The sequence below is a fragment of the Salinisphaera sp. G21_0 genome, from assembly GCF_017744115.1.
Classification (GTDB): domain Bacteria; phylum Pseudomonadota; class Gammaproteobacteria; order Pseudomonadales; family Endozoicomonadaceae; genus Endozoicomonas.
The window spans coordinates 1-114,000 of record NZ_JAGHQW010000012.1 but is presented as its reverse complement, the minus strand read 5'-3'; the positions used below and the strand labels follow the sequence as shown (position 1 = coordinate 114,000).

Here is a 114,000-nt window from a genome sequence, read left to right as displayed (position 1 = left end):
GGCAATTTTTGAGTATATCGAAGTGTTTTATAACCGTCAGAGAAAGCATTCGACTAATAGCTACCTGGCACCGTTCGTGTATAAGCAAAAACTTGCCAAGGCAGCGTAAAAAAGTGTCCGGAAAATCCTTGCCATATCAGATTTCAAAAAATTCCAGTTCAAGGAGTTTGCTGAAATCTGGAGCGAAGAAATTGACAAGCTTCTGAATTCTTAAAATTACCCTCCGTATTCTTCCAGCCAAGTCAACTGGTTGGAACCATCCAAGTAAAATTTTCGTCAGAAACGATTTTCCCAATATTTCTTCACTACAATCCTGACTGTAGCTCTGTAATTTTTTCAGATGTTCCAGGGGGTTAAGCTCTATTTTTTTAGAGAGTCTTCACGAAATGGTTTTTTTTTAGGAAAAAGTGTCCATAAATCCAAAATAATCAGGAATACTTACAGTAAAAAATGTCCACAAATTTTAGGGTATATGAGTAAAAATAGAGTGGTTTAAGGCACAAAATGTCCAAACAGACATTTTTTAAAATTACGGATAAGAGATAAGTAAAAAAGATTTGGTCGGAGCGAGAGGATTTGAACCTCCGACCCCCACAACCCCATTGTGGTGCGCTACCAGGCTGCGCTACGCTCCGACTCTCCTGAAGAGTCGATGCGACGTCTCTTCCGAATGACTGTTATGTTACCTGAACGAAGTTCTTTTGCAAGTTCTTGATGTTGCAAGATTCTTTATCCCGGGCTTGAGTGCTGATCAAGCGTCCCTTAGCCGTTTTCAGGAGACGGAAAGACGTGGCTATTGTAATTTAGCCGGAAAAGCCCCATCTTAGAGACAATGGCCGGTTTTACAGATGCCTGAGACTGTATTCAGGTACTTCTGCTGTAGGCTGACCATTGATTAAACACGTAATAGATCGTGTCCTGAATGCCTGCCAGGTTTTCATTTTCCAGTTTTCAGCCAGCCAACAGGCTGGTGGATGGCAGGCTTTATTGATATTGAACATATAGGGGCTGAGCTATGGATAATAAAGATACCCTGCAACCATCAGAGCACTATGAATTGCCGTTGTTGCCCCTCCGTGATGTGGTAGTCTACCCGCATATGGTGATCCCGCTGTTTGTCGGCCGGGAAAAATCCATCCAGGCGCTGGACCTGGCAATGTCTGGTGACAAGAGAATTCTGCTGGTAGCCCAGAAAAGTGCCCAGACCGATGACCCTCAGGTGGAAGACCTGTTTTCTGTGGGCACCGTTGCCAGCATCCTGCAATTACTGAAGTTACCAGACGGTACGGTAAAAGTTCTGGTGGAAGGTGAGACTCGGGTAACGATTGACTCGATCTTTGAAGACGATGGGCTGGTTAAGGCGAAAGTTCATGAGCAGCTGTCTGAGCAGATCAGCGACCGGGAAGGTGAGCTGCTGGTTCGTTCTGTAATGTCTCAGTTTGAGCAGTATGTGCAATTGAGCAAGAAAGTACCGAATGAGGTGCTTAGCTCATTATCCGGTATCAAAGACCCGGCCAAGCTGGTGGATACCATCAGTGCACATATGCCAATGAAGATCGAAGACAAGCAGAAAATGCTTGAGATTATCGATCTGGGCGACCGGTTGGAGTATCTGATTGGTATTATGCAGGGTGAGATGGATTTTCTGCAGGTGGAAAAGAAAATCCGTGGTCGCGTCAAGAAACAGATGGAGCGCAGCCAGCGTGAGTATTACCTGAATGAGCAGATGAAAGCCATTCAGAAAGAGTTGGGAGATATGGACGATGCGCCCAACGAGCTGGAAGAGCTGAAAGCGAAAATTGATCAGGCGGGTATGACCCTGGAGGCCAGGGAAAAGACCCTGGCGGAACTGGCCAAGCTGAAAATGATGTCGCCGATGTCCGCAGAGGCAACGGTGGTCAGGGGCTATATTGACTGGATGCTCAGTGTTCCCTGGAAAAAGCGCAGCAAAGTCCGCCATGATATGAAGCGTGCCCAGGATATTCTTGAGGCTGATCACTACGGGCTGGAAGAGGTCAAGGAACGTATCCTTGAATATCTTGCCGTGCAGAAGCGGGTTCGTAAACTGAAGGGGCCTGTGCTCTGTCTGGTGGGACCTCCCGGGGTTGGTAAAACGTCACTGGGTGAGTCACTGGCCAGGGCGACGAATCGCAAGTTTGTCCGTATGGCGCTGGGTGGCGTTCGTGATGAAGCGGAAATCCGCGGTCACCGCAGGACTTACATTGGCTCCATGCCGGGTAAACTGATCCAGAAGATGGCGAAGGTTGAAGTGAAAAACCCGCTTATCCTGCTGGATGAGATCGACAAAATGGGCTCTGATATGCGTGGTGATCCGGCTTCAGCGTTGCTGGAGGTGCTGGACCCTGAGCAGAACAACTCATTCAATGATCATTATCTGGAAGTGGATTACGATCTTTCCGATGTTATGTTTGTCTGTACCTCCAACTCCATGGATATTCCCGGACCGTTGCTGGACCGTATGGAGGTAATCCGTATTCCGGGTTACACCGAGGATGAGAAACTCAATATTGCCAAGCGTTATCTGGTACCCAAGCAAATCAAGCGCAGTGGCCTCCGTAAGGGTGAGCTGTCCTTTGCTGATGATGCAGTGCTGGATATCATCCGCTACTACACCAAAGAAGCGGGTGTCCGTGGACTTGAGCGGGAAATTGCCAAGGTCTGTCGCCGGGCGGTAAAACAGGAAGCGCTGTCTGAAAAGGACCGCAAGAGCGCGGTTACCACGGAAGTTCTTGAAGACTTCCTGGGGGTTCGCAAGTTCACCTATGGTCGGGCAGAAGATCAGGATCAGATCGGTCAGGTAACCGGCCTGGCCTGGACATCGGTTGGCGGCGAGTTGCTGACCATTGAGTCGGTAGCGGTTCCTGGCAAAGGGCAGATTATCAAAACCGGCTCCCTGGGCGATGTGATGCAGGAGTCAATCCAGGCGGCATTAACGGTGGTTCGCTCCCGTTCTGCCGCCATGGGTATTGAGCCTGATTTTCATCAGAAGAACGATCTGCACATTCACGTTCCTGAAGGCGCAACGCCAAAAGATGGTCCAAGTGCGGGTATCGGTATGTGTACCGCCCTTGTGTCCATTCTGACCGGGATTCCGGTTCGGGCAGATGTTGCCATGACCGGTGAGATTACCCTCCGGGGGCAAGTCCTTGCCATCGGAGGTCTGAAAGAGAAACTTCTGGCAGCCCATCGTGGTGGTATCAAGAAGGTGCTGATTCCTGAAGAGAACCGTCGCGACCTGAAAGAGATCCCTGACAATATCAAGGATGACCTGGAGATTATTCCGGTTCAGTGGATTGATGAAGTTCTGGAAGTGGCTCTGTCGTATATGCCCGAAGCCCTGCCAGAAAAAGCACTGGAAGTTACCGATTCCGAGCAGAAAACCGGCCAGAAAAGTGATGAACGTGTCAATACCCACTGACCGTTGAATGTGAAGACCGCCCTGTATTGGGCGGTCGTTCAGTAATGACGGGGCTTTCCGGTGGATTCTTCAGTTGACATGACGGCCGGACGATTGGTATAAATTGCCGCTACTTCGGATCAGGAGTTAGGTCGAAGCCATAGAGTCAGGTTGTCAGCTCAATTGTTAGACAACTTTATACTAATGCGGATAAAAGTAGACTTCTTTTACCGGAATTACCGAACAGGTACAAGCTGTAACCGGTTATTTGCTTTCATATGACCCTCCCGACAAGAAACGCAGTAATTATTCTGCTTCCCCGATTTGATGTGCCTTCGGGTTACTGTCTTTTCAGTACCTCCGGGGGAAGCGGGTTTCCCGCCAGACTTCTTGAATCCAGTCAGACAATTTGCTTGACGGCAGATTATCAGACTTCATACTGCCCCGGTGTTATCGTTCGCTGTGAGTGTTCGATGGTTGTCATTGGCACAATGAGTTCTGGTGATTATTTTCAGTGGTTTTAGATCAAATTGGCTGGTTGGCAGGCTATTAATGACGAAGGTGCATGTATGGTGCTTGTTTTTCACAGGAAAATACAGCAGCATATCGGTCGCACCTGATAGGGTAGATGACAGAAGACCGGTAAATTACTCAGTTGCCAGCACGCTTTCTGTGTCTATCCTCTGTTAATGATTGAAAACGCATCCTACTTAGAAGGGGAATAGAGTGAACAAGTCCGAGCTTATTGATGCTATCGCTGCATCTGCAGACATTTCTAAGGCTGCCGCTGGTCGAGCCCTGGACGCCGTGATTAACTCTGTCACTGGTGCACTGAAAAATGGTGAGCAGGTTGTTCTGGTAGGTTTTGGCACATTTTCTGTGAAAGAGCGTGCCGCTCGTACCGGCCGTAACCCACAGACTGGTGAGCCGATTGAAATCGCCGCTGCCAGAATTCCAAGCTTCAAAGCTGGTAAGGCTCTTAAGGATGCCGTGAACTGATCTGGTAGGGTTCACTGTTACTGGTATAGCGCTTTAATCGGTTCTATTTCATCAGGTGGACAAGGCAGGGTTCCACATGAATTATTCCAGGGGAGTTGTCTGCCGGTTCACCAGAAAGCGCATCCGAGGATGCGCTTTTTTTTTAAACCCGGTCTTCGCCAGGCTGGGAGAAGAACAAGGGATATGCTCTGCTGTCTCAACGGCCCTGGTACCTGAGGTTATTATGCTGCAATCGATGAGGGACAAAGCGAAGAGTTGGGTGACATTTGTTGTCGTCGGCATCATCGCTTTTATGATGGCCATTACTGGTCTGGAAACGCTTGCGCCCAATCCAAACAACCCGGAAGTGGCGTCAGTCAATGGTAAGGATATAACCCGGGCAGAGCTGGCTCAGGCTGTTGACCAGCAGCGGCGGGTTTTGATTCAGCAAATGGGCGGTCAGTTTGATCCCGCAATGCTGGACGATCAGTTACTGCAAAGCTCGGTTCTTGAAGCCCTGATTGATCGTCAGTTGCTACTGCAGAACGCTGAAGATCAGAAAATGGATATTGGCAAAGCCCAGATTGATAAGCTGATCGTATCCATGCCGCAGTTTCAGCAAAACGGCCGTTTTGATGCCGACCGTTTTCAGATGATGGTTCGCAGTTATGGCATGACACCATTGCAGTTCCGCGACGCCATCCGTGAAGAAACGCTCTTACAGCAATTACGCGCCGGGGTTGCCAATACCGAATTTGTGACGGCAGAAGAACTCAAACGACTGCAGAGTCTTGAAGGTCAGACCCGGGACCTCACCTGGGTTGTGCTGTCGGCGGAACCGGTTCGTCAGGCCATTACGCCTGCCGATGAAGAGATCACTAATTATTATGAAGCTAACTCGAATCAGTTTATGACGCCCGAGCAGGTTGTCGTAAACTACGTGGTTCTGAACAAGGGTGATATAGCCAGGGGTATCGAAGTCTCTGCTGAAGATATTGAAGCTGAATACCAGTATCGTATCGAGCAGTTGCAGCAACAGGCTGGCAATAATGCCCATGTCTCAGTCATCCTGATTCAGACCGGTGAAGATCGCACCCTTGATGAAGCGAAAGCCCGGGCTAATGAAGTGGTTGCCAAACTGCAAGCCGGAACCGGGTTTGCCGAGTTAGCCAGGTCCTATTCTGATGATCCGATGACCGCTGAGAACGGCGGTGATCTGGGGGCTGTTGAGCAGGGCTTCTTTGGCGATGTTTTTGACAATACCGTTGCGGGTTTGAACGTTGGTCAGGTATCTGAGCCCATCGAAACGGACTTCGGTATACAGATCCTGAAAGTAACTTCCCGTGATGAAGCAGATGTACCATCGCTGAATGAGATGCGCGCAGATATTGAAGCAGCACTCAAGCAGAATGAAGTTGACTCTCTGTTTATTGAACAATCCAGACAGCTCGCGGATATCAGCTTTGAGGCTTCCGACCTGGCTCAGCCAGCAGAGCAGCTGGGCCTGACCGTAATGACCAGTGAGCCCTTTGGTCGAAACGGTGCTGAATCGGGTATTGCCGCCGATCCCCGGGTATCGGCAGCGGCTTTCAGTGATGATGTATTGGATCTTGGTGCCAATAGTGAGCTGATAGAGATTACTCCGGAACAGGCTGTCGTGGTCAGGGTCAAGGAACACAAAAAACCTGAGCTTATACCCCTTGCTGATGTGCAAGAAACCATCGTTAATGCCCTGAAGAACAGCCGCGCACGACAACAGCTGGCCAGCCGTGCAGAGCAGATGGTAACGGCCCTGCAGTCCGGAACAGCGCTGAACGTGCTGGCTGATGAACAGATGCTGGACGTGGTTGAGAGCCCTGCAACCAGCAGGAATATGCCCGGTGTGCCTGCACAGCTCCTGCAGGAAGCCTTTAAGATGCCTCATCCAGGAAACAGTGTCTCCTATCGCTCAGTTACTCTGGCAAATGGTGATTATGCAGTGGTTGGCCTGAGCGCCATCTACCCCGGTGAAGCAGTGGCAAATCCTGAGCAGCTCAAAGGACTGGGACAGTTTATTGCCGCAGGCAACGGGCGCGTCATGTTTGATGAGTACCTTGCCAGTCTGAAGGAGAGAGGTAAGGTAAAAATCCTGCTTGATAATCAATAATGAATTGAGTTTGGATTCAGCATCCCGGAGGCCACCGAAAGGTGGCCTTTGCCGTTAAGAAGAAGAAAAAAATTGTCCTGATGGTTTTCCTGTTATCAGGTGGCGAGTAGGCATAGCCTCTGCGGTCATCTTCCTGCCAACAAGTCAACCAGCGCTCGATTATCCAGTAAGGGATGGCGAGCATAACGACATGCTCACCCTGAGCCGCCGTAGCCGTGTTCCTGATCTCCCCTTGCAGCGTCTCCTGTCATTGTTAAACTGTTGGTTTCAGCTATGGTTTTCGGTGTTGGTCTAAAAATAAGTGATATTGGGGAATAGTAATGTCCGATCAATTTATTAAATCAAAAGCGGCCATTGCCTGGGGACCAGGCCAACCGTTGTCGGTCGAAGAAGTCGATGTGATGTTACCAAAGGCTGGCGAGGTGCTGGTTCGCATCGTTGCTACAGGTGTTTGCCATACCGATGCCTTTACCTTGTCCGGTGATGACCCGGAGGGGGTATTTCCTGCCATTCTTGGTCACGAGGGTGGCGGGATTGTCGAACAGGTGGGTGAGGGCGTGACCAGCGTTGCCGTTGGTGATCATGTAATTCCACTCTACACACCGGAGTGTGGTGAGTGTAAATTTTGCCGTTCGGGTAAAACCAATCTCTGCCAGAAAATACGTGAAACCCAGGGAAGGGGGCTGATGCCCGACGGTACGACCCGATTTTACCAGGATGGTCAGCCCATTTATCACTACATGGGGTGTTCAACATTTTCCGAATATACGGTTTTACCCGAGATTTCACTGGCAAAAGTCAGCCCTGATGCACCTCTGGAAGAAGTCTGTCTCCTGGGTTGCGGGGTCACTACCGGTATGGGGGCCGTATTAAAGACCGCAAAGGTACAGCCCGGGGACACCGTTGCAGTCTTTGGTCTTGGCGGTATTGGTCTATCGGCCATCATTGGTGCCAGAATGGCCGGTGCTGGCAGGATTATCGGGATTGATATTAATGAGAAAAAATTTGAACTGGCCAGCAAGTTGGGAGCCACTGACTGTATCAATTCAACGTTGGTTGAGAAACCGATTCAGGACGTGATCGTCGAGATGACCGATGGTGGTGTTGACTTTTCCTTTGAGTGTATCGGGAATGTTAACGTTATGCGTTCTGCACTTGAGTGCTGTCACAAAGGCTGGGGTGAGTCGGTTATCATCGGTGTCGCGGGTGCTGGCCAGGAAATAGCCACCCGTCCATTCCAGCTGGTGACCGGGCGTGTATGGCGTGGATCCGCATTTGGAGGAGTGAAAGGCCGCTCTGAGCTGCCGGGCATTGTAGAGCAATATTTGGCGGGTGAATTCAGGCTTGACGATTTTATCACCCATACCATGGCATTAGAGGAGATCAACAGGGCGTTTGATCTGATGCACAAGGGCGAGAGTATTCGCTCTGTGATCCATTACCGGCAATAAGTAGTTGGTTAACTACTTAACTGCACCATCGGTTATTTTTTTCACCGGGGCTTTACGGTTTTTTTCAGTAAAGCCTGTCCCGTATTGAGCAAGGTCTATGTCTTTGGAGAATATCAGCAGTAATAAGCTGTTTGGTGGCTGGCATAAACAGTACACCCACGACTCACAAACCCTTAACTGCAACATGCGTTTTGCCATCTACCTGCCTCCTGAAAGCCAGAGCAAAACGGTTCCCGTTCTGTACTGGTTGTCCGGGCTGACCTGTACCGATGAGAATTTTATGCAGAAGTCAGGAGCCCAGCGGGTAGCTTCAGAGTTGGGCATTGCGATTGTTGCACCGGATACCAGTCCCAGGGGGGATGATGTTCCGGATGATCCTGATGCTGCCTACGACTTCGGGCTTGGTGCCGGGTTTTATGTGAATGCTACCCGGCAGCCATGGCGTCAACACTATCAAATGTATGATTATGTGGTTTCTGAGCTGCCAGAACTTATTGAACAACAGTTTCCTGTTAATGATAAACGGAGTATTGCCGGTCATTCCATGGGCGGTCATGGTGCGCTGGTGATTGCTTTGCACAACCCTGATCGTTACTCATCGGTGTCTGCTTTCAGTCCGATCTGCAATCCGGTCAATGCGCCATGGGGACAAAAAGCATTTATGGGCTATCTTGGTAATGATCGCGAGCAATGGAAACACTATGATGCCTGCGAGCTGCTGAAAATATCACCTGAAGCGGTTCCAGCACTTGTGGATCAGGGCAGCAGGGATACTTTTTTGCACGAACAGTTGCATCTGGATGCATTAAAAAAAGCAGTTGCAGACACAGGGTATCCAATGACCATAAGGATGCAGGAGGGATATGATCATTCCTATCATTTTATTGCCACATTTATTGAGGATCACTTAAGATTTCACTCACAAAAGTTTTGAAAATTAATATGACAGGGCGACAATAATGCTTGGTAATATAGCTTATCGAGATTGTATGCAGGGAATATTGTATAAAGAGTTAGCCAAGGATGGTTATGATATAACTCCAGAATTATCTAAATATCTTATTGATGAAATAGAAAAAATAAATGTTAAATCGCTTGAGGAGTATTCGATTACTTACATTAATAAAAAGCTCGATGCCATTACCAATTGTCAATATATTCCTGTTTCTCTAATAGATGATCTGGAATTATCGGGCGTATTAAAAATGATGCTTAATGGTTCAGGGCTGCATGGTTTGGATATTCAACGCAAGATAAATAATGGCTTGAAACGAGAGTTTGATAAAGATCATCCAAATCCATTTCATATGAAAGTATGGCTGGATATTGGGGCGAAAATAGATACTGAAGTTAAAAATAAACTGGATTCAGGCCTGAAAAGAATGATAGAGAGCAATAACCCCTTTTTTGCCAGAGGCTGGTTGTCTCTGGGGGCGATGATACCCGACTTTCAACAGAAACTTAATGAAGGTTTGCAAAAAGCTACTACAGTGACTAAAGCTAAACAATGGTGCGATCTGGGAGCCTCGGTAGATAGTGACGTCCAACTGAAATTAAATGAATGGTTAAAACAATCCCTGAAACAGAAGCTTGCATCTGACGTACTAGATTGTGTGGCAATGGGGGCAACCCTGGAAAATCTTCAGCAACAACTTGATGATTTTCTGGCCAGTATGCTTCTTGAAGATAGACCTGATCCGACAGATGCTGTCTATTTAAAAGAAGCTGGGGCGAAAATTAAACCTGAGTTTCAAACGATTCTTGATTCAAATCTGGAAAGGGCTGCCCAGGAAAATAGTATTACGGAATTTAAGCTTTGGCTGAAACTGGGTGCCAAAAAAACCGATAAAACGAGGCATTTCATAAATCTTGCCGCCCAGTATTATGCAGAAGATAATAATACCCCAGGTGTAAAAGAATGGATAGGTTTAGGTGCAAACAACCCTTACAGTCAGGACAATCTTAATGCAATGCTTCAGGCAAAACTCCAGGATAATCAACCTAATTCTGCTGCATATCTCCTCGAACTGGGTGCAGAGGTTTATTTTGATATACAAGCTGAGCTGAACGATGGATTACTCAGGGCAATAAATGATGATGGCAGACCTTTTTTAATAAGAGAGTGGTTGGATATGGGGGCAAGATTGAGTCGCAGGCAGTTTTGTAAGCGAGTAGAAAAAGCAGATGTATCATCTAATTGATGCTTCCATTCAACTCTTATTACAAATGCCCATGGCGCGTGAAAATATTTTGCGCCACCCTCAGGAATGAAAAATGGTTACGCAAAATATTTTTCACGGCAAAAGTTGCTGCCTGAGCAGTCAATATTTATGTCAATGTAAACGTAATATAGATGTTGTCAGTTTCATGGATTTTGCGGAATTCCCATGCAAGTCTGGTTTGACCAAATATCCAGAAGACTGAGACCAACAGCTTCATGTCCTGAAATAGTTGATCGTTTATGCAGGGGATAATGTTGTTCGATCTGGGCTGTATGTATTTCATCATCTTTTTGACTGACAGGTAAAGAGGGGGACGTTGTTGAAAATTCTGCCAACTTTTTATTAGCTGCTGACTTTGCCACTTTTAATGCCAATGCTTCGCTCATGCCTTTTTTTATTGCCGATTGATAGGCTCTATACCTTGCCAGCTTTATGGCACTCTTCATCTTGTATCTATCGGATGCGGCGTATCTGGCTCTGGTTTCTCTTCCTTTTGCCGATTTTTCGTATTTGGCACTGGCTCTGGCATTGGTTTCCTTGCCTTTATCGGATTTTTTATACTTTGTACTGGCCTTGGCCATGCATACCTTTCCTTTATCAGTTGCAAGGTATCTGGCCTTGCTTGCCTTGCCTTTAGCGGATGCGATGTATCTGGCCTGGCATGCCTTGCCTTTAGCGGATGCGGCGTATCTGGCCCGGCTGGCTTTAACAGATGCTTTTGTTCTTCCTGGTTTATTAATTTCGTAAGCGTAAGTCTCTTCAGGTGCAGGGAGTATCAGTTCACCGGATCCGCAATATGCAGTTGCATTATACTGCATCGGTTCAGTGAAAACTTGCTGGTCAGTGCATTTATCTAACGCCCCAACTATAGCAACGGGATGCAATGACTGCTGAGGAAAAGTAACTGATGAATAGACCGGAGGTAATTGCTGGAAGCCTGTTGAGGTTGAATTCGTGGAGAAAAAATGATCATCTAAAAATTCATAAGGGGGGGAGGTATCAAGGTTATCTTGTGAATAAAACCCGGAAGGCCCTAATGTATTTTCAATCAGTGGTAAAGTAGAAATTGAGAAATCGTCCAGCGCTCTTGCAGAACAGGGAATGCCCTGGTTTGTGAATTGCCGATTTAATTCTCCAGATTGATAAGGGGCCGGTGTTTGCAAAAAATACCCATGCCAGTTCAAGTGTGAATCTGGAGCAGCAGTTGTTGGTAAGTAATTTACCGGCAACTCCTGAAAACAGGAAAGTCCGGAAATATTATTTGGGTCTGTGTTAAATATGTTCATTGAATCATTGAATTATCGAATTATCGAATTATAGGCTAAGACCGCTTCATCCTGTTAAAGTTCCTTATTTACCGAACACCCTTCGGTGAGTCCTTCAGTGCTCTACGTAAACGGGATTTTTTACGAAACAGCCTTCTGTGCACTCTTTGGCGCTCAGCGAAATCAGGATCATTCTGAATACGCTGCCTTTTGTGTTCTCTTTCCAGCTCTGCGTAAATTGGATCTTTGCGAAGCTCCCTTTTACGGTCCCTTTGCTGAGCCCTTTTGCGATCCCTTTGACGTTGCCTTTGTTGTTCGTTCAGGTGCTGTTTTTGTCGCTCTTTTTTGTGATGCTTATGCTGCCTGGCGTACGTGTGATCTTTGTAAAACGCCCTCTGTCGTTCAACTATTGAAGAGTTACCTTCGGCAATGTCTTCTGCCCTTGATGCCCGCTTCAGGTTTGGCCGGTTAACTTCACCAACTGGTTGTACATCTTTTGGCTCAGAGCTTTTGGCAAGATTTGTTAACTGGTCTCCCTGATTCGATTGGTCCGCTGGTGTTGGTTTACTGATTTCAAACTTGTTCTCCGGTAACCATAACGGCTGAGTCATGCTGATGTCTGACATTGGTGATGGCAGATTATTAGTGGGCTCATTACCAGGATTCCATAGTATATATTCATCAGGAATTGATTGCGCTTTCATGGGATTGTCAGTGTCAGGAAAGGCTGTTTTCCCGATTAGCACTGAAGGTTCGATTTTATAATCATGCAGTAGATTAAGAGGCTTAACGTTATTTCTCTGAATGTTTGAAGAGCTATGGTAAACAGAAAGAGGTGTGTCCATAGCCTGAACAGGCATACCTTGATAGGCAGGCTCTTGTTCACGTTTGCAAAATTGATCTTCTTGATTAAATAAATCCCATGAACCAAAATAAAGGTCGTAAAAGTCAAGGTTAAATGTAGGCGAGTTGTTGTAGTTGTCCATTGAGTTATTGAATTATTGAGTTAAGTCTTCGGACTACTCCCTCTTATAAAAGCTCCTCTCTTCATCAAGAGTCCTTTTGAAGTTTATTTTCAAGCGCCTCTTGCCGCTTCCTCAGGTGCATCAGGATGCTCACTCTGTTGCGACGATCCTTTGCCAACTCCATGCGGCGTTTCCTTTCGCGCTCTACATTGGCGGGATCTTTTCGATACTCCCTTGACCACTGCCTTGCCTTCTTCCTTTCGTGCTCTACATAAGCGGGATCTTTCCGACGCTCCCTTGCCTTCTCCCTTGCCTTCTCCCTTGCCTTCTCCCTTGCCTTCTCCCTTGCCTTCTCCCTTGCCTTCACCCTTTGGCGCTCTGCATAGGCGGGATCTTTCCGAAGCTCCCTTGCCCGCTCCCTTGCCTTCTCCCTTTGGCGCTCTGCATAAACAGGATCTTTGCGACGCTCCCTTGCCCACTCCCTTACCTGCTTCCTGCGGTGCTCTGCATAAGCGGGATCTTTCCGACGCTCCCTTGCCTGCTCCCTTTGGCGCTCCATATAAGCAGGATCTTTGCGACGCTCTCTTACCCACTCCCTTTTGCGCTTCCTGAGCTGCTTCATGTAATTGGGATCTTTGCGACGCTCCTTTTGGCAAGGCCTTTTGCACACACTTTGGCAGTCAACTATTGAAGCATTAGTATCAGTCACTGCTTCTGCTGGGGTACTCTGGTTATCACTTGTCGTTTGGTGTAGGTTTAGCGGGTTAACTACAGCATCTGCTGGTAAATCTTGCAGATTAGAGAGTATGGCTGGAAAATCAGTTAACTGATAACCCGGATTTGAATGGTGCGCTGGCATGGGTTTCTCAATCTCAGGCTTGGTCCCCGTTAAGAAAGGTTGAATGGAATTGGTGTGTGGTATTGATGATGGTTCATCGTTAACGTTTTTATTACCAGAATTCCAGGGTCTACATTCACTGGAAGTATATTTTGTCATCTCAAACATATCGTTTAATAATGAGTCTGATGAATTATCTGGTGTTAGTGTTTCAATATTATATGCACTCAATGGATTAAAACCGAGAGCCTCATTCTGGTCTATATCTGACTGACTATTGAAAACAGAATAAGTGGGTAGCACCTGAACAGATATACCTTGATGCGTAAATTGTTTTTCATGTCTACTGTCTTGATACTGCGGTTCAACTAAAATGTTATGATAAAGTTCTTCAAAAGCAATATCAAAAAAAGACAGGTTATTATGGAGATTCATCAATTTATTGAAGTATGTAATTGTTGAATTACAGATTAAGACTTTCTGATTTTAGAAAAGTTCATTATTGACAATACTTTCTTTCAGGCTGGTTTCTGTTTCACCGCCTGCAGTGCTCTTTGGAACGATTGTCACATTTGTGTCGAGTTTAATGGGTTCAGGATTTCCCGTTTTTCGATTTTTTCCCATCCTGTTGTTTTATCTGCATCAGGGCTTGCGGATAGCGGACGATCACTTCCTGTCAATACTCATAATTTAAAGCTCTGCCTTTTGTCCATCAGTGACGGCCAGGATTGCGGGTAGGGGGTCTGCGATGTTGCGGGCGAACTTTTATTTTGTCACGCGCAGCCTGGTGATTAAGCCTTTCCACCCCGCCGGGTATAAGTTTGTCGTCTGCGGATTCAGACTGTTTCGTTATTTTCTCTGGTTCCGTAACAGACGCTTCCTGATTGTCTTCTTTTGTACCGGCAGAATCATATTCAGTCTCGAACTCGCTGTCACTGCCTTGCGATTCCCCGGTTAACGCTCTTTTTGCAAATACCGCTTGTAATTCACCCTGCATATCTAAGGGGGCTGCGGTGCGCTCTGTGATTTTTGTCTTTACCAGCGCCTCTGGCTCCTGACCTGTGGAAGCCTGAGAAATAGTGGCTGTATTCGATTCTTGCCAGTTTTGCACTTTCCGACTGTTGAGGAAGCAATTCGCAGCACTGGCCAGAGCGATCAAGGTTTTCAGAGGGCCTTTGTGAGACTGTAAAGTTTCCGCGTAGACTCCTCTGGCGGCTTCGGTTCTTTCTGTTATTTTCATTATCTCTATTCCATGAGGTTTGATAGTCTTTCATCGTACGATCGAACAGTAATCTTTAGTGGTTCTCTGGTATAAAGACGAAAATTTCAGGCCTGTTTCTGCCGTTGGACGGGCTCTATACGCCCAATGTCATCTTGCTCGGCCTGTTGCACCTTGAACAGATCCCATCGTTGCTGGAGGTTTAGCCAGAAGTCGGCGGACATGCCAAAAAAACGGGCAAGGCGCAGGGCTGTACTGGGGGTAAGCCCCCGTTTGCCATTAACCAGCTCATTGACCCGCTGATAAGGGACATGAATCGCTGTAGCAAGCTCTTGCTGGGTGATGTTCATTGGCAGTAGAAACTCCTTCCGCAACATTTCGCCAGGATGAGTGGGTGCCCGGTTGGTTGGAATACGCGTCATCATTGCCTCCTAATGGTAATACGTGATTTCAACATCAGCCGGACCAGAGTCGCTCCATGTAAAACAAATACGGTATTGATCGTTAAGCCGGATGCTGTATTGGTCTTTGCGATGCCCGGTTAGTGCCTCCAATCGATTGCCTGGCGGAACTTTCAGGTCATCAAGCGATACCGGCGAATCAAGCTGGTCCAGCTTGCGGCGGACAATACGCAACAGTGACTGAGGGCAGGCTTTACGAGCATGACGGGAAGCGACACCGTTAAACAGATCCACAATGGCCTTGAAAGAAACGATCATATTGACATGATAGCACGGATGTCATGCTATAGGATGGTTTTAACAGGAAGGTCATCGTCTGCCCAGTTTTGCAAATAATACGGAAATCAATGATGCAGATACTGCCCGAGATAAAGTCCAGGCTGGTGAAATTTTGATTTGATACCAGCCTCCGGTTAAGAGGCCGGTTAATTGTTTAATAGAATACCTTGGCAAATAAACGGGTGAGGTTATTATCTGAAGTAGTGTGATAGTCCAAGCCTAATGCCCAGTCATCATTCACTACATATTCGGCACCGATGTTAAAGAAATTGCTTTTATCAAGTAGTTTTTCATTGTAATCCTGATATGCATAGCCTGTTGTTAGCCAAAGGCCCCGCTCAAGATGGAACCGCACATCCAGTGACGCGGTATAGGAGGTGATCTCGGTTTTAACTTCGCCAGAGCCCAGGGTTGCTGTCGAATCTGTTCTGCCAACAGCGATGCCGGGAAGAATATCAAGACGCTCAGTTGGTGAGATAACGAATTTGCTGCCAACAAAATAGATATGTCCATCAAGGTCGGCGTCATTGACTAATTCATCATCATTCACTGAAGAGTAGGCGTAACCCGCTTCAAGGATAAACGGCAGCGAGTCAAGTTTGTAAGCCCCTCGAACAAACCAGCTGGTTTCATCAATGGTTAGTTCATCAATTTCAGAGTTCCCAAATCCAGCCCCGACTGTGATATGAGAATAATTGTAATTTTCTCCGGCATTTACCAGTGTTGAAGCAACCAGTGATGCTATGGCAGTGAGCATGAAAAGAGGCTTTCCCATTCTGCTTCCTTATTGTTTGTGTTGTCTGTTTTTGTATTAGTCTGCATTGTATGTGCTGTGCAATCATACCTGTGATAAAGCTGACAATCACGATATTTGACGTTCATACTTACGCCTGTTTTTTAACAAATGGCAGAATGCCGGATTGTTGCTTTTTTCCATCGTACGGCACAGTTCGTGGACGAATGATGGGGGGGAGTCTTACGGTGGATATTCAGAGTAGGCGTTAAAAAGAGTACTTGCTGGACACGTTTTCCTGCCCACGTAACCCACTGATCTGCCGTGTCCAATAAAGTCTCTGCTGGCCAATTGGACATAATGTCAATCTGAGTCTAGTTTTTCCTTTACTCAAATAAGCAGTAATGGAAGTAGATTCATGAAAGGCCAGAATGTCGGATACCTCCGGGTCAGCAGTCTTGACCAGAACACCACCCGCCAGCTTGATGGCATCGAGCTGGATACCAGCTTTGAAGATCATTGCAGCGGCAAAGATACCAACCGGCCTCAATTAAAAGCCTGCCTGCGTCATCTCCGTAAAGGTGACCGCTTGCATGTGCATTCCATAGATCGCCTTGCCCGCAGCCTTAAGGACCTTCAGGAATTGGTGGAGAGCCTGACCGAACAGGGTGTCAGCGTCCAGTTCCATAAAGAAAACCTGATCTTTTCCGGTGACAGTAACCCAATGCACAAGCTGATGTTCCAGATGATGGGGGCTTTTGCCGAGTTTGAGCGGAGCATGATTCGGGAACGGCAGCGGGAAGGCATTGCGGCTGCCAGAAAGCAGGGGAAGCAGATCGGGGCAAAACCGAAGCTGTCTTCTGAACAGGTTGATGAGCTGAAAAGGCGTGTAGCTATTGGTGATCAGAAGAAAAGCCTGGCGCAGGAGTATGGTATTAGCAGGCAGACGCTGTACAACTTGTTAACCAGCGCATAACGATAAGTTTAGGTCAGATTCTTTGTTGGACGGGCTCTATACGCTCGATGTCATCCTGCTCTGCCTGCTGCACCTTGAACAGGTCCCATCGCTGTTGCAGGTTCAGCCAGAAGCCTGCGGACATGCAAAAAAAGCGGGCAAGCCGAAGGGCGGTGCTGGGAGTGAGTCTCCGTTTGCCATTGACCAGCTCATTGACCCGCTGATAAGGGACATGAATCGCCATAGCCAGCTCTTGCTGGGTTATGTTCATTGGTAGCAGGAACTCTTCCCGCAGCATTTCGCCAGGGTGAGTGGGAGTTCGGTTAGTTGGAATTCTTGTCATCATATCCTGCTAATGGTAATCCGTGATTTCAACATCAGCCGGGCCAGAGTTACTCCATACAAAACAAATCCGGTATTGATTAGTATGTCAGAAACTGTATTGGCCTTTACGATCTTCGGGCAGCGCTTCCAGTCAAATGATATATCTGTATGCCTATAAAATTTAACGGGCCAGAATTTTAGCCCGTTAAAAACCAGCCCCCGAATAGCCTTAGTGCCCCAGATGTGTCAACACCACCTCAATATGAGCAGGCTTAAACATCTGCCCCTTACGTTTTGACCAGTTCTGGATGCGTGCCATAACATCCTGCGAGTCCACAATACCTTCACGCCGGTTAATCCAGTGGACGGAGGTCAGGAGTTCCATGCCATAGGGCGTTTCATAACCATCAATCAGCCTGGAGACTTCTTCCAGCCGTGAAAGGGCATCAGGATCAGTGCCAATATAAGCTTCAGCTTCATCGACGGCCCCAGACAGTAACTCTATTTCCCGTTCCTGGTTCTCATCGTCGCCTATACCGGAAATAAAGTGACCTTCCATTTTCTGCAGCAGAAAGCGCAGGTTGGTGGCATAGGGACCATAGTGAAAGGCTTCATACTTCAGCTTCAGGTCTTCACCCTGCTGTTGCAGAAGATAGGCCAGCTTATGAATTTCCAGCAGGGTAAGCCGGTAATCAAACCGATGGTAACGCTGCATCAGCAGAATCAGTAATGCCTGGGCGCGGGTCATCGCTGGCCTGCGGGTGCTGATGGGCTGGTCTCCTGCTGCCGGAGCCTCTGCCGGTTCATACAGTTGCACCTCCACATCGGGCAGGGCGGCAAAGGCTGCTTCAATTCTGGGCTTTATCTCCGACCATTGCAGGCCTCCCAGTCCACAACCAAGGGGCGGGATGGCGATGCTGCGAATGCCCCGGGACTGTACTTCTTCAACCAGTGCCGCCAGGCCGGATACCACATCTTCCATCCGGGAATTGTGCCGCCAGTGTCTTTTGGTTGGAAAGTTGATAATGGTCTTATGGTTGAGCATGTCATCATACTCAAATACAAACATCTGCCCGGGGACCACCTGGTTTTGCCTGCAGGCTTTCTGGTAGGCCGCAAAGTTTTCCGGAAAGGCTTTTTTGAACTGAAGGGCGATACCTTTGCCCATATAACCAACACAGTTCACCGTATTAACCAGTGCCTCAGCATCAGACTTCAGCAAATTTCCTTTGGTAAGCTTGATCATATTGTTAACTCTGGTAATACCACTGTGGCACGACCCGAACAGGGGGAGAATAGGTATCGGGGAACCGGTTAAGCATTTCCCTGACCCTGCCAGCCATCTCATCATTAATCACTGCGATGCCCTTGACCATCGACCAGGGTAAGGATCGATGGATAAGAAACTCAGCCTGCTTCCGTCGTTTACGGTCGTTGTCTTCCAGTGTATCGGTCCACTCACGGTTCAATATCAAAGGCCAGTCTAGCTGATTCAACTGGGTCAGGTCATCATACCACTGGGTAAAGGCGGCAATGCCGTGGCCATCAGTAAAAACAAAGCGGGCACCGGCATCAGCAATTTCATGAGCCCAGCAGACCAGGTAGATCAGTGGTGCCTGTCCTTCACGGTAATCCCCGACACCGCTTTTACTCAGCTTATAAAGCATGGGAGACAGCGGCCCAAGATAGAAGGGCAGGTAGTCATGAACCACTCCACCCGGACCACAGGGCACTATCTTGTGATGGCGGCGTTCCTGGATGGCAGCATCATGGATGGTTTTGTATGTCAGCCCGTCTTCCGGGGCAAAGTTGGGTGCATGGAGGGCCTGTCGCTGCAGCAGCGTAGCCAGACAGTCAATATGAACCAATCGGTAAAGCCGAACCGGGTCAGGTATGGTCATCCCTTACTCCTTTGATAGTGCCATCCATCATTACACCTCAACCCCCAACCGTTCAATCTCCCCATGGCACCGTTGCCAGTCTGGGTAATGTTTCTCCACCAGATGCCAGAATGCCGGATTGTGGCTCTTCTCCACCGTATGGCACAGCTCGTGGACGATCACATAGTCCAGTACCGACGGGGCCAGCTCCATACAGCGGGGGTGAAACTCAAGGATATTGTCATCGGAACAACTGGCCCACCGGCCTTTGAACTTGAACAGCCGGGCCGAGACTGCCTGCAAACCGGTTGCCCGTTGCCAGTGGCGAACGCGGGGCAGCAGTTTCTCCTTGGCTTTACTGCGGTAAAACGCTTCAAGCGCCGGGTTCAGGGCTTTTCGGGAAATGCTGTCCCCCTGGGGCGACTGGATAAAGAAACGGCTGTTAGCAAAGCGGATCAACGGCTTGTTCAGTTCCTGAGCGGGTTGCACCTGGCAGTACCAGGTTTTGCCCCGGTAGAGAATCCGGCTGCCGGTGACGTACATCTCCTTGCAAGGCTGGTTCACTTCCTTCAATCGTTCCCGAATCCAGCGGGCCCGTTGGCGGATTAACTGTCGCTGCTCGGCCTCGGGAATGGCTTTGCCCCGCAACAACACCGGCCGACCGCGCTCGACGGTGATGTAGTGCCGCTTCAGCCCCGGTTCGGCCTGAAAAATCCACTCGATGGTGGTTGTCCCGTAAGCAAACAGTGGTTGTCCCGTAAGCAAACAACGGCATGGTAGCGAGCGTCCTGTCAGTTGTTCAGCAATATATGTAGCAGTTCGGTGGCGTGCTGACGAGCCACAGTCATATCCCAACCGGCCAGGGTGCGCAGCTGTTTGCGAATACAGGTTTGCAGCGGTTTGTGAATCTCCGATTTCTCCTGCCATACCGGGCTGGCGATGGTCTGGCTGATCTCCTGATCGGCAAACAGTGCCTGCGTCCACACGGCGGCGGTTTCACTATCATCGTTCAGTTGGCTGCGCAGGTAATCAAATACCGCCACCTCGCCCGGGGTATTGAACCCGGCCTGTTCACCGCCCGCTGCTTTCTCCCGCACCTGCTGGCAGAACAGTTCCAGTTGCAGCAAAAACTCCGCCTGCTCAATGCGGTTGGCCTTTTCGTCCGTCAACAGTTGCTCCAGTGCCTCCTGCAATTTTCCGAAGAAGCCGGGGTTCTTTCGCATGCCCACGGCGATGGTGTGCTTGAGCTGGTTTTTCATCACCAGCGCCTGACTGCCTGCGGCCTTGAGCTTGCGCAGGCGTTCCATATCACCGACATCCAGAATGGAGACCTCCCGCCCGATCAGGCTGCGTACCTCATCAGCGGCGATGTAATCGTCCAGCAGTTGTTGCAGCAGGGCCGACTCCCGCTGGCTCATTGGACCCTGATAGGCGTCATCGGGCAGACTCTGGCGCACGGCATCCTTGATCGCGGCCAGCACCTGAAAGAACGGTTTGTAGCGGGCACCCCGTTCATCGGGGAGCACGGTGTCGAGTCGGGCATTAAACGCCTTGAAGGCTGCGAGGAAGTCATCCACCACATCCAGTCGTACGTCTGGGTCAAGGTATTGCTCAGCGTCACGCTTGAAGGGTTCCGGCTGGTGGATCGGGTCGTGCTTTTTCGGCAACAGGTTCAGCACCTTTTGCAGTGCCGCTTCCAGCTTGGGCAGCTCGCTGTTGATATCGGTCCAGATTTGCTCTGGTTGCACGTCGCCGCTGTAGATTTTCAGGGCTTCGTCCAGGTACTCGACGACGCCGTAATAGTCGACAATGTACCCGGCATTCTTGCCTTTGCGGGTGCGGTTTACCCTGGCGATGGCTTGCAGCAGGGTGTGCTCTTTGAGGGGTTTGTCCAGGTACAGGGTGCTGACAATGGGGGCATCCCAGCCGGTCAGCAGCATATCAGAGACGATCAGCAGGCCAATATTACAAAACCGGATGCCCTGGCCATCGGGGGCATTGTCGTCATTCTGGCTTTCATCGCCGTAGGGTTTCTTAAACAGAGTGTTGACCAGCGCCGGAATCTTATCGCTGGGGACCGCCACAGGCTCTATCCCGGCACTGCATTCTGCCCGGATGCGCTCCTCAATGGTTTGCAGCTGTTTATCCAGTTGGTACTTACCGACAGCTTCCTGCACCTGATCGGCACCGGTGCGGCTGTCGGTGATATTGCCCAGGGAGATCACCACCCGGCTCTCGAAGGTCTCTTCGCCATTGGCGGCCCGCTGGGCCATGATCCGGTCAAGGGTGTCTTTGTAGCGCACCGCCATCTCCCGACCGTTGCAGACCAGCAACCCCTTGAACCCCCGGGCTTTCACCGACGACAGAAAATGACCGATCAAATGCCGGGTATTGGCCTCGATACGATCACTTGCCGTGCGTCGTTTCTTTAGCAGCGCCTGTTTGAGTTTTGCCTGCCGACCTTCGTCTTCCTGGCCGAAGGTGTCGGCAAAGGCGCTATCGAGTTGGTTATCGGTGGTTAGCTCGGTCATGCCCTCCTGGTATTTGATGGGCAGGGTGGCACCATCGGCCACGGCTTCGTCCAGGCGGTAGGTGTCGATATAGTCCCCGGCACCAAACTCCCGCAGGGTGTCCTTGTCGGTTTTGGCAATGGGGGTGCCGGTGAAGGCGATAAATCTGGCATTGGGCAGGCTGGCCCGCATAAATGCCGCCAGAAAGCCGTACTGACTGCGGTGCGCCTCATCCACCAGAACATAAAAGTTGGGCTTGGTGGAGAGCACCAGAAAATCGACCTTTTCCCGGCTGATCTCCTGCCAGAGCGGGGGCAGCGGTGTGCCGGTGTCGTCCAGTTTGGCAAAGTTGGCGTTGCTGTCTTCGCAGATAAAATAGTCGCCACCGTCTTCTACCCGGCGGATGCGGGTTTGGTGGTCGGCGCTGTCTTCTTCCGGGTCGTGCCGGGCGGCTTTGATGGGTTTGCCGTCGCGCTCCTGAAACTTCTGCACGGTGCTGGTGAAAATGCTGCCGTAGTCGTTGCCCAGCATCTGCTGTAACCCCGCCACCGACGGTGCCTTGAGTGGGTGCAGGCCGATATTGGTGAAGGTGTTGAAAATCTGCCGGTCCAGGTCGGTGCGGTCGGTCAACACCAGAATGCTGGGGTTATTCAGGCCCACACTTTCGGCCCGCAGGTAGCGGGCCAGATAGGCCATGGTCAGGGATTTACCACTACCCTGGGTGTGCCAGACCACGCCGCCGCGGCCAACACTGCCAACCACACCGTTGCGGTCAGCCCTGGTGAGCCTTGCCAGCGTCTTGCGCACCGCCCGCCACTGCTGGTAACGGGGCAGCTTTTTAACGGTGCGACCGTCTTCCACTTCAAACAGCACAAACTGGCAGACCAGCTCCACAAAGCGGGTCGGCTCAAACAGCGCCCACAGCAGGCGATCCTGTTCGCTGGGTTCCGTGCTAAGCCGTTGTCGTACGATGGCTTCTTCGGCATCGTCCAGCCGGTAGCGAAAGTAGAAGGCTTCCGGCGTGTAGATGGCACCGTAACGGGCCTGATTGCGGTTAATGGCCGCACAGACCTGGTTAAAGACAAAGTGGCGCGGGTGGCTGTTCTGGTAGGCAAGCAGCTGGTTAATGCCCTTGCTCAGTTTGATATGGCTGGCCTTGCACTCGATCATGGCCAGGGGCAGGCCGTTGATAAACAGCAGCAGGTCCGGCCGGAACTCGTCACCCTCGCTGTTGCTGCCAATATACTGATCCACCACATGGAAGCGGTTGGCGGTGGGGGTGTTCTGGTCGATAAAGCGCACGCTGTGGGCGCGGCCACGGGCATCCTTGAGCTGGATATTGCTGCCGTGGATCACCGATTCCCAGGCGTTCTGGTTCGCTTCCAGCAGGTTCTCCTGCCAGAACTTGCGCAGCTCCCGCAGGACGGTGGCGGTGGGGCTGTTGCCGCTCTCTTTTTGCAGCGCCGCCAGCCATGGGTTGAGGTGCAGTAACTGTTCAGCCAGCACATCTTCCAGAATGGGTGCCAGATGACGGTGTGCCTGCTGGCGGCCCACCTCGGTACCGCTGAGATGGGTGTAACCGAGTTTGACCAGCCAGGCAATGGCGGGTTTTTCCACGCCTTCCAGTTCCGGGTTATCCATGGTTAGTTGTCCTGCGGGTCGGGCTGTACACGGATTTGGCCAGTCAGGAGCTTTTGCATCAGGCCTTTTTTTAGCTGCTGGGTTTGGGTTTTTTGGCCTTGCAGGTTTTCCAACTTGCGGTCAACGGTTGAGAGGATACGGGCGATTTCTTTTTGCTCAGTCACGGGAGGAACAGACACGGATAGCTTGTGGATATCATTACGATTTACACCCGGTACACCTGTCTTTTCACTGAATTTTTTGAAGTCGATAGTTTGTAGCAAGTAATAAATGAACAGTCGATGATTTCCAAAAAATTCTTTGACCCATAGAGATGTGTTTAGTGGCCAATGGTTTTCTTCAACATAGAAAACCTCACCAATGGTGCCGTATCGGCCGGTAACCACTCCCGGCCCTTCAACCTGAAACTCATTATGGTAGCCGGCGATGCCACTGGATGAGATGATTGGTATATTACCGACCTCTCGATTTTGTGATGGTAAATCAAACCCTCTTTGTAAATAGGCCGCTTTTTCAAAAGGAATACATTGCCACCCCAGCGGTACCCGCCCCAACTCCGTATCCTGAAACTCGGTATGCGGCTGCCACCGGCCATCAGCATCCTGAGTGCCGACACCCTGGGTAAACAGCTTCTGCATCAACCCCTTTTTCAGGGTTTGGGTGGTGGTGATCTGCTGGTCGATCAGGGCCAGCTTGCTATCGACGGACGACAGGATACGGGCGATTTTTTTCTGTTCAGGCAGTGGGGGAAGTCCAAACTCGACGCTACCCACGATTGCAGTATTAAGGTTACCTTGAGTTCCAGTCTGTTTATATGTTTTGAATTCATCGGTTTTGGATGCTAAAAAATAGTACCAATATTCACGGTTTACTCTGTCTGGTAAGCTTTCAAACCATACAAAACCATCATGGATACAGACATCTGTATCCACAATAATGGGTACTCCTATCGTTGCACAGATAGTGAGAATGACCTCCCCAATATTTACTCGGACGCTCTTACTCACACCTTCTTCGGATAAAAAATCAACTGTTGTCCTCAGATATTTATTTGATTGAGTGACATCAGAAATTCGTACCCAACCAGTACTTCCACCGAACCACTTTGGGTTGCTGATTGGGCGCGGGGAAGCTCCTCGTTTGACATTACATAGTTGGCCAATTGTTGTGCATTCCCATTCAACTGGTACTTTTCTTACTGGGCTTGCCATACAAGGTTCGATAGTGGCAACTGACATCACACCACCTCCATATCAGGTGAAGCCACCGGCAATCCCAATTCAGACAAATACCCATCCAATTCCGCATCCACCTCTGCCAACTGCCCACTGATAACTGCCAACTGACCAAGCACCGCACCAATATCTACCTGCGCTTCAGCCTCCGAGGTGTCGATATACCGCGCAATATTCAGGTTGTAATCGTTACCGGCAATCTCACTCATGGGCACCAGACGACAGTATTTATCCTCTTCCACGCCATTATGAAAAGCAGCACTGTGCGCCTCATGAATATGGTCAATATCCTGCGCCCGCAAACTGTTCTGGTTCTTGCCCTCGGCAAACTCACCACTGGCATCAATAAAGATCACCTTGTCCTTAAGGTTGGCGGGCTTCTGCTTATTGATAACCAACACGCAGGCGGGAATGCCGGTGTTATAGAACAGCGCCTCCGGCAGTCCGATCACCGCCTCAATACGGTCGCCGGGCTGCTCGCTGGTGCCTTTCAGCAGACCCTGGCGAATCTTGCCCTCTTCGCCGCCACGGAACAGTACGCCGTGGGGCAGTACTACCGCCATACGACCATCGTCTTTCAGGCTGGCCAGCATATGCTGGACAAAGGCCAGGTCGGCATAGCCACGGGGCGGGATGCCGTAACCGAAGCGTCCGTAGCGGTCGTAGACCTCTTTCTTGTAGTTGGGGGCTACTTCCTTCTCTTTGCCATCTTTGCCCACTTTGGTTTTCAGGTTGACTTCCAGCGGCGTCCACCACTGTTTGGCGGAAAACGGCGGGTTGGCAATCACCCGGTCGAATACACGCACACTGTCCTGTTCGAGGTGCAGCGGCTCCACCAGGGTATTACCCCGGCGAAGGTCGGCGTTCATATTGTGCAGGTAGAGGTTCAGCTTGCCGATGGCCCACGTGCCCAGGTTGCGCTCCTGACCATACAGCGCCACATTCGGCCGCCCCATGATCTGGCCACCGGGTAGTTCCGCCACATGGTGGGCGCTCTCCACCAACATGCCGCCACTGCCAAAGGTGGGGTCGTACACGGTGTGGCCGGGCTGCGGGTCCAGCAGGCGCACCAGCAGCTGCACCACCGGCTTCGGGGTATAGAACTCGCCGCCTTTTTTACCCGCGTCGTCGGCAAACTCAGGTATTCGTAGGCATCGCCGAGCATATCGGCCTTGTACAGATGCTGGTTGCCCAGGTTGTAGCGGTTAAAATGGCGCAGCAGACGGGCCAGCAGGTCATCGCCCAGTTTGGCTTTATCGCCGAACTGAATGGCGGTGAGCACACCTTCCAGGTAGCTGTTGCGGGCTTCAATATCACCAAAGGCTTCGTCGATCACCTCGCCGATGTGCTCGGTGCGCTCAATAATGTAATCCCAGCGGGCATTCAGCGGCACAAAGTAGTCACCGTCTTCCTCTTCAATCTCCATGGCCTCTGCACGGGTGCAGTCTTCATCGGCCATAATGGCGGCAACCCGTTCCTCAAACACGTCGTTCAACCGCTTGAGGAAGATCAGGCCGAAGATGTAGTTCTTGAAGTCGGAGCTGTCGATGGAGCCGAGCATGATATTGGCGGACTCCCAGAGCCAGGATTCGAGGGTTTCGAGGGTGAGTTTTTGCGACATAAAAGGGTAACCGGTGGCGGGGCGGGAAAGCGGGGGTGTTGTTCCTGGTGCTTCTGTCGGCCCATTAGTAGTAAATGGTCGTTAGGTTACCGTAAAGGGAGTTGCAGTGGTATAGGGGGGTAAGACATATACCGAGATAGGGTGGTGAACAGTGATGAGTGGTGAAGAGGTCTTACAGTTCAGAAGATTATGACTGATTAAGCCGGGGAGTTAAGAAGTGGCGGAGGGACAGGGATTCGAACCCTGGGAAGGCTATTAACCTTCGCTGGTTTTCAAGACCAGTGCTTTCAACCGCTCAGCCATCCCTCCAAGGATGATTTTTCTGTCACGAAGTATGAAGAAAAGTATATAGATATGGCGGAGGGACAGGGATTCGAACCCTGGGAGGGCTATTAACCCTCGCCGGTTTTCAAGACCGGTGCTTTCAACCGCTCAGCCATCCCTCCGCGACGAGACGAATAGTACCTGAAATCAGGATTCTGTCAACGCCTTGATAAACGGTAATCTTTTTCTATGCTCCCAGCTCAGGAAATGTGAAAAGTAGTAGATAGTATTCAGATAGGCAAAATGTCAGGAATTGTTAAAACTATAGCCCCAGTAAATTGGTCTGATATAATGACTGGTATTACATCTATATAGAGGAATGACAAAGATGGATCGCAAACCCGTAATGACCGCTGCTTCTACCAGCCTGGGTGCAGGCGTTGAAATCAACAAGGTTCTGCGCAATACCTATATGCTGCTGGGTATGACTCTGCTATTCAGTGCTGTCACCGCCGGCGTTGCCATGGCTCTGCAGATCAGCCAGATGACGGCACTGGTTCTCTCTCTGGTCGGTTTTGGCCTGCTGTTCGTGGTTAACAAGACCGCTGATTCTGCCAAGGGTATTGTCGCTGTTTTTGCCTTTACCGGTGTGCTGGGTGCCGCCCTGGGGCCAATGCTTAACCATTACCTGGGTATGGCCAATGGTCCATCCCTGATCATGCAGGCCCTGGGTGGAACAGCCGTGGTGTTCTTTGCGCTCTCTGGCTATGTTTTGACCACTCGCAAAGATTTTTCCTTTATGGGTGGTTTCCTGATGGTTGGCCTGATTGTTGCTGTGGTCGCCAGTATTGCCCTGATCTTCTTTAATATCCCTGCTGCCAGCATGGCACTGTCTGCCCTGATTGTGCTGCTGATGTCCGGTTTTATTCTGTTTGACACCAGCCGTATTATCCACGGTGGTGAGACTAACTATATCCGTGCCACTGTTTCCCTTTACCTGGATATTTATAACCTGTTCACTGCGCTGCTCCACCTGCTGGGTGCCAGTAGTGACGACTGATGTGTGATTTTGCTTTTAACGGGCCCCGCCATTTGGTGGGGCTTTTTTTGTTTGGCTTGGCTATTTTTTTCTGTTAACGCAAGGTTATTGTTATGAAGTTTGCACTGGCCGTGTATGGTGCTCCGGCCAACAGTCAGGCACCACAAAGTGCCTTGCACTTTGCCCGGGCTGTGGTGGACCAGGGGCACGAGATTGTCCGGTTATTTTTTTATCAGGATGGGGTGAACACGGCGACCGCCATTGCCCAGCCACCTCAGGATGAGTCCAACCTCCCTGAAGAGTGGCAGCAGTTTATCCAGGCGCACAATCTGGATGCTGTGGTTTGTATTGCTGCGGCATTAAGGCGGGGTATTGTGGATCAGGCAGAATCTGACCGTTATGAACTGCCGGGTCATAATCTCCGCAAGGGCTATGAGCTTTCCGGCCTGGGGCAGTTGCTTGATGGCGCACTGATGGCCGATCGCTTGATCACTTTTGGAGCCTGAGATGAGTCATTCTGTGTGTGTTATTTCCAGCCGGGCTCCTTACAGTGGGCAGTCGGCCCGTGAGGCACTTGATACGGCACTGGTATCCGCTTCTTATGATATTGAGACCAGTCTTTTACTGATGGGCGATGGGGTCTATCAGTTATTGCAAGGGCAGGAGGCCGGTGACATTCCCCGTAAGAATCTTGCCGCCATGCTTCAGGTACTGCCGCTATATGGCATAGAGACCATTTATGTGGATCAGCTGTCACTGGAGGAACGGGGTATCCGTTCTGATGCGCTTCAGGAAGGGGTGACAGTGCTTGCCGAGGGTGAGCTGCCTCTGTTTATCCAACAGCATTCCAGGGTGTTTATTTTCTGATGAGTACGCTGCATACCGTTAATAAGCCGGGTCAGGCAATGGCACTCTGTGTTCGTGCTGTTGTCAGCGGCGATTCTGTGTTGTTGATTGAAGACGCTGTTTATGAACTGCTGTCACCGGCAAGCCGGTTGGATGCTTTACCGGATGGCTGCTCTGTTTATGTGCTGGATATTGATGCGAGGGCTCGCGGGGTGGCGGTGTCTGCGCCGTTTGAAGTCATCAACTATGATCGCTTTGTTTTATTATGTGTTGATCATGAGAAAGTGCTGTCATGGTTTTAATTTATATTATCCAATCATATTTTATTATGTTTACTGACTGAGGAAATCCCTTTGAAAGCACCGGTCGCTCAAAAAATTCCACACTCCATTATTCAGCACAACCAGACCCGTATCGATGAATACCATTGGTTGCGGGATGAGCACTGGCAAAAGATTGTGGCAGGCGATCTGGATTTTAAAAACCCGGAGGTGCTGGCCTATCTTAACGCTGAAAGTGATTATAAAGATGCCCAAATGAAAGACAGCAAGGTCGTTCAGGAGCAGCTTTATCAGGAAATTCTGTCCCGGATAAAAGAAGACTATCAGTCCTGGCCCGTTAAAAAGGGCGATTTTCTCTATTATTACCGGGAAGAGAAGGGGAAGAACTATCCCATTCTCTGTCGTCGTCATGGCTCGATGGATCTGCCTGAAGTGGTTTATATGGACGTTAACAAAGAGGCGGATGGCAAGGACCTCTACATGTTTGGCCCGTCCATCACCAACCGGGCAAATACCTTTCTTGCTTATGGTTATAATCTCACCGGCTCCATGGAGCGAAGCATTCGGGTTCGGAATCTGGTGACCGGGCAGGACAGTGACTGGACCTTCCATAACAGTACCGGCTCCATACTCTGGATAGATGATGAGCACCTTCTGGTGGTTGAGCGTGATGAGCAGGCACGTGGTAAGCATGTCTATAAAATCAATATCCATCAGGGACCGGAAAAGAAAGCGCTGGTGTTCTCCAAACCTGATGAATTTGACGGGATGTTTCTTTCGCTGGCGGAAACCACAGACCGTGAATACGTTATGGTGTATCTCAACAGCGGCTCCAGTCAGGTGGTTTATGTTTCTTCCCGCGCCGCGATAGATTTCCGTCTGTTTGCCCATGGCACTGATGATGTGGTGTTTAACCTCGATCACTATAAAGATGACTTCTATATTCTCACCAATCTTAATGGTGCCAATAACTTCCAGCTGTATAAAACATCGGTAAACCAGTGGGAGCAGAAACATTGGGAGCTGATCCAGGCCGAAAGTGACACCATTAGCCTTACCGATATTCATTTCTACAATCATTACCTGATTATTGAGCAGAAAAATAACGAAAAAGCGCTGGATGAGCTGGTGGTACAGGATATGGTGTCCGGTACCCGGCAGAGGGTATCCATGCCTGATGAAGCCTATGAACTGGATTTTTCCGGTGACTGGGATCATAACGCTACAATGGTTCGTCTGGATTACTCCTCACCGGTTATGCCCAGTACCGTTCTTGAGCTGAATTTGAAGACCGTTCAAACCAGAGCGGTCTATACCCGGGAAACGCCCAACTTTGAACCGGAAAAATATGAAGTTAAGCGGGAGTATGCCACCGCCCGGGACGGTGAACGTATTCCGATAACCATTATTCATAACAAAGGTCTGGTAAAGGATGGCTCCCATCGCGCCCTGGTTTACGGTTATGGTTCCTATGGTTATGGCATGACCGCTGGTTTTTCATCAAAGCTCTTCAGCCTGGTGGATCGTGGTTTTGTTTATGCAACGGCTCATATTCGTGGCGGTGATGAAAAGGGCTATCAGTGGTATCTCAATGGCAAAATGCGTCATAAGATGAATACCTTCAATGACTTTATTGATGCCACGGAGTACCTGGTCAAACAGGGTTATACCGATAAAGGGCAGATTGCCATTAATGGTGGCAGTGCCGGTGGGCTGTTAATGGGCGCAGTGACCAACCTGCGTCCGGATCTGTTTGGTTGTGTGGTGGCCGATGTGCCTTTTGTTGATGTTATTAACACCATCAGTGATGCATCCCTGCCATTGACACCACCGGAATGGGAAGAGTGGGGCAACCCGGTCACCAGTGCCGACGACTTTGATTACATTATGCAGTACTCGCCTTATGACAATGTGCAGGCCAGGGATTACCCTCCGATGTTGTTTAACTCCGGGATATCCGATGAGCAGGTTACTTACTGGGAACCGGCCAAAATGGTAGCACGCTTAAGGGCGTTAAAAACCGACGATAACCTGCTGCTACTGAACATGAATATGCACGCAGGCCATGCCGGTGCCAGCAAGCGTTATGAGTGGATTGATGAAGAAGCGTTTAACTATGCCTTTATCCTCAAGTGTTTTGTCTTGAAGTAGCGTTGATCGACAGATTTATTATGTGAAAAATACACCATATGGTCGCTGGCCTTTTGATCATACACTCCCCGCCTTTTCGGGCTGTCTCTTGGTCAGATCTCCACACCCTTTGTCATCCGGTAGGTGTGGAGACGGTCTTGCAGTTTCGCTCAGCCCCCCAGACAACTGACCATCCAAGTTGTAATTCGGGGGGGATATTCATACCCAAACAGGCTTTTAACCCACTACTGAATAAATATTAGATAGAGTATTTCAGGGATGAACTTTTATAAGAAAGAATGGTCTTAAGGTAAATTCAATAATTCTGTAATTCAATGTATAGACCTACTATCTTTGCGCAATTAAATGCAGCTTCTGGTCATTTATCCTGTTTTCAGGATACTCCTTTTTCTAAATCCCACGCATCAGGTGTGGCCTTCTCCCGTGACATTATAGACGCTGCTGTTATTCTATGTGCTATGCGTGCTGATGAAACTACTAAAAAGTACCTTCAGCAATCTACGGTGCCTTTTCACAATCCAGTTGATGATACCCGGCTGGGAAAAAGGTCGATAGCAAGCGTTAATAATAAAGAAGATCAATTATTTTACTCACCAGTCAGAATAGAATCGTTAAACAATGATCATGCCCACACATATATTCCTGAAAATCAGCGTTTTCTGATCCAGCCTGCTACAGATACAGGTCAATCAACCCCGCAAATTTCATCCGTTGTCAATAACAACCAGAATGACCCCGATTACGCCGAGCGCAAAAAGGAACACCGAAGGGCACGCCGAAGGGAGCGCTACCAGAATGATCCCGTTTACGCAGAACGCGAGAGGGAGCGCCGGAGGATGCTTCGCAAAGATCCCGTTTACGCCAAGCGCATAAGAGAACGCGCTAGGGAGCGCGAGAGGGAGCGCTATCAGAATGACCCCGATTACGTCGAGCGCAAAAAGGAACGCCAGAGGGCGCTCCGAAGGGAACGCTACCGGAATGATCCCGCTTACGCAGCGCGTGAAAGGGCGCGCATAAGGGGGCTCCAAAGGAAACGCTACCAGAATGACCCCGCTTACGCAGAGCGCAGAAGGGAACTCATAAGGAGGCACCGAAGGGAGCGCTACCAGAATAATACCGTTTACGCAGAGCGCGAAAGGGACGCCAAAGGAAGTGTCACAAAAACACACAATAAACAAGCCGCGACTTTCAAATCATAGGCCAAAAATATGATGATTAACTCTTTTTCAGGCCTGATTGTTACCGGCTATTGGCAATTTTGTTTGAGACCAGGATGCAGTCATGGCTTATGAGATGACATAAGTCGGACTTCGCGTCAGAATAAATAAATTCAGTAAACAGGAGCCTTCTATGGGTATGGAAATCACAGCAATTGTGTTTGTTGTCCTTATTGCTGTTCTTATATCAACTGGTGTACGAATTGTCCCTCAGGGGTATAACTACACCGTCGAGCGATTTGGCAAATACACCAGTACGTTAACACCCGGGCTGCATGTGATTGTGCCGGTGATTGATACGGTTGGTAAGAAAATGAACATGATGGAGCAGGTTCTGGACATCCCGCCCCAGGAGGTGATCAGTGCCGATAACGCTCAGGTTACCACGGATGCGGTCTGTTTCTACCTGGTCCAGGATGCGGTCAAAGCCTCTTATGAGGTGAACGATCTTGATCGTGCCATGAAAAACCTGGTAATGACCAATATCCGGGCGGTATTAGGGTCCATGGAACTGGATGAAATGCTGTCCAACCGGGATCGGATTAATGAACGCCTGCTGATAAAAGTGGATGAAGCCACCGATCCCTGGGGCTTGAAGGTGACCCGTATTGAGTTGCGTGATATTGCCCCGCCTGCGGACCTGGTGGAAGCCATGGCCAGGCAGATGAAGGCTGAGCGGGATAAACGTGCCCAGATCCTTGAGGCGGAAGGTGCCCGCGAAGCGGCCATTAAAGTAGCCGAGGGTGAAAAGCAGGCGCAGATCCTCAAGGCGGAAGGTGAGCTTGAAGCCGCCAGGCGGGAAGCGGAAGCCCGGGAACGTCTGGCAGAAGCCGAGGCGGTGGCAACGTCTATGGTGTCCAGGGCGATTGCCGAAGGTGATCATCGGGCAATTAACTATTTTGTTGCCCAGAAATACGTAGAAGCCCTGAAGGATGTTGCGTCTGCAGAGAATAATAAAGTGATCATGATGCCTCTGGAGGCTGGTAGTCTGATTGGCTCAATCGCCGGTATCAAGGAGCTGGTGGGAGAGGCCACTCTTAAAAAGGGAAGTGAGAAGGAGGCCTGATGGATATTGCTATTACCCTGGAACCCTGGCACTGGTTGATTCTGCTCTTTATGCTTCTGGGCGCAGAGGCCCTGGGTGCGGGTGGTTTCCTGCTGGGCAGTGCCGCTGCTGCTGCGGTTGTCGCTTTGTGGCTCTGGCTGGTGCCTGATATAAGCTGGCCCATTCAGCTGGTGATGTTTGGTACCGGCAGTTTGTTGCTCTCACTGGCATACTGGAAGCTGTTCCGTAAAGTGAATAACAAGAGTGACAGCCCCGAATTAAATAATCGGGCATCGCAGTTAATAGGCCGGACCATTGTACTTGAGCATGACTTGCCAGCAGGGCAGAGTAAACTTGCCATTGGCGATACACTCTGGAAGGTGGAATCGGACAGATCTGTCGCCAAAGGGAGCAAAGTCTCGGTAACGGGCAATCAGGGGATGATGCTGCTGGTCAGAGAGCTGGTCTGATTATTTGACACTGGAATGTTGGAATAACCGACACTGGCTTTCTTGTTTCAATTCTCTCCGGGACAGGCTTGAGACTCCTTTACAGTTTCTTTATGCTTGTCCCCCTTCAATGGAACAATCGTTTTTTCGGTAATCCAGTTTGATGCCGTGACATCCAGTGTTATTTCTGGATAGTCGAGTTTATTCACCTTGCAGGATGTTCAAATGCAACCCAGTTATACCGCCGAGTCGACGCAACCGAAAGGTCAGATTATTCAGTGGCTATTAGTGGCGCTGATGATCTACCTATTGCTGGTCGCTGTCGGGATGATCGGTTCCGGCTTTAAATGGGCTTCTGGTGGCGCTGAAGGTGCCCGTCAGTTATTTGCTTTTGCCACCAACCCGGTGATGGGCCTGGTGGCAGGTGCACTGGCAACCGCAGTGGTTCAGTCATCCAGTACCGTGACATCGGTGATTGTTGGCCTTGTTGCCGGAGGTCTTCCGGTTGCCACCGCTATTCCGATGATTATGGGTGCCAATATTGGTACCACTGTGACCAATACACTGGTCAGTATGGGCCATATCGGTAAGAAAAAAGAGTTTCGTCGTGCGTTTTCCGCAGCTACCGTTCATGACTTTTTCAATCTGATGGCGGTTATGATTTTTCTCCCGCTGGAGATCATGACGGGGTTCCTGGCCAAGTCGTCTGACTTTCTGGCCGGACTGCTGGTGGGCGGCGACTCTGTCAGTATCAAAGGTTTGAACTTTGTTAAGGTGCTTACAGGGCCTGCTGTAGACCTGTTCAAGGGAGCCTATGGCTCTTTGCCGGACCTGTGGGCCGGTGTCTGCCTGGCGTTGACAGGGCTGGCCTTTATTTTTATCTCCATTATCTATCTTGGCAAACTGCTCAAGCATCTGATGGTGGGTAAAGCCAAGCAGATTCTGCACAAAGCCATTGGGCGGGGGCCTGCTACGGGTATTTTCTCAGGTATGATGATGACCATTGCCGTGCAATCATCCTCGACCTGTACCAGTCTGATCGTACCTCTTGCCGGGAATGGTATTTTCAAGCTCAGGGAGGTGTATCCATTTACCCTGGGAGCCAATATCGGCACTACGATCACGGCCTTGCTGGCGGCAACAGCCGTCCAGGGAGCCATGGGATTCTTTGCCCTGCAGATAGCACTTGTCCATCTGTTGTTTAATGTGTCAGCCGTACTGTTGATTTACATTGTTCCATTCCTTCGCAATATACCTCCAACGGTTGCCCGTCGTTTTGCCCAGGCGGCCAGCCGGAAGAAATGGATGGTGTTGGCCTATGTGGTAGGTGTCTTTTTCATTCTACCTGCTATCCTGATCGCGATCACTGCCTGAGGAGGACATGATGACAACACTCAAGGAATACAAGGCTCACAAGAAGGAGTTGAAGGCTCAAATCAAAGAGGTCAAGGCAACCCTGAAACGCCTTGAACAAGAGCTGGAGGCTGAGCGGCAGGATATGCAGCATGAAGAAGTCGATCATCTTGATGAGTACCTGGACAAGGCAGAGCCACACCTGGTGGATGTGAAAAAGCTGGGTGTTTCGGCCATTGAAGACTTTAAAAAGTCAGTGTCGAATCTGGTGAGTTCAATTACAGGCTCCGGTAAAAAGTAGCGGGGCATGCCAATAGCCGTGAAAATAAAGCCAGTGGTTATTTGCTGGCTTTATTTTTGACCTGATCAATAACACCTGCCAGACCCTGACGTTGACCCAGGGTGATTTCAAACCAGGTATCATTCCCGTAGCGTGGGAATTCGTAGCGCAGATAGTAGCCATCCTGGTATACCGATAAATCAAAGCTTCTGGCCAGAACTCCGGTAGTAAGAAGAATAAGAAATAACACTGAAAGTAATTTATACATAGGCGTTCCCCCGAAAAAGTCCCATCCTTGAATACTTCGCAATCAGTCTAGCACATGGTTTCTTGTGAATTTAACTGGGGCTGAATGTCATGGAATTCAGAAGGGGAGCAATATCAACGCATAGATCTCTGTAAGGATTACTCATCTGTCACCTCGGGAATTTGAACCTTAATCTCTCAATCATTGACTGTGATGAAGAATATGACCGACAAAACAAGAAAATGTTCAATAAAACTTTCCCTCTTTCCCTCGCGGGCAATAAAAGACGTAGCACCTGATTGACAGCAAAGCACAATGGTACGGATTAGTTTTCAATTGATGATTGGTGCTTTCAATGACTTGAAGATGGTCATTATTTCACTATACGACAACTTAAATATAAAAGGCCGATCTTGAGCATTAGAGTTTCGTCGTTTATGACATTCCGATGCAAAAATAAGGCAGAAATCGTCAATATCGTAGCATAAACTGTTGATAGGAAGCTTCGGCCATCTGTTTATGGTTTGGTATCAAAAAGATTATCAAACGACAGTGAACTTACTGTTGTTTATTAGCGCCAAATTCCAGTTATTTAACCGGTATCTGATATCAATGAGGAACGATGATTATTATGATTAACGATCACTCACCTATAAATAAAACACTGTTTCACACCCCTGAATTGCCTTCTTACACTAATCAGCTCAACACAAATGCGTCTTTCCACTCAAAAGCACCCACCGCTTTTAACCGTAGTTTTGAACAACACGATATTGATGAGCCTTATCTCGGTAAAATGGACGACGAATTCTGTGACGATCTGAACCATTTGGACGACATTGAATTTTGCAGCAAATACCTCAATGTCCAGCCCACGAAAACGGCAAGCCTTTTTGATCGGGTGATACAGATGCTCAAAGAACGCATCTCTCCTTACCTGCGGGAAAAAAGGGCACTGCCTGATCCACCGGACAAAATCCCCCAGGCAGACGATCAATTATCCTCGGCTGCTCAGAAAAAATCCCTGTCCTGCCAGCACGAGGCTGACAATAAATCCATCATGGTGTTAGCTGATTACCACACCAATAAACAGATCCAGTCTATCCATCGAGAAGTTAATTGCAGGCATCCCCACAGCATCACCAGGACGCATATTGTTAACAATGGCTATGAGCTGCGAAACCCGGATAACTCTGCCCCCTGCGACACCGCTTCAGGCCGCCCGGGTTTTGGTGCCGGGGCAAGGCCCCTGGTGGGAGGCAGTCCCATCGATAACCTGCATTATTACGAATGGCAACTATTGACCGCCAGAATTGCGGGACTCGATGGCTTTGTCGTGGAGTGGGGCTTTCCAGCACGGCAGACGTCAGCGGACAAGGCAATCGTGAATATGAAAACGGTGCTGGCTGACAAGAATCATGGCAATGAGTTTGCCCTGGTACCACTCTGGATTCCCCAGTGGACTGTCAGGCCCAGCGTCAATCTCAAACCCGAACAGAAAGAGGCCCAATTCAGGGAAAAACTGGAGGAGATGATCCAGCGCTACTATCAGGATGAACACTGTATTCACCATCGGGGCGATCCGTTGCTCTTTATGTTGAACTTCTGGGGCAAGGTTAGATCGGATCTGACCCTGAATCAGAAAGAGCTGGAACGGTTCTTCAAGAACAATCCGGAGCTGGCCAAAGTCCGGCTGGTTTATAGCATGACCGGCAGGAGTGCATGGCGAGCGGCAACCGTAAAACAGGTCGTCAGTAATTTCCCATGGGTGGTACCCAGAAGACGGGTAGCAAAAGACAGCGACAATCCATTCATTGCCAACAATTTTGCCAGATACGGTACCCATAAGGATATCCGTCATTACATCAATAATCTGGATGACAGGCATCAAAGGAGCCAGACTCATCTCGGCATCAAGACAATGTCGGTATATCCGGGCGTTGATACCCGGGGAGCGCCCTGGAGCCCCTGTGACTCCTATATGCCAGAGACAGAAAATGGTCAGGATACCTATGAATTAAGCTGGAACCAGGTCCGCAAGAAAAAAACCGACCTGGTGCTCGTCGAAACGTTCAATGATTTCTCTGAAGGTACCCATATTGAACCCACACCGTCTGATCTGGGGCAACGGGTAGTCACCACGGCAAAACAGGTCTGCCTGTTGAAGGGGCAGACGGCTGAGCAATGCAATGCCATTGCAAACCGGGCACCGAAACTGATTCAGCATGCTGCAAGGTTGTACGACGCCAGGATGATGATGGACAAACTGACGCATGTGCTCGATGGAAAAAGCCTGACCAAAGCAACCAAGAGCCTGAATCTCTGGGCCAACTCGTTATTCAGCAAAAAATTCCAAAAAATTGATCGGCATGCAGCCCGGTTTGATCAGGAATTCCGCAGGCTGCCTTTCGATACCCTGGTAACCGTTATGAATCGGGAAAAGAAAAACTTGCCAACGCTTCAGCGACTGGGTGGCCAGTTATTGTTTGAGCTGGTTTCAGCACCGATCCAAAACACGGAACATTATTTTTACGAAGCTGAGGTGAAGCTGCATATCAAGACAGAAGATGGCCTGCCATCCAAAATCACTCTGTCAGCAAAGGATTACGATAAAAATTCTGGGGACTGGAAATATGAGAAGATCGCAGAAATATATACACCCTATGATCAGCTGGAATCGACCATCACCATCCCCATGACCGCCTACACGGGCAAGCTCCATGGTGAACTGATGGAAGCTTACGCCATAAGGCACCCCCCATCCAGATGCACAGTGGAACTATTGGAGATCAGAATCAAAACCCATCATCGACCAGAAGACCGAACAGAGGACTGAAGCTGAGTCCACTTGCAGGATTCATTCACTGCTGAAATTCCCGCCCCCGAGTGTGAGAATTTTTGATCCTTCAAGAGGGGTTCTGTTAGAGCAACGTTTCCGCATCTATAGTAAATGTCTTAAAGCCAGAAATGACAGCATACCCAGGATGACGGTCAGTAATGTGTTCCTGGTCATCAGGGCAAGAAACACTACGATAATGCCGGCAATCAGGTAATGGTTGCCCATGGACAGGCTGAGCTGATCTTCACGAATAAAGACAATCGGTGCCGCAATGGCGGTCAGTACGGCGGGTGCGGAAAAACTCAATACCTGCTGAACCGTTTCACTGAGTTTGAGGGGTAACCATGGCTCCATCAGCAGGAAACGGCTGCCAAAAACCAGGGCCGCGACGATGAACAGAATAACCCAGGTATCCATTAGCTTTCTCCTCTGTCAGTGGCTTTGGCACAGGCAAAACCAGCCACCATGGCCAGGGGGGCTGAGATCAGCAGGCCGACCTGAATCTGCATTACCTCACAAATGGCCGATGTCACCAGCGCAGTGAGCACACAGACCAGTACCGGGGCATTTTTGATGCTCGGGATAACAAGGGCGATGAATGTGGCGGCAATGGCGAAATCCAATCCGAGGGCATCAAGATTTTCAAAGCTCGCGCCAGCGATGATGCCGCCAAGGGTGGCAAGATTCCAGCCCAGGTAAAAGCATAGCCCGCCACCCAGTGCGTACCAGCGGTCAAAGCGTTTCAGCTGACCGGGGTTGGCAATGGCGAACAGTTCATCGGTTAACAGGAAACCAAGGGCGAGACGCCATCTGAGAGGCAGCGGGCTGACGTTCTTCCGCATCACCATGGAGTAAAGGAAGTGGCGGGAGGTAATAAGCAGGGCTGAAATCAGAATACTGCCCAAACCCACTCCGGCCTGGATCATACCCATAATGGCCAGCTGAACGGCACCGGCGAAAATAATGCCTGACAGTGCCTGACTCTGAACCGGGTCAAAACCCGACTCAATAGCCAGAGATCCGGTCAGGATACCCCAGGGCAGGACCGCAACAGTCAGCGGAATAATGGCTGCGGCACCCTTGAAAAAAGCCCTGACTTTTTCATCGTTGCTTGAGTGGTGAACAATTTCAGCCTGAGACATACAACACACTTCCTTAACAATTCATCCTCTTAACTGAAGATTCTGGAATATTACAATCTTGAACAGTTTAGACATTCGGCAAGAAGAATAGTTTGTGATGGTTGTAAAAAAGTCCATTCAAGGTGCGCAATGCCGTGGCACGGTAACCACTGTTTTCACTCTTGTGCGCCAGAGCAGGAGCATCGTACAAAAAACATCACCAGAGATGCAAGCCACAGGCCACCCGCAGTGAGCGTTGATTCTGGCGTCAGCAGTTGCCTCCAACAGGCAGATAAGCCCTTGAATAAAGGGAAAAGTTTTCTAACAATTCAGTGGAGAATGCTCGGTCAGCCTCCCGGGAGGCTGACCGGGAATAGACTCAAACCATCGAAGAGGGAGGAATATTATTGGCCGGGCGGAAGCCATATTGACGCCAGACTTTATCGGGGGCACCGGCAGCGGTCAACAGCTGTTGACATTCAGCACGCCGGGGCTCAAGAAAAGCTCTTAATATGCCAATCCGCATATATTTTTCAGAGCGCATGTGGCGGTTGTTGACACGCTCTTCTTCCAGCGACTCCAACTCTTTTGCCGCCTGCCGGTAATCATGCAGAAAGCGCTGTTCCGGCGAACGCCAGAGGTAGGCTGCTGAGCGCACCAGCCCTTTGGTGACACCATAGCCTGCCAACATGACCATGCCCCCGACAGTCCCCAGTAATGCCCCCACCACCGCCGCTGGTGCGCAAATAGAGAGTGACGGTACCAGGGTAACCATGGAGAGACCCCCGGTCAGCGAAGCCATCAGCAAGACGCCGGATGTCAGCCCCACCAGACCACCCAACAGGCCACTGAGCAGCAGTCGCCGGGTGGTTACGCTGTCATTAACTGCCCTGATGACATTAGCACCAATGATTTTTATGGCTGATGCCAGTTTTTTTAATCGGGAGGGCGATTGTTCATTGACAAGATTGTAATCGCTCACCTTAATAGTGCGCTTTTCCAAGGGAACCTGGGCAATGTCGGTAAAATTATCCTGGGGAGTGGTTAAAGGCGGTACCACAACGACGCTGCCTGGCGAGTCAGTTGAAACTTGATCCGGGGGAAGCAAAGGCCCTTGGAAAGGGGGTAATACCTGTTGTGAGTCAAGATGAGGTAAGGTCATCGGTCTATCCCTGTTATGTTTTTATTACATATCAGTCTAGACATTCAGGGAATACCTGCTGCGGTGGCATTCCATACCAGCTCCCGGTCAAAATGAAGTCCATCAACGGAATAGGACAATATGGCCCGATACTGTTCCCCGGCGACAAAACCTTTAATCGGAAAAACAGCGTGGAGATAACCATCATGGCGATAGTAATTTTTAGAGGCGACTTCCTGCCACGAGCCATCGAGCATCAACTTCTGCAGCTCTAGTTCCCTGTAAAAATAAGAAAGTGGCCGATCAGCAATAAACATAAAACGTCCACGGCCAATACTGCTATTCAGGCCGACAACTCCCCCTGGTTCAGGATACACCGAAAAATGTGGCTCAACCTGATCATGCCCCTTGAACCTTGCCCAGTAGTAATCCCATACCCTCGCAACCCTGATCCCGGTATAATTGATGCCGCCAATGCCGTCCCGGTAGTTCTGCCGGAGCCATGGGTATAACCGGCTGTCCATAAGATTACTGAACGGATTGACCAGCTGCCGCTCCCAAACGGCTGCTGCCACAATATTACCCTGTCCCTCTTCAATGTGGCTACGTTGCACTTTCGATTTCAGCAGTGGTTTCAGTGCCTGATAAACCACATCCAGCGGTGATACCGCAGTAGGATGCACATCGTAGGCCCCCTGATAATCGTACAGGGCGTATTTGTCGACGATGGTATCCTTGGACGTGGCCATATGATCCCCCCCACGCCCATCCACCTGGTCGGATAAACTCATCAATAAATTGTCATAAATTTCATCCTCAACGCCATGAGCCACCATACCCATAAAATGGGAAACCAGTTTTTTACACTCTGCCAGCTGCAGCTTTTCAGGAGGGCAGGTTTTCTGGACTTGGGAGAAATAGGAGCGATGGAATTTCGACCAGTGGCTGATCTCGGCATAAGGATAACCATTCAGGTAACCACCGTCCGGTAGGCCAGAACCAATCACCCACTGTGCCTTGTACTCTTGCAGGATACTCCTCAACGCCGGGTCAGAGACCAACTCAACGGCCTTTTTGCTCATCTGGATATGGACGCTGTGACCGGCACTGAAAGCCTTGGCCGCCAGGCAGAGACCGACCAGCAGGACCCATCTGACCCGTGAAAATCTGTTCATGGGAACGCTCCTCAATATCGACTTATTAGTTGTCGTTATTATCGGTCGATGGAGTGTAACGTTGATCGCTTCTCGCTCCTGAAGGAACGGAATTCCTGCGCGAGTATTTTTGCTACACCAGACTATTCCGATTTGGCTTCGGTGCTTTCCATTTTCTTATTCATGGCCTGTCGTGCAGATTCAAATTTGACAAATTTTCGACCCGAATTTCCAAATGCTTCTTTTGCCGCTTTCATCTTTTTCAGGCGTTCCTGTGTGAACTGTAAATCCTCGGGAATGCTATAATCATTGGCCTCTTTGTAAGTATCGTCTTCCTGTTGGTCAGACAGGCTGGCTTTATTGATCAGTTCATCAATTTCTGTACTGAGTTCGGCTTCTCTGCTTTTCAGACTGCCATAGCTCATTGCCTTATGCTTATCCTTGAGCTTTGACTGTGACATTTGTCATAAGGCAGTTTGATTTTGATGCTTATGATCACTTAAGCCTCCTGTGTTGGTGATCTGACAGCACTTACCGGCAGAGTCTGGTGGTCAGGTCAGCTGTATAACCGGGTATACCTGAGGTTCCCCATGGAGTTAAACGAAATTCGTTCCCGCCTGGCTGATTTGAAAACAGCCCATCTTGCTGATGCTGACCAGCGTCTGAGAGTGATGAACTCGGCAATAAGACCGCTTCAGACGGGGCTTAAGTTGATTGGATCGGCCTATACCGTGAACTGTCATAATGATTTTCTCACGGTGATCAAGTCAATTCAGGAGGCCCGGTCCGGGGATGTTATTGTTATTGAGACTCAGGGCAGTGTATTAGCCGTGGCAGGGGAGCTGTTATCAACGGAAGCGATGCAAAAAGGGGTTGCCGGCTTTGTTATTGACGGGGCCTTTCGTGATACGGCATCGGTAAGAGCAATGAATTTCCCGGTTTATGCACACACGTTTACCCCAATGTCAGGCACGTCAAAACGGATATTTCATACCCGGGAGGTTGTTGAGTGTGGCGGTGTAGAGGTTCGTCCGGGTGAGATTATCTTCGGTGATGATGATGGGGTACTGGTTTTATCTTTGGAAGAAGCAACACGTTTGATTCCTGTCGCTGAAGAGATTAAGGCCAGAGATGAACGGGTGCTTGCCAGGCTTCAGGAGGGGGTTTCACTGTATGACCTGATCAATTTCGATGAACACTGGCAAAAAATAGAGGCCGGTGAAAAAAGCGAACTGACATTTACGGTTGACCAGGGGTGAAGTGCAGCCTGGCCATAGCTCGCTTCAAGGCGGAATGTTGCCTGAGCGGCTTGCTGCTGGTTGGAACACTGCAGCTATGAATCCAATGTAATGGATGAGTTGCTGTTTAATCGGGAAAATGGCTTCCTTAAACCTGTATCTTACTCCAGCGCCGTGAGCGCCAGACAACCAGGAAGCTGACCGAGGTAATCATTCTCTGCAGTATGGGTACTGACCAGACTGCGGTAAGGCCAAACCCCAGGACAGGGCCTATAAGCCAGCACAGCGGTAACAGAATCAACCACTGTGCAACAAATCGGATATAGAGCACCGTTCGGTTGGCACCTGCTCCCAGTAAAGCCTGAACAAAGACCAGGGAGGGCGCATCCAGAACAATGCCTATGCCGGTTAACTGCATCGGGGTTGAGCCCATTGCCAGTAGTGAAGGGTCATGAAGAAAGAGCGACAGCACAGCCTCAGGGGTAAAAATCAACGGCAGGCTCAGTACCAGTAACACGGCGCTGGCTGTATACATGACTTCCTGCCCCCAGCGCCAGGCAACCTCTGGTTCCCGGGCTCCAAGACTCTGGCTGACCAGGGTATTGGCCGCCATGCCCAGACCCAGACCCGGCAGTATCAGCATCAAAGAGGTATTCATCAACACATGGGCGATGGCCATTTCACGGATACCTAATTGGGCAACAATGGCAAACAGCATCATCATGCCAAGGGCAAACAGGGTCTGCTGCAGGGAGTCAGGAATCGCCAGAAGAACCAGGCGCTTTAAGGCCGGCCAATTTCTCCAGTGCGTCAGGAATCCGAATTTTCTGGCTCGCTTATTCAGCATCCGGAAATTAAGCAAGGCTCCCAGGTACATGGACAGCAAGGTTCCCAGGGCCGCTCCCTGCACGCCCAGGGCAGGCAGGCCAAGCTTTCCGTAGATCAGGATAAAGCTGAAGATCACATTGCAAATATGGGTGCAGACCAGCAGTTTCAGAAAACCGTTTGGCTCACCAATGCCGTTCCAGAAACCTCGAAATGAGAGGTTCATGGCGGCTGCGGTAAGGGCCATGACCCGAATCTGAAAATAGTCCGTTGCGTCCCCTTTAAAGGTGGGAGATCCCTGATCAAATAACGCCAGCAACCAGGGGGAAGTGATGACCAGGATAATACTGACTGGCATGGCAAAGCAGAAGGCAATGATCAGTCCATGATTGGTTGGCATGGCACATTCATCAAAACGGCCTGCACCAACACGGCGGGCAACCTGAGCCTGGACAGCCGCTGAAAGGCCGGTCATCAACGATAGCGCTACAAAGTTCGCATAGCTGCCAGCACCCACAGCGGCAAGGGCACCTTCTCCCAGGGGACCCACCAGTGCGGCATCAACAAGGTTGATCATGCTCTGGGAGAGCATGGCCAGCATGATGGGTACGCCTAACTGAAAAATGGTGGCAAGCCTTTGCTTCATTAAGCTAAATATCTCCAGCATTTATGAACTATCGGGCAAAAAAAAGTCCAATAAAAAACCGTACAGAAACCTGAAATTATTATGAACATAACATCATCAAAACCGCTATGTGTACAGGATTTACAAGAAGCCATTGCCGATGTTGCCAATAAACCATTGGTCACCAGTCATTTTGAACGCAAAAACACGGTATCCTTGTTCAGATCTATACAAGACAGAACGATCACTGGCATTAGAATATCAGGGTCTGTGGCCGATAATCTGCTGTTTTTATCAACACTTGAAAGCCGACAACTATTAACCACTACTGAGGCCATGGCATTGTCACGGGCTGTTTTCAATGGAGAGTGCATTATTAGCCCGGAACAGTGCGAGTTTCCCCTGAGTATTAACCTGTTAAGATGGCTCAGTGGGTTCCTGCGGATTATGGAGCGATCGCCGTTAGTGAAAATGGCCGTTGAGAAAATTATCATTGATGCTCCGGTTCATTCAGCCGTTGATTTTTTAATGGCTGAAATGCCGGATGAAAATAAGGATAACGTGGAAGATTTCCTCAAAAAAAATGTTATGACTAGTATGTTGAAGTCACACAGCCAAATGAAGTCGGTGAAGGACCAGTGTGATAAATATATCTCTGAAAATCAAAGCTCAATGACTGATGAAGCAAAGAAGCTCTATCTCTATGGGCTATTGTTACCCTTTCGGGATGATCGGGAAGAAGATACTCAAAGTTCTTTATTAGCACGGAAGCAGTTTTTCCAACGTAGTTTTTCCTTCCATGACGAACATATGATTGAATGTATTAATCAACTTGATGAGGATATCCAATACTCAACATGTATGCATGAACGAATTGATCGACTGGGTATCAACAAAGTTTTAATACTGAAAAAAGAATTCTGTGAATTGGTAAGATCGGTCGCATTCCAGCGCTTGCCTGATGAGAATATCCCCTGTCTGGATGATATGGAATTAAACAAACTATTTGACACAAGAGCACTGCTGGATACAAGTTATGCAGAGTTTAGAAAATTCCAGACTGTTGTAAGTATACGTAGTAATAAAAGGCCGATTGTTCCAATGGCCCTGGCAGAAAAGGATTTACAACATTTGTACATTAACTACATGGGCATTCATCTTGAATTAGATTTAGGCGATAAAAGGCGGGCTAATCTGGTGGATTTTATTGGCGTCAATAGTAAATGTTATTCAGCGTTGGGTTCCCGGTTCAATAGTATTAATAAGTATATAGGGGATGTTTACAATAATAGACATGTTAAGCTTTGCTATATAGCATTTCAAGACTGGTTCAGGGGTCATACAGCCACAAATTTAGAAGCTCTGAGTTGCTTTCATCAATTGTGGCGTGATGATTATTCAAAAATGGATGATATAAAATGGTTTATATCAATAATCGCCCGGGCTGGATTGAAACCGGGTAATTGTGTCTGGTTCTCTGATAACCCGTCGTTGATCTGCCCTGAGTGTCTTTTTTCAGAAAATCTCAAAAAAGTCGAAAAGTCCGGGCTGAGTGACATGCCAGAAACAATCAGGCAATTCGCATTAGAGCTGTTACATCTGTTACAACATCACAGGGAACGTGATTGTCATTTGGCCCAGAGTATAGATCCTCAACGTTTGTGGAATGAAAAGTATGAGGGCAAACTGCCCTCGGGTTACGTTTGAGACTTTGTAATGTGCAATTTATTTTGGCAATACTCCTTACCAGGTCTAACTGGCTAGATTGGGGCGAAGCCAGCGTTCCGCTTCTGCTAAAGACCAGCCTTTACGCTCAGCGTATACTTCCAACTGATCTTTATCGATTTTACCCAGGCCGAAATATTTTGCTTTAGGATGGGAGAAATACCAGCCACTGACACTGGCCGCAGGCATCATGGCAAAGTGTTCAGTGAGTGACACGCCGGCATTTTCTTCACCGTTCAACAGAGCGAACAATGCCGTTTTCTCGGTATGGTCCGGGCAGGCCGGGTAGCCCGGTGCTGGACGAATACCGGCGTATTTCTCCCTGATCAGCTCTTCATTACTGAGCTGCTCATTGGAGGCATAGCCCCAGTACTCTTTCCGTACTTTTTCATGCATACATTCCGCAAACGCTTCGGCAAAACGGTCGGCCAGTGCTTTCACCATAATGCTGTTGTAGTCATCACCGGCTTGTTCATATTGCCTGGCCAGTTGGTCTGCACCGATACCTGCGGTCACCACAAAACCGCCCACATAATCTGACAGACCGGACGATTTTGGGGCCACAAAGTCAGACAGGCTGTAATTGGGCTTATCCTCCGGTTTTGGTGCCTGCTGGCGGAGGTGGTGCAGGGTTGTTTTGATGTCGCTTCTTTTTTCATCCTGATAGATGGCCAGGTCATCGTGATTGACCTGGTTGGCGGGCCAGAAACCAATGGCTGCCCGGGCACGGATCAACTTTTCGTTGACCAGTTTATCCAGCATCTGCCGTGCATCGTGATACAGGCTGGTGGCTGCTTCGCCGACCACTTCATCTTTCAGAATGGCGGGAAACTTACCGGCCAGATCCCAGGTCATAAAGAACGGAGTCCAGTCGATGTAATTGACCAATTCCTCCAGCGGGAAGTCATCGAACACTTTAACGCCGGTAAATGTCGGAACCGGTGGCTGGTATCGGGACCAGTCCGGTCTGAAGGCGTTATCCAGGGCTTCCTGATACGTGAGGAGTGCCCGTTTGCTGCCCCGTTTCCCGTGACGAATCCGGATTTTTTCATACTCGGAGCGGGTCTCTGCCACCAGGGCGGGCTTTAATGAATCACTCATCAGCCGGGTTGAAATCCCCACACTGCGGGAGGCATCGGTGACATAGATGGCCAGATCATCCCGGAACTGCGGCTCAATTTTCACCGCAGTATGGGCCCGTGATGTGGTCGCTCCACCAATCATCAATGGGCGTTTAATACCCTGACGTTGCATTTCTCTGGCTACATAAACCATTTCATCCAGTGATGGGGTGATCAGACCGCTAAGCCCGATAATATCAACGTCTTCTTCCACTGCGGTTTTCAGAATGGTTTCGCAGGGAACCATCACCCCAAGGTCAATAACCTCAAAGTTGTTACAGGCCAGAACGACACCGACAATGTTTTTACCAATGTCGTGTACATCACCTTTTACCGTTGCCAGCAAAATCTTGCCATTGGATCGCGCGCTCTCGCCTTTCTCTTCCTCGATAAAAGGGACAAGGTGAGCAACCGCCTGTTTCATCACCCGGGCACTCTTCACCACCTGGGGCAGAAACATTTTACCTTCACCAAACAGGTCACCCACCACGTTCATGCCATCCATCAGTGGGCCCTCAATCACCTCAATAGGGCGGCTGGCGGCCAGTCTTGCCGCTTCAGTATCGTCAACAATCCAGGTGGTAATGCCTTTGACCAGCGCATGTTCCAGCCGTTTGTTAACAGGCCATTCCCGCCAGGCCAGATCTTCCTCTTTTTTGCCGGAAGAACCACCTTCCCGGTACTGATCAGCAATGGCCAGCAGCGCTTCAGTCCCATTCGCTGAGCGGTTGAGGATGACGTCTTCAACCTTGTCTTTCAGCTCTGGGGGAATTTCTTCATAGATCTCCAGCTGTCCGGCATTAACAATGCCCATGGTCAGTCCGGCCTTGATGGCGTGGTAGAGAAAGACCCCATGAATGGCTTCCCGAACCGGGTTGTTCCCCCGGAAAGAGAAAGAGACATTACTGACCCCACCGGAACTCATGGCGTGGGGCAGATTCTCGCGAATGTATTGAACCGCATTGATGAAATCCACCGCATAATTATTGTGCTCATCAATACCGGTGGCCACGGCAAAAATATTGGGGTCAAAAATAATGTCCTGGGGCGGGAAGCCGACGTCATTGACCAGAATGTCGTACGACCGCTGACATATTTCTATTTTCCTGGCTTCGGTATCCGCCTGACCCTGCTCATCAAAGGCCATCACCACAACGGCGGCCCCATAATTGCGGCAAAGACGGGCCTGACGGCGGAAGATATCTTCACCTTCCTTCAGGCTGATGGAATTGACAATGCCCTTGCCCTGAATGCATTGCAGCCCGGCTTCGATGACCTCCCACTTGGAGGAGTCCACCATGATCGGGACCCGGGAAATATCCGGTTCAGAGGCCACCAGATTCAGGAATGTAGTCATGGCACGTTTGGCATCCAGCATCCCTTCATCCATGTTGATGTCGATAATCTGGGCACCGTTTTCCACCTGGTCACGGGCAACATCCAGGGCAGTATCGTAATCCTCTTCAATAATTAAACGTTTGAAGCGGGCGGAACCAGTGACGTTACAGCGCTCACCGACATTGACGAACAATGAGTCCCGATCAATGGTAAATGGCTCCAGACCACTTAAACGACAGGCCACCGGAATGGCTGGCATGGCTCGTTGGGGAATATCTGCAACCTTGTCGGCAATGGCTTTAATGTGTGCCGGTGTGGTACCACAGCAGCCACCAATAATATTGACCAGACCGGAGTGGGCAAACCCGGCAACAATCTCTGCCATCTCATCGGGGCTCTGGTCATATTCACCAAACGCGTTGGGAAGACCTGCATTGGGGTGAGCACTGGTCCAGGTGCCTGCGCAGTTGGACAGTTCTTCAAGATACGGGCGTAACTCACTGGCACCCAGGGCACAATTCAGACCAACGGACAGTGGCCGGGCGTGTTCTATCGAATTCCAGAAGGCTTCTGTCGTTTGACCCGACAGGGTGCGACCGGAAGCATCGGTGATGGTGCCGGAAATCATGATCGGCAAGGCAAAGCCCAGCTGGTCGAACAGGTCTCGCACCGCATAGATGGCCGCTTTGGCGTTCAAGGTGTCAAAAATGGTCTCTATCAGCAGGATATCAGCGCCGCCTTCAATCAATGCTTTGGCGGCCTGCTGATAGGCGTTCACCAGTTCGTTGAAACTGGTATTTCTGTAGCCGGGATTGTTGACATCGGGGGAGATGGAAGCGGTTCTGTTGGTTGGGCCAAGAACACCAGCCACAAAACGGGGTTTATCCGGGTTGGCCCGGGTGAATTCATCGGCCACTTCCCGGGCAAGTCGGGCTGCCTGGTGATTAATTTCCGGTACCAGATCTTCCATCTGGTAATCTGCCATGGCGATGGTGGTGGCATTAAAGGTGTTGGTTTCCAGAATGTCGGCACCGGCTTCAAGATACTCACGGTGGATCTGTTGAATAATGTCCGGACGGGTCAATACCAGAAGATCATTGTTGCCTTTCACATCGCAGGCATGGCTGGCAAAGCGTTCGCCACGGTAGTCCGCTTCTTCCAGCTTATAGTCCTGAATCATGGTGCCCATGGCACCATCAAGGATCAGAATGCGTTTTTCCAGCAGTTGTGTCAGGTCAGAGAGGGCTTTTTTTTGGTGTGGTGTAGCTTGCAGCATGGATAGCAGACCAGTGTTATTTTTTCTAGCGGGCATAGTACCAGAACTTGGCTCCCGGATGCCTCTGGTTTCTGTTGGGTCAGGAAGAAGTGTAAGTGCATGGGTTCTGTAAATAAACGATCCATGGTACCAACATAGTGAAACCTTCTTCCATCTAGGGTATCCAATTGTTTTGAAAAAAATAGATAAGCAGGAGATAAATGATGGAACCAATGAGTAGCAGCCACACCCAGATAAGGCTTAACACCGGGGATGGGAAGATGTGTTCTGATACACAACCGTTGATGGTTACACCAACAAGTGATCAAGCGCTGACTGATGCAGCCTCGATCAGAGATGGTCATGGGAAGAGCTTTGTTAACAGGGAGGTTCGTGTAATTGAAGTGTCCGAACACTCTCATGGAGTCAGTACACGTGCTCTATTGAAATCAAACCAGAATGAAACGGCTCAGGCAGCACTATGTGAAGGTGCATCAAAGGAAATTAAACCGCAGAGTGCCGAACAAGTTGAAAAAAAAACAGTTCTGGACCCGGAGATGTTGACCCGGAAGCTTGACGAAATAGAAACACAGATCATTGAACTCACCGGTGTTTATGGTGAGATACCGCAAAAGGAATTGATGAGATTTAAGTTAGCCGCACTGTATATCCAGGAGAATATCCTCACAAGAATGTTGTACGGCATGGCAAGTCAGGAGGAAGCATTCAGCAAGTTTCAATCGCTTGGAGACTTATTACCACAATCATCAAATGGTGCTGCTCTCATGAGGGTGCTGGATTTATGGTGGCTTCCCGGTAACGAGAAATACTTTCCTGATAAAACCATTGTTTCTTTAAAGAGACTTGATTCTGTTAGTGAGTATTTGGAGACAGCTCTCGGGGATTTGAATACAGCTCTCGGGGATTTGAATACAGCTGTCGAGTCTTTTGACAAAGGCCGGTTGCTTTTGACAGACAAGTTGAAAAAAAAGCTGATCCCATCAGAAGGAAGCAGTGATAGCAGCACTGCAAGTTCTCTTACCTCAGAATTTTTCAGTGAAACAGAGTTTAAAGAGGTCTTGGGCAGACTTCTTAAAAAAGGGAACAATGAATGTTTTACGGCCAGCCAGAATAGATCTCAAGTGCATGGTTCTGCTTTAAGTGATGTAGAGGATAATCCCTGCAGGGATGAATCGGAAGCCGTAAAAAGCAATAGTGTTAGGGAGTTATTAGAACAGTCATCCGAAGCTATGAAGTCTGACTTCAGTTTGACAAAACTTGATAAATTAGTGGTTATTTTTCACCATCTTTACCAAATACATAACAATGAAATGCATATTGAATCAGTTAATCTTACCAATATTGATGTTCTTGATAATTATTTTAACGAGCTTTTATTGGAAACAGAGTTATCCGTTTATGAGAAAGAGATTGCCTGTTTTGCTTTTCTACAATCATTAGGACATTTTTACCACAAGATAGCTATGGAGTGCAAAGTCAGTTGCTGTACTGGAAAAAGTAATCATGTAAAATCAGCTCATTTTAATAAGGCAATAACTTACAATACCAAGCTTCATAAAATGGCAATGGTCAGTATTAAAGGGGATATCTGTCAGGGTGCTGACTTTTGGGTTTTAAGCCTGCTCGCTTCAGGATTTTTGATGAATTATCGCTGGACATCCAGGGACAGGGCTCAATTAACCTCTCTAAGTCTGGCGGTGGAGAGAAGCCCTAAACAAGAATCGGAGATTGCACTGGCAAAATATACCTGTTTTTCTATCGCAGAACTCCTGGAGGATGTTGGAGCGTACAGAAGTGTTGCTGATAATTCTGAAAAATACAATACCTTTGCGCTATTAACCATGCTTTGGAATGATCTTGGGTTTTCCCGTTGGCCATACTCAACCACCTTGAATCCGGAAAAAGCGCTTGAATATCTGGAATTCATTCGATATGAAATAACCAATAATGATAATCAAAGCGCCGAAATGCTGAAGCAATCCATGGATATTGCCTATGAATTTAATAAATTGATGCAGGGATCGACGCCGATTTCACAACTGTATTCTGAAAGAATCGCCCTGTATTACTTTATGCTGAATGATCCCAAAAAGGCATTGGAACTTCTTAAGTTTACCAAGCGTAAAAGTAAATCGCTTTATTTCGGGCTCTGCATGGCATCAAAGCGTGAATACCAGTTTGCCATTCAGTTTATTGAAAAGGAAAAGATTAAAGATGCTTGTATTAAAGCACTGTTAGGTATTCTATGCGAAAGACTTGCCAGTTCTCAGGAAGAATCATCTGAACAATATGATGAATTGCTCACAAAAGCAGAACTTAATTATCGGGCCGTGATTGGCTCACGGCCTGAAATGAATAAATATTTAGCCATGTTGATTGAAAAACGAGGGTATCTATCAGACTCGCTAAAACACTGGAAAGCTTACCGCTGTTTTTTACATGACCAGGAAGATAAAAGTAATATAAGGTCGGTAAGGTTTAAAATTCCCATGGAGATTAAACTGGTTGGTGAAAAAATTCTGGAATTGGAGAACCTGATAGGGGAAATTAAATCTGAAAAAAAAGCAGAGTCACTATTGGGTGATGATAAATCTTATAGCGAAGAAACTGTGAAAAAGAAGCCTGGACGTCAACCTGCCAGGAAAAGAAAAGGCAAGAAAAAAAGTCGACCTGCTGCTGATAGGAAACCGGCTTGCCAGGAACAAAAGCCACCAGACTTCCACAGCGAAAAGCGTATTTCTATTCAAGTGCCGAATCTCGAGTCTGAGCCAGATCTTAACAGTGGATCAGAGTTTGAGGGACAAACCGATCCTCAACACCATTATCAACAGGGCCTGAACGAAAACCAATGGCAGCTCGTCACTGGTAAGTCTGACCCGTTTCGGCTTGTTGTGATTCAGGGCGTTAAAATTCCTGTTGGCTTTTCAATAAAAGAAGTCGAGCGTCACTGGGGAAATACCCGCGATATGAGAAATAATTTAACCAATCGGTTACTCTTCCTTGACATTGGCCGGGGAGATTATGATGGGGTTTTGGGACTCATTGATCAATATGTGGGCAAAACTGAAAATCCGGTAGCACAATTACACTTCATACAAAATAGAGAGTGGCTGTTGAGATGTAAGAGTTTTGATAACCGTGCACTTTATGTCCATTGTCGTCGTTCTGGCCAAACGATCCAGGCATTAAAGGCAGAGTTACGATTATCTATTTTGCAATGTGTGCAAAAACAGGTGGAGTCTGTTTTTCAGCATGCGTTTCAGCGCTTGCCTTCACCTCTGTGGTTCAGTAATCCCGAGTTGTTGAAAAAGGACATTAAATACCTGATAGATCACGTTCATCCTGAATTTTGTGTACAGGTTGGCGCTCAATTTTCAACAGCGGCCCATGTAATGAGAGATATTCATTGGGAGTTTACCTGCCAGAGGGTAACCGACCAGACATGTCGCTCACTGTATGGCCACTCCCCCGGGGACTATTCCAATTTGGCTGAAAAGTTCTATAAATTTCGTGATTTTATTGATCCACAACATCTTTCGGACATTATTTAGAGGGCCTTCCTGAGAATGCCTCCCAGGTATCTATTGATCAATATAAATAAACAGGCGACAGATTATGAACCCAATAAGTAGCAGCCACACCCCGGTAAGGCACAGCTTTGAGGGCGGGGAGGTGTGTTCTGACACACAACCGTTGAAAGTTACACCAACAGTATTGGCCGGTGAAAACGTTTTCACGGGAGCGGGCACGTTCAGAGATGGTCAAGGGAAAAGCATTGTTAACAGGGAAGTTCGTGTCATTGCAGCACCCGAACAGTCTCATGGCGTCATTACCCATGATCAAGCCAGCCAATGTAATGTGGCGCAAGAATCGCTGTGTGACGGTGCACAACAGGATGTGCAACCGGAGCGCACAAAGGAGGCTGAACTTCTGGCAGCTCCGGATCCGGAGATATTAGCCCGGCAGCTTGACGAAATAAAACAACAGATTATTGATCTCACCAGGGTTCATGGTGAGATACCCCATCAGGAATTGATCAGGTTTAAGTTGGCGGCTCTGTATATTCAGGAGAATTTCCTCATAAGAATGTTGTATGGCATGCCAAGTGAGCAGGAAGCATTCAGTATGCTTTATTCTCTCGGAGACTTAATACCACCATCAAATGGCAATGCTCTCATCAAGGTGTTGAATTTATGGTGGCTTCCCGATAACGACAAATACTTTCCTGAAATTGAATCCTTAACGAAATTTTATTCCGTTTGTGAGCAAATGAAGGCAGTTGATAAGGAGCTGGAACAAACTGTTGAGTCTATTGATAAAAACAAGAATTTTCTGAAAGCTTTTGAGAAGTTGAAAAAAGCAGTTGTCTCATCAGATGGAAACAATGATAGCAGTAATTCAGGTTCTTTATTTTCAGAGTTACTTGCTAAAGAGTCAGAATGCAAAGAAGCCCTGGTTAGAATAAGATCTATCCTTGAAAAAGTTCACCATGAAACTGCTATTGCTGGCCATAATCGGTTCCAAATGCACAGCCCTGCTTCAGGTGATGCAGAGGCATGTCGATGCCGGGATGAACCGGGAGCCTTAAAAAGTAACAGTGCCAGGGAACAGCAGGAGGGACAATTGGCTGAAGTTGCAAGATCTCCCTTTAGTTTGACCAAGCTTGATAAAATAGTGATTATTTTTCACCATCTTTATCAGGAATATTGTGATGATCATTATGTTGAAGTAGTTAATGCTGGCAATGTTGACTTTCTTGATAATTACTTTAACGCACTTTTATTAGAAACAGAGTTGGCCGTTCATGAGAAAGAGATTGCCTATTTTGCTTTTCTTCAGGCATTGGGGCATTTTTACAACAAGATAACTATGGAATACTCAATGTCATCCCATGGCTACTCTTCCGGAAAAAATGCCGCTGTAAAGTTAGCCCTCCCGGGACAGGTAAAAACATATAACCGTATTCTTCATAAAATGACGATTACCAGCGTTGAAAGAGGCATCTGTCGTGTTGCTGACTATTGGGTTTTAAACTTTCTCGCTGCAGGATTCCTGGTAAATTATCGCTGGAAAACGACTGACAGGGTCCAATTATCCGCATTAAGCTCAGTATTGGAGAGATGCCCTAAACAGGAATCAGAGATTGCACTTGCAAAATGCACATGCTTTGCAATCGCAGAAGTCCTGGAGGATGTTGAAGTGTTTAGAAGTGTTGCTGAAAACTCTGCAAAATACAATACTCTGGCACTGTTAACCATGCTCTGGAATGATCTTGGGTTTTCCCGTTGGCCTTACTCTACCACTTTGAATCCGGAAAAGGCACTTGAATACCTGGAATTCATTCAAGTTGAAATAAATGACCATAAAAATCAATCTGCTGAAATAGTCAAAAGAGCTATGGATTATGCTTATGAATTAATTCTATTGATGCGTGGATCGACACGAAGTGCACGACTGCGTTCTGAAAGAGTCGCCCTGTACTACTATATGCAGGGTAATCCTTCCAAGGCATCAGCACTTCTTGAATTTGCCAGGCATAAAAGTAAAACACTTTATTTCGGACTTTGCATGGCCTCAAAGGGTAAGTATCAATTAGCTATTCAGTTTATTGAAAAGGGCAACGTTAAAGATGTTTGTGTAAAAGCATTGTTAGGTATTCTTTACGAAAAACTTGCCAGCTCTCATGGTGAGTTAAGTGATCAATTCTCAGGCCTGCTGAATAAAGCAGAACTTAACTATCGGGCGGTGATTGGCTCACGGCCTGAAATGAATAAATATCTTGCCATGTTGCTTGAAAAACGAGGAAACCTGTCAGGCGCACTGAAACAATGGAAAGTCTACCAAGGTTTTTTACATGGCCAGGCAGATAAAAGCAATGTAAGGTCGGTCAGGTTTAAAATCCCCATGGAGATTAAACTGGTTGGTGAAAAAATTCTGCAATTGGAGAACCTGTTAGAGGAAATCCAATCTGAAAAAAATGCCCATTCATTATTGGGAGATAATAGATTTCACCGTAAAGAGGCTGAGGGAAAGGCACCAGAAGGTGGACCTGCCAGGAAAAGCAAAGCCAGGAAAAAGAGCCCGCCTGCTGTCGTCAGAAGACAAGCTTGCCAGGAAAATTGCCAGGAGAAAAAATTACCCGACGTCCAGACCGAAAAGCTCTTTGCTATTCAAATGCCCGATCTTGAGCCAGAGCGAACCCTTAACAGTGAACCAGAGCTTGAGGAACAAACCGATCATCAACAGCAACCGGGCCCGGACGATAACCAATGGCAACTTGTTACTGGCAAGCCTGAACCGGTTCGCCTTACTGTGCATCAGGGCGTTAAAATTCCTTTTGGCTTGTCAATAAAAGAAGTTGAGCGTCACTGGATGTATACCCGTGCTTTCAGAAATGATTTAACCAATCGGTTGCTCCTCCTTGACATAGGCCGGGAAAATTATAATGGGATTTTGGCAATCATTGATCAATATGTGGGTAAGATTGAAAATCCGGTAGCACAGTTACACTTTATCCAAAATAAACAGTGGCTGTTGAGATGCAAAAGCTTTGATAACCGGGCGCTGTATGCCCAATGTCGCTGTTCCGGACAATCGATCCAGGCAGTAAAAGCAGAGTTACGGTTATCTATTTTGCAATGTGTGCAGGAACAGGTGGAATCTGTTTTTCAGCAAGCCTTTCAGTGCTTGCCTTCATCGCTTTGGTTCAGTAACCCCGAGTTGTTGAAAAAGGACATTAACTGTCTGATAGGTCACGTTCATCCTGAATTTTGTGTGCAGTTTGGAGCTCAATTCTCAACAGCGGCCCATGTCATGAAAGATATTTTTTGGGAGTTCACCTGCCAGAGGGGAAAAGGCCAGACGTGTCGCTCACTGTATGGCCACTCCCTTGAAGACTATTCTAATTGGGCAGATAAGTTCTATGACTTTCGTAATTTTATCGATCCACAGCATGTCTCGGATGTTATTTAATGGATACCTGCTCAATGGCAACGCCGTTTTCCCGACAGAACTGTGATAGTTCTTCCTGGGGATTGCGGTCGTACTGGATGTCATAAACAATGCGCCGAATACCGGCCGCTAACAGATTTTTGGTGCATTGATCACAGGGGCTGTGGGTCACATAAGCGGTAGCTCCCTCAATGGGAGTACCCAGCCGTGCTGCCCAGATAACCGCATTGAGTTCAGCATGAATTTCATGCCTGAGCGACCAGGGATGGTGTTCTTCGTAGTCAGCCTCATTACAGTTGATATAGCCTGAAGGCGTGCCATTAACCCCTGTGGAAAGCACCCGTCCATCCTTGACCAGCAGACAGCCTACCTGAAGGCGCACACACTTTGATAATTTGGCCAGGGAGTGGGCCATCTCCATATAAACGGTATCGCTCATAGATAACAGGTACCTGAAACAGTCTGAGAAAACGGGTATGGTCATTCATACCCGATGCGATAGTAGCAGATTCAGGCAGTCTGTGGAGTGGCTTCTGATACATCGCTGGTTTTCATCAGACAGAAACCGGAGATGGCAACTGCGATTAAGGTGATCGCTGACAGCGACAGGGTACCCGCTTCAGGCAGAAAGCCGATCAGCGCACTGATCAGTGTTGCCAGCAGCATTTCAATAAAGAAAATCAGGCCCGCAGCGGTACCCATATTCTCTTTCATATGTTCAGTGGCCCTGGCCTGACAAAGCGGCATAAACAGACCAAGACCCAGTTCATAAATAGCGATACCCGCAACATAGCCGGTGATGGATTGACCATCCGTCAGCAGACCGCTCACCAGGGAAACCATGGCACCAATCATCAGCAGGCTACCGGCGACCAGGGTGCTCTGGCTTCGGCTCATGTTGGCGGTCAGTTTAGGGCCCATGGATGCACTGAGCAGGTAGCTGGCAATAGCCATAGCAAACAGGTAGCCATAGGTTGCCGGAGAAATGCCTAACTCACCAATAACCACAAAGGAGCCTCCGGCAACAAATACAAAGGCTCCGGCAAATGCCGCACCGGCGGCGATGGTAAAGCGCAGATAGCGGGCATCCGTCAGCACCGCTTTATAGCCTGCCAGCACAGAATTTTTCGATGTGATTTCCGTGGTTGTTTCCTGCCTGTGTTCTGGCAAGAGCGCCAGTGCCAGTATCGCAATCACCGCCATGGCTGCCATCACGTAAAAGCTGTACTGCCAGTCGGCATACTCCTGCAGATAACCACCGGCAATCGGTGCTGCCATGGGGGCAATGGTCAGGCAGCCGCCAATATAGGCCAGCATTTTTACTTCCATCTGGTCACGGTAATAGTCCCGGGCCATCATTCTGGCAACGGCAGTGCCGAAGCAGCCAAAAACGGCCTGGGCAAAACGGGCGGCAATGAACAGATAGATGCTGTCCGTCAGCAAAGTGATTGCTGTTGCCGCAAGGTAAAGGGAATAGCCCATCAGCAGGGTTTTCTTACGGCCCAAACGATCAGCCAACGGGCCAACAATCAGCATCGATAGGGAAAAGCCCAGCATGAATAAACCAACACTCCATTGAGCGATAGCGGAGGTGGTGCCAAAAAACGCGGTGATTGCTGGCAGTGATGGGGTGAAAATATCAATGGACACAGGTCCTACCACCGCAAACAGAGTCAGGAGAATCAGAACAAAAGCGGGGTGTTTTTCGGGAGTCAGGTGTCGCATGGTGGTCCGCTGATAAGTTGAAAAATAGGGAGATAATGCGACAGGTACGATTGATCAACAATCCGTGTTTATGCCAATTATCAGGATGTTGATCGCTATTTATAGAGCAGACATTAATTTAATTATGATGTCTGCGCTGGTTTGCCGGTGGAACTCAAGATTGATATAAGCGCAAAGGGCTGTTAAACCGATTGACTGAAGCCTTGACCAACTACTCAGCGGGGCTGAACTATTTCCTGATCATAAGGTCTAAAATTGGTGACTGATTATCAGTCGATTTTTACGAGCTAAATTATCAGGTGTTCAAAAAATGATTACAGCTACTCCGCACGCAAATTCACAGCAAGCAATCAGGCTTTCTGAGCTTGAGGGTGGTTCAGCTTTAGCTGCATCGGTTGATGTTAAATTCGGTGATACATTCCGGACTATACAACCGGTTGTTGAGCCGGGAATTCTGCAACGGGCCAACGATGCAATCAATATAGATAGCTATGATTTTGTTAAGGATAAATATCAATCAATACTGAGATCCAGACTTTGTTCACAAGTGTGGCAAGGAGTTGATGACAGTCAATGTATTTTTTCTTTAATCCCTGAAGGCTATCCAGAAACCAAAGTACGCGTACAATTTGCTCCTGATGCTCGGATTGTTAATCAGGAAAGCTTTGCGCGCCAATTAATGACCAGTGATAAGGCATTGATTGAGCTGGCAATAAAAGGTGTAGAGGTGTTGGCCGGGCAATTCTCATTGCAGGGTCAGACTGTGGAATTTGTTGCGTTGGGGATCATTCGAAATTTCATTCGCAGTGGCGGTTTAGGCGGATCTTTCTGGTCTCGTGATAGGGGGGATTATAGCCTCGTGATGTTAATGAATGATGATTCAGTTAAAGAGGGTGGTCCTTATTACACGGGAGGAGGGCTGGCAACAGCGGAATTAGAGAGTAGAGATTGTTTTGGAATATATTATGCTACTGAGGGATCTGTTGAAGACCACCCTTTCGAACAAAACCTTGGACATGTTTACTCAAACACAGGCAGTCTTATTCATCGATTCGCTAAAGCCAAATATGTCCCGGACGAAACTGAAAAGCAGCCGGCTAAACCTCGGGAAAACTATGTTGTAATGCCACCCTGGGGAAAGCCTGTTGAACAGAGGTTATTGCATATTATTATGACCCCCCTCTTATGATACCCACCAGCCAGTGTCAAGGTTTATGTCCGTCGTGTCTGACTTATCCAGGCGAGTGAAATCCTGGGTTAATGGTTAGTTGGTGATTTTTCACCCAGAGTCTCTGATTATACATCAGGTGTCAGATAATAGGCTGTCCTGTGCAGCACACCGTCATCTGCGTTGCTCCGGGACTATTGCCCGTAGCGAGGATAGCGAGAAATTGAGGATAAAATTCGGTTTTTGTCTGGCAAACAGGCCTGGGACCTGAAAAGGCCTGAATCACAGATCTTATAAGTTAACGTCATGAATATATGTGTTATTATCACGCACTGGTGATATATCAGACTTCTTTGGGTCCGGCAGACTTCTGTACCATGCATAGTAGGGTTAACTTGAGTTTTCTTAAATCAACTTTGCGGTTCTTTCACCACCAGTTTCTGAAACTGAGCTGGCTGGCTTTGCTGATGGGTTTGCTGGGCCACTTTATTTTATCCTGGGCGCTGATGTGGCTGGCGGGTGAATCGGCACTGCTGCCTGTTGATCAGTGGTTTTATTTTTATGTCACAACATCGACCACCGTCGGCTATGGTGATCTGAGTCCGGGCACTGCCTCAGGGCGGGTTCTGGCCGCGTTGTTTATTCTCCCCGGTGGCGTTGTGCTTCTTGCAGGAGGACTGGGGAAGCTTTCATCATTTTTTCTCAGGTTATGGAGTAGAAGAATGCAGGGCAAAGGGGATTACTCAGATTTGGACAATCATATTGTCATATTTGGCTGGAAGCGGAATCACACCCCGAAAATGTTGCAGCTGATTTTTGGCGACAAACGTCGTGAGAATCGTAAGATACTGCTCTGTACCAGCCAGGAAATGGAGAATCCTTTTCCTGAACAGATTTTGTTTGCCCAGGGGGAAAGCCTGACGGAGCCGTCGTTTATTCAGCGAACCGGCATTGGCAATGCGGCCAGAGTGATCGTATTCCGTGACTCCGATGATCAGACCCTGGCCACCTGCCTGAGTATTGCCGCGACAAAAACCAAAGCCCATATTGTTGCCTGGTTTGAAAGCCTGCAGATGGTACATCTGCTTCAGTCCCACTGCCCGCAAATAGAGTGTCACAGTAATCTGTCCATGGAACTGCTGGTTCGCTCAGCCCAGGATCCGGGGTCTTCCCGTGTGCAACAGCAACTGTTATCAACGTTGACCGGGCCAACACAGTACAGTGTTCGCGTGCCTGAAGATTTTGGGGGGACTACTTTTGGTCGACTGCTGGAGTTTTTTAAAATTCATCACGAAGCCATAGCCCTTGGAGTGGCCGGGTCTGCCACCGGAGATAACCTGAGGTTAAACCCGCCCGGCAATGACCGGGTGGTAGCCGGACAGGTTGTTTATTACCTGTCCGCCCAGCGGATTCACGGAAATGAAATTCAGTGGGAGCAGCTGTAGTTCCGGCGCTGCGGTAATCAACCCTATTTCTACCATTGAACTTGAGACCCATGCGGTGTTAAACATTAATACCGCAATTTGGCCTTTTTCGTTGATTCTCTTTCTTTGCCAACCTTTTGAACAAGTAAAAACCAAATCTCTCCTTATAATGCCGCAGTTTTTTCGTGGTTTTAAATTTGTACTTTAGTTTTAATTTGTGAAATATCTATTCCCGGGTTTATCTTCTCAAATCAAGAGTATTATTTGATGAATAATCATGCTTTTAAGTAATTGATATATTTTCAACAGAAATAATAGTGAACTTTTCTTCTTTTATTCGGTCTCAATAAGTAATTAATCATTATGTGATTACTCCTCAATTGGGCTTAATCACTTATTTTTCTGTTTTAAACAGTAATGTTTCCACTAATAACAAAAAGGAGCTCTGTCATGATGCAAGTTAATGGATACCCTGAATCGGCCAGCGAAATCCCGGATCAGCCCAGTTCTCATCCAACAGTTGGTCATGTTGACCCATTATCCCAAGGTGTCCATTCTGCGACCTCTACCCCGCTACAATCACCTTATGGACCCATGGCTGCCGGTCATACTGTTACGGCTGTCCCACCTGTGTCGAACCTGGGCGAACAGCAATTTGACCCTGAGAACCCTTCCAAAGTGCCTGATGATCAGGTCATCGTTGGACGCCAGCCTCGTACTCTATCTTCCCTTGAATGGCTGGGTGAAAAGATCAAAAACGGGTTTGCCAGTATGGTCAGAACGTTCAGGATGATGGGGATTCTCTTCAGTATCTATCGGCATGGTGGGAGTGTAGAGAGCCTCCAAAACGCTGCCGCTAAAGCCCGGGGGGGAATTCTGGTAAAGGCCATTCAGTTTGCATGCAGTTCTCCCTCAATTGCCAAAGATCTGTTTGGTGATAACCATGAGGATTTTACCAGGACTTTATCCTACGTTACCACCAGCAATACGCCAATGACCAAGGCTGAGCTGATTCATTGCCTTGATGAAGCGGGTATTGATTACGACCCGGAGCGATTGGATGACAGGGTTAATCTCGGTACCGGTTCAATTGGTGAGGTCAATGATATCATCTTGAACAGCGGCGAGCATCTGATTGTCAAGACCGTTTCCCCGTCAAGTGAAATCAGGGTGTATTCTGATTTACGGGTTCTCAGGTTCGTGCTGGGGCTGGTTACCTTCTTTGCACCAAGTTCAATTGAGAAAGGAACCAAGCATGCTATTTTCTCATTCTTTGACAGTGTCAAGGAAGAATTGAATCTGATCACTGAAGCCAACAGAACCCGGCAACAGGATTTTGCTAACAAGGCCGTTGCAGAGCAGCATATATTTGATATTCGACAAGACGAATTACCGGAGTATGCATACGCGCTGCCTTCCAGGCCAGATGGTTGGACTATCAAGCATCCTCGCACCGGCGATGTTTTGCTAAGGCTTCCGGTTAATTTTAAAGTTCCGGCCGTTTATGGTAATACTGCCTCTCCCCATGCCCTGGGCATGGAAAAAATTGATGGGGTTACGCTAAGTGAAAATGACCAGCCAAAACTTCGGAAGCTTGCGGCAAAGTTATTTAATCTCGATGAGACGAAACTAACAGACGATCATTTACTCGCCTTCAGGTTCAGTCTGAAAGAACTGGCATTTTCACACTGGTTCTACTGTTATGCCCAGACGGGATTTTTTAATGCAGATATGCATGATGGTAATGTCATGGTCGCCGTTGAGAATGGCAGACTGAGCATTTACTTTATTGATCTGGGTAATGCACAAAGAGTCTCGAGGAATGCGGTGAAAGCCACCTATACCATTCTTGGCGCGATGGAGAAACTCCAGGAAGAGTCCGGTGTAGCCAGGAGAAGCCACTACGCAGATGAGGTCATTCAATGTCTGCAAAGATTGGGTGAATATGAACCTGGTAAAGCAAATTGGGTTAAGCTGAAGCAGGAGGTCCTGAATCTGATGCCCTATCGTGGGGATATGGACAAGATTGATAAAAAAGTCATTGACCTGTTTAACAGAGCCTATAAGTGTAATGTGAAGATGCCAAAAGAAACTGTAGCGTTGTTCAGGGCCAAGGTATTAATTAACTCCCAGGCTACTATGACCGATGAAGCAAGAAGGTCGTTGGACAACATCGTGCCTTCAGTGATCCAACTGCTGGGCAGTGATGGCAGTTCAAGTTTGCCTCACGGAAACATCGCTGATCAAAATGCCCTGCTGATTCTGCTCCAGCAGCTTCCAGAATTACGTGACAGGTTAATTGAAGTAATGAGAACCACTCCAGTATCTGATGAGCAATTGCGTTATGCAGCTTCTCAATTACTCTCAAAAATAGGCTTACCCCCTGATGAATTCATACGTGAGGTTAATCAATTAATTCAGCAATGGCAGATGATGCCTGCTGGTGATCCCGGACATACGCGCAGTCATACCTGGGCCAGCAGTCCTTTTCCTCCACCGGTGCCAGCTTAGAGATAATTGGTAATAAGTTATCAGGCCTAACCGGTAACCGATAATACGGCAACCGGTTTTGGCCTGAGTAACTTCCGGCCCTGAGAGGCTGTCCGGGAATAGGTTGTCCTACTGCGGTGGCAGCAAATTGGCCAGAAAATCCGCTTTTGTTCGGCAAATAGCACCACTATTCACTATTGAGTCAGCAGCTTCTCCAGTTGTCTTGTCACATGGTCCGGAGAGGTGGTTCTTCTGGCCATCAATGAATACATGGCTGGCACCACAAACAGGGTTAACAGGCTGGAGACGGTAACACCGGCAAAAACCACGACCCCGATAGAGAACCGGAACTCTGAACCGGCACCTGAGGCCAGCAGCAGAGGAATGGCACCAACCACCGTGGTAAGAGCGGTCATCAGAATAGGGCGCAGCCGCAAAGCTGATGCTTCAAGTACTGCCTCGTTAAAGTTCCACCCCTGATCCCGAAGCTGGTTGATAAACTCCACAATCAGAATGCCATTCTTGGCCGATAACCCGATCAGCATGATCATCGCCAGCTGGCTGAAAATATTCAGGGTTTCACCACTGAGATAAAGACCGAACAGGGCTCCACAAATGCCCAGGGGAACGGTGAACATAACAATCAGCGGGTGAACAAAGCTTTCAAATTGGGCAGCCAGCACCAGGAACACCACCAGCATAGCCATCCCAAAGACAAAGAAAATGGCACTTTGGTTTGATCGATAGTCCAGGGATTCCCCTTTGTAGTTGACAATGGCCTCAGGAGGCAGGTGCTCGACCACTTGCTGATCGAGAAACGCCAGGGCTTCCCCAATGGAGTAGTTGCCTTCAAGGCTTGCGGAGATGGTAATGGCACGGTTCCGGTTGTAGTGCGTCAGCATGGCAGCTTTACCCACTTCCTTTACGGTTACCAGATTGTCAAGACGGATTAACCCACCGCTGGTATGGGAGCGGACGTAAAGTGAAGCCAGATCGACAGCGCTGGTAAAGTCATCTTCCCTGGCACGCAGGAAAACATCATATTCCTCACCACGCTCCATAAAGGTCGTGTCTGTTACACCGCCCAGCATGGTTTCCAGGGTTGCCCCGATTTCTTCTGCCGAAACACCCAGCTCCTGGGCCCGCTCCCGGTCAATGGTGATCTCCAGCTGTGGCTGATTCTGGTTGAAGTCAATATCCACATCCCGCAATCCGGGATTGTCACGGGCCTTTTCGGCAATGACATCGGCCCATGCCACCAGTTGATCAAAGGAACCCCCACCCAGTACAAATTGCACCGGGGCTTCGGAACGGCCACCGATGGTGGAGCGCATCACTGGAATGGCCCGGACATTGGGAATACCAGCCATCAGCTGACGTATCTGACCCATGACTTCGGCGGCGCTGACCTCCCGGTCATCCCAGTCTTCCAGAGTACCGATCAGAATGCCGGAGTTACTGCCACCGCTGCTGCCCCAGCCCGGGGAGCGGACGTACAAATATTTCAGCACTCCCTGGCCCAGATGCGGCAGCAGTTTCGCTTCCAGCTGCAACATGCTCTGTTCCATGCTGTCATAGTTAGCGCCTTCAGGACCTTTGACGATCACAATAAACTCACCCCGGTCTTCAGCCGGTGTGAAGGTCTGGGGAATCATCGGGTAGAGCAGAACCGTCAACCCCAGTGAAGCCAGCAGTAATAACAGACCCAGCCATGGGTGTTTGAGCATGTTCGCCAGAGTCTGACGATAAACGTCAGTGAGCCATTGATGTGCTTTTTCGATCAGCTGGCTTGCCTTTGAAGGTTTGATATTCAGCTTCAGCAACCGGGAACTCATCATAGGCGACAGGGTCAGGGCGATCAGGCTTGAGAAAACCACTGCGCCAATAAGGGTCATGGCGTATTCCGAGAACAGTTGGCCAACAGAGCCTTCCATAAACAGGATGGGCACGAAGGTCATCACCAGAACCACCGTGGTTGCCACCACGGCAAAGCTCACTTCCCGGGCACCTTTCCATGCGGCGAGCAGCGGTGGTTCGCCACGCTCCAGGTGCTGATGGATATTTTCCAGCACCACAATCGCATCATCCACCACCAGACCAATGGCCAGAACCAGCGCCAGCAGCGTCAGCAGGTTGATGGAGTAGCCCAGCAGGTGGATAACGATAAACGCACTGATCAGCGAGACCGGTACCGTAACGGCCGGGATCAGGGTGGCCCGCACATTGCCAAGGAAGATATAAAGCACCAGCACCACCAGGGCAATCGTCATGGCCAGGGTGGCATACACCTCATCAATGGCGGACTGGATATAAATGGAAGAGTCCCGCGTGGTGGTCATATAGGTACCTTCCGGCAGGAAAGGGGTGAACGCGTCGATCTCATCTTTCACGTTCTGAATCACTTCCAGCGGATTGGCCTGTGAAAGTGGCACAATGCCAAGGCTTAATACATTCCGGCCATTGGCTTTTGCCAGTGTCTCGATCTCTTTGGCCTCGGTACGGATGGAGGCAATATCCGCCAGATAGACTCTGCGGCTGCCATCCTGACGGATCAGCAGGCGGCGGAAATCGTCTATGGTGTTGTAGTCACGGTTTAACCGGACGGGCAGGGTTCTCAAACTGTCGGTTAATTCACCGGCAGGCAGTTCGACATTGTCACGACGCAGGGCGCTGCGGACGTCGCTGGTGGTGATTTGCCGGGCCGCCATGGCCCGGGCATCCAGCTCAATACGCATGACGTATTCCCGGGCTCCCATAAGTTCAACGGAGCTGACGCCATCGACCAGGGAAAGCCGGTCCTGCAAGGTGCGTTGCGCATAGTCAGTGAGTTCAATCAGAGACATGGTGTCACTTTGCAGACTGACATTGAGAATGGTTTCGCCACTGCCATCGTTTTTCCAGACAATGGGTGACTCGGCTTCATCCGGCAGTCGCCAGATAACCCGTGACATGGCTTCCCGGACATCATTGGCTGCCGTTTCCATATCCCGGTCGGGAGAGAACTCGATATTAATCCGGGACGTACCATTACGGCTGGTGCTTTCAATAAAACGCACCCCTTCAATACCACCGAGCTGGTCCTCAATGACATTGGTGATCTTGCTTTCAATAACCTCGGCAGAAGCCCCGGCATAGCCGGTATACACCATCACCGTCGGTGGGGTTATATCCGGCAGCTCCCGAACCGGTAACATCCGGAAGCAGATAACCCCGAAGGTAATCAGCAGCAGACTGACGACAGTGGCAAATACCGGTCGTTTGATGGATAAATCAGACAATATCATGGTTACAGCAATCCATTGGCAGCGGCAGGTGTGACCGGGTTGGCAGAGAGAACAGACGGTTCTTTGTCAAGCACGGTTACCCGGCGGCCATCGGTCACTTTTACCGCACCTTCGTTCACTACCCGCTCGCCTTCCACCAGTCCGGATAATACAACGATGTACTGGTCAATGGTTTGCCCGGTGGTAATGGTTCTGCGTTCCACCCGGTTTTGCTCATCAATCACAAACACATAACGGCGGTTACCGTCAAACAGGATGCTGCGGGAAGGCACAACTAATCGTTGTTGCTGGTTCTGGCGCTCAATAGAGATACGCATCAGCATGCCCGGGAGAAGCTGTGACTCAGGGTTATCCAGCAGGGCCCTGACCTGAAGGGTGAGATTGACCGGATCAATCCGGGGGTTAATGCTGTCGATGGTACCGGTAAAGGTTTTTCCGGGCCAGGCATCGGTGGTTGCTGAAACACGTGCCCCTTTGCTGATCTGGCCAAGGGTGTTTTCCGGCAGGTCAAAGGTCAATTTCATGGTGCTGAGATCATCCAGCGTGGTCAGCACGGTACCGGCATTGACAAGGGCTCCAACGCTCTGTTCATGGAAGCTCAACATGCCGGCGAAAGGGGCTTCCAGCGTATAGTGATCCAGTATGGCCAATTCTGCCTGAAGCGCGGCTGCAAGACGGTCAACCGTGGCACGCTGAGCCTTGAGTTGCTCAACGGAAATGGCTTTGCTGTTGATCAAAGCTTCCATATAGTCCAGTTGCCGCTGGGCATCCTCAAAGGCAATTCGCGCCTGGGCGGTGATTGCCTCCTGCTCACGGTCATCCAGTTCAACCAGCAGCTGTCCTGATTTGACACTCACACCATCGCGCAGATGCAGGGCAACAATACGGCCATTGATTTGCGGGGCAATGTCAACGGACTGGTTGGCTTTCAGGTTTCCCAGAGCCATCAGACTCTGTTGCAATGTGGTGGCCGTCACGGGAAAGGCCGTTACCGCAGGAGCCTGGCTTTTTGCCGCTGTAGCGGAAGCTACCTGGGAAAAAGCTGCCAGGCCGGTCAGGGCAATCAGCAGGATTGCCCGGGATTTGATCGTAAGTGCCCGAGCCAATACCAACCCCGGTTGTGTGAAGAGAGAGCTTGCTGTCATGACCCGGAGGTCTCCTCCTTGTGGGAATAAGGGACATCAGAATTTGGCGGAAGTCTGACTGAATTCATTAATGGGGGGATTATATCGTTAAAAGGTTCGATGGTACCCTGACGATTACGATAACTTTTCGTAATTTTGAGTCCATTCAAAAGAAAGACCAAAGTCAGTTTCGGCTTCCCTGGATTTTGCGTCAGGAAGACTGCCCCCAGCTCTTTCAGATTCCGTATTACAAGTCAATTTCCTGTGAATTCAGGGATTTCAGGAATACTAATTTATCTCTGTTAAACCATGCTGTTGATTCACAACTCCATCCGGGAAGATCAAAGCCTTGTGCACAATGTACAGCATCAAAATCAATGACCACACGTTCCCAATCTATAAAATCATCATTTTCTGAACGAGGGTATTCTTTTAATAAGTGTTCATACTTTTCATATGAGTCAATATGAAATATATTTGCTGTTTCTGAAACCTGAAATTGAGCCGCAGTTTTGCCTAAGAAAACGTGCATACCGTTATTTCTACACCACTCTATCCAGGCAGTTGTGTTTTTTTCGGTTTTGGTTTCTTCGGTTGCAGTTTCTTCTTCTTCGGTTGCAGTTTCTTTTTTTAGAGTACTTGTCCAAAAAGTATTTTCAGGTTTATCTGACGGCACTCTTAGCCATATTGGAAAATTCTTACTCAGACGTTCGGAGATAAAATGAATAGTGGGGTCATTTTTTATTACCTTCCTGCTAGAAAGCAATCGTTGTATATCAAACTGCTGATCACCTCTTGGTATGAATACTTGTTATGAATGATAATTATCATATATTGAGGATTGCTCTGAAAGGAAAGCAGCACTATGTGAACTGGTTAGCTCACCAGACTTCACAGGAGATAAATTCATAGTAAGTTCCTTGTGTTTACGTTTATGAGTGTTTATTCACAAGAAAGTTCACAAAGTCATGGATAAAATTCAAATCATGAAAAGCAGGGGACAGAAAAACAGAAAAACAGAAAAACAGAAAAACAGAAAAACAGAAAAACAGAAAAACAGAAAAACAGAAAAGAAAGCAGGGGGTAGGATTGTGTAAATATCTTTTCTTATCAGTGTAAACAACAGCTGTCATTCACAATTAAAGACCTGACCCTGATGTTTTACTCCCTTTTGATCATTTTCTGAGCTGCTGCTATTTTTTCTTCTGTCCAGCGACCCACCTGTGTTGTCAGGCTACGCTCTTCGTCGGCAAGCTCAAGGAGTTCTCCATAGTCTTCCCATGTATCTTCATTAACAGCATCAAGCTCATCGTAGGTTTTCCTGACGGTCTGCAGCCGTTCAAGGGCCTCGCTTTTCCTGGTCACGAAATCCTCCAGTAACTGTCGTTTCTCGCTGTTATCCGGGTCTGGACGCTTGCCACTGTCACCTGTTTTTGAGTGTTGTAATAAGAGCTGAAAGGCTAGAAGATCCCCCTTACCCATGTCGAGCCTGACTTTCTGGTCTTGCCAGGGCTCCTCAACGGCAAAATGGCGGACGATTCTGGTATATAAACTACCAAACAGTTCCAGCTTCTTAGTGTTGTCCAACGCGTTATTGTTCAATAGCAGCTTTTCACAACTATCCAGCCGTACCAGTGCATCGTTCAGCTTCTTCTTTCTCGTTTTCTTCTTATAGCCGGGCAGCTGTTGTTGTTCAGAGAGAGCAACGGTTGCTATCACACTTTCATGCCTGTATTTCTCTTCATCGTTCAGCGGTGACGCCTGAATGACGGTTTGTAGTTTATAAAAGGCGTCTATGCTCAAGTCAGCAGCGCTGTCCCGCCACTCTTTGCTGCTGCACTGTGTCAGAAATACATTGAGCTCGGTACGGAACTCCTGGCCTGCAGCTGCTTCGGCCCTGGAAAGCGCTGTGAATTTCCTCTGGTCGACAGGGGACAGTTCACCCATATCCCCTTTTTTCTGCCGCCATTCTGTTATTGCCGTTTTTGCCTTTTGCCATTGCGTCCTGAGATCTTCCAACTCATCAAGCGCTTCTCTGGTCGGATTTAGTTCGATATTTTTCAGCCCGATCTTTCCGGAGTTATATTTGTCTTTTCGCAATGATTTAAGTTCTGTTGTGCCCAGCGATTCCTCTGCCGCTATTACCGATTCAATGGTCTGTGTCTGGTACCCGGAATCATTGGTATCCTCGAGGTCTGCCAGCTGGTCAGCGTACTGCTCCCTGAGATCCTGGTGCAGGGTGTCATCGCCGGTTGACTCAGCGGCTTGCCATGTCTCCATGGTCGCTGTGGGCAGGGTATTGCCAGATCTGGTAGTTACCATGGTCAGGCTTTCATCTGGCATCCGATCGCTATTGTCAACCGGCAGCTCTGGTAATGGTCTTTTGTATTGCTCAAGAGGAGGCAGTAGCAGACGATTGCTATTCATTGGCACCTGCTTATCATGATGGACAAGTGGTGGCAGAGGCCTTCTGCGTTTTTTCGAGGATGACTTGTTATGTTTACCTGGCGGTGGTGGTAGCGGCCTACTATTTTTCGAAACGGGATGAGAGGTGGGGTTGTCACTATTGTCACCCGGCGGTGGTGGTAACGGCCTGCTTTTTTTCGAAACGGGATGAGAGGTGGAGTCGTCACTATTGTCGCCCGGCGGCTTTGACCGAGGCCGTTCAGGGCGTATTTGGTGCCCAGATCCCTGTTGTTTATCAACATTAACAGGTTGCTGTACTTTCAGACTGCTTACGGGTGTGGTGATTTCGACTTTTCTCTGCCGGAGGAGAAAATCCGGCACCTTTGAGATCACAAAAGTTATTGCGGTCCTGGCGATTTTTTTAACCTTTACCGATACAGATTCAGTCGGTTCATGGATCGATATCTGACGATCGATGAAGCTAGCTCTGGTGGCGTTTTTGCGCTGATTGTTATTGTCCTGATGGGTGCCGGGCTGGACAATGTGTTGATTGGTAGAATTGTTGATTTTTGGCATAAAGATCCAGTCCCCTTGTGCCTGATCTGCAACCTGCTAACTGTTTGCCATATCCGTTAAGGCAGTTTGCATGGTTATCGACGATTGTCAGAGATAATCCATGTGGAAGTAGTTATGATTACACTGTTGAGAGACGTTGAAAATATCCTGTTGGGCGCAACAAAGAAACTGTCCCCGGACGACAAAAATCTGCTCAAGGCAGCCGAGGATGGTGACCTGGCATCGGTGAAGACATTGTTGGAACAGGGGGCTGATATTGAGTCCAGGGATAATTGTGGAAACACGCCACTGTTCCCGGCTTGTTCTAAAGCCGATCTGGAGATTTTAAAGGTATTTCTCGACGCAGGTGCCTGCGTTAATGCCCGCTCTGATTCAGGCCGGACTCCGCTGCATACGGCCGGTAGCGGGGAGGTTGCGAAAGAGCTTCTGGCCCGGGGAGCCGATATTGAAGCCAGGAGTGTTGATAAATTAACGCCACTAATTTGTTCGATTCACTTAAACGATACACTTGAGGTATTCAAGGTGCTTCTGGCTGCCGGTGCCAATATTGATGCAGCTGATGCATATAAACTGACATCATTGCACTATGCGGCTAGCAAAAACTGCTTCGACTTGAATTATCTGAAGCTGCTTTTGTCCGAGGGGGCTAACCTTGAAGTCAGGCAAGACAACTGTACACAATGGACCCCGTTACATTTGGCAGCACAAAGTGGTTCGGGCAAGAAAGTACAACTATTGGTGGCTGAGGGTGCCAACTGTAAGGCGCAAGACTGGAAGAGGTGTACACCGCTGAATTTTGCCAAGGGCAGAATTCGCAACTTGAAAGTCCTGTTGGCCGAGACTGGCAGGTTTGACAACATCAATCGGAATAATGAGCCGGATAATTTTCAACCCCAATCACTTCAGGTTTGCGCCCGGGCTTCTATCCGCTCGCGCCTGGTTGCACACAGTAAAGAAACACGACAACCGTTGTCGAAATCGGTGCCGATGCTGCCGCTGAAGCCGCTGCTGCCGGTGGATAAGCCACAGCTCAAAGACTATGTGTATGAGCCTTTGATGGGAAAACTTATTTTTTGATTAGCAATATGGTATATCTGACGCCATCACTGCTGTTGCAGTGCTAATAGAGTCTGGCCAAGGTTGACTCTGGAGCTGGGAACCAGTTTCAGGTCTTGAATCCATTCAAAAGAAAGATCAAAGCCAGTTTCTGGCTCCCTGGTTTTTGCGTCAAGAAGAATGCCCACAGCTTTTTCAGAAGCAGTATTACAAGTCAATTTCTTGTGAATTCAGAGATTTCAGGAATACTAATTTGTCTTTATTAAACCATGCTGTTGATTCACAATCCCATGTGGGAAGACAAAAGTCTTGTGTACAATGTACAGCATCAAAATTAATGGCCACACGCTCCCAGTCTACATAATTGTGGTCTGCTGGATGAGGATATTCTTTTAATAAGCATTTATATTTTTCATTTGAGTCAATATGAAATATATTTGCTGTTTCTAAAACCTGAAATTGAGCAGCAGTTTTTCCTAACCAGGAATTCTCAGAATTTTCTCTACACCACTCTATCCAGGCAGTTGTATTTTTTTTGGTTGTGGTTTCTTTTTTTAGAGTAGATGTCCAAAAAGCATTGGCAGGTTTATCTGAATACACTCCCATCCCTGATGAAAAATTCTTACCAAAAAATTGAATGTTTAACAGAGCTGTGGGATCATTTTTTATTACCTTCCTGCTAGAAAGCAATCTTTGCATATCAAATTGCTGACCCCCCCTTGGTATGAATATTTGTGATGAATGATAATTGTTGCTTATTGAGGATTGCTCTGAAATGGAAGCAGCAGTAGATGATCTGGTTAACTGACTGAACTTAATAGACGGCAAATTCATAGTAAGCTCCTCGTGTTTATTTTTATGAGTGCTTTTTCACAATGAAAGTTCACAAAGTCATGGATAATATTGAAATCATTATTGCTCATGCCATAAGCCTGACTACACTTTGTTGAGCATTTTTGCTCCGAGGCTTTTTGCTTTTTGTCTTGTCCAGTCTCTTTTTATCTGTTGGACAGAACCTAAACCACAAGATAATAACTGTCATTATTATGAGGTAGTCGTTTTGATAGAGCCATCGGCCGTGTCCAGGGTAGGCACCGCGGGTGACCGGCAACCTGTAACAACAATGTCTTTTGAACCACAGGGACGTTGGGGCAGTCTGGCTGTATTCAGGGAGTCAGGGGTAGAACCGCGTTTGCCGGACAATGCTCCGGATAGAACCCTGATAAACGACAACGATGAAGACAACAACCCATCGTTGCACCGTCGTCAAACGGCCAGCCTGGCCCGCACTGGTCAGCGGCCGAATGCCGCAGTTGTGCCGGGGGTGCTGTCCGGTCTTGCCACTGCTGGCATGGCAGCAACCGTCAACCGTAACAATGACCCGTGGATTGCGGTGGCTGATGCCGAAACCCTGGGCAAGATTGGCCATGATCCGGACTACCCGCTCAACGGCAATTACCAGCAAACTGTTGCGTATATTGACGGTGGCCAGTTGCGCCAGTCCATTGGTAATGACACTCACCCCTTTACCGGCATCCTCCGTGGCAAAGAAGAAAAAGGGACCATTGGCAACCTCAGAAATTGCCTGGTGAAAACGCTGGCCGGTGAGGGTCGTGTGGATAGCCTGCGCTTTACCGGTGCCAATATAACGTCCACAGGCTCCACCGGGGTGGTGGCCTGTAAAATTTCAGACCAGGCCACAGTCAGCAATATTTGTGTTGATAATGCCCGGGTAGTGGCCTTGGGTAAAAAAGCCATTGGGGGGATTATGGGCGGGGATGTCAGTGGCTCGGTTGTCAACACCATGGCAATGAACAGCAATGTAAAAGCACACAGCTCCAGAGACAGTGGCAAGGCAGGCATCGGCGCAGGCTGGCTTACAGGGGGCAAGGTTGTCAACACCTCAGCGGTGAACTGCACTGTGGCAGCCTCGGTAGGAGGGGCCGCAGGCATTGGCGCTGGACAACTTAATGGTCATGGCATAATTGCCAACACCACAGCAGTGAACTGTAAAGTAGTTACACCTGATTATGGCAAGGCTGGCATTGGTGTGGGATACCTCCAGGTTGGTACGCTTGCCAACACCACAGCAGTGAACTGCAAAGTGGCGACTCGCAGTGGCGGGTCAGGCATTGGCGCAGGGTGGCTTGATCATCATATCAGCAGGGTCACCAACACCACGGCGGTGAATTGTCAGGTGGAAAACGCGGGTGCAGATATATTCGAATATTCTGGCATTGGCTCGGCTGGCATTGGCGCGGGTAGGGCTCATGTCTTCGACACGGTTGCTGACACCACAGCGGTGAACTGCCAGGTGGTAACCTCCGGCGAGAATGGTGACTCAGGTATCGGCGTGGGCAGAGCTTCTGTTGGTGGTGCGGTTGTCGACACCACAGCGGTGAACTCTACCGTAGTAGCCTCCGGTCAAGGTGGCAGGGCAGGCATCGGCGCAGGGCGGGTCCTCCTTAATCTGGCCACTGTTGCCAACACCACAGCCGTCAACTGTCATGTGAAATCCACAGGTCCTGGTGGAGGCGCAGGCATCGGGGCGGGTCTGGTCAGACTTAGCGCTTTATCTGAAACGATTGCCAACACCACCGCGTTGAATTGCTCAGTGTTAGCCTCGGGCAAGAGTGCAACGGCGGGTATCGGGGTGGGGGATATTGATTCCGGTGGCACTGTTGTCAGCACCACGGCGATTAACTGCCAGGTCGATAGCCTGGGTGAGGATTCAACAGCCGCCGTCAGGGGTGGGCCTGACCCCGATATCTGTAATGTCCATGTTAATGGTCTCGAGCAGAACAATACAGACATCAGTTGTCTTTCCGAGCAGGATAAGTTATGTGCAGGCTTTAACCATCGACTGCTGACAACGGATTGCCAGTTTAATGATGATTTTGTGGGATTGATCAGAAGTAATACCCGCCGGTTATGCCCTGTTACCCCAACAATAATTCCGTCTGCCTCCAGCAACAGAAGCCCGTCGACGTCAGGCCTGAGTAACGTCGCTATAGCCGGTATCGCCTTCGGCGGAGTGCTCTTTGTACTGGTCGGCATTGTGTGTCTCTACCGCTATTATTGCCACAGAGCATCGTCCAGGGCTGCGGGCAACCATTATGAGCCTCTGGTGGCCAGAGGCAGGAGAGACGTCAGCCTTACCATGGATGGACCCGATAATTCCCAGCGAAGCCGCATACCGGGTAATATTCCTGCACACACTGATAATGAACGGATGCCGTTAATTCCGCGGACATAGGCTCAAACTGTCATTGCCTGTGCAGTAAGGAACTGTCCTGAAATAACTGGTTAACACAGCCCAGGCAGTGCGAGCATTTTTATTGGCAACTGCCACCGCTGATATATCTTGCTCCTGCCACCGGCTGAGACCGGGCATCTCGTAGCGAGGACAGCAGAAAATTGAGGATAAAAATCCGGTTTTGTGAGGTTAAAGCGGAGCTATTTTAGACCAATTATAAATGGGTACAATCAGTTTGGTTTATTAAGGGTTCCAAAGGTGTTTCGGGTATTTGTGCCTGGTTCCGACGATGGTATTGGTACAAAGCGCATAGACCAATGCCTGCAAGGATCGTCATAGCTATACCCAGGCTGACACCCAGAGCCACCCCCGTGCTCAGGGTTCCAACCAATGGTGCGGGCGTTGTGGGTAGTGTCGGTGTTGAGGGCATGCCAGCAGATGTCATTGATGCTTCCGGTAACGTCACCACGGTTTCTGTCACTGGTGCTGTGGTTGTCATTGCAGCCATTGCCAATGGTGCTGTGGTAGTGATCGTGGGATTGATGGACGTTAACGGCGTTGTGATGGTGTGGCCTGTAATGGTTGTATCGGACATTACCAGCTCGCTGAGCGGGGCCGGGGTTGTCAGAGTTGGGCTGGACTGCGGGCTGGTTGTGTTGGCCATTGCCGGTTGTTGTGAGGTTGTATCAGCCATCACGGTGGTTTTATTGACGGGTGCCCCTATTGGCTGAGAAACCGAGCCCGGAGCAGTGGGGGAGCTTGAACAGTTCCAGTGATCTTCGGTGAATGAATCAGGGTTCAGCTGGCAATCACTGGTCACAAAACGTGGATCAGCCGTACGACACAACCCGGGTAAAGTAACATTGCCGAAGTTTTTCGGTTTACCGTTAACCCAACTGTTCAGGGATGCGGTACGCACCTCTTTGCCTGAACCCCCAGCCTGACCAATATCTGCATGATGGCCGGTGACTGAGCTGTTCACTGCGGTGGTATCATTAACTTGCCCCTCGTTCTCACCTGCACCAATAGCAGCCCTGGAACAGTTGTGACTTGCTGAAACAGAACAACCGATAGCCGTTATGCCGTTGATTTCACTTTGACTATTAGGGAGAAACCCACCGCCAATAGCAGCAAAGCTGTATTCACCCTCTGTACTGACATGGCTATTCAGGGCAACAAGCTCGCTCACCTTGCCACCAACAGTCGGATGCAGCCTGCCAACATGCCCTCCACCAATCGCAGCATCCCCGCCGATTCTTCCCGTCGTTTTGACATTACAGTTGACTACGGTGAGTTGTTTTATCTGGCCAGTGACCGCCCCACCACCTATAGCCGTTGGAGAAGAGCCCCCTTCGCTGGTAACATCACTGTCTCTAACGATCATGTGCTCGATGCGACCACCAACCAATCCTCCCCCGGCTCCGGTGAAGGTTTGCATCGCTGAAGAAGTGACTGAACAGTCAACAATCTCAATGTCTCTCAGAATGCTCCCTTTTTCCTGAAGCCCGGTGATCACCCCGATGCTGCTGTATTGCCCTAGAACTTTCCGTTTGCTGAATGAAACGTTGGCATGCTCAACCCGGACATCAGTGACCGCAGATCCTTCGGACATTTTACAGGCCAATACAGCAGAGTGCTGCTTTTTGGGTAGATCATCAATGTTGGTATTGGCAATAAGCAGATTGTTAACGTCGGCACCGGACCCGAGTTCACCAAACAAGCAGTCCTTCAGATCGCTTATGGTATGGCACCCACCGTCGAAATGACCCTTAAATGGCTTGGTTTCACTGCCAACCGGAACGCCGGTGTTATGGCTGAAGCTTTTTCTCTGTTGATAGTGGGCGTCCATGGGATAGTTATCGTTACTTCCGATTTTGCCCAGTGCTTTACTATCATCCACGGGTATCGGGTTGTTCCGGGACCCTGGTTTTCCTTCTGCGGGCTGGGCCGAAGCACTCGCCATCCGATCCATCGCCATCAGGGCGACGGTTGCTATGGCCGGACCGGATACACTGACTGTTGTACCGGAAGCGGTTACTGGCTTACCCGGCTTTTCAGCTTCCCGGTTTTTATTGGTGATATTTTGTGAATGGTTTTCTGACTCATTTTCCGAACCGTTGGTTGACTCTTTAACCGGCTCTTTACCCGATTCTTTACCCGACTTGCCCATATTGTCCAGGCTATGAGCCAGGGAAAAGGAAGAGCAGAGTGTTCCTACCGCATCACTCACTGCACTGGCATGTGGTACCCAGCAGGAAATTGCCTTGCTGGCCAGCCCAACCCCTTGTAAGACATTCGACACTAAATTTGTTTTGTCGTTTTTATTTTCAGCAGACATCGTATTGGCAGCCAGGGTAGTTGGCTGAATGGTTTGTCGTTGATGTTCAGGAACATAATTGGGAGAAAGAGAGCTTATTAAAGCGGTAACACCTGACTGGACAGCAACTGCAAACGTTCCTAATGTGCCGGTGGGGTTGTTTTTTGCCGGTTCGTCAAGGCCGGGATTGGCGGTTACATCTGACAGGGCTGCATGAGTTGAAGAAAGTGGCTGCATAATTCAATCCATAGATATTGTCCCGGTTAAACATTCAAAATTCCATTGTCGTATGGGTGCAAAACAAAACTTATGGTAGAGTAGTCTATAGTCTGGAAGGCTTTTTTGTCGTTATTTCAGTTTTGGTAAGATTGCTTTGGACTACATAAAGCCCACATCAATTCCTTTCCTGATTATCACTGACCTTACGTCATGAATCAGCTGCTAAAGCAACACTGGCGCTGGTGCGACTCAAAGCGCAATGTTACCTGAATGAGCTGCCGTTGAATAGCGAGACGATCTCACCAGATTCGGAGGGCAGGGACAACGAACGTGGTGGTTGGTTGCTCGAAAGAGCGTGTTTTTATAAATGGCAAGAGTGCTTTGCGATGTAAGTTTCTTTTTGATAACCACATGACCTTTGGCATTAACACCATGTAGCTGGAAACTCTTTTTACTCAGATCAATTCTGAGGAAAGCTACCGGACCTTTTTGATTAGTTCCTGATTTGTTTTGCGTCAAGAAGAAAGACCAGTGCCCCCCCCCAAGTTTTCAAGCTTTCATAGCCATAGCAATTCCTTATGCTTGGTTGACATAAATAAATAGTGAGTGAGTGGCGAGAGGTAGGAACTTTTATAAAAAAGCATGGTCCTAAGCTGTAATTCGATAATTCATTAATTCAATGAATAGACCAGCTTCTTCTCAATTAAGTCCAGCCCCTAATGGCCTTTCTGATATTCAGGGCATGTCTTTAGCTGAATCTGGTGCAACAGGTCAGGCTTTCTCCAGAATGGTTACTGAAGTTGGACAACCTGTAACTAACCATCACATGACTGACCGATCTACAAGTTCAGATAATCAAGGGTATTTAAATCCTGAAAAAAAATGGTTGAAAGATTTCGCTGTACAAAATCAAACTGGCTATGAAGATTCTCCCGCATTTCCAGTAGCTATACCACTGGAAAATTATCAGGTTGCAGAATATGACCCTGAAAATAATACTTTTTCGATATACTCCTTTACAAAGGGTGTTCAATCAACCTCGCAAAACTCGACAGATGTTGATACCAAACTTAATCCACCTATTCAAATTCCTGATCAAGACGGCATTGGTAATTTCTCTAAATCTACAGCTTCGATTGCGATTATTACCCCACAATTGAAAAGTGAACATCTTCAGCAATATACATCTCCTGCGATTCAAGCCGAAGAAGCTATTGATGAAAATTCTTCACATATTGAATGCCAACGGGAGCTTCGCAAAGATCCCGCTTACGCCGAGCGCGAAAGGGAGCGCAAAAGGGAGCTTCGCAAAGATCCCGCTTACGCCGAGCGCGAAAGGGAGCGCAAAAGGGAGCTTCGCAAAGATCCCGCTTACGCCGAGCGCGAAAGGGAGCGCCAAAGAGAGCGCAAAAGGGAGCTTCGCAAAGATCCCGCTTACGTGGAGCGCGAAAGGGAGCGCCAAAGGGAGCGCGAAAGGGAGCGCTACCAGACAGATCCCGCTTACGCCGAGCGCCAAAGGGAGCGCCAAAGGGAACTTCGCAAAGATCCCGCTTACGCCGCGCGCCAAAGGGAGTACTATAGGGAGCGCCAAAGGGAGCTTCGCAAAGATCCCGCTTACGCAGAGCGCCAAAGGGAGCGCCAAAGGGAGCTTCGCAGAGATCCCGCTTACGCCGAGCGCGAAAGGGAACGCCAAAGGGAGCTTCGCAGAGATCCCGCTTACGCCGAGCGCGAAAGGGAACGCCAAAGGGAGCTTCGCAAAAATCCCACTTGCGCCAAGCGTCAAAGGGGGCGCAAAAAGCAGTATCGTCAGTCAGCCAATTCAGCTAAAACTCAGGTGATTTACCACTGACGGGAAAAGGTCAGGTCAACCTGATTGTTACTGAAATGGCGGTCATGAGGTCACTGAAAACGGACTATTGTTAACAGCAATTGCTGTGGATACCACCCTGGGAGGCTGTCCGAGAATAGACTGCCCTACTGCGGCGACAGCAAATTGGTCTAAAAATCCTCTTTTGTTCGGCAAATAGCCCCGCTATTCACCTCACAAAACCGAATTTTTATCCTCAATTTTCTGTCGTCCTCGCTACGGGGTCGCCTAGACGGGCGCTATTCTCGGACAGCCTCCTGGAGCAGGTCATCAAAGCCACGGATGCAGAACTTTGGCAGCGACCTGAAAACACTCGGGGAGATTGAATATTGCCCGCCAGATAGCCTTGGGGGTTGGCATGTTCACAGAGAGTACCGCCTGGTTTTGTTTGTGCAAAAATGAAGTTATTGAACTTATCCCTGAATCATCAGTCTAAGGCAGTTACGACGAATATCTGAGTTGATCAAGAGGTAATAATGAAATGGCTAACGCGGTGGCAGCGGACTGTTGTGGGCTATGCCAGATGGATTTTGGCCATCATGCTGAGCTTGTCATGTGCGCCCAGGGCCACGCATTTCATAAAAAGTGCGTGGTGGTTCCTCCCCATATACGCGCGAATTGCCCGGTGGAAAGCTGTGGTGAGCCATTTACCTCTTACGAAAAGAGTCTGGGTAATCGGCTGGCCGAATCTTTTATTATCGAGATCGGGTGGAGTGATAGTTACAGGCAGGCAGTGAGGGAACTTGCCAATGAACTCGGCATTTCTTATGAGTATGCAAGTGCAGTTCTGACTGAGACTGATTTCTTGAAGTTGTGTCTTGAGGCAATACCTGAAACTTTTCTTGAATTGCTTTCAAGTCGTTCATTTTTATTGCTAGTGGGTGCAATAATTGCGTTGTATGGTTTGCCAATCCTGAGCGATTATTTTCAGCAACAATTTTATCCAGGTGATTCTGTGGCTAATGAAGAAACTGAAGTAGTAATTTCTATTCAATAACATGAGTTTTTGCCTCATCAGCCCCATCTTACATTTCACTCATTCGTTGACTCATCGCCCTCAGGGCTTCCCGCAAGCTGTTGTTGCAGGAATTGAACCACCTCCTGATGGTTCTCTTGCCTGGCAATGGAAAGTACGTCCGCATTTTCAGCCGGGTTGGAGTAGTGAATGTTGGCACCCTGTTGACACAGGTACATGACGGTATCCAGACGACCAGACTCTGATGCAGTCCAGAGTGCGCTGCCAAGACTCTGGCATTCCACATTAACGTCAGCCCCCAGCTCAACAAGATACTTCACCACATCAATAATGCCTCTTTGTGCCGCTAACCAGAGGAGGTCGGAGATGTCAGGCCTGGGGTTAGCACTGAAATGGGTCTTGAATGCGCCGAGCAGGTACTTTATTGCGTTCAGTTGGCCTCGACGGGTCGCTTCAGTGAGTGCCATGGAGATGTGTGACGGCTTGATATGCTGCAGTATCGCCTTATCTTCAAACAGGTACTCCAATACGGGGCAATGACCTCCGTTTGCGGCGACATTGAGCAAAAGGTCTGCTTCAATTATTGCGGATTTATGTACCAGATGTTTGACCAGCCCAAGGTGCCCTTGCGCTGCGGCCTCAACGACAGGCGTAGTGCGCCCGCTACTGTTGGCATTAACATCTGCACCTTTTTCCAGCAGATATTCCACGATCTTCCCGAAACCCCTACCCGTTGCTGCGTAGATAGGGGTACACAAGCCTGAATGATTGGCATTGACATTGACGCCCCTGTCAAGCAGGTATGCCACGGTATTCATACTGCCAGCGCTGGCCGCCCAATGGAGTGGCGAACCCGACCCGGCATCGTGAAGTCTTGCGCCCTTGCTGTCCAGGAATTTGGCCAGTTCAAAGTGCCCCTGGGCGCAGGCCTGGCATATTGGGGTTTGTTGGCCCCGGCAGTTGGCGTGAATGTCTGCACCCTTGTCCAGTAGCCACGCCACCGCTTTGATGGAGCCACTGCGGGCCGCGGAAGAGATCGGGGAATAGTGACCCCTCGCATTAATGTTGATGGTTGCCCTGCTGGCAATGTAATCCATCATCACCACCTTGCCACCCTCTGCAGCGTGGCGGAATAGGGCGGAGCCAAGGCCGGGAGCATCAATTCTCAGCTTGTAACGCTCAAGCAGGTACTCCACCAGTTGCCGACTGCCAGAATAGGCAGCAGCCTCAATGGGGTAAGGTTTTTTCCAGGGGTAGGTATTACTGTTGATGGCGTCAAAGTCCTCGCAACCGGCGTTGATGTCCGCCCCCTGGTCAAGCAGATATTTGACCGTTTGCAGGTTACCGCTGCAACAGGCTGCCCAGATCAGGGTATTTTCACCGGTTTCACCATGGCTATTGTTTGCGCCTCGCTCAAGCAGTAACCTGACCAGCTCAGAATGGCCGCAGGATGCCGCGGCATAAACCGGGGTAAGCTGCCCGGTACTCTGGTTATCAATGTCTTCGCCCCGATTGAGCAGATACTCTACGACTCTGGAGGATCCTATTTTGGCGGCATGGTGAATCGGGGCACCCCTGCCCGGGCAACCGATTTGCAAACGGGCACCGTTCATTTCCAGAAACGCCACCAGATCCTGATGGCCACCTTTAATGGCCCAGTACAGTGGCGAATTGACACCTGTGGTGCTGCCAGCCTGTATGTCGGCATGATGTTCCAGCAGAATCTGGACTATCTCCCGATGCCCGGCAGCGGCAGCTCCTGTCAGTGGTGCATGGAGAGGGGTACTGCACTCAAGATGTGCCCCGGAAGACAGCAGAAGCTTTACCAATTCAGGATTGCCAGTCATTGCGGCCAGCCGGAGTGGGGTGTATGACGATTCCTGCTCAACAGTCCTGGCCAGTTGGGCAGCGATAGAGGGGTCTACCCCGCTAATGTTGACAGGTTGTTGATCCAGTGTCGCAATCTGGCTGGAGAGGTTGCAATTAACATCGGCACCCTGTTGAAGTAATGCTGAAATGGCGTAAATTTCTCCATTCAAAATTCCGGACAGCAATTGCAATTGCCAGTTTTCCGGCAGGGGCTGTGGGTTATGATGCCCTGATGGTGCGATGGTTCTTTCTATCAGGGCAGTGTCGGGGACAGGGCTGTGGGCAGGGGACGTCTCTTTTGGCAAGGCAGGAAGAACAGGAGCTGACGACTTATCGGTGGCATCAAGGCCAGAAGGCTTTTTGTCGGTGGATGTGCCGATGAATGTACCCTGGCCATCAGGACTGGAAACTGCACCATACATATTTTTGATCCTAATTCAGTTTTAAAAAATTGTTGGACATTTATTTCTCCTTTTCTATCCCCCCGGATAATTATTTTTATATGGAACTAATGTATTAAAAAAGTGACTGAAACTTAAATAAAGAATGAGTTGTGAAAGAGAGGAACTTTTATCAGAAGGTGTGGTCTTAAGCTGTAATTCAACAATTCAATAATTCAATGGATCAAACCAATCAATTTCCTTCATACAATGCTTCTTTTTCTTTTCTTTGTTCCAGCGCATTAGGTTTAGTCGATCAAGAACAGCAATTTGGTGCCACCGAACAGCAGCCTGTTTATCAAGGCATACCAGTTCGATTGCTGAACCCTGTTTCTATTTACAATAGCGGACCAGAGATATATCAAAATGAAGCTGATCATTCTAATTCATTAATTAAACATAATATTGAATCTCTAATAAACTTTGATTCAGAAAACGCTTCTGGAACAGGTATTCAAGAGATACCACAATCCATTCTTGATGAATATGTTCCTTACCGGGATGATTATGAACCTGTTAATAATCCATTATTACCAACACCAAGTACTCCCTTTCAGGAGCTCATATCGTGGGACAAGCTTGAAATTAGAGAGCAAACAACAGCGAATCATACAAGCTCAGGTTTACAGTTAACCAATCTTCCTGCCGGAATTCATAGCTCACAAGATTTACGGCCAATTGCTGTCGTTAATCCGTTATACATGCACCAAGCTATAAGTGATAACCAAACAACCCAGGCAGAAGTTAATGTTGATGGCAGTTCTTCACTTGCCGAGCGCCAAAGGGAGCGCATAAGGGAACGCCAAAGGGAGCGCAAAAGGGAGCTTCGCAAAGATCCCGTTTACGCCGAGCGCGAAAGGGAGCGCCGAAGGTGGCACTACCGGACAAATCCCACTTACGCTAAGCGCCAAAGGGAGCGCAAAAGGGAGCTTCGCAAAGATCCCGCTTACACCGAGCGCGAAAGGGAGCGCCAAAGGGAGCTTCGCAAAGATCCCGCTTACACCGAGCGCGAAAGGGAGCGCCAAAGGGAGCGCTACCAGATAGATCCCGCTTACGCCGAGCGCGAAAGGGAGCGCAAAAGGGAGCGCTACCAGACAGATCCCGCTTACGCCGAGCGTATAAGGGAGCGCCAAAGGGAGCGCCAAAGGGAGTTTCGCAAAGATCCCGCTTACGCGGAGGGACAAAAGATCTATAAAAAGACCTACCAAAGAATCAAAATACAAACCTCCAACAAGGAAGAAGCTAAAGAGCAAGCTGTAATCGCAAGAGAGCGGTATCTTCAGTCAGTCCATTCAGCTAAAAACTCAGGTGATTTACCACTGACTGCTGATTTAGCTGAAACAACCCAGAGTTCTAACCCGGATATTTCATAAACTGCCCCGAATCTCGCGCGGGACTTTGTCGCTCTAAGGGATTTTGTGAGGGAGCGCCGTACCGGGGAGTACGGTCGACTGAACAAAACTCCCTTAGAGCGGCAAAGGATAAGCGAGAGCGGGAGTACGTTTATGGAATATCCGGGCTAGGCCTTTTTCTTTTTTTAATGTGTTTATTACAATGTCAGACTCGGGCAGAGGGATAATCGCTCTTTTGTTTATCGGAACCGGCGGTGGCCTGGAACCATCAAAATTGCCTTCAGCGGAACTGAGCCCGACTTTGGTAGATGGCCCCGAACTCTCGGCAAAGTACTGGCTGGTTCCGGAGGACTCAAGGCCCTGATCCCGGAACGAAAGCCAGGCTATTATTTTGGTCAGATAAATCGTTGTGTTTACCTGGCTATTAAATCTCCGTACCCCCAAATCAGGGTACCGATGATACTTGCCAGCAGGATCACCCAGTCGCACTCACTGGCTGTTCTTTTTACTTTCCTTTCGGTGATGCTGGCATTGCCGATCTGTTCAGCAAGGTCCTTTAATTTTACGTCCCCTTCCCGGGGTAATTTATGGTTGGGGGCTTCAATCATCAGCTCACGGCTTGGCAGTTTTTCACTTCTCTTTCTCAGGGTAATAAATGTCACCAACATGGCCCAGCAGACGACGACGGACCCTGACCGCTGGAAAAGTGCCTGATCGTCATCGCGGGTTATGTCTGAAATCAGCGAAGCGGTAACTGTTGTTGCGGTGGCCAGAGTGCTGAGGATAAAGGTGCTATTCCACTTTTTATTGCGTTCCCACCAGTTATTATGCCTGAGACAGGCAGGTTCTGAGCCTTCACGAGGTAATTCGTCGTTTTCCGGCCTTAAGGTGTGCATATTGATAATGTATGCATCCCGATTATCCTGCCAGGATGAAGATGATAGGCCCGGGAGAGGCGCAGTCAGCCGATTTTGGCGCAGATCACTTTTATCATCAGCCATTTTTGACTGGGTTGAGGTTAAGCAGGAAAGGGAGGAAACGTGTTCTTTTCTTGAGGCAAAAGATCGGTCATTAATCAATGCATGGCCAGGATCTACGGTTTCATCTTCTACTCTGCACGTTGACATGTTAATCGGTTCAGGAAGCTCTCTGGTGCTTCTGCCATGGAATAGAGAATCTTTTGAACTTCGTGTTTTTTGGGCTTGATACCGACTGTCATCAAGTTGGCCGGTGTTTATATCATGTGCTGACGCAGGTCTGCTGATCGGTGTACTCATCATAACCCCCCCGGGCTAACCTATAAGCCGCTGAACTGGATAGAGACCTGCCAAGTGTAATTGCTTGTTGATGACTGGTTTTCAGTTATGCAGAATTTTTTACTCAGGCAGCAAGTTCGCCATTATCAAAAACCACCATGTTGCCCGGCTGAATAGCGTGCCAGGTCTCATTAATGGTTAACGGGTCAGTGGCTACTACGGTGACAATGTCGTTTTCTGTGGTTTCCCTGGCAAAATCCACCGTAATGTCGTCATCTTTGAGACTGGCCTGATTAAACGGCGCTCTGCGGGTTATCCAGTGCAACCGGGTGCTGCAGTAGCAATAGAGGTAACGGGAGTCGGTCAGCAACATATTAAATACGCCCAGCCCACGCAGTTCGTCACAGAGCTGGCGGATGAAGCGTTGCAGTGTACTCACCCTTTTGGGTGGTTTGGGGAATCGCTCACGCACCTGGTCCATGATCCAGCAAAAAGCGTACTCACTGTCCGTGGTTCCCACCGGCAAGTAGTGTTTCAGGGGGAATTTTTTGATGCCTTTCAATTGGCCGTTGTGAGCAAAGGTCCAGTGTTTGCCCCAGAGTTCCCGGGTAAAGGGGTGGGTGTTTTCCAGGGCAATTCTGCCTGCGTTTGCCTGGCGGATATGACTGATCACGATGGTGCTTTTGATCGGGTAGCGGCAGACCAGGTTGGCAATTTCAGAATCACAGCTTGGGTTGGGGTCACGAAATTCCCGTAACCCTTTGCCTTCATAGAACGTGATTCCCCAGCCATCACTGTGGGGGCCGGTTTTACCCCCGCGCTGCATCAGGCCACGGAAGCTGAACACAATATCCGTAGGCGTGTTGGCACTCATTCCAAGAAGTTCACACATTAGTTGACAAATCGCGGTTAAGTTCAGGATTTCTGGTTAGATGCAGGGCCCAGGGCGGGTTCCTTGCGTTGATGTTGAGCGTGGTTTGTCCGGGGCTTTTGCCTTTTGTCAGGAGCTGTTTTTTTTGCCTTGCCGACCGGTAATAACACGCCTGCAATCGCTGCAACACCGGTGGCAATGGCCACAGTCCGACCCGTTCGCCACATGGCGTCAACTCCCAGGCTAAGGCCGTCATAAAGACTGATAAGGAAGGCCGGGCCAAGATAGCTCTGCTCGGGGTGAACAGTACCGGGCAGGAAAAACAGTACAGCAAAAGCCAGCATCAGAGGTCGCTTTAGCCGCGGATGCCAATTACCAACAATAAACCACAGGCTCAGCAGGCAGCCGAAGGCTCCTGCCAGGTAAACTGCCCATCCCCAAAAATACTGCAATTCCGTCATTGACTCTCCAACAACCGCCATTGAACCAATGGCGGTTAATGTTATTTACCGCCTTCCTTTGGTGTTGTCAGGAGGTGGCGCTGGTATGACCAGCCAAAATGAAACGATCGTATTAACTAAATAACCGACAAGGGTGCATTTTGCATCAATTGACCACCATATGAAAACAGCCGCTGATGATAAAATGAAATTTAATATTCAAAGACCTGAAGAGGGTTGAAATCTCCACCACTGCCCATATCTCCTGACTATCAAAATACTCAATGTGATGATTAACCGGGATTGAGGTTCTAATGGCAGTCGAAACGAAAAAAGAAACGCTGGGCTTTCAGACTGAGGTGAAACAGCTTCTGCACCTGATGATTCACTCTCTCTATTCCAATCGGGAGATTTTTTTACGGGAGCTGATTTCCAACGCTTCCGATGCCGCAGACAAACTGCGTTACCAGGCACTCAAGAACAGTGAGTTGCTGGAAAGTGACCCAAATCTTGAAGTCAGGGTGGATTACGATAAGGAAGCCAAAACCGTCACCATCGCCGATAACGGCATTGGCATGAACCGTGACGATGTGATTGCCCATCTGGGTACTATCGCCAAATCCGGTACTTCGGACTTCCTGAAAACACTGACCGGTGACCAGAAGAAAGATTCTCAGCTGATCGGTCAGTTTGGTGTTGGTTTCTATTCCGCATTTATTGTTGCTGACAAGGTGACCGTTGAAACCCGCAAGGTAGACACAGAAGAGGCCGTGCGCTGGGTGTCTGATGGTTCCGGTGAGTTTACCGTTGAGCCAATAACGAAAGAGAAACGGGGTACCACCATTATTCTGCACCTGAAGCCTGAAGCTGAAGAGTATGCTGATGGTTGGCGTCTGCGTAATATCATCCGCAAATACTCTGACCATATCTCCATGCCCATTCTGATGCGCAAGGAAGAGATGCCAGCGACAGAGGAAGAAGAAGACAAAGAAGAGAAAGACAAAGCGCCCGAGTGGGAAACGGTGAATACGGCGAAAGCCCTGTGGACCCGTTCCCGCAGTGATATCACGGATGATGAGTATAAAGAGTTTTACAAACACATCAGTCATGACCATACCGACCCGCTGAAGTGGAGCCACAACCGGGTAGAAGGCAAACTGGAATACAACAGCCTGCTTTATATTCCCGCCAAAGCTCCCTTTGACCTGTATAACCGTGATATGCAGAAAGGGTTGAAACTCTATGTTCAGCGTGTCTTTATCATGGATCAGGCGGATGAATTCCTGCCCATGTACCTGCGCTTTATCAAGGGTGTGGTGGACTCTAACGATCTGTCCCTGAACGTTTCCCGGGAGATCCTGCAAAAAGACCCGGCCGTTGACAGCATGAAAACCGCGCTGACCAAACGTGTGCTGGATATGCTGGAGAAACTGGCTAAGAAAGAACCTGAGCAATACGCCAGTTTCTGGAAAGAGTTTGGCCAGGTGCTCAAAGAAGGGCCGGCGGAAGATTATGCCAACCGTGAGCGTATCGCCAAGCTTCTGCGCTTCTCATCCACTGAGAGCCAGGGACTTGAGCAGGATCAATCCCTGGAAGGTTACGTTTCCCGGATGAAGGAAGGTCAGGACAAGATCTACTACATTACCGCAGAGACCCCCAAAGCGGCGGCCAACAGCCCACATCTGGAGGTATTCCGCAAGAAAGGGCTGGAAGTTCTGTTGCTTTCTGACCGCGTCGATGAGTGGCTGATGTCCCACCTGTTTGAGTTTGACGGCAAATCGTTCGTGGATATTGGCCGTGGTGATCTTGATCTCGGTAAGCTGGACTCTGAAGAAGAGAAGCAGTCCCGGGAAGAGGCGGCTAAAGAGCATGAAGATCTGGTCAAGCGCATCAGCGATGTGCTGGGTGCTGATGTCGAATCGGTTCGGGTGACCCATCGTCTGACGGACTCTCCAGCCTGTCTGGTGGTTGGGCAGAACGATATGGGGATGCAGATGCGCCGCATTATGGAAGCTGCCGGTCAGAGCATGCCAGAATCCAAACCGATCTTTGAGATTAACCCGGAACATCCATTGATTGGCCGACTGGATAAAGAAGTGGACGAAGATCGCTTTGCCGACCTGACCCGTGTGGTATTTGATCAGGCCAGTCTGGCGGCGGGTGGTCAACTGGACGATCCGGCGGCTTATGTTCAGCGTCTTAACAAGCTGTTGCTGGAAATGGCTGTCTGAAAATAGTGGGTTAAGCAGCAAAAAGGCGAAGTCATGACTTCGCCTTTTTGCTATCTGGCGGATGACCGCGTCAGGATGCCATGTTGACAATTTTGATGGGTCATCTTTGCCTGAATTTTCAAGATTCTACAAACTCCTTTCAGTCTTCTTCAACTTAATACTTTCGAGTACATCCGGAGTCATTTGAAATTGTTTAGGGGGGGATAATTTAGAACCCATCAACCCTGGTTTTGGTGCTATTGTCGGCTTCCTGTCACTTTTTATCACCTTCTTACCCGATAAAACAGCAGGCAGAGGTGGTGGTGGAGGAATCACGCCCGGACCCACAGGAACAGTGTCAATTTGCTTTGGAGCAACCCTGACAGGTTCTACTGGCTGAGATTTCGACTTTCGTGGTTCGGTGACCAGAACTCTTTCCGTTCCTTCTGTTTCTTTCCTGCGTTTTTTCAGTCTCTCAAACAGTTCTTCTATATGTTCTTTATTTAAATTTTCGTGTTTCTTCTCTCCCTTTTGTTCAGCACTGATATTGCGTTTGATTTGCGCCCATGTGTCAGGTTGTTTCATTATCGGCGGTGGTGGCGGCGCAGCGGGAGGAGGGGCTGCTGGTTTTTGTTCAGTCAGTGCGATTTTCGGCATACTCTTATACATTCGGGAATCACTGCCGGATTTAGTGCTATCTGAACTGGCAGGCATGTGAATATTCTCTGCACAACCAGTTATTTTATGATTTTTAAAACTTCCTTTTTTAGGCTTATTAGTATTTTTATTGTCTGATTTATCCGCAGTATGTAAAAGTTGGGCGATTTTTGGTGAAATTCTCATGGCAACTTCTCCCTTAGAGTACTTAAGCTATTCCATGGTTAATTATTTTTGTTGCGCCAATTTCTAATTCATTTAATTATTGTCTTTTTAATGATTATTATAAATAAGACTTTTGGATAAAAAGGTGACTTACGATGGATATCCGAGCCCGGAAATATCATAATTAACTTCTTGCTAATGTCCTGGTGTTGTTAAACTTCCTGCCTTGGGGGGGCTGATCCGGTAAATTTCCAGAGTACTACCACAGTAGCAGCGGTTATTTGCGATGATGAACTGTAATTCATTGATGTGCAGGAATTTTCTGACCGAATCCAGTTTTTTTGGCAAAGTCGCTGCCTTTCATGTCGATAAGTTGCTCTATCAGAGCAACTAAAGTTTACAGGCAATGAAACCACTCAACCATTCTGCCTCAACGCCTCCCACTATTAACTCTGAAAAGGAGGGAAATCAAGCCCATACCGACCAGGCTGACCGGCAACACACGAATAAATCCAAAACCCCAACTGTCACAAAACACATCCTGACAACCGAAAATGACGTTGGCTATGAAAGTCGTGGCACCTCCTTGTCCAGTCGCTCCGGGTCATCAATCGATGATAACGGAATACTCCTGACCCCATGCTCCGAAGGCTCGGAAGATTCAGTTTTCTGGGAAAACAGTGACCACTCGATACTGAGCGAACAGGCTTCAATCACTAAAACACTTGGACACGGTGCCACTGCGATTGTCGACCTGGTCGAACAAACCGATGTTCATGGAAACTCTGAAAAGTTTGCCCTGAAAAGGTCAATAACAAACTCCTGTCACGAAGCGGCTACAGAGTCTCTGAATCGGGAAGCAGAGATAATGAAAAAAGTAGGCGACCATCCAAATATTGTAAATTGCTATGGTTTTGAGCAGGTCGATAACCGGTCAGGATTACTTTTTGAGTTCATAGATGGGCAAAATCTGCAAACGCTGACCATCACACTCATACACCAACTGAAAACAGGAATTATCACGCCTGACGAGTTTTTTAATGCCTATGCCTATCTGCAGGAACAGCAACTGTTTGCCTTGGCGCATCTTGAAAAACAAGGCATTGTTCACTCTGATGTTAAACCATTCAACTGTATGTTTGACAAGAACACCCAAAGCGTTAAACAGCTGGACTTCGGGCAAGCTGCTGTAGTCGGAGAAAGTTCGCATTTTGGCAGTGAGGATTTCGCCGCACCAGATACTTTCAAATTACTGAAAGACCTGAACGCACATATCCCGGCAAAAACAGCAGACGATGCTTTTGCTTATGGTCAAAGTCTCTACAGAGTTCTGAAAGAGCTGGAAACCGGAACAGCCGCCAGCTTCTGTCACGATGCCGAACTAGACACCTTTTTTCCTCCAGAGCGTCAAGCCCGGGCTCTGGCAATTTCCCACGCCATGCAGAGATACGAAACCGTAAAGCCCGATAACACTTACCATAAGGCCATACCCAATGATAAAAAAAGCCTGGAGCAACTGAGCTTGAGAGTAGCTTCTGTAAGCCATCCAAATATCCAGGATTTCAATACACTGACCCAGAAGGCTGAGGCCTTAAAACGCTACCTTGAGCCGATGGTTTCCTTAATCAATGATCTTTTACACCCAAACCCGTCATTACGTGTTCTCCCTTCCAAAGCATTGCATTATCAGTGGTTTGAAAAATGCATCTCCAGTCCTGAGGAAGCGAAAAAGACCCAGGTTTTCGCGGTTGAAAACAGAGCATGAACCAGGCTGATGGCCGCTTTCAGGATACCATTCTGACGATTTTGATCGGTTGTGCCCTGGCATAAACGGCCAGACCACCCAATGAGGTTTCCCGGTATTTGGCCTGAAGATCCAGCCCTGTCCGGTACATGGTTTCAATGCAGCTGTCCAGCGACACCGCATGGTCACCATCGCCACGCATGGCCAGACGGGACGCGGTGATGGCCTTGATGGCGGCCATGCCATTGCGCTCAATGCAGGGAATCTGCACTAATCCTGCGATGGGGTCGCAGGTCATGCCCAGATGATGTTCCATGCCAATTTCAGCGGCATTCTCCACCTGTTCCATGGTGGCACCCTGAACGGCAGCCAGTGCTGCGGCGGCCATTGAGCATGCAGAGCCTACTTCAGCCTGACAGCCCGCTTCGGCTCCGGAAATCGACGCATTCATCTTGATCAGCGAGCCAATGGTGGCGGCTGTGGCAATAAAATCGCGAATTCCCTGCTGATTATTTCGCGAGATAAAGCGGGTGTAATAGGCCAGCGTCGCCGGGATAACGCCAGCAGCCCCGTTGGTCGGTGCAGTGACCACACGGCCCCCGCAGGCATTTTCTTCGTTAACGGCCATGGCAAACAGGGTTACCCAGTCCATGATGGCAAAGTGATCCATCAGCATGGCGTCAGGGTTGCTGGTCAGATTTTTATGCATATTCGCGGCACGGCGCTTCAGGCCGCTGACCGGAAGAGTGCCTTCCATACGCAGGCCCCTTTCGATGCAGGCGTGCATGACTGTCCAAATGGCATCAATCTTGTCGTTTACCAGGTCCACATCACCCTGATGTCGGGCAACTTCATTGTCAATGGTCAACTGAGCAATGGTCAGGTTGTGCTCATGGCACAGATCAAGAAGCTCGGCGGCCGTTCTGAAAGGATAGGGAATCTGACCGGAATCTTCAGCGCTGTTGGCCGCCTCTGGCTGATTGTACTCTTCGGCACTGACCACAAAGCCTCCGCCAATAGAGAGATAAGACTTGTAATAAATTACTACACCATTGTTGTCGGAAGCGAAAATTCGCATGCCATTGGGGTGCTCAGGCAGCGTTTCGCCGTTATGGAAAATCAGGTGCGAATCGTAATCAAAGACAATGGGGTGTTTGCCGGCCAGGTTGAGGGCTTTATTGGTTTTGATATGCGCAAAAATCTGATCAGCCTCATCGGGATCAATAGTGTCCGGGCGATAACCGGCCAGGCCGAGCAGGGTGGCCTTGTCGGTGCCATGGCCAACACCCGTCAGCGCCAGCGAGCCATAAAGACCAACTCGAATGGATGAGATACTGGACAGGGTGCCTTTTTCTTCCAGCTCCTTCAGAAAGCGGTGTCCAGCCCACATTGGGCCTACCGTGTGAGAGCTGGATGGGCCAATGCCCGTTTTGAAAATATCAAAAATGCTGAGCATAGTGTTTACTGGCTCGGAAAAAGGTTAAAAAGAAAACGGCGGATTTCTGATGCCTGTCAGGGTGTTGCTGCTGTGCAGCCCGTGGCTTTTTGAGGCACTTTTACCTGAAAAGTTCTTGTCCTGTCCTTGTCCTGTTCTATTGTGCCGTCATTTGTTCGGGACTGATATTGCGGCAGTGCTACACGCTCCCCCGGTTTTCCGAATGATAACTGTGACTGTTCCGGGGCAATTTCACTTAAGCGACAGAATTATGACAGGATTAAGCTGCCCGGACGTATCATCAGGGCTGATATCTAGTGACTAGTGATTGGCTTAACTGCTTTTTACATTGACAGAAACCGGATCCTCAGGGTCTCGGGGCTGTTGCGAAACCCTGAGGAAAAATGATTACTGGTAACGCTCAAATACCAGGCAGGCGTTGGTGCCACCAAAGCCAAAGCTGTTGGACATAATCCGGTTCAGTTTTTGTTCGCGGGCTTCACCGGTCAGGATGGGCAGGTTTTTAGCCGCTTCATCCAGGTTCTGAACATTAGCAGAAGCGGTGATGAAGTTGTGCTTCATCATCAGCAGGCAGTATATGGCTTCCTGAACGCCAGCAGCACCCAGAGAGTGGCCGGAAAGTGATTTGGTGGAGCTGATCACTGGCATCTGATCGCCAAATACCTCAGTAAGCGCTTTCAACTCAGCCACATCACCGACCGGGGTGCTGGTGCCGTGAGTATTGATGTAATCAATAGGGGCGTTAATGGTTTCCATGGCCATGCGCATACAGCGTGCAGCGCCTTCACCAGACGGAGCTACCATGTCATAGCCATCGGAAGTGGCACCATAGCCGGTGATTTCAGCGTAAATCCTGGCACCACGGGCTTTGGCGTGCTCCAGCTCTTCCACCACAATCATGCCGCCGCCACCGGCGATAACGAAGCCATCCCGGTCAGCATCATAGGCACGGGAAGCCTGCTCAGGGGTGTCATTGTACCTGGTGCTCAGTGCCCCCATGGCATCGAACAGACCGGTTTGCGTCCAGTGTTCCTCTTCACCACCACCGGCAAAGACGATGTCCTGCTTGCCTAGCTGGATCTGTTCAATGGCATTGCCAATACAGTGTGCGCTGGTGGCACAGGCAGAGGTAATTGAGTAGTTAACGCCCTTGATTTTAAACGGGGTGGCAAGGCAGGCCGACACGGTACTGCCCATGGTGCGGGTAACCCGGTAGGGGCCGACGCGCTTGACACCTTTTTCTCTCATGATGTCTGCAGAGTCGACAATATTTTCTGACGAGGCTCCGCCAGAAGCCGCAATCAGTCCGGTACGGGGGTTGGAAACCAGATCTTCAGTCAGGCCCGCATCGTCGATGGCCTGCTTCATGGCAATATAGGCATAGGCAGCGGCGTTGCCCATGAAGCGCAGGGTTTTGCGGTCAATAAACTGTTCGAAATCGATGTCTACTGTGCCGGACACCTGGCTGCGGAAACCATGCTCCTTATAGCTTTCATTGAAGCGAATACCGGAGCGCCCAAGTTTAAGGCTCTCGGCTACCTCATCCTGGGTGATACCCAGGCAGGATGTGATGCCAATCCCTGTAACTACAACACGTTTCATTGATGTCAACCTGAATAGCCTGTTTAAGTCAGAAAAAAACCAGAGTCAGATCCCGGTTATCCCTCCCGTCCAGCGGGCAAGAGGGAGCAGGGAAATCAGAAAGCGTCAGTGTTCTGGAAAAGACCTACCCGCAGTCCTTCCGCGGTGTAAATTTCCCGGCCATCAACACTGACTGATCCATCAGCAATGCCCAGAACCAGTTTGCGTGCGATGATACGTTTAATATCAATACGGTATGTTACTTTTTTGCTGGTGGGCAGAATCTGGCCGGTAAATTTTACCTCGCCACTGCCAAGGGCGCGTCCCCGGCCGGGGTTGCCCATCCAGCCCAGGTAGAAGCCAACCAGCTGCCACATGGCGTCAAGTCCGAGACATCCGGGCATAACAGGGTCTCCCGGAAAGTGGCAGGAGAAGAACCAGAGGTCCGGATTGATATCCAGTTCTGCGATGATCTCGCCTTTGCCATAGGCTCCGCCCTGTTCAGAAATGCGAACGATGCGGTCAAGCATCAACATATCAGGGGCCGGGAGCTGAGCATTACCAGCACCAAAAAGCTCACCCTGTGAACAGCGTAACAAATCTTCTTTGCTGAAAGCTTCTTGTTGGCTAACGGCTTCTTGTCTGAGGCCAGATTTCGATGGTTGCTTCATTCGTTTATTGGTTCCTGGAAGGTCCAGCACCTGCATGGCATCAGGCCAGTGATGACACCCGGGAGCCGATACTATGATCGGGACTTCCCTGCCGATACGGCATTCACATCAGGGGCCGATGACCCCGCTTAATCCTGACAGTCTTGCAAAATGCATTACTATCGTTCCGGTGAGGAACTATACCATTGCTTTTTATCTGTGATAGTGCTGTTGGGCTCTTTGTAACAAAAAGACAACACTGAGCCACTGAAACAGTGGCCAATGATAAGTGTCATAGCATTTTATTACCAGAGAGTTGATCAGCGTCAGGCCTGTTGCATCACTGGCATAATTTGGCAAAGTACCGGCAAAGGCCAAAGAGTCTGTGAAGGCGTATGGCGTATATTGCTAAACGGGAAGTAAAGGTAATACAGTCGGGAATGGTTTTCTAGCATTGCACAATCGTACAATATTGAGGAGCATTACCTTGATTCGAAAAAAAATTCAGTTTCTGGTAGCTATCTTCTGTGCAACGCTTTTTACTGGTGTGATTAAATAAAGCTTTTACCGCAGACCTCAAGAGATTTTGATGCAGTTTTTGCGGGTAAAACGGGATTAACTATATGACAGACAGGCCACATGGCACCGCAGAAAATGGCGGTACTGGGGAATATACAATCGCTGTTCTTGGTGGCGGCAGTTTTGGTACGGCTCTGGCTGATATCTCCGCCACCAATGGCCACAGGGTGAAGCTCTGGATGAGAGATGCAGAGCAGGTCAGGAGTATTAATGATGACCATGTGAATGCCAGGTATCTTCCCGAGTTCAGGATTCATCCCTCCGTTAGCGCAAGCACGGATCTGTCGGCGGTGGTCGCTGATGCTGATATCGTTTTTATTGCCATTCCCAGCAAATCTTTCCGGGAGGTGGTCAGAAAAACCAACGGACTGCTTTGTGGCAAGATAGTGATCAGTACCACGAAAGGTATCGAACCCGTTACCTTTGATCTGATGAGTCAGATTCTGATGGAAGAGCTGGAAAACCCTCGTATCGGTGTTCTGAGCGGACCGAACCTGGCCGGTGAAATCATTGCCAAGGCTCTGACAGCCACGGTGATTGCCAGTGACGATGAAGATCTTTGCCAGGTTATACAGTCGGTATTGCACTGTGATTACTTCAGGGTTTACTCCAACACGGATGTTTATGGTGTCGAATTGGCAGGTGCTTTAAAGAATATTTATGCCATAGTCTCTGGCATGGGAGCGGCACTGGGCATGGGTGAGAATACCCAAAGTATGCTGATTACCCGGAGCCTTGCGGAGATGAGTCGCTTTGCGGTAACGCTCGGCGCTAATCCCATGACATTTTTGGGATTGGCCGGGGTGGGTGATCTTGTGGCTACCTGCACGTCTGACCTGAGTCGAAATTTCCGGGTTGGTTATGCCCTGGGCCAAGGCTGTTCGCTTGATCAAGCTGAGGCGAAACTGGGACAGGTGGCAGAAGGGGTGAACACCCTGAAGCAGGTAAAGCAAAAGGCCGATCAACTGGGGGTCTATATGCCGCTGGTGGATGGTTTGTACAGCATTATTTTTGAGGGCAATGCCATTGGTGCGCTGGTTAAGGGAATGATGCTCCGGGAACAGAAAACCGATGTGGAGTTTATGTCCACGCAGTAACTGAATCTGAATAATACAACTTTTCTTTAGAGAATACGGGCTTAAAAGACTATGGAGAGAAGCGTGATGGATGAGAAAGTAGTTAATAACCTTAAATCGGAGTCTCGTTGGTTGAGGCTGGTCTTTATGGTGGTTTTCGGCGTTGTGGCTTATCTTGCTGCTTTTCTGGTGATGCTGATGGCAATTGTTCAGGCGGTTCACGGGTTTATTATGAGCGAACCCAATGATCGTCTGTTAAAATTCAGTGCCGGTGTGAATCAGTACATTTACCAGATTGCCGGGTTTCTGACCTACAACTCTGATACTAAACCCTATCCATTCTCAGACTGGCCTGTCCCTGGTGGAGACAGAGCGTCAGGCGATGATGAGAAAGAACTGAACGGATCGGATAATGATTAAATCATGAAACTTATCATTATGCGCCACGGTCAGGCATCATGGTCTGCCCCTTCGGATAAGGAAAGGGACCTCACTGAGCAGGGTATCCGTGAGGTCAGGGATACCGTTGCTTTATTGGCTGCTCAGCGGGTAGATTGTGTGTTTGCCAGCCCGTATCTTCGGGCTCAGCAAACGGCCCATATCGCGGCAGAGGCGTTTGGGCTCAGGGTTGCAACGCTGGACGAGCTGGAGCCTGATGGTAACCCGGTAAAAGTACTCGACGCTCTCCCGGGCTCCGGCGTAGTACTATTGGCCAGTCATATGCCCATAGTCGGTTATCTGACCGGTTTACTATGCGACGGAACCCCTAAGGTTGGCCCTTCCTTCCAAACCGGCATGGCTCTGGTTCTGGAGGCGGATATTCTTGCTCCCGGAATGGGGCGGGTCATTGAGCGTATTATCCCTTAACCTCAGAGACTATTGGTTCGCATAAGAACAGCCGTTTACTTTCAGAATTCCAGAGCATTTTCCCTGATTGTGGAAAATATTATTTTTCCCCTGTTTTCGGGCTTTAAGTCTGCCTCTTAAAGCCATTTATGGTTAATAGATTCAAATTTCTGTCTACTCTGGTGATTTTTTAATGAACTTATTAATTGTCATCTAATCTAACCCTGCTCTGACCCCATGTTGAAAACATTTTATATAGGGAAAGGGTATTAGGGATAGTTAGGGAGTAAGTACGGTGGCGACAAGTTCTATAAGCCTCAGAGGCATTATTATCTGCTCAATAGCAGCATTGTTCTGTTCGTATCAATTTATGCTTCAGGGGGCACCATCGGTAATGGTGCCTCAGTTGATGTCGGCTTTCGATCTTGATGTGGCAGATATCGGTTGGTTAACCAGCAGTTTCCTCTGCTTTTATCTTCTGTTTCAGGTTCCGGGAGGCTACCTGGCGGATCGCTGCAATGCCCGGCTATTACTGGTGGTTTGCTGTGTATTGATGGCTGTTGGCTGTTACTGGTTCAGTGTTTCTGAAACCATGTTGTCAGCCAGCGCATCCCGGGCATTTATGGGCGTGATGACCTCCCCGGTGATTGTGGTATGCATGAATCTGGCCAGTCGCTGGTTTCCGGAACGTTATTTTCCAACCCTTGCGGGGGCAATTGAAGCTTTTGGGCTGGCCGGTGGCGGGCTTGGCCCACTGATACTGCCGAATCTTATGGAAGCCTATGGGTGGCAGGGTGCCATGCAGGCCGCCGCCATTTTTGGTGCTGTACTTGCTGCCCTGATTGCCGTCTTTGTGAAAAGCACGCCGCCGGTCTCCGTCAGTGATGCCAGGTTGCATGATGTGACCTGTGGAGGTGGTTCTGAGACTGACCCCAGCGAAAAGGTGCCATTTGATCGGGCCTCTTTAATCCTGTGCTGTTTGTATGGTTTTGGCCTGTTTGCCGTCATTACCAGTTTTGCTGGTTTGTGGGGAATTCCTTTCTTCTATGAGCGTTTTCCCGGTGAGCAGGAAGCGGTTGCTGATATGGTTGCGTTGATTTTTGTCGGTGCCGCTATTGGTGCTCCTCTGCTGGGCTGGCTGGCCTGCCTGGTTGGGTCAATGCGCAAGGTGATGGTGGTTTGCGCAATCGCTTCTCCTGTGTTGTTCAGTTTGCTGATCTTCTGCCCATGTTCCATGCTGGTCATGTCCATGATCTGTTTTATGGCCGGGATCAGCAGTGTTGGCTATATGCTGGCATTCTCCGTGGTGAAAAGCATCAGTCCACCGGAACGGATTGGCGTCCTGCTGGCGATTACCAATGGTTCCATGTTGCTGGCAGGTCCGGTTATGCAGCTGATCATCGGGTTTATCCTGGAGGGGCTCGGGCATGATGGCCTGGGTGCCTTGTCCATTGAGGACTACCAGCTGGCTTTTGTGCCTTTATTGCTTTGTCAGCTGATGGCTTTGATAGTAGCGATTTGCCTGAAAAAACAGTGATACTGCTACCCATTGCCAGTGGTTGGCGTTATTCTATTTTGTTTTTTCAACACTTTCGGTTGTTAAGCCTTTGCAGGTGCGGATAGCTGGCAAAGGACTTCACCTCCTGGATGGATAATGCCGTTACTTAGATTCGAAAAGGTCAGCCTGGCTTATGGTGACCAACCCCTGCTGGATCATACCGAGTTTCAGATTCGAAAAGGTGAGAGAGTCTGCTTATTGGGCCGCAATGGCGCAGGCAAATCTACCTTAATGAAGCTGGTGTCCGGCACTATCCTGCCTGATGATGGCACCCTCTGGCGTAAGCCTGGACTGAAGGTAGGGGTTTTGAATCAGGACCTTCCTGACCAGGATGAAAAGAAAGTTTATGATGTGGTTGCCTCAGGCCTTGAGGCGGTCGGTGAACTGATCAGTCGTTACCACACCCTATCCATGAATATCAGCACTGACGCTGATATGAAAGCACTGGAGAAAGTCCAGCAGCAGCTGGAGTCCGTGGATGGCTGGAGCCTCAGCCAGAAGGTGGATACGGTTATTCAGAAACTGGGTCTTCCGGCTGAAAAACAGATGAAAGAACTGTCCGGTGGCTGGCGTCGGCGGGTGGAACTGGCCAGGGCGCTGGTGGGCGACCCTGATCTGCTATTGCTGGATGAGCCTACGAACCATCTTGATATTATTGCCATTGACTGGCTTGAGAAACAGCTGAAAGATTTCTCCGGAGCCTTGCTGTTTATTACCCACGACCGTTCATTTCTACAGTCGCTGGCGACCCGGATTATTGAGCTGGATCGGGGGCAGCTGACCAGCTGGGAGTGCGACTATAAAACCTTCCTGGAGCGCAAGGCTCATGCTCTTGAAGTAGAGGCTGAGCAAAATGCCCTGTTCGATAAAAAACTGGCGCAGGAAGAGGTGTGGATTCGTCAGGGAATTAAAGCTCGCCGTACCCGTAACGAAGGGCGGGTTCGGGACCTGAAAAAACTCAGGGAGGAGCGTCGTCAGCGCCGTGAGGTGCAGGGCAATGCCAGCTTTGGACTGGAACAGGGCGAAGCGTCAGGCAAGCTGGTGCTGGAGGCCAAACATATTGCCCAGTCGTTTGATCAGCATACTGTCATCAAAGATTTCAATCTCCGGCTGATGCGCGGTGACAAGATTGGCTTGATTGGTGCCAACGGGGCAGGGAAGTCAACGCTGCTCAGTATCCTTCTGGGCAATCTCAAGCCAGAAGCTGGATCTGTCAAAATGGGGACCAGGCTTGAGGTGGCTTATTTTGACCAGCTGCGCAATCAGCTGGACCTTGAAAAAACCGTGATTGATAACGTGGCTGAAGGTCGTGAGAGTATCACCATCAATGGCTCAAGTCGGCATGTTATTGGCTATCTGGGAGATTTCCTGTTTCCACCCGGTCGTTGTCGTGTGCCGGTCAAGGCGCTTTCCGGCGGGGAAAGAAACCGATTATTGCTCGCGCGTTTGTTCAGTAAACCCGCCAATTTGCTGGTAATGGACGAGCCTACCAACGACCTTGATGTTGAGACTCTGGAGCTTCTGGAATCCTTGCTGGTGGATTTCACTGGCACCATTCTGCTGGTCAGTCACGACCGGACATTCCTGGATAATGTGGTATCGAGTACTTTGGTATTTGAACCAGGTGGTCATATCAGTGAGTATGTGGGTGGATTTGATGACTGGTTGCACCAGGGCGGTTCGATTTCAAGCCTGGTAGCGGAACCGCAGGTGGTTAAAAAAGAGGAAAAGGCGAAAGCGCCACCCAGTCAGCCTGAAGCCACCAGCAAGCCAGTGAAAAAGAAACTCAGTTACAAACTGCAACGCGAGCTTGATGCTTTGCCGGAGGAGATTGAGGCACTTGAAGAAGAGCTTGGTCAGCTGGAGGCTCAAACTGCTGAGTCGAGTTTTTATCAGGGAGATCAGTCCGAAGTCCAGACTGTGCTTAACAGGCTGTCTGAGCTCAATGAGTTGATAGAACAGAAAATGGAACGGTGGGAAGAGTTGGATAATATGTAGGTATTCACAAGAGCCACAGGTGTCGACTGTGGCTCTTTTTTATAACAGGCTTAGCTGTTTTTACCGACTCTCACTGCCAGTACATCGCAACCGGCACCATGCAGGATGCTGGTTGATGTAGAGCCTAAAATCAGTGCCAGTCCATGACGGCCGTGGCTGCCAACCACAATCAGGTCAACGTCTGACTCTTCGGCTATCCGGTGAACCTCACGCTCGGGTCGGCCATAGACCACATGCTGTTCACCTTTCTTCAGCTGGATGGAATCGGCCAGGCGGGCGATGCGTTCTTTTGCCTGTTCGGTGATTTCATCCTGCAAGGTGGTGAGGTCGAGAGGGATATCGCTGCCATAGGCAACGCTGAGTGGCTCGACAACATGAACCATGGTCAGTCTCGCCTGGTGTTTTTCGGCAATGGATTTGGCTTTCTCGAGCACCTCGTCGGCTTCGTCGGACAAATCGATCGCAACCAGAATATGCTTGTAGAGGCTCATAAGCTGTCTTCCTTCTTGAATAGATGCAAAAAGTGATCCGCCCTGTAACATCTGGATGGCCAGACCGCTGTCGCGATTCCTCATGATCATCAATAAGATGGATTGAGGAGTTCATGGAGGGCATGAATGCTTCTAAAGTCATGGCATTTCCATTGTAAGGCCTATCCTGGTTTTATTCATCGTTTTATTAGCTGTCTGTCCGGTAATTTTCCATCAGCAATGCTCCGGATTCGGAAGTGGCTATTTTCTGGATGAGTAATCTTGTGTAACTGTGGGGAAAAGGTGGCATCTTCATGGTGTTTCAGGCTTGACTTTAAACACCATTTCACAGAAGGTAGGCACTAAATTCAAACAGCCGTATGAATTTGCTGGGATGCACTTGGTAATTGCCAGGGTAAAGTCAGGAAGTAAAGCAATAATAATCAGATAGCTGCCATAGTTCATGTAACACTTGCATCAGCCCTGTTAATGAAAGGTTGGTCGCCTCAGTATGGTTAGCCTGTCTATCTTCAATCCGAAAGGAGAAGTTCATGATCTACCAGGGGAAGGCATTCAGGGTTTTGCCTGTGGAAGATGGTATCGCCGAATTGCAGTTCAATCTCGAAGGCGAAAGTGTCAATAAGTTCAGTCACTCTGCTATTGAGGATCTGGAGGCTGCGCTGGAGGCCATCCGTGCTGATGAAGCGGTCAAAGGCCTTATTCTCACCAGTGGTAAGGATGTATTTATCGTTGGTGCTGATATCAATGAATTCACCCAGACCTTCAAGCAGGATGATGAGACGTTATTGACCGGAGTGATGACGGTAAATAAGGTCTTCTCCGGTTTTGAAGATCTTGACATACCAACAGTCGCTGCCGTGAATGGCATTGCCCTGGGAGGCGGTTTTGAGATCTGCCTGTGTGCCGATTACCGGGTTCTTTCCACAGAGGCCAAGGTAGGCTTGCCGGAAGTCAAGCTGGGTATCTATCCGGGCTGGGGTGGTACCGTCAGGTTGCCAAGGTTGATTGGTGCAGATAACGCCGTTGAGTGGATTGCCAGTGGCAAAGAGTATCGCCCCGATGCCGCGCTGAAAGCAGGAGCGGTTGATGCCGTGGTTGCGCCTGAAAAACTGAAAGATTCTGCGGTAGCCCTGGTGCGTCGCTGCCTGGATGGTGAACTGGATTATCAGGCCAGAAAGCAGGAGAAAAAAGGCAAGCTGAAACTGCCGCCGATTGAATCGATGATGGTGTTTGAAACCTCATCTGCCGTGGTAAAACAGCAGGCCGGGCCACACATGCTGGCACCGATAGCGGCAGTCAAAACCATCCAGAAGCACGCCTTCATGGACCGTGACAAGGCCCTTGAAGTGGAAGCCAAAGGGTTTATCAAACTGGCCAAGTCTTCCGTGTGTAATGCCCTGGTTGGCCTGTTCCTGAACGATCAGTTCCTTAAGAAAAAGGCCAGGGATTCTGCCAGTATTGCCGCTGAAACCAACAAGGCGGCGGTGTTGGGTGCGGGCATCATGGGTGGTGGTATTGCCTATCAGTCTGCACTGAAAGGTACGCCCATCCTGATGAAAGATATCAATCAGGACGGACTGGATCTTGGTCTTTCCGAAGCCACCAAACTGCTCTCCAAACGGGTTTCCCGGGGGCGGATGGATGCCAGCAAGATGGGCAGTGTACTGAATAAGATTGTACCTACGCTGTCCTATGGTGACTTCGAGGGCGTCGATGTTGTTGTTGAAGCCGTTGTGGAAAATCCCAAGGTCAAGAAGGCCGTTCTGGCCGACGTAGAAAACCAGGTGTCAGAGAACGCTGTCCTGACGTCCAACACCTCCACTATTTCCATCAATGAACTGGCCAGGGACCTGAAACGTCCGGAACAGTTCTGTGGCATGCACTTCTTTAACCCTGTTCATGCGATGCCATTGGTTGAGGTTATCCGTGGCGAGAAGACCAGCGATGCCACCGTAGCAACCGTGGTTGAGTACGCTCGCAAGATGGGTAAAACACCCGTGGTGGTTAATGACTGCCCAGGGTTTATGGTGAACCGCGTCCTGTTCCCCTACTTTGGCGGCTTCGCTGGCTTGCTCCGTGATGGTGCCGACTTCCAGCAGGTGGATAAGGTCATGGAGCGCTTTGGCTGGCCAATGGGACCTGCCTATCTTATGGATGTGGTGGGTATTGATACCGGTAACCATGGTCAAAGCGTCATGACTGACGGGTATCCGGATCGCATGAAGCGTGACTTCAAAACCGCTGTTGATGTGTTGTATGAAAACCAGCGCTATGGCCAGAAAAACGGTGCCGGTTTCTATAAGTACGAACAGGATAAAAAAGGCAAGCCAAAGAAGGTGGTCGATGAGGCGGTTTACAGCCTGTTCAGTGAGGTGTGCGCTGAACAAAAACCTTTTGATGATGAGGAAATCATCGCCCGCATGATGATCCCACTGTGCATGGAAACCGTTCGTACCCTTGAAGATGGCATTGTTGATTCCGTCGCTGAAGCGGATATGGCACTGATTATGGGTATTGGCTTCCCTCTCTTCCGTGGTGGTGCCCTGAAGTATATTGACACCATAGGTGTGGCGGAGTTTGTTGAGCTTGCCGACAAGTACGCTCATATCAGCCCACTGTATGCGCCGACTGACAAACTTCGGGAAATGGCTCGTGAAGGCAAGACCTTCTACGGTTGATGGCTCTGTGAGTAACCAGGTGAGTCTTACGTTATTGAACCATTTTCAGGGACTATAAAAGAGAGAATATCATGAGCCTGAATCCAAGAGATGCTGTAATTGTTGACTACGGGCGTACCCCCATGGGTCGTTCCAAGGGCGGCATGTATCGTAATGTCCGTGCTGACAACCTGTCTGCCGAGTTGATTACCGGCGTACTTAACCGCAATCCTGAATTGAACCCGGCGGAGGTGGAAGATGTTATCTGGGGTTGCGTAAACCAGACCCTGGAGCAGGGTTGGAACATCGCCCGAATGGCATCGCTGATGTCACCCATTCCCAATACTTCCGCAGGCCAGACGGTCAGCCGTTTGTGCGGATCCTCCATGAGTGCCCTGCAGACAGCCGTTCAGGCTATTCAGACCAATAACGGTGATGTCTTTGTGGTCGGCGGTGTCGAGCACATGGGGCATGTGGGCATGATGCACGGGGTTGACCCGAACCCAAGGTTGTCCAAATACGGTGCCAAGGCTGCCGGTATGATGGGGCTGACCGCAGAAATGCTGGGCAGCATGCATGGCATCAGCCGCCAGGCACAGGATGAATTTGGTGCCCGGTCACACCAGCGGGCCTGGGCTGCCACCGAAGCGGGTAACTTCAAAGATGAAATTATCCCGATGCAGGGGCATGATGCAGACGGCAACCTCCGTCTTTTCACTCAGGATGAAACCATTCGCCCGGAAACAACGGTAGAAGCACTGTCACAGCTTAAGCCTGCATTTAACCCCAAGGGGACAGTGACCGCAGGAACGTCTTCACAGATTACCGATGGCGCTTCCTGTATGATCGTTATGTCTGCCCAGCGGGCTAAAGATCTCGGTTTGCAGCCCATGGCGGTGGTCAGGGCCATGGCGGTTGCCGGAGTTGATCCTTCCATTATGGGGTACGGACCGGTTCCCAGCAGTAAGAAAGCCCTTAAGCGTATCGGCTTGACCATCGATGATATTGATCATGTAGAGCTGAATGAGGCGTTTGCTGCCCAGGCACTGCCCGTCCTGAAAGACCTTAAATTGCTGGATAAGATGGAGGAAAAGGTTAACCTGAATGGTGGTGCCATTGCTCTCGGTCATCCCTTTGGCTGCTCCGGTGCCCGAATTTCCGGAACACTGCTGAATGTGATGAAACAGAATGGCGGCACCCTCGGGCTGGCAACCATGTGTGTTGGCCTTGGTCAGGGTATCACTACCATTTTTGAAAGGGTTTGAACGACGTTTTGAGGCGTCTGTTGTAATCACTTTCTACCATCATACATAAGCCCGGTTTTGTCCGGGCTTTTTTTGTCAACGGTTTGGACTCCCACGTTCCCGAGGGTGTTGCGAAAAGACTTAAAAAGAAGGACACCACAAAGGCACAAAGACGCAAAGGTTTTTCTGGGCTTGCCTGAGTTACGCTCAGCAAATCAAAAAGGCTTCCTTTGTGCCTTCGTGTCTTTGTGGTTCAAGGCTTTTATAACTTTTGCAACAAACTCTCCCCCTTGGGAATGCATACCGAACCTTTCCGCAAATGTAGAACTCCATTTTTCCTGTTTTATAAGATTCTTGCGCAATACCCGTTGCGAATAATTCAAACGGTTCTTTTTGATGCCTGAGTCTTGTCTATCCTTGCCTCATTTTGCGAGGTAATAACTTTGATATCCCAATCTGCCGTTCAGTCCACAGGCGCACCCATTGCTTCTGGCTCCGTACCCGATAAGCCAACAGAAAATGGCGGGCTATTTGCCGGGTTTTTAAAGGTCGTCGTTTGGGGCGGTCCGATACTGTTTTTGCGGTCGCTTCATCCCGGTTATATTCCCCCCGGGACGGAGCCGTCGGTGCAACCGGATGAAGGTCCGGCCTTCACTTTTGGCAGCCCCGATGGGCAGGACAGTAGCTTTTTCCAGGGGGTTGAGCTGGGTGCCCGGCTGGTGTCGCCTTATACTGTGCTGCCAGCAGAAACCCGCACGATGCTGGAGGGCATTGTCACCTTTTCCGCAGCGACCCGGCTCAGGTATCTTTTGGGCGCGTTTGGGGCGACGAAAGGTTCGCCACCAGAGCAAAGCCGGGCAGACAGCCCGGTGGATGGCTCCCCAACAAACGACAAAGGCAGGAAAAAAAAGACACCGCAACAAGTACGACAACGGACCAGCCCACCAGCCATCGCCTCCGTCCGGACTGGCCTGCTACCAAAAGCCGCCGTGGCACTGGGTGCCCTGTCCGGCCTGACCGCTGCGGGTGCACAAGTCGCAACGGCAGAAGAGATTACAACGTCTGCACATACGGCAACTTCCATACCAACTACAGAGCCTCAGACACCCTGCGATGATGATCAATTTCGCTGTGACAACGGCCAATGTATTTCTGCCAAAAAACGATGCGATTGGTATGGCTTCGAATGTGACGATGGTTCCGATGAAGTGAGCTGCACACGGCCTGAATGTGAAAAACCAGGGCTGTTTTTTTGCGATAGCTCCAAATGTTTACCTTCCAGATATAAATGTGATGGCACTATAGATTGTAAAGATGGCTCGGATGAAAACTGCACACAGTCTGAATGTGAAAACTTAGAGCAGATTTTTTGCGGTAGCGGCAAATGTATTTCTTTCTTCGATCTATGTGAAGGCTCTAAACATTGTGATGATGGCTTGGATAAGCGGGCGGAGTTATGCAACCCTGTATCTTCCAGCCCTACGCCGCCAATAGTCACGGCCACACCTTCACCGGTGACAGAAACGATGGCGACGGCGTCGAACACTACCATGGAAGTCACCGACCTGCCGGGGGGTACCATTGCGCTGCCTGCCAGTGCGGCACCGCTGGCGATTTCTCTGGGTACTGGTGCAATAGCCGGTATCACCTTGGGGGCTTCTGCCTTTGTGCTGGCAGGTGTATGCATCTATCGTCATTGTTATCGCAGGTCATCCGCTGCCGATGACCCGCAGGAGCTGGTGACCATCAATACTGTGGGTCAGGCACAACAGGCGATTGGTCAACCGATGATAGAAGCCGCCAGGAGTGAGGCAAGAGAGAAACCTTTCGGTGAAGATACTGGCATATATGAATATGTTGATATTGGTAATTCCAGCAGAATGAGAACTGCTGAAGATCATTACAAGGAGTCTAAGGTGTAAACCTTGTACCAAGGGACCCGTCGGCTGACTCATTTCGCAGTCCAGGTCCTACCCCCGGGCTTTTTCCTGATTTATACGATTTTTGCGCTTTGCCCGTTGCGAATAATTCAAACGATTCTTTTTGATGCTTGAGCCTTGTCTATCCTTGCCTTATTTTGCGAGGTAATAACTTTGATATCCCAACCTGCCGTTCAGTCTACAGGCGCACCCATTGCTTCTGGCTCCGTACCCGATCAGCCAACGGAGAATGGCGGGCTATTTGCCGGGTTTTTAAAGGTCGCCGTTTGGGACGGTGCGATCCTGTTTTTGCGGTCGTTTCATCCCGATTATATTCCCCCCGGGATGGAGCCGTCGGCGCAACCGGATGAAGGTCCGGCCTTCACTTTTGGCAGCCCCAATGGGCAGGACAGCTTTTTCCAGGGTGTTGAGCTGGCGGCCCGGCTGGTGTCGCCTAATACTGTGCTGCCAGCGGAGATCCGCACGCTGATGGAGGGCTTAGTCACCCTTTCGGCGGCGGCCCGGCTCACGGATCTTTTTGGTGGGTTGTGTTTGACTGCCGCTTCGGCACAGGGGCTGAGCCAGAAAGACACTACGGTGGACGGCTCCCCAACAAACGACAAAGGCAGGAAAAAAAAGAAACCGCAGCAAACACCACAACGAACCAGCCCACCAGCCACCACCTCCATCGGCACTGGCCAGCTACCGAAAACCGCCGTGGCACTGGGTGCCCTGTCCAGCCTGAGCGCTGCAGCGGCTGCCTCCCTATCCGGCAATAAAACTGAAGGGCCGATTGAGGTGCCGGATGCCAACACCCTGGGCAAGATTGGGCGTGATCCGGCCTATCCACTGAATGGCACTTACCGGCAGACTGCGGATATTGATGGTAGTGACTTGTCCCACTCCATCGGCAATAAAACCCACGCATTTACCGGCCAGTATGATGGCCAGTGTCGTACCATTGGGAATCTCAGCCAGTGCATGGTGAAAGCGCTGAAGGGTGATGTTGATAGCCTGCGTTTTACCAATGCCAGTATACGGTCCAGCGATCCGGCCGGGGTGGTGGCCTGTCGAGTGTCACATGGCGGGACTGCCAGTAATATCCGGGTCGAACATTCTCATGTTACCCGGGAGGGGGATGGCTATGGAGGAACTGGAATTGCAGGAGGCGATATCAGAGGTACTGTTGCCAATATCACAGCCGTTGACTGCTCTGTCAGAGCCAGGGGTGTGACCGGTATCGGCGGAGGCTATGCAAAGGGAACTATCGATAACATCACCGCGATGAACTGCACTGTGGAGGGAAGTTTTGCCGGTATCGGCGTGGGAAGTCTTTATCATGGCAGCGTTGCCAACACCATTGCGATAAACTGCACGGTGAAAACCCATGAGTGCCATGCCGGTATCGGGGCGGGATTAATTTACCACGGTAGCGTTGCCGACACTACAGCGGTGAACTGCAATGTGACAGCGTTCAATGGTCATGCCGGTATCGGGGCAGGGTTAACTTATCATGGCAGTGTTGCCGACACCACAGCGATGAACTGTAAGGTGGCAGTCACCAGTTCTGAAGGCCATTTCAAAGGCCATGCTGGTATCGGGTCAGGGGCTGTTTATGATCATGCCAGCGTTGCCAACACCATGGCCATGAACTGCACGGTGAAAAGCCACGGGGGTGATGCCGGTATTGGGGCGGGGGCAGTAAAAAACGGCACTGTTGCCAACAGTTATGTGGCTAACAGTACCATCGACAGTGAATACGGTAATGCGAATCTTGGCGGAGGGCCTGCCCCCACAAACTGTAATGTCCGTGTCAACGGTGAACTGCAACCAGACAGCGCCGGGGACTGCCGTTACTTGCCGGATCCTTTCTGTGAGGATATTCACCCAAGCCTGGTCAGCCCTGATTGCCAGCCCGGTGACTATCATTTTGGGACAACCAGCGACACTGTCAGCGGGTTTGAGTTATGTCCTGTGCCCGGGGCCACCCTGGCACTGCCCACCGGTGTGGCACCGCTGGCGGCTTCCCTGGGGGGTGGCACAATGGCCGGTATCACTCTGGTGGCTTCGGCCGCTGTGCTGACTGGTGTGGCAGGGATGTATATCTACCGTCAGTATAATCGCAAGTCATCCTCCGCCGGTGCTTGATAAAAGAATTCATCAATTATATTGAAACCCTGTACTAACGGACCCGACGACTGACTCACTACCCAATTCAGGACCCGTCCCCCCGCTTTTTCCTGTTTTATAAGATTCTTGTGCATTACCCGTTGCGCATAATTCAAGCGGTTCCTTTCACCGCCTGAGTCTTGTCTATCCTTGCCTCAGTTTGCGAGGTAATCACTATGATATCCCAACCTGCTGTTCACTCCACAGGCGCACCCATGGCTTCTGGCTCCGTACCCGATCAGCCAACGGAAAGTGACGGGCTATTTGCCGGGTTCTTAACGGTCGCCGTTTGGCGCGTTCCGATCCTGTTTTTGCGGTCGCTTCATCCCGGTTATATTCCTTCCGGGACGCAGCCGCCGGCGCAACCGGATGATGGTCCTGCCTTCACTTTTGGCAGCCCCGATGGGCAGGACAGCAGCTTTTTTCAAGGTGTTGAGCTGGCGGCCCGGCTGGTGTCGCCTTATACCGTGCTGCCAGCGGAGGTCCGCACGATGCTGGAGGGCATTGTCACCTTTTCTGCAGCGACCCGTTTCAGGGATCTTTTGGGCGCTTTTGGGGCGACTGAAGATTCTCCTCCAACGGAAAGTCGGGCAGACATTTCGGAGGACGGCTCCCTAACAAACGACAAAGACAGGAAAAAAAAGAAACCGCAGCAAACACCACAACGAACCAGCCCACCAGCCACCGCCTCCGTCGGCCTTGGCCAGCTACCGAAAGCCGCCGTGGCACTGGGTGCCCTGTCCAGTCTGAGCGCTGCGGCGGCTGCCTCCCCATCCGGCAGTAGAACAGAAGGGCCGATTATTAATGTGACGGATGCCAAAACCCTGCGCAAGATTGGTCTTAAACGTTATTCGGAGGACTACCCACTGAATGGTATTTACCGGCAGATTGCGGATATTTATATTAATGTTACCCACCGGTTCCGCTCCATCGGCAGTGAAAAACGTCCATTTACCGGTGAGTACGATGGTCAAAATCGTAGCATTTATGGTCTGGACCACTGCCTTGTGAAAAATCTGAAGGGTAAAGTTCGTCGCCTGCGCTTTATAGATCCAAATATAAAGAGACGTGGTGGTGGGACAGCTCCGATCGGGGTAGCCGCTTGTAAAATGTCAGACGCCAAAGCCGAGATCAGGGATATTTACGTTGAAGGTTCTGACCTTGATGGTAATAAGGCAAGAGCAGGTATTGCCGTGGGCATAGTTGATAGAGGAACTGTTAATGGCACAACCGCAGTAAACTGCAAGGTGATAACCTTCAATGATGCCGGTATCGGGGCGGGCCGTGTTGATAAAGGAAGCGTTGTCGACACCAGTGCAACGGGCTGCACGGTGGAAACGTCCGGAGGCAGTGCTGGTATCGGAGCGGGGCATGAGAGTTCGTCAAGCGTCGTCAGGACCAAGGCAGTCAACTGCACGGTGGAAAGCGCCGGTTCTTTCGGTAGTGCCGGTATCGGGGTGGGGCTTGGTACCGCTGTCGACACCACAGCAATGAACTGCAATGTGAAAAGCTCGGGTTCTTACGTTAGTGCCGGTATCGGGGTGGGGAATGGGGACGCTACCGACACCACAGCAACGAACTGCAAGGTAACAACCAATGGTGAGGGAAATAATGCCGGTATCGGGTCGGGGGATGGAGGTACTGCTGATAACACCATAGCAAAGAACTGCACGGTAGAAACCTACGGTATTGAGGGGAATGCCGGCATCGGGGTGGGGGGCGGCATCGCTGCCGACACCACAGCAATAAACTGCTGGGTAAAAACCTACGGTAATTCGAGTAATGTCGGCATCGGGGTGGGTAAGGGGGCTGCAGCCGACACTCTGGCAATTAGCTGCACGGTGGAAAACCACGGTTCTTATGGTGGTAGTGCCGGTATCGGAGTGGGTAGGGGGGCTGCTGTCAATACCACAGCGATAAACTGCACAGTGGAAACCTCAGGTGTTTCCAGTTTGGCCGGTATCGGGGCGGGGGTCTCTACTCCTCCTGTTGGAACCGGCGAACCCCATAGAGTTGCTAACACAATGTCATTCAACAGCAAGGTTAAAAACTCCGGTGCTCTTGGTTTTGCCGGTATCGGTTCTGGGCATATTGGCAATGTTGTCAACACAAAGGCCGTAAATAGCACCGTTGAAAGTAGTCAGGCCGGGTTTGCGAATATCCGTGGAGGGCTTAACCCCACTATCTGTGAGGTCCGCGTTAACGATAGACTGCAACGAGACACCATCAGGGATTGCAGTTACTTGCTGGATAATTTCTGTGAAGCTGTTGACCCCCCTCTGGTCAAACCGAATTGCCAGCCCAGTGACTGCTATTTTGAGGCATTAACAGGTGACAGTGTCGCCGGGTTAGAGTTATGTCCTGCTGCTCCGGAAGCCATCCCAACCACTGGCAGCCAAGTCACCGCATCTGCACAAACCTCAACACCAGAAGCAATGACAGCTTCTGCACACACCCTGACTTCCAGCTCAACGCCGCCAACAGTCACCCATCAGATGAGTGAAGTCACCAACGTCTATACCCTGAGTAAAATTGGCACCGACCACGAATCTCCTGAACCGAAAACCATCCCAACCACAACGTCTCCACACACTGCAACTTCCCGTCCAACGCCACCAGCAACAGTAGTACCGACCACGGCAGCACCGGTGCCGACGGCATCGAACACCACCATGAGCTTCCCGGGGGCCACCATGACACTGCCCACCAGTGCGGCACCGCTGGTGACTACCCTGAGTACCGGTGCAATAGCCGGTATTGCGGCTGCCGCGTCTTTTGTGTTGGCAGGTGTGGTGGGGGGGTACATCTACCGTCATTGTTGTCGCAGATCATCCCCCGACGCTGCCGGTGACTGGCAGGAGCTGGTAGCAGTCAATAAAGCGGGGCAGGCACAGGAGGCGGTTGATCAACCGATGATGTTACTTGAGGAACCCGGGGATAAGGGGGGGCACCAGCATGGACACATATATGAAGAGATTGACATTTACAATCCCCGCAGAATGAGAACCGCCAGAGCGCCTGATTATTAATGCAGCCAGAATTATATTGAAACACTTCAGGTAACCATTCGCTAAATCCATTATTCAAGCATCAATAGCCCTGTTCAGCTATCCTTGATTGATGCTTGAAATCACTACGCCTGAATGAACGCATAGCCTCTCAGCGAGATAAAGAACTGGTACGATTACGGCTGGCTGAAAAAGCGGAAAAGGTACTTGAGAGCCTTGTGAACCATTGGGAAGGGCTCTGCCGGTTTATTCAAAATCCGGACATTCCGATGGATAACAATATTGCTGAACAGACGTTGCGAGGTCCCGTGGTTGGCCGGAAAAACTATTACGGCAGCGGGAGCGACTGGAGTATGGAGCTGGCGGCCTGGTTCTTTACGGTGCTGGCAAGCCTGAAGATCTGGAGGATCAATCAGAAGCTGTGGTTGAAGTGCTATCTTGAGGCTTGCATTGTTAATGAACGTAAGCCATCAGAAGATTTAAGCCAGTGGCTACCTTGGCAGATGGATGAAAGTCGTCTCAAAGAATTGCGAATCCATGACCCACCTGGCTGAAAAAAGTTCATCCAGGTCCGTAGCCATTATAAGGCAGGTATTCCTTACCAGTCTTGGTAAGCTGGTTTGCAGGGTTCACTGAATAGTTACCGGGAACTTTTTACTGATTGACTCATCTATCTGTTTTACAGGTAAAAATGAGTTAACCATAAAAAGGCCATTTTCATGAATCAAGCAGCATTTTCAAATATTGAGCTTCGTAGTTTCGTAAAGGCTCCACAAAGCGATGCCGAATCGGGTGTGAGGCAGAATAATCGAAGAAGTTGTGGGACCAGGGCGGTTAAATGGATTGTCCGTCGCCCTTTTCTGGCAATTGCTGGAGCCATTGGGTTGGTTGGGGTTGCGTCTGGTGGCATTTATGGCTTAACCCTTTTAGGTGCGCTCCTGTTGCAACGGCGTTGTCGGGCAGAAATGTAACACTCTCAGGTACAGCAGCTTCTGATGTAACGGTGTTGACTCGTCGAAATGTAACCACCGATACCACGACCACCGCAGCAACCACCACCAAAGCGCCGACCACCGGAGCAACGACCACCGGAGCAACGACCACCGGAGCAACGACCACCGGAGCAACGACCACCGGAGCAACGACCACCGGAGCAACGACCACCGGAGCAACGACCACCGGAGCAACGACCACCGGAGCAACGACCAC

88 protein-coding genes, 3 tRNA genes and 1 pseudogene are annotated in these 114,000 nt (G+C 49.4%); 47 read left to right on the top strand and 45 right to left on the bottom strand.

The window, feature by feature from the left end:
* Positions 1–109 (top strand): IS3 family transposase (locus tag J7439_RS26985; protein ID WP_209201301.1); only part of this gene is annotated, 109 nt, incomplete at its 5' end.
* Positions 110–558: 449 nt separating this feature from the next.
* Here the strand turns inward: J7439_RS26985 and J7439_RS07965 are convergent.
* Positions 559–635 (bottom strand) — tRNA-Pro (locus tag J7439_RS07965).
* 380 nt (positions 636–1,015) lie between these two features.
* Between J7439_RS07965 and lon the strand changes: the two genes are divergently transcribed.
* From lon to J7439_RS07935, 6 genes are all read left to right on the top strand, one after another.
* On the top strand, positions 1,016–3,439 hold the full coding sequence (gene lon / locus J7439_RS07960; protein WP_209201295.1) for an endopeptidase La: 2,424 nt from the start codon (positions 1,016–1,018) through the stop codon (positions 3,437–3,439).
* Positions 3,440–4,144: 705 nt separating this feature from the next.
* Complete coding sequence (gene hupB / locus J7439_RS07955) at positions 4,145–4,417, top strand: nucleoid-associated protein HU-beta (protein WP_101746322.1); 273 nt, start codon at positions 4,145–4,147, stop codon at positions 4,415–4,417.
* A gap of 223 nt (positions 4,418–4,640) precedes the next feature.
* A complete protein-coding gene (locus J7439_RS07950) occupies positions 4,641–6,542 on the top strand; it encodes a SurA N-terminal domain-containing protein (RefSeq protein ID WP_209201294.1) in 1,902 nt (633 codons plus the stop codon).
* A gap of 320 nt (positions 6,543–6,862) precedes the next feature.
* Positions 6,863–7,993 carry an S-(hydroxymethyl)glutathione dehydrogenase/class III alcohol dehydrogenase gene (locus J7439_RS07945; protein ID WP_209201293.1) on the top strand — a complete coding sequence of 377 codons (1,131 nt, stop codon included), beginning with the start codon at positions 6,863–6,865 and terminating at the stop codon, positions 7,991–7,993.
* Positions 7,994–8,090: 97 nt separating this feature from the next.
* Complete coding sequence (gene fghA, locus J7439_RS07940) at positions 8,091–8,927, top strand: S-formylglutathione hydrolase (protein WP_353623020.1); 837 nt, start codon at positions 8,091–8,093, stop codon at positions 8,925–8,927.
* A 25-nt stretch (positions 8,928–8,952) separates the two neighbouring features.
* Positions 8,953–10,194 (top strand): hypothetical protein, encoded by a 1,242-nt coding sequence (locus J7439_RS07935; protein ID WP_209201292.1) that lies wholly within the window; start codon positions 8,953–8,955, stop codon positions 10,192–10,194.
* A 164-nt stretch (positions 10,195–10,358) separates the two neighbouring features.
* Here J7439_RS07935 and J7439_RS07930 read toward each other — a convergent pair whose 3' ends face one another.
* The 7 genes from J7439_RS07930 to J7439_RS07900 form a co-directional block, all read right to left on the bottom strand.
* Positions 10,359–11,501, bottom strand: a complete 1,143-nt coding sequence (locus tag J7439_RS07930; protein ID WP_209201291.1) for a hypothetical protein — start codon at positions 11,499–11,501, stop codon at positions 10,359–10,361.
* Positions 11,502–11,569: 68 nt separating this feature from the next.
* The gene (locus J7439_RS07925) at positions 11,570–12,184 is read right to left on the bottom strand and encodes a hypothetical protein (protein WP_209201290.1); all 615 of its coding nucleotides are present in this window, start codon (positions 12,182–12,184) and stop codon (positions 11,570–11,572) included.
* Positions 12,185–12,530: 346 nt separating this feature from the next.
* On the bottom strand, positions 12,531–13,154 hold the full coding sequence (locus tag J7439_RS07920) for a hypothetical protein (RefSeq protein WP_209201289.1): 624 nt from the start codon (positions 13,152–13,154) through the stop codon (positions 12,531–12,533).
* A gap of 841 nt (positions 13,155–13,995) precedes the next feature.
* Positions 13,996–14,523, bottom strand: a complete 528-nt coding sequence (locus J7439_RS07915) for a hypothetical protein (protein WP_209201288.1) — start codon at positions 14,521–14,523, stop codon at positions 13,996–13,998.
* Positions 14,524–14,609: 86 nt separating this feature from the next.
* Complete coding sequence (locus J7439_RS07910) at positions 14,610–14,924, bottom strand: HigA family addiction module antitoxin (RefSeq protein WP_209201299.1); 315 nt, start codon at positions 14,922–14,924, stop codon at positions 14,610–14,612.
* 9 nt (positions 14,925–14,933) lie between these two features.
* A complete protein-coding gene (locus tag J7439_RS07905) occupies positions 14,934–15,221 on the bottom strand; it encodes a type II toxin-antitoxin system RelE/ParE family toxin (RefSeq protein ID WP_209201287.1) in 288 nt (95 codons plus the stop codon).
* 175 nt (positions 15,222–15,396) lie between these two features.
* A complete protein-coding gene (locus tag J7439_RS07900; protein ID WP_209201286.1) occupies positions 15,397–16,017 on the bottom strand; it encodes an outer membrane beta-barrel protein in 621 nt (206 codons plus the stop codon).
* Between the two features lie 376 nt (positions 16,018–16,393).
* Between J7439_RS07900 and J7439_RS07895 the strand changes: the two genes are divergently transcribed.
* Entirely contained in the window at positions 16,394–16,951 is a 558-nt protein-coding gene (locus J7439_RS07895; protein ID WP_209201285.1) for a recombinase family protein, read from the top strand.
* 13 nt (positions 16,952–16,964) lie between these two features.
* Here the strand turns inward: J7439_RS07895 and J7439_RS07890 are convergent, their stop codons facing one another.
* The 10 genes and pseudogenes from J7439_RS07890 to J7439_RS07850 all read right to left on the bottom strand — a co-directional run bounded on the left by J7439_RS07890 (position 16,965) and on the right by J7439_RS07850 (position 26,587).
* On the bottom strand, positions 16,965–17,273 hold the full coding sequence (locus J7439_RS07890) for a HigA family addiction module antitoxin (RefSeq protein WP_353623021.1): 309 nt from the start codon (positions 17,271–17,273) through the stop codon (positions 16,965–16,967).
* A gap of 210 nt (positions 17,274–17,483) precedes the next feature.
* The gene (darG, locus tag J7439_RS07885; protein ID WP_209201283.1) at positions 17,484–18,500 is read right to left on the bottom strand and encodes a type II toxin-antitoxin system antitoxin DNA ADP-ribosyl glycohydrolase DarG; all 1,017 of its coding nucleotides are present in this window, start codon (positions 18,498–18,500) and stop codon (positions 17,484–17,486) included.
* Positions 18,501–18,504: 4 nt separating this feature from the next.
* Positions 18,505–19,155, bottom strand: coding sequence for a type II toxin-antitoxin system toxin DNA ADP-ribosyl transferase DarT (gene darT / locus J7439_RS07880; protein WP_209201282.1), 651 nt, complete (start codon positions 19,153–19,155; stop codon positions 18,505–18,507).
* Between the two features lie 30 nt (positions 19,156–19,185).
* Positions 19,186–19,899, bottom strand: coding sequence for a M48 family metallopeptidase (locus J7439_RS07875; RefSeq protein WP_209201281.1), 714 nt, complete (start codon positions 19,897–19,899; stop codon positions 19,186–19,188).
* A gap of 26 nt (positions 19,900–19,925) precedes the next feature.
* On the bottom strand, positions 19,926–23,285 hold the full coding sequence (locus J7439_RS07870) for a type I restriction endonuclease subunit R (RefSeq protein WP_209201280.1): 3,360 nt from the start codon (positions 23,283–23,285) through the stop codon (positions 19,926–19,928).
* Positions 23,286–23,287: 2 nt separating this feature from the next.
* The gene (locus J7439_RS07865) at positions 23,288–24,523 is read right to left on the bottom strand and encodes a restriction endonuclease subunit S (protein WP_209201279.1); all 1,236 of its coding nucleotides are present in this window, start codon (positions 24,521–24,523) and stop codon (positions 23,288–23,290) included.
* Positions 24,523–25,602 (bottom strand): N-6 DNA methylase, encoded by a 1,080-nt coding sequence (locus J7439_RS07860; protein ID WP_353623019.1) that lies wholly within the window; start codon positions 25,600–25,602, stop codon positions 24,523–24,525. Before J7439_RS07860 ends, J7439_RS07865 begins: the two co-directional genes overlap by 1 nt.
* A gap of 185 nt (positions 25,603–25,787) precedes the next feature.
* Positions 25,788–26,081 (bottom strand): annotated as a pseudogene (locus tag J7439_RS26385) (type I restriction-modification system subunit M N-terminal domain-containing protein); the annotation flags it as partial.
* Positions 26,082–26,359: 278 nt separating this feature from the next.
* Positions 26,360–26,450: transfer RNA gene (locus J7439_RS07855), tRNA-Ser, on the bottom strand.
* A gap of 46 nt (positions 26,451–26,496) precedes the next feature.
* Positions 26,497–26,587, bottom strand: a tRNA-Ser gene (locus tag J7439_RS07850).
* A 206-nt stretch (positions 26,588–26,793) separates the two neighbouring features.
* On the opposite strand from J7439_RS07850, the gene J7439_RS07845 reads away from it, so the two are divergent.
* The 10 genes from J7439_RS07845 (at position 26,794) to J7439_RS07800 (ending at position 35,087) form a co-directional block, all read left to right on the top strand.
* Positions 26,794–27,465 carry a Bax inhibitor-1/YccA family protein gene (locus tag J7439_RS07845; RefSeq protein WP_209201278.1) on the top strand — a complete coding sequence of 224 codons (672 nt, stop codon included), beginning with the start codon at positions 26,794–26,796 and terminating at the stop codon, positions 27,463–27,465.
* Between the two features lie 92 nt (positions 27,466–27,557).
* The gene (gene tusD, locus J7439_RS07840) at positions 27,558–27,950 is read left to right on the top strand and encodes a sulfurtransferase complex subunit TusD (RefSeq protein WP_209201277.1); all 393 of its coding nucleotides are present in this window, start codon (positions 27,558–27,560) and stop codon (positions 27,948–27,950) included.
* 1 nt (position 27,951) lies between these two features.
* On the top strand, positions 27,952–28,311 hold the full coding sequence (tusC, locus tag J7439_RS07835; protein ID WP_209201276.1) for a sulfurtransferase complex subunit TusC: 360 nt from the start codon (positions 27,952–27,954) through the stop codon (positions 28,309–28,311).
* Positions 28,311–28,592 carry a sulfurtransferase complex subunit TusB gene (gene tusB, locus J7439_RS07830; RefSeq protein ID WP_209201275.1) on the top strand — a complete coding sequence of 94 codons (282 nt, stop codon included), beginning with the start codon at positions 28,311–28,313 and terminating at the stop codon, positions 28,590–28,592. Before tusC ends, tusB begins: the two co-directional genes overlap by 1 nt.
* 51 nt (positions 28,593–28,643) lie before the next feature.
* Positions 28,644–30,722, top strand: coding sequence for a S9 family peptidase (locus J7439_RS07825; RefSeq protein ID WP_209201274.1), 2,079 nt, complete (start codon positions 28,644–28,646; stop codon positions 30,720–30,722).
* Positions 30,723–31,036: 314 nt separating this feature from the next.
* A complete protein-coding gene (locus J7439_RS07820; RefSeq protein WP_209201273.1) occupies positions 31,037–31,921 on the top strand; it encodes a hypothetical protein in 885 nt (294 codons plus the stop codon).
* A gap of 151 nt (positions 31,922–32,072) precedes the next feature.
* Complete coding sequence (locus J7439_RS07815) at positions 32,073–33,005, top strand: SPFH domain-containing protein (RefSeq protein WP_209274965.1); 933 nt, start codon at positions 32,073–32,075, stop codon at positions 33,003–33,005.
* Positions 33,005–33,454, top strand: coding sequence for an NfeD family protein (locus tag J7439_RS07810; protein WP_209201271.1), 450 nt, complete (start codon positions 33,005–33,007; stop codon positions 33,452–33,454). The genes J7439_RS07815 and J7439_RS07810 overlap by 1 nt, the downstream gene beginning before the upstream one ends.
* Positions 33,455–33,658: 204 nt before the next feature.
* On the top strand, positions 33,659–34,807 hold the full coding sequence (locus J7439_RS07805; RefSeq protein ID WP_209201270.1) for a Na/Pi symporter: 1,149 nt from the start codon (positions 33,659–33,661) through the stop codon (positions 34,805–34,807).
* A gap of 7 nt (positions 34,808–34,814) precedes the next feature.
* Entirely contained in the window at positions 34,815–35,087 is a 273-nt protein-coding gene (locus J7439_RS07800; RefSeq protein WP_209201269.1) for a hypothetical protein, read from the top strand.
* A 37-nt stretch (positions 35,088–35,124) separates the two neighbouring features.
* Here J7439_RS07800 and J7439_RS07795 read toward each other — a convergent pair whose 3' ends face one another.
* Positions 35,125–35,334 carry a hypothetical protein gene (locus J7439_RS07795; protein ID WP_209201268.1) on the bottom strand — a complete coding sequence of 70 codons (210 nt, stop codon included), beginning with the start codon at positions 35,332–35,334 and terminating at the stop codon, positions 35,125–35,127.
* Between the two features lie 610 nt (positions 35,335–35,944).
* Here J7439_RS07795 and J7439_RS07790 point away from each other — a divergent pair.
* On the top strand, positions 35,945–38,149 hold the full coding sequence (locus J7439_RS07790; RefSeq protein WP_209201267.1) for a glycoside hydrolase family 71/99 protein: 2,205 nt from the start codon (positions 35,945–35,947) through the stop codon (positions 38,147–38,149).
* A gap of 105 nt (positions 38,150–38,254) precedes the next feature.
* Here the strand turns inward: J7439_RS07790 and J7439_RS07785 are convergent, their stop codons facing one another.
* The 5 genes from J7439_RS07785 to J7439_RS07765 all read right to left on the bottom strand — a co-directional run bounded on the left by J7439_RS07785 (position 38,255) and on the right by J7439_RS07765 (position 42,029).
* On the bottom strand, positions 38,255–38,569 hold the full coding sequence (locus tag J7439_RS07785; protein WP_209201266.1) for an AzlD domain-containing protein: 315 nt from the start codon (positions 38,567–38,569) through the stop codon (positions 38,255–38,257).
* Positions 38,569–39,294, bottom strand: coding sequence for an AzlC family ABC transporter permease (locus J7439_RS07780; protein ID WP_209201265.1), 726 nt, complete (start codon positions 39,292–39,294; stop codon positions 38,569–38,571). Before J7439_RS07780 ends, J7439_RS07785 begins: the two co-directional genes overlap by 1 nt.
* Before the next feature lie 358 nt (positions 39,295–39,652).
* A complete protein-coding gene (locus tag J7439_RS07775; protein WP_209201264.1) occupies positions 39,653–40,333 on the bottom strand; it encodes a hypothetical protein in 681 nt (226 codons plus the stop codon).
* Positions 40,334–40,479: 146 nt separating this feature from the next.
* A complete protein-coding gene (locus J7439_RS07770) occupies positions 40,480–41,589 on the bottom strand; it encodes a hypothetical protein (protein ID WP_209201263.1) in 1,110 nt (369 codons plus the stop codon).
* 122 nt (positions 41,590–41,711) lie between these two features.
* On the bottom strand, positions 41,712–42,029 hold the full coding sequence (locus J7439_RS07765) for a hypothetical protein (RefSeq protein WP_209201262.1): 318 nt from the start codon (positions 42,027–42,029) through the stop codon (positions 41,712–41,714).
* 129 nt (positions 42,030–42,158) lie between these two features.
* Here J7439_RS07765 and J7439_RS07760 point away from each other — a divergent pair, with 129 nt between their 5' ends.
* On the top strand, positions 42,159–42,827 hold the full coding sequence (locus tag J7439_RS07760; RefSeq protein WP_209201261.1) for an RraA family protein: 669 nt from the start codon (positions 42,159–42,161) through the stop codon (positions 42,825–42,827).
* 127 nt (positions 42,828–42,954) lie between these two features.
* On the opposite strand, the gene J7439_RS07755 is transcribed toward J7439_RS07760, so the two are convergent.
* Positions 42,955–44,277: an MATE family efflux transporter gene (locus J7439_RS07755; RefSeq protein ID WP_209201260.1), complete on the bottom strand. Its 1,323-nt coding sequence runs from the start codon at positions 44,275–44,277 to the stop codon at positions 42,955–42,957.
* Positions 44,278–44,358: 81 nt separating this feature from the next.
* On the opposite strand from J7439_RS07755, the gene J7439_RS07750 reads away from it, so the two are divergent.
* Positions 44,359–45,963 carry a hypothetical protein gene (locus J7439_RS07750; RefSeq protein WP_209201259.1) on the top strand — a complete coding sequence of 535 codons (1,605 nt, stop codon included), beginning with the start codon at positions 44,359–44,361 and terminating at the stop codon, positions 45,961–45,963.
* Positions 45,964–46,008: 45 nt separating this feature from the next.
* Here the strand turns inward: J7439_RS07750 and metH are convergent, their stop codons facing one another.
* The gene (gene metH / locus J7439_RS07745; RefSeq protein WP_209201297.1) at positions 46,009–49,716 is read right to left on the bottom strand and encodes a methionine synthase; all 3,708 of its coding nucleotides are present in this window, start codon (positions 49,714–49,716) and stop codon (positions 46,009–46,011) included.
* 200 nt (positions 49,717–49,916) lie between these two features.
* Between metH and J7439_RS07740 the strand changes: the two genes are divergently transcribed.
* Positions 49,917–53,267: a hypothetical protein gene (locus tag J7439_RS07740; RefSeq protein ID WP_209201258.1), complete on the top strand. Its 3,351-nt coding sequence runs from the start codon at positions 49,917–49,919 to the stop codon at positions 53,265–53,267.
* 142 nt (positions 53,268–53,409) lie between these two features.
* Complete coding sequence (locus J7439_RS07735; RefSeq protein WP_209201257.1) at positions 53,410–56,688, top strand: hypothetical protein; 3,279 nt, start codon at positions 53,410–53,412, stop codon at positions 56,686–56,688.
* Here the strand turns inward: J7439_RS07735 and J7439_RS07730 are convergent.
* Positions 56,681–57,106, bottom strand: a complete 426-nt coding sequence (locus tag J7439_RS07730) for a deoxycytidylate deaminase (protein ID WP_209201256.1) — start codon at positions 57,104–57,106, stop codon at positions 56,681–56,683. The genes J7439_RS07735 and J7439_RS07730 overlap by 8 nt on opposite strands.
* 71 nt (positions 57,107–57,177) lie before the next feature.
* Positions 57,178–58,392 (bottom strand): multidrug effflux MFS transporter, encoded by a 1,215-nt coding sequence (locus tag J7439_RS07725; RefSeq protein WP_209201255.1) that lies wholly within the window; start codon positions 58,390–58,392, stop codon positions 57,178–57,180.
* A gap of 310 nt (positions 58,393–58,702) precedes the next feature.
* Here J7439_RS07725 and J7439_RS07720 point away from each other — a divergent pair, with 310 nt between their 5' ends.
* The 3 genes from J7439_RS07720 (at position 58,703) to J7439_RS07710 (ending at position 63,495) form a co-directional block, all read left to right on the top strand.
* Positions 58,703–59,581, top strand: a complete 879-nt coding sequence (locus J7439_RS07720; protein WP_209201254.1) for a hypothetical protein — start codon at positions 58,703–58,705, stop codon at positions 59,579–59,581.
* 356 nt (positions 59,582–59,937) lie between these two features.
* On the top strand, positions 59,938–61,005 hold the full coding sequence (locus J7439_RS07715; RefSeq protein WP_209201253.1) for a potassium channel family protein: 1,068 nt from the start codon (positions 59,938–59,940) through the stop codon (positions 61,003–61,005).
* A 429-nt stretch (positions 61,006–61,434) separates the two neighbouring features.
* Positions 61,435–63,495 (top strand): AarF/UbiB family protein, encoded by a 2,061-nt coding sequence (locus tag J7439_RS07710; protein WP_209201252.1) that lies wholly within the window; start codon positions 61,435–61,437, stop codon positions 63,493–63,495.
* A gap of 173 nt (positions 63,496–63,668) precedes the next feature.
* Here the strand turns inward: J7439_RS07710 and J7439_RS07705 are convergent, their stop codons facing one another.
* From J7439_RS07705 to J7439_RS07695, 3 genes are all read right to left on the bottom strand, one after another.
* Positions 63,669–66,758, bottom strand: coding sequence for an efflux RND transporter permease subunit (locus J7439_RS07705; protein ID WP_209201251.1), 3,090 nt, complete (start codon positions 66,756–66,758; stop codon positions 63,669–63,671).
* A gap of 2 nt (positions 66,759–66,760) precedes the next feature.
* Complete coding sequence (locus J7439_RS07700) at positions 66,761–67,903, bottom strand: efflux RND transporter periplasmic adaptor subunit (protein ID WP_209201250.1); 1,143 nt, start codon at positions 67,901–67,903, stop codon at positions 66,761–66,763.
* A gap of 226 nt (positions 67,904–68,129) precedes the next feature.
* Positions 68,130–68,558: a hypothetical protein gene (locus J7439_RS07695; protein ID WP_209201249.1), complete on the bottom strand. Its 429-nt coding sequence runs from the start codon at positions 68,556–68,558 to the stop codon at positions 68,130–68,132.
* 292 nt (positions 68,559–68,850) lie between these two features.
* Here J7439_RS07695 and J7439_RS26380 point away from each other — a divergent pair, with 292 nt between their 5' ends.
* Entirely contained in the window at positions 68,851–68,979 is a 129-nt protein-coding gene (locus tag J7439_RS26380) for a hypothetical protein (RefSeq protein ID WP_286198251.1), read from the top strand.
* A 64-nt stretch (positions 68,980–69,043) separates the two neighbouring features.
* Here J7439_RS26380 and J7439_RS07690 read toward each other — a convergent pair whose 3' ends face one another.
* Complete coding sequence (locus J7439_RS07690) at positions 69,044–70,309, bottom strand: hypothetical protein (protein ID WP_209201248.1); 1,266 nt, start codon at positions 70,307–70,309, stop codon at positions 69,044–69,046.
* A gap of 59 nt (positions 70,310–70,368) precedes the next feature.
* Here J7439_RS07690 and J7439_RS07685 point away from each other — a divergent pair, with 59 nt between their 5' ends.
* The 3 genes from J7439_RS07685 to J7439_RS07675 all read left to right on the top strand — a co-directional run bounded on the left by J7439_RS07685 (position 70,369) and on the right by J7439_RS07675 (position 71,941).
* Complete coding sequence (locus J7439_RS07685; RefSeq protein WP_209201247.1) at positions 70,369–70,593, top strand: hypothetical protein; 225 nt, start codon at positions 70,369–70,371, stop codon at positions 70,591–70,593.
* Positions 70,594–70,741: 148 nt separating this feature from the next.
* Complete coding sequence (locus tag J7439_RS07680; RefSeq protein WP_209201246.1) at positions 70,742–70,924, top strand: hypothetical protein; 183 nt, start codon at positions 70,742–70,744, stop codon at positions 70,922–70,924.
* Positions 70,925–70,978: 54 nt separating this feature from the next.
* Entirely contained in the window at positions 70,979–71,941 is a 963-nt protein-coding gene (locus tag J7439_RS07675) for an ankyrin repeat domain-containing protein (protein ID WP_209201245.1), read from the top strand.
* 26 nt (positions 71,942–71,967) lie between these two features.
* On the opposite strand, the gene J7439_RS07670 is transcribed toward J7439_RS07675, so the two are convergent.
* Positions 71,968–72,138: a hypothetical protein gene (locus tag J7439_RS07670; protein ID WP_209201244.1), complete on the bottom strand. Its 171-nt coding sequence runs from the start codon at positions 72,136–72,138 to the stop codon at positions 71,968–71,970.
* Positions 72,128–72,754: a hypothetical protein gene (locus J7439_RS07665; protein WP_209201243.1), complete on the bottom strand. Its 627-nt coding sequence runs from the start codon at positions 72,752–72,754 to the stop codon at positions 72,128–72,130. The genes J7439_RS07670 and J7439_RS07665 overlap by 11 nt, the downstream gene beginning before the upstream one ends.
* A gap of 226 nt (positions 72,755–72,980) precedes the next feature.
* On the opposite strand from J7439_RS07665, the gene J7439_RS07660 reads away from it, so the two are divergent.
* Positions 72,981–75,176: a hypothetical protein gene (locus J7439_RS07660; RefSeq protein WP_209201242.1), complete on the top strand. Its 2,196-nt coding sequence runs from the start codon at positions 72,981–72,983 to the stop codon at positions 75,174–75,176.
* Between the two features lie 214 nt (positions 75,177–75,390).
* On the opposite strand, the gene J7439_RS07655 is transcribed toward J7439_RS07660, so the two are convergent.
* On the bottom strand, positions 75,391–77,730 hold the full coding sequence (locus J7439_RS07655) for a M26 family metallopeptidase (RefSeq protein ID WP_209201241.1): 2,340 nt from the start codon (positions 77,728–77,730) through the stop codon (positions 75,391–75,393).
* 868 nt (positions 77,731–78,598) lie between these two features.
* Between J7439_RS07655 and J7439_RS07650 the strand changes: the two genes are divergently transcribed.
* Positions 78,599–79,561, top strand: coding sequence for a hypothetical protein (locus J7439_RS07650; RefSeq protein ID WP_209201240.1), 963 nt, complete (start codon positions 78,599–78,601; stop codon positions 79,559–79,561).
* 499 nt (positions 79,562–80,060) lie between these two features.
* Entirely contained in the window at positions 80,061–80,576 is a 516-nt protein-coding gene (locus tag J7439_RS07645) for an RING finger protein (protein WP_209201239.1), read from the top strand.
* Positions 80,577–80,611: 35 nt separating this feature from the next.
* Here the strand turns inward: J7439_RS07645 and J7439_RS07640 are convergent, their stop codons facing one another.
* Positions 80,612–82,846 (bottom strand): ankyrin repeat domain-containing protein, encoded by a 2,235-nt coding sequence (locus tag J7439_RS07640; protein ID WP_209201238.1) that lies wholly within the window; start codon positions 82,844–82,846, stop codon positions 80,612–80,614.
* A gap of 719 nt (positions 82,847–83,565) precedes the next feature.
* Between J7439_RS07640 and J7439_RS07635 the strand changes: the two genes are divergently transcribed.
* Positions 83,566–84,237: a hypothetical protein gene (locus tag J7439_RS07635; RefSeq protein WP_209201237.1), complete on the top strand. Its 672-nt coding sequence runs from the start codon at positions 83,566–83,568 to the stop codon at positions 84,235–84,237.
* A 392-nt stretch (positions 84,238–84,629) separates the two neighbouring features.
* On the opposite strand, the gene J7439_RS07630 is transcribed toward J7439_RS07635, so the two are convergent.
* The 3 genes from J7439_RS07630 to J7439_RS07620 all read right to left on the bottom strand — a co-directional run bounded on the left by J7439_RS07630 (position 84,630) and on the right by J7439_RS07620 (position 86,804).
* Positions 84,630–85,343 carry a hypothetical protein gene (locus tag J7439_RS07630; RefSeq protein WP_209201236.1) on the bottom strand — a complete coding sequence of 238 codons (714 nt, stop codon included), beginning with the start codon at positions 85,341–85,343 and terminating at the stop codon, positions 84,630–84,632.
* A gap of 253 nt (positions 85,344–85,596) precedes the next feature.
* Positions 85,597–86,364, bottom strand: a complete 768-nt coding sequence (locus J7439_RS07625; protein ID WP_209201235.1) for a class II glutamine amidotransferase — start codon at positions 86,362–86,364, stop codon at positions 85,597–85,599.
* A 23-nt stretch (positions 86,365–86,387) separates the two neighbouring features.
* On the bottom strand, positions 86,388–86,804 hold the full coding sequence (locus J7439_RS07620; RefSeq protein ID WP_209201234.1) for a hypothetical protein: 417 nt from the start codon (positions 86,802–86,804) through the stop codon (positions 86,388–86,390).
* Between the two features lie 293 nt (positions 86,805–87,097).
* Between J7439_RS07620 and htpG the strand changes: the two genes are divergently transcribed.
* Complete coding sequence (htpG, locus tag J7439_RS07615) at positions 87,098–89,014, top strand: molecular chaperone HtpG (RefSeq protein ID WP_209201233.1); 1,917 nt, start codon at positions 87,098–87,100, stop codon at positions 89,012–89,014.
* A 126-nt stretch (positions 89,015–89,140) separates the two neighbouring features.
* On the opposite strand, the gene J7439_RS07610 is transcribed toward htpG, so the two are convergent.
* On the bottom strand, positions 89,141–89,836 hold the full coding sequence (locus J7439_RS07610; RefSeq protein ID WP_209201232.1) for a hypothetical protein: 696 nt from the start codon (positions 89,834–89,836) through the stop codon (positions 89,141–89,143).
* Between the two features lie 385 nt (positions 89,837–90,221).
* On the opposite strand from J7439_RS07610, the gene J7439_RS07605 reads away from it, so the two are divergent.
* Positions 90,222–91,580, top strand: a complete 1,359-nt coding sequence (locus J7439_RS07605) for a protein kinase domain-containing protein (RefSeq protein WP_209201231.1) — start codon at positions 90,222–90,224, stop codon at positions 91,578–91,580.
* Positions 91,581–91,599: 19 nt separating this feature from the next.
* Here the strand turns inward: J7439_RS07605 and J7439_RS07600 are convergent, their stop codons facing one another.
* The 3 genes from J7439_RS07600 to fabA form a co-directional block, all read right to left on the bottom strand.
* Positions 91,600–93,015: an L-serine ammonia-lyase gene (locus tag J7439_RS07600; RefSeq protein WP_209201230.1), complete on the bottom strand. Its 1,416-nt coding sequence runs from the start codon at positions 93,013–93,015 to the stop codon at positions 91,600–91,602.
* A 387-nt stretch (positions 93,016–93,402) separates the two neighbouring features.
* On the bottom strand, positions 93,403–94,617 hold the full coding sequence (gene fabB, locus J7439_RS07595) for a beta-ketoacyl-ACP synthase I (RefSeq protein WP_209201229.1): 1,215 nt from the start codon (positions 94,615–94,617) through the stop codon (positions 93,403–93,405).
* A 95-nt stretch (positions 94,618–94,712) separates the two neighbouring features.
* Positions 94,713–95,267, bottom strand: coding sequence for a 3-hydroxyacyl-[acyl-carrier-protein] dehydratase FabA (gene fabA, locus J7439_RS07590; RefSeq protein WP_209201228.1), 555 nt, complete (start codon positions 95,265–95,267; stop codon positions 94,713–94,715).
* Positions 95,268–95,869: 602 nt separating this feature from the next.
* On the opposite strand from fabA, the gene J7439_RS07585 reads away from it, so the two are divergent.
* The 5 genes from J7439_RS07585 to uup all read left to right on the top strand — a co-directional run bounded on the left by J7439_RS07585 (position 95,870) and on the right by uup (position 101,303).
* Positions 95,870–96,922: an NAD(P)H-dependent glycerol-3-phosphate dehydrogenase gene (locus J7439_RS07585; RefSeq protein ID WP_209201227.1), complete on the top strand. Its 1,053-nt coding sequence runs from the start codon at positions 95,870–95,872 to the stop codon at positions 96,920–96,922.
* Positions 96,923–96,988: 66 nt separating this feature from the next.
* On the top strand, positions 96,989–97,321 hold the full coding sequence (locus J7439_RS07580; protein WP_209201226.1) for a DUF4389 domain-containing protein: 333 nt from the start codon (positions 96,989–96,991) through the stop codon (positions 97,319–97,321).
* Between the two features lie 3 nt (positions 97,322–97,324).
* Complete coding sequence (sixA, locus tag J7439_RS07575; RefSeq protein ID WP_209201225.1) at positions 97,325–97,768, top strand: phosphohistidine phosphatase SixA; 444 nt, start codon at positions 97,325–97,327, stop codon at positions 97,766–97,768.
* Positions 97,769–98,042: 274 nt separating this feature from the next.
* Complete coding sequence (locus J7439_RS07570) at positions 98,043–99,284, top strand: MFS transporter (RefSeq protein WP_209201224.1); 1,242 nt, start codon at positions 98,043–98,045, stop codon at positions 99,282–99,284.
* Between the two features lie 117 nt (positions 99,285–99,401).
* Positions 99,402–101,303: an ATP-binding cassette ATPase Uup gene (gene uup / locus J7439_RS07565; RefSeq protein WP_209201223.1), complete on the top strand. Its 1,902-nt coding sequence runs from the start codon at positions 99,402–99,404 to the stop codon at positions 101,301–101,303.
* Between the two features lie 50 nt (positions 101,304–101,353).
* Here the strand turns inward: uup and J7439_RS07560 are convergent, their stop codons facing one another.
* Positions 101,354–101,794, bottom strand: coding sequence for a universal stress protein (locus tag J7439_RS07560; RefSeq protein WP_209201222.1), 441 nt, complete (start codon positions 101,792–101,794; stop codon positions 101,354–101,356).
* 530 nt (positions 101,795–102,324) lie between these two features.
* Between J7439_RS07560 and fadB the strand changes: the two genes are divergently transcribed.
* The 6 genes from fadB to J7439_RS07530 all read left to right on the top strand — a co-directional run bounded on the left by fadB (position 102,325) and on the right by J7439_RS07530 (position 113,345).
* Positions 102,325–104,472 (top strand): fatty acid oxidation complex subunit alpha FadB, encoded by a 2,148-nt coding sequence (gene fadB, locus J7439_RS07555; RefSeq protein ID WP_209201221.1) that lies wholly within the window; start codon positions 102,325–102,327, stop codon positions 104,470–104,472.
* 71 nt (positions 104,473–104,543) lie between these two features.
* A complete protein-coding gene (gene fadA / locus J7439_RS07550; protein ID WP_209278070.1) occupies positions 104,544–105,716 on the top strand; it encodes an acetyl-CoA C-acyltransferase FadA in 1,173 nt (390 codons plus the stop codon).
* A 422-nt stretch (positions 105,717–106,138) separates the two neighbouring features.
* Complete coding sequence (locus J7439_RS07545; protein WP_209201220.1) at positions 106,139–107,617, top strand: LDL receptor domain-containing protein; 1,479 nt, start codon at positions 106,139–106,141, stop codon at positions 107,615–107,617.
* Between the two features lie 171 nt (positions 107,618–107,788).
* The gene (locus J7439_RS07540) at positions 107,789–109,762 is read left to right on the top strand and encodes a hypothetical protein (RefSeq protein WP_209201219.1); all 1,974 of its coding nucleotides are present in this window, start codon (positions 107,789–107,791) and stop codon (positions 109,760–109,762) included.
* Between the two features lie 236 nt (positions 109,763–109,998).
* Positions 109,999–112,812: a hypothetical protein gene (locus tag J7439_RS07535; protein WP_209201218.1), complete on the top strand. Its 2,814-nt coding sequence runs from the start codon at positions 109,999–110,001 to the stop codon at positions 112,810–112,812.
* A 95-nt stretch (positions 112,813–112,907) separates the two neighbouring features.
* Entirely contained in the window at positions 112,908–113,345 is a 438-nt protein-coding gene (locus J7439_RS07530) for an IS66 family transposase (RefSeq protein ID WP_209201217.1), read from the top strand.
* Positions 113,346–113,625: 280 nt separating this feature from the next.
* Here J7439_RS07530 and J7439_RS07525 read toward each other — a convergent pair.
* On the bottom strand, positions 113,626–114,000 hold a 375-nt coding region (locus tag J7439_RS07525; RefSeq protein ID WP_209201216.1), incomplete at its 5' end, for a hypothetical protein.

Bases quoted from the DNA above. Each gene is read 5' to 3' on its own strand.
- J7439_RS07655 (WP_209201241.1), bottom strand. From the start codon at position 77,730: ATGCAGCCACTTTCTTCAACTCATGCAGCCCTGTCAGATGTAACCGCC.
- J7439_RS07560 (WP_209201222.1), bottom strand. From the start codon at position 101,794: ATGAGCCTCTACAAGCATATTCTGGTTGCGATCGATTTGTCCGACGAA.
- J7439_RS07800 (WP_209201269.1), top strand. From the start codon at position 34,815: ATGATGACAACACTCAAGGAATACAAGGCTCACAAGAAGGAGTTGAAG.
- J7439_RS07760 (WP_209201261.1), top strand. From the start codon at position 42,159: ATGGAGTTAAACGAAATTCGTTCCCGCCTGGCTGATTTGAAAACAGCC.
- J7439_RS07740 (WP_209201258.1), top strand. From the start codon at position 49,917: ATGATGGAACCAATGAGTAGCAGCCACACCCAGATAAGGCTTAACACC.
- J7439_RS07610 (WP_209201232.1), bottom strand. From the start codon at position 89,836: ATGAGAATTTCACCAAAAATCGCCCAACTTTTACATACTGCGGATAAA.
- fadA (WP_209278070.1), top strand. From the start codon at position 104,544: ATGAGCCTGAATCCAAGAGATGCTGTAATTGTTGACTACGGGCGTACC.
- J7439_RS07730 (WP_209201256.1), bottom strand. From the start codon at position 57,106: ATGAGCGATACCGTTTATATGGAGATGGCCCACTCCCTGGCCAAATTA.
- J7439_RS07930 (WP_209201291.1), bottom strand. From the start codon at position 11,501: ATGAACATATTTAACACAGACCCAAATAATATTTCCGGACTTTCCTGT.
- J7439_RS26380 (WP_286198251.1), top strand. From the start codon at position 68,851: ATGGATAAAATTCAAATCATGAAAAGCAGGGGACAGAAAAACAGAAAA.
- J7439_RS07645 (WP_209201239.1), top strand. From the start codon at position 80,061: ATGGCTAACGCGGTGGCAGCGGACTGTTGTGGGCTATGCCAGATGGAT.
- J7439_RS07865 (WP_209201279.1), bottom strand. From the start codon at position 24,523: ATGTCAGTTGCCACTATCGAACCTTGTATGGCAAGCCCAGTAAGAAAA.
- J7439_RS07935 (WP_209201292.1), top strand. From the start codon at position 8,953: ATGCTTGGTAATATAGCTTATCGAGATTGTATGCAGGGAATATTGTAT.
- J7439_RS07635 (WP_209201237.1), top strand. From the start codon at position 83,566: ATGCACCAAGCTATAAGTGATAACCAAACAACCCAGGCAGAAGTTAAT.
- J7439_RS07770 (WP_209201263.1), bottom strand. From the start codon at position 41,589: ATGAACAGATTTTCACGGGTCAGATGGGTCCTGCTGGTCGGTCTCTGC.
- J7439_RS07795 (WP_209201268.1), bottom strand. From the start codon at position 35,334: ATGTATAAATTACTTTCAGTGTTATTTCTTATTCTTCTTACTACCGGA.
- J7439_RS07805 (WP_209201270.1), top strand. From the start codon at position 33,659: ATGCAACCCAGTTATACCGCCGAGTCGACGCAACCGAAAGGTCAGATT.
- uup (WP_209201223.1), top strand. From the start codon at position 99,402: ATGCCGTTACTTAGATTCGAAAAGGTCAGCCTGGCTTATGGTGACCAA.
- J7439_RS07675 (WP_209201245.1), top strand. From the start codon at position 70,979: ATGATTACACTGTTGAGAGACGTTGAAAATATCCTGTTGGGCGCAACA.
- fghA (WP_353623020.1), top strand. From the start codon at position 8,091: ATGTCTTTGGAGAATATCAGCAGTAATAAGCTGTTTGGTGGCTGGCAT.
- J7439_RS07895 (WP_209201285.1), top strand. From the start codon at position 16,394: ATGAAAGGCCAGAATGTCGGATACCTCCGGGTCAGCAGTCTTGACCAG.
- J7439_RS07845 (WP_209201278.1), top strand. From the start codon at position 26,794: ATGGATCGCAAACCCGTAATGACCGCTGCTTCTACCAGCCTGGGTGCA.
- J7439_RS07890 (WP_353623021.1), bottom strand. From the start codon at position 17,273: ATGACAAGAATTCCAACTAACCGAACTCCCACTCACCCTGGCGAAATG.
- J7439_RS07700 (WP_209201250.1), bottom strand. From the start codon at position 67,903: ATGACAGCAAGCTCTCTCTTCACACAACCGGGGTTGGTATTGGCTCGG.
- fabA (WP_209201228.1), bottom strand. From the start codon at position 95,267: ATGAAGCAACCATCGAAATCTGGCCTCAGACAAGAAGCCGTTAGCCAA.
- J7439_RS07665 (WP_209201243.1), bottom strand. From the start codon at position 72,754: ATGAATTTGCCGTCTATTAAGTTCAGTCAGTTAACCAGATCATCTACT.
- J7439_RS07945 (WP_209201293.1), top strand. From the start codon at position 6,863: ATGTCCGATCAATTTATTAAATCAAAAGCGGCCATTGCCTGGGGACCA.
- J7439_RS07705 (WP_209201251.1), bottom strand. From the start codon at position 66,758: ATGATATTGTCTGATTTATCCATCAAACGACCGGTATTTGCCACTGTC.
- J7439_RS07640 (WP_209201238.1), bottom strand. From the start codon at position 82,846: ATGTATGGTGCAGTTTCCAGTCCTGATGGCCAGGGTACATTCATCGGC.
- J7439_RS07780 (WP_209201265.1), bottom strand. From the start codon at position 39,294: ATGTCTCAGGCTGAAATTGTTCACCACTCAAGCAACGATGAAAAAGTC.
- J7439_RS07605 (WP_209201231.1), top strand. From the start codon at position 90,222: ATGAAACCACTCAACCATTCTGCCTCAACGCCTCCCACTATTAACTCT.
- J7439_RS07535 (WP_209201218.1), top strand. From the start codon at position 109,999: ATGGCTTCTGGCTCCGTACCCGATCAGCCAACGGAAAGTGACGGGCTA.
- J7439_RS07790 (WP_209201267.1), top strand. From the start codon at position 35,945: ATGATTAACGATCACTCACCTATAAATAAAACACTGTTTCACACCCCT.
- J7439_RS07710 (WP_209201252.1), top strand. From the start codon at position 61,435: ATGATGCAAGTTAATGGATACCCTGAATCGGCCAGCGAAATCCCGGAT.
- metH (WP_209201297.1), bottom strand. From the start codon at position 49,716: ATGCTGCAAGCTACACCACACCAAAAAAAAGCCCTCTCTGACCTGACA.
- J7439_RS07725 (WP_209201255.1), bottom strand. From the start codon at position 58,392: ATGCGACACCTGACTCCCGAAAAACACCCCGCTTTTGTTCTGATTCTC.
- J7439_RS07905 (WP_209201287.1), bottom strand. From the start codon at position 15,221: ATGATCGTTTCTTTCAAGGCCATTGTGGATCTGTTTAACGGTGTCGCT.
- fadB (WP_209201221.1), top strand. From the start codon at position 102,325: ATGATCTACCAGGGGAAGGCATTCAGGGTTTTGCCTGTGGAAGATGGT.
- J7439_RS07630 (WP_209201236.1), bottom strand. From the start codon at position 85,343: ATGTCAACGTGCAGAGTAGAAGATGAAACCGTAGATCCTGGCCATGCA.
- J7439_RS07685 (WP_209201247.1), top strand. From the start codon at position 70,369: ATGACTTGTTATGTTTACCTGGCGGTGGTGGTAGCGGCCTACTATTTT.
- J7439_RS07925 (WP_209201290.1), bottom strand. From the start codon at position 12,184: ATGAAAGCGCAATCAATTCCTGATGAATATATACTATGGAATCCTGGT.
- J7439_RS07785 (WP_209201266.1), bottom strand. From the start codon at position 38,569: ATGGATACCTGGGTTATTCTGTTCATCGTCGCGGCCCTGGTTTTTGGC.
- J7439_RS07900 (WP_209201286.1), bottom strand. From the start codon at position 16,017: ATGGGAAAGCCTCTTTTCATGCTCACTGCCATAGCATCACTGGTTGCT.
- J7439_RS07815 (WP_209274965.1), top strand. From the start codon at position 32,073: ATGGGTATGGAAATCACAGCAATTGTGTTTGTTGTCCTTATTGCTGTT.
- J7439_RS07620 (WP_209201234.1), bottom strand. From the start codon at position 86,804: ATGACGGAATTGCAGTATTTTTGGGGATGGGCAGTTTACCTGGCAGGA.
- J7439_RS07585 (WP_209201227.1), top strand. From the start codon at position 95,870: ATGACAGACAGGCCACATGGCACCGCAGAAAATGGCGGTACTGGGGAA.
- J7439_RS07910 (WP_209201299.1), bottom strand. From the start codon at position 14,924: ATGACGCGTATTCCAACCAACCGGGCACCCACTCATCCTGGCGAAATG.
- darG (WP_209201283.1), bottom strand. From the start codon at position 18,500: ATGATCAAGCTTACCAAAGGAAATTTGCTGAAGTCTGATGCTGAGGCA.
- J7439_RS07820 (WP_209201273.1), top strand. From the start codon at position 31,037: ATGTATAGACCTACTATCTTTGCGCAATTAAATGCAGCTTCTGGTCAT.
- J7439_RS07625 (WP_209201235.1), bottom strand. From the start codon at position 86,364: ATGTGTGAACTTCTTGGAATGAGTGCCAACACGCCTACGGATATTGTG.
- tusB (WP_209201275.1), top strand. From the start codon at position 28,311: ATGAGTACGCTGCATACCGTTAATAAGCCGGGTCAGGCAATGGCACTC.
- J7439_RS07600 (WP_209201230.1), bottom strand. From the start codon at position 93,015: ATGCTCAGCATTTTTGATATTTTCAAAACGGGCATTGGCCCATCCAGC.
- darT (WP_209201282.1), bottom strand. From the start codon at position 19,155: ATGACCATACCTGACCCGGTTCGGCTTTACCGATTGGTTCATATTGAC.
- lon (WP_209201295.1), top strand. From the start codon at position 1,016: ATGGATAATAAAGATACCCTGCAACCATCAGAGCACTATGAATTGCCG.
- J7439_RS07580 (WP_209201226.1), top strand. From the start codon at position 96,989: ATGGATGAGAAAGTAGTTAATAACCTTAAATCGGAGTCTCGTTGGTTG.
- htpG (WP_209201233.1), top strand. From the start codon at position 87,098: ATGGCAGTCGAAACGAAAAAAGAAACGCTGGGCTTTCAGACTGAGGTG.
- J7439_RS07680 (WP_209201246.1), top strand. From the start codon at position 70,742: ATGGATCGATATCTGACGATCGATGAAGCTAGCTCTGGTGGCGTTTTT.
- J7439_RS07870 (WP_209201280.1), bottom strand. From the start codon at position 23,285: ATGGATAACCCGGAACTGGAAGGCGTGGAAAAACCCGCCATTGCCTGG.
- fabB (WP_209201229.1), bottom strand. From the start codon at position 94,617: ATGAAACGTGTTGTAGTTACAGGGATTGGCATCACATCCTGCCTGGGT.
- tusD (WP_209201277.1), top strand. From the start codon at position 27,558: ATGAAGTTTGCACTGGCCGTGTATGGTGCTCCGGCCAACAGTCAGGCA.
- J7439_RS07915 (WP_209201288.1), bottom strand. From the start codon at position 14,523: ATGAAAATAACAGAAAGAACCGAAGCCGCCAGAGGAGTCTACGCGGAA.
- J7439_RS07810 (WP_209201271.1), top strand. From the start codon at position 33,005: ATGGATATTGCTATTACCCTGGAACCCTGGCACTGGTTGATTCTGCTC.
- J7439_RS07755 (WP_209201260.1), bottom strand. From the start codon at position 44,277: ATGAAGCAAAGGCTTGCCACCATTTTTCAGTTAGGCGTACCCATCATG.
- J7439_RS07715 (WP_209201253.1), top strand. From the start codon at position 59,938: ATGCATAGTAGGGTTAACTTGAGTTTTCTTAAATCAACTTTGCGGTTC.
- J7439_RS07750 (WP_209201259.1), top strand. From the start codon at position 44,359: ATGAACATAACATCATCAAAACCGCTATGTGTACAGGATTTACAAGAA.
- J7439_RS07950 (WP_209201294.1), top strand. From the start codon at position 4,641: ATGCTGCAATCGATGAGGGACAAAGCGAAGAGTTGGGTGACATTTGTT.
- sixA (WP_209201225.1), top strand. From the start codon at position 97,325: ATGAAACTTATCATTATGCGCCACGGTCAGGCATCATGGTCTGCCCCT.
- J7439_RS07690 (WP_209201248.1), bottom strand. From the start codon at position 70,309: ATGAATAGCAATCGTCTGCTACTGCCTCCTCTTGAGCAATACAAAAGA.
- J7439_RS07765 (WP_209201262.1), bottom strand. From the start codon at position 42,029: ATGTCACAGTCAAAGCTCAAGGATAAGCATAAGGCAATGAGCTATGGC.
- tusC (WP_209201276.1), top strand. From the start codon at position 27,952: ATGAGTCATTCTGTGTGTGTTATTTCCAGCCGGGCTCCTTACAGTGGG.
- J7439_RS07720 (WP_209201254.1), top strand. From the start codon at position 58,703: ATGATTACAGCTACTCCGCACGCAAATTCACAGCAAGCAATCAGGCTT.